Origin of the sequence: Agreia sp. Leaf283 (genome assembly GCF_001422485.1) — a bacterium.
Lineage (GTDB): Bacteria > Actinomycetota > Actinomycetes > Actinomycetales > Microbacteriaceae > Agreia.
The window spans coordinates 57,672-173,014 of record NZ_LMNF01000001.1 but is presented as its reverse complement, the minus strand read 5'-3'; the positions used below and the strand labels follow the sequence as shown (position 1 = coordinate 173,014).

The window sequence follows — 115,343 nt, the reverse complement described above, 5'->3', positions numbered from 1 at the left end:
GATCCCGTTGCGGGCACTGAGAAGTTCAGTGTCGCGTCGGTGACCGTGGTGAGCGTGCCCGGCTTGGTGCTGGCCGCAGCCTGGGCGAGGATGCTCGGCGTGCCGAGGCCGGCCGCACCGGGTGCGACGGTGGCACCGGCGACAGCAGCGCTGTCGCTGCTGACGACCGACGGCGCCCAGCCGAGGGCGCCTGCGGGGATCGTCTTGCTGGTGTCGGTCGTGTTGGTGAAGACCGTGACCTTGCCGTTGAGGTTCCAGGCGGACTTGGTCTGGCGCGCGTCGGCGACCGTGGCCTGGCCGAGTGCTCCGGTGGCCACGAAGTTGCCCGCGGTCTGCGTGGCGGTGAGGGCGACGGCCGCGTTGGCGACCGTGAGCTTCAGACCGTTGTTGCTGACCGAGGCGGGGATGGCGACCGTGATGTTGACGTCGCTCGGGGTTCCCTCGTAGACACCCGAGAAGGTGTGCACGACGTCCTGCGACGCCGTCATCTCGCTCGAGAGGTACTTCGACGGGTCGCTCGAGATGAAGCGCGCGGTGTAGGAGTACGTGCCCGAGGCGAGCTGGGCCGAGGTCCAGGTCGCGACGCCGGCGGTGACGTTGCCCTCGCCGACCTTCGCCCCACCCGTCGTGTTGTAGAACTCGACCTTGCCCGCGGCATCCGTGGCGACCGTGGTGTCGGTCGCCGACTTCTGCACCGTGGCGCTCAGCGTGATCTGGCCGGTCTCGGAGTTCGAGGTGGCCGAGAAGGGAACCGCGACGCCGGCGGCGCCGGCGGTCTTGACTGCCCAGTTTCCTGCCGCGTCGAGCGTCAGAACCGGCGAGACGAAGTACTTGTCGGTCGCGTAGGCCGAGTTGAACTCGTCGGACCAGCAGTAGCGGCGCATCTCGAAGTCACCGGGAACGAGCGTCGTCGTCACGTTGGGGATCGAGTTGATCGCGCGGTTGCTGTTGAGGCCGACGCTGTCGACCTGGTTGAGGTTCACCGGACCGGTGAGGCCTCCGTTGCCGAACGTGTTCGGGATCGAGGCGTCCCAGGTCTGGCTGAAGCCTCCGAGAACCACGTCGTTCTGCGCGATGACGGTGTTCGCCTTCATGCGGTAGCCGACGGGGCAGGACACGGTGGTGGTCTGCGAGTCGATGACGGGCTGCTTGGTGCGCGTGCCGTTCGGGCTCGCGCTTCCCGTCGTCGTGATGGTGAGGTCGCCGATGATCTGATCGGGCGTCGCCTGGGCCGCGGACGCGACCGAGACGAATCCACCGGTCAGCAGGGCGCCGGCCAGTGCGAGGGAGACGAGTCTCCGCTTGGTTGTGATCATTGTCTTGTGCTCTTTCTCTGGTCTGAAGTCGTGAAAGGAAACGGTGCGGGCGTGCCGGTTACTGGAATCCACCGGTGAGGGTGGTGGCGCCGCAGCCGGAGCTCAGAGGAGCGAAGCCGTAGGTGCGGATGATCGACGGGTTGGCGCAGAACGAGGAGGAGGTGCCGACGAACGCTGCGGCGATCGCGGGCTCGCCCAGGCGCGAGGTCTGAACGACGTTGTAGACGGTGCGGACCAGCGGGAAGGATCCGTTGAGGGCGACGCCGTCGGTCGAGAGCACGGTGGGCTTGACGTTGTCGATCTTGCCGAGCTCGGCGAATCCGCGACGATCCTGCGAACCCGTCAGGGGCGAGTTGGACTGCGCGATGAACTGGCCGATCGAGAAGGGCACGATGTCGCCGGGGCCGGTCAGCACCGTTCCGTCGTGCTCGATGATGGTGTTGCTGCGCGTGTTGCCGCAGGTCGTGGCATCCGTGAGGCCGAGCTTGCCGAGGAAGAAGCTGCGCGTTCCCGATCCGGTCTGCGGAAGCAGGGGCGTGATCGCAACGGCGTCGCCGTCGGCGTTGTTGTAGCTCGTCACGGTGCAGCGGTAGATGTTGCGCAGCGTGAACTTGGTGTCGGAGTCCGCGGCCGTTCCCAGCTTGATGTTGCGCGGGAAGTCGCTGGCCGAGTTGACCGCGTAGCTGACGGCATCCGTTGCGAAGGGCACGTACGTGAGAACGGAACCGGTGACGGGGCCGCTCGAGGAGCGGGCGAAGTCGACCTGGCCGGTGATGGGGGCGGCCGATCCGCCGTAGTTCAGGCCCTGGGCGGATGCCGACAGTGCCTTGACGCCTGCTCCGGAGCCGATGGGGCGGTTGAACGAGGGCCCGCTGGCGGTGGTCTTGATCGTGGCGGAGAGGTTCGCGCCGGCCGCGTCGTAGGAGCCGAGCGTCGTGGTGGTCGCGGCGATGGCGCGAACGACATCCTGCGTGGTGTCTGAGCCGACGCCGTTGAGCTGCTTGAAGCTCGTCGGGTCGGCGGCGTTGGCGACGGTGGCGCCGCTGACGACCGTCAGGCCGACGGCCAGGATCGCGCCGAGTGCGCTGAGGCGCAGCTTGGTCTTCGTGTTCATGGAATCCCCTTCTAGGATTGCAGTGCTTGCTTTGGGTGCGTATCTGAGGTGGGCCCGCCCTGGGTCTCTTTGCGGTTTTCCAGGGCGGTTTTTTCGTCGGGGGCGTTAGCCGTTCTGCCTCCTTGGTCTCATGAGAACGGGGGCGAAGGCGGCGCCCGCCAGTCCGACGATGAGGGATACCCCGAGTGCGCCCTGGTAGGCCCACGGAGTATCGATCGAAGCGGTCGCCGTAGCGGTCGCGGTGGGAATGCTGGCAATCGAGGGTGTCGAAGCACCAGGAGCCGCCGCTGCTACCGCCGCGGCCTGCAACGGTGCCGAAGGTGCGACACCCGACGCGACAGGGGGCGGTACACCGATCGAAGGAGAGTCCGGGGTGCTCGTAGGGGCGACGTAACCGAGCATCGTCTGCACCGAGACCATCGATGCCTGAACCAGCTCCCTGGGAAGAGGAACATATCCGAGGGGAAGACTTCCGGGTTTCGTACCTGGGACCTGACCGTCGGTGATAGCGAAGGTGACGAGCGCGGCGTACGCCTTGCGGGCGATCTCGTCCGTCGCAGACAGGTTGACGGCCGCATACGTTGTCGTTGTCAGAGGGTAGGCTCCCGCGGGAACCGCAGACGGCTCCACCTGCAGGATCTGGGGGTTCTTCGTCGCCTGGAGACCGACCAACGCTCCCGACATCGTCTCCGTCGTCGGCGGCACGAAGACATCACTGTTTGGTGTGCTCAGAGATGCAGTACTCAGGCCGTACTTCTCGGCGGACGCGGTGTCTGTGATTGCAAGCGCGAACTTCTCGCCCGGGAGTTGAGGCCCAGCGCTCTTATAGACGCCCTTCTCGCCGGCGGCGTTGTACTCGTTCTCGTTCCAGATGATCTTCGCGTTCGCGTTCGTTCTGAATGCAGCTCGAGCGCTGCTGAGAAGGGTGTCGGCGTAGGGAGCCGAATCGAGCGAGGTGAAGCGGTACTTCTGACCGACGCCCAGGGCGGGAGGCGCCAGAGTCTGATCCGCTTTGGTGATGAAGTCTCGGACGTCTGTGCTCAGTCTGATGGGGCTGCCATCGCTGTTCGAGAGCCCGACGGGCCTGTAGGTCATATTGCCGTCGTCATCGAGAACGGGCGATCCGTCGACGTCGCTCACGACAGGCACGCGCGCCGCCGAGTCGCCGATCGGCAGATAGTAGGGGTTTATGCGCATTCCATACTCGTCGGGACTTCCGGACAACCATGCCCTCGCATCGTCATCGGCGACAATCCATTTCCAGAGCTGCTTGATCGCGTCGGCGCCTGCCGGGCCGGGGATGACGAACATCGGATTGGTCCCGGGGAGATCCTTGAAGTCGGGATTAAGTGCTTCGAAATCAGGGTCTCGGGTGAAGAACTGGTAAGGGGCCGACGACTTTCCGTCTGAGACCACGTCTGGCAGGTTGTAGATCTTGCTCCCGCCGACGAATGACAGCGGGTTCTGAAACCGGTAGGACTCGGTCAGTAGCTTTGCCAGAATTCGTGGGGACAGGTTGAGTTCGGTCCTGCGCCCATTGTTGTCCTCGATGAAGAACGCCACAGTGAGTCCGGACACGGCAACGGGAGCGTAGGTGATGTCCGACTTTGTGAGCTTCGTCGAGTCCAGGGCCGACAAGGTGTCGTCCTCCAGCGACAGGGAGGTGAATGCGAGGCCTGCGCGTCCGGTCAGCAGCTGAGCGCGGGCGACGCTGTCAGGATTGGTGCCGAAGTTGTAGACGTTGTTCGACACCTTGCACACCGCCGGCTGCCATGAACTCATCGCTCCGATCAGAAGCTGGGATCCGATCGTCAAGCGCTCAGCGGAACCAGCCGGGCAGTTGTTTCCCACCGGCTGGAAGGTGAGAGGAATGACGATTCTGTTGTCCCAGTAGTCGCACTTCGGATTGAGCGGCGAGCCCTCCTGAGCGGTGTCCGGTCGTCCATACGTCAGGGGCTCGGTCCCGGGAACCGTGTTCTGGGTGCACTGGCCGGTTCCGGATTCTCCACCGAAGTGAGATCCCCTGGGTACGGCCACGAGGTAGCAGGTCGCATTCGTGGCCCCGCAGCCCAGCTGGGGAGCACGGTTCGCGGACTGCGCCTCGAAGTTGGTCGTACCGGAGCCGGAGGTTCCCGTGCGAGAGACGATGACCTCATTGGTTGTGGATCCGTCGAACATCTCGCCCAGTGGCCACACGACCCGCTGATTCTCATCGAGTGAGGCCACGCCAGGAAAGCTGCGACCCTGAGCCGACGTGAAGGTGACGTCAGGAGCGCCACCGTCTGGAAATTCCGCACTGGGGGGTGCATCTGCGGTTCTGGCGCCGCGTATCTCGTTCTCCGCCGGAATGGACGATTCCAAGCCCGCAACCGGTGTGACTCCGAAGCCTCCCCATTCGCAGGTGTTGCGGAAGGTTGCCGATGTCGGATCACCCCAGCACTGCATGAACTGCATGAAGTTCATCGCGTTCGCAACGTCGATTCCTGAACTTGTGCCCGACCGAGTCGGCTTCATGCCTGTGAAGTCGACTTTGATGGCCTGATCCGTCAGCTCGGTGGTCTGGGAGACGGTGACAGACAGATTCTCGAAGTCCGCGAAGTGCGGACTGTCAGGGTTGCGTTCCGGCTGGCTCTTCTCGAGGTCGCTGGTGCCGCCCTGCCAGGCCACGGTGACCGCCGAGTCGCTCGCCACGATGTCGGCGCTCGCGGTCGACGCACCGAGCGGGGCGGCGATGAACAGCCCAGCGGTCGATGCCGCCGCGACGCCGAGTGAGAGCACTCGGAGCAGGGCGACGGATGAGACACGCGACATCGGGTGGAGCCTTTCGGAAGGTGATGCTTGAAATGTAGGAGCGGTGCGTGTTGAGTCGACCCGCTGTGGCTTCTGGCCCGGTTAACGGGAGGAGAATGTTGAGCTTTGCTTCAGCTCTCTGGCCCGTCGTCGTCTCTTCGAGATGACGGGAGGGAGCAGCAGGCCCAGGAGCGCCACGAGACCCGCGGCGAAAGCGATGGCATTGGCGGGAGTCCTCTTGACCAACGAGTCGATGCTCACCGGTGTCCCTGCCACGGTCACGGGCCCCGCCTTTCCGGCGATGGCGGAGGCTCCGGCGCCCGCCGTTCCCGCGGCGCCCGCCGCTGCGGATGCTGCTGCCGCGGCGGCCGCGGATGCGGCATCCGTACCCCCGGCGGCGCTACCGCCCGGCCCGCCCGTGCCACCCGTGCCACCCGGGCCGCCCGAGCCACCCGGGCCGCCGGCACCGCCCGTGCCGATGGCGCACTGCGCATCCGCCCCGCGCTTGTCGCACGCGGGTGGTTGCGGGGCCTCGTTGGCCAGCTTGTTGCTGCCGTCGGGCGAGAAGGTGGGGTTGTTGCAGGTCGAGATGTCCTTGCCGGCGGGGTCGGCGCCGGGGATGCGTTTGATCTGGTCGAGACCCGCCGTGGCGAGGTTGATGGGCAGCGGCGAGTACCCCAGCACCTCGGCCTGCTGCTGCCCCTCGCAGAGGAAGTAGTTCGCGAAGTCGCTGAGGGTGAGGCCCTTGTCCTCGCTGAACTGGTTCTCGATCCTCGTCGGCACGATCATGTACGAGTACGAGCTCAGCGGGTAGCTGCGCGCATCGGCATTGTTGTAGACGCCGGTCAGGTCCTGGGTGAGGTAGTCGGGCGACGACGTGTCCTGGTTGATCGTGGCGCCGAGCAGCGAGACGGCCACGTTCGACGCGGTCGGCTCGGTGTAGTAGTCGGCGTTGTTCAGCACCTTCGCCACCGGGAAGCCCGAGTTCAGGGCGTACGAGTACTCCACGTATCCGATCGCGCCGACGGCCTGGCCCTGGGCGATGTAGCCGGCCACGTTGTTCGAGCCGGACTGCGCCACGAACGACGAGCCGGCCACGAACGGGTAGTTCGACGTGATTCCGCAGGTCGCCCCGCGGCCGACCTTGGCGCAGAACGCGTTCCAGAGGTCGGGGTACTGCTGGCGCATCCAGGCCGTGAACTGGGCCGAGGTTCCGGAGCCGTCGGAGCGCACCACGGGAACGATCGGGGTGGCCGGCAGAGCGAGCGAGGGGTTGTCGGCGGCGACCTCGGGGTCGTTCCACACGGTGATCACGCCGGTGAAGATCTTGGTGAGAGTGGGGCCGCTGAGCCTCAGGTTCGTCACCTGGTTGCCGCCGATCACGAGGTTGTACATCAGCGCCGTTCCGCCGGCCACGATCGGCACGTAGGCGAAGCCTCGAGCCGGGCGGGGATCGACGCCGTCGCTGCCCTTCAGCTCGTAAGGGATCTCCGAGACGCCGAAGTCGACGGTGCCGGCCGCGAACAGCTGGCGCCCCGCAGAGGAGCCGCTGTCGTTGTAGGTGATCTGCCACTTGTAGTTGTCGTAGACGTTGCGGATCCACTGCTGCAGGGCGTTGGCCGACCAGGTCGAGCCGGCCCCCGAGATGGGCTGGTGGATGGCGCCGACCGCGACGGCCGAGGGCTGCGGCGCGAACGAGAACAGGCCCGTCACGATCATGAGCACGGCGAACGCGCCGACGGAGGTGCGAACGAGACGTGAGAGTCGGCGGGTCATTCGGAGTCGTCCTTGCGTCGGCGGCCGCGCCGCGAGCGCGCCACGAGTCTCTCTGCGGCGGCGACGGCCGCCGCCTGGGCGACCGCGTCGACGGATGCCTGTTCCACGGTCGGTCGGTCGGCCTCGGCCCGCTCGCCCCGGGTGATGCGCTCGAGGTCGTGCACGGACTCGAGTCGACGCTTGCGCAGCTGGCGGGGCGAGAGCACGCCCGCACCGCGGCCGCCGATCACGCGAGCCAGCGCGAAGAGCACGATGACCAGCAGCATGAGCACGACGGCCGTTCCGAACCCTCGGGCGATCATCGTGGGCTCGGGCGACTTCACGAAGTTGAAGGTGGCCAACGGCAGCGAGACCATCGGGCCGGAGAACGGATTGACATTGAAGAACGTGGTCGTTCCCGCGGTCAGCAGCACGGGACTCGTCTCGCCGATGCCGCGCGCGGTGCCGAGGATGACCGCCGTCGTGAGCCCGGATCGCGCCGTGGGCAGCGTCACGTTCCACACGGTGCGCCACTGGCTGGCGCCCAACGCGAGCGACGCCTCCTTGAGGTTTCCGGGCACGAGCCGCAGCACGACATCCGCCGACCGGATGATGATCGGCAGCATCATCACGGTCATGGCGAGCGATGCCGCGAAGCCCGAGCGCTCGAACCCGAGGATCAGCACGACGGACGCGTAGATGAACAGGCCGGCGACGATCGAGGGCAGGGCGGTCATGGCCTCGACGACGGTGCGCACGAACTTCGCGTAGCGGCCGGGAACCTCGCTGAGGAACACGGCGGTGAGGATTCCGAGGGGAACGCTGATCGCCAGCGCGATAGCGATCATGATCAGCGTGCCGATGATGGCATACAGGATGCCGCCGGAATCGAGGCCGTCGAGAGGCCCGGTCGCCGACATGTCCATGATCCAGAAATTGCCGTGGAAGAGGGAGTCCCAGCCGCGCACGATCGTGAACACGACGACCGACGACAGGGCCAGCAGCATGAGCACGCCGATGCCGTGGACGAACACGCTGATGACGCGGTCCTTCACCGTGGGGCCCGACTCGTCGAGGCTCACGAGCACGCCGAAGATGATCACGAAGAGGGCGAAGCAGGTCACGATGAAGCCGAGCACGCCCTGCAGTGGCAGCAGCTGGCTGAAGGCCCACCAGGTCAGGGCGAACGACGCGGCGGCTGCGCCGACCAGGCGCATGAGGTCCGAGAATCGCACGCCGGTGAGCGCGCGCCGCGTCTCGGGCGCATCGGATGCGGGGGCCCGCGCAGGCAGTTCGGTGCGTCGGCCGGCCTGCGTGGCCGGAGCGATGACCTCGGTGGGAGCGTCGGGGAGCACGGTGGTCATGGCGGTCTATCCCTCGCTCGATGCGCCGGAGCGGCTGCGGGCGATGATCGTGGAGGCGCCGAAGTTCACGGCGAGCGTCACCAGGAAGAGGGCGAGACCGGCGGCCATCAGGGCCGAGATCTCGAGGGCCGACGCCTCGTTGTAGCGCAGCGCGATGAGGGCCGAGATGGAGTTGGCGCCCTTCTCGAGGATGTGCGGCTGGATGATGAACACGGGCGAGATGATCAGGTAGACGGCGATGGTCTCGCCGAGAGCCCGACCGAGGCCGAGCATCGTGCCGCCGATGATGCCGCCCTGCGAGAACGGCAGAACGACGCTGCGGATCACGCCCCAGCGGGTCGCGCCGAGGGCGAGAGCCCCCTCCCGCTCGCCCAGCGGCGTCTGGCTGAACACCTCGCGCATGATCGAACTCGCGATCGGCGCCACCATCAGGGCCACCACGATCCCCGCGATGAACGTCGACGAGGTGAACAGCGTGGGGCTCGCGAGCGGGTCGGACGGATCGAAGTTGGGCGCCGACAGGATCGGAATCCAGCCGAGATAGGTGGCGAGCCATTGCGAGAACGGGAGGATGAGCGGCTGCAAAAAGAACAGCCCCCACAGCCCGTAGACGACGCTCGGGATGGCGGCCATCAGGTCGACCACGCTGATGAGAGCGCGCTTGATTCCGCGCGGCGCGTACTCGTTAATGTAGAGCGCGGTGCCGAGCGCGAGCGGAACGGCGATGGCGATCGCGGTGAGGGCGATGAAGAACGTTCCCGAGAGCACGGCGGCGATGCCGAAGTCGCCGTTGTTGGGCTCCCACGCCTGCGTGGTGAGAAAGCCGAATCCGGCGACGCTGATGGCCTTGTAGCCGTTGTAGAGCAGGAAGACGCCGACGAGCAGCATGACGAGCAGCACGATCGTGCCGCCGGTGCGTGCGACGCCGCGGAAGATCCTGTCGGAGAGGCCGGTGTTGGCGGCCAGGACGCGGGGAACGTCGGGCGTCTGCATCTCTGGCTGCGGCTCGGTCTGCGTATCCGGCTCTGGCTGCGGCTCGGCCTGCACCGGGTCGATCATCACCATGGCGCCACCGCGGTTCGGTCGATCCGGCGTCCTGCGCTGCGTCGCATCGGGTCGAGCAGCGCGCGCGGAGCCTCCATGACCATGGCGATCCTCAGCGCGGCGACCGTCGAGATCACCGTCTCGCGGCTCGACGACGCCGCATACCAGCGTCCGCATGTGACCACGGGAGTCCCCTCGTGTTCCAGGAGCCATCCGTAGAGGCCGGGCTGGGGACCGACGACGGGGGTCACCACGAGCTCGTCGACGCTCGCCTGCAGCGTCGCGACGTGGGCCCGGGCGACATCGAACGATGCGTAGGTGCGCGCGCTGCGGCCGAGTTCGCGGTTGTTCGAGGCGAGCACACGCCAGACTCCCGTGCTGTGCGGGGCCTTCGTGCTCGCGACCTCGGGCGTGCGGGCGGTTTCGCGGGGCACGGGTCGCCTCCGCGGACCGAGGGCATCGGCGGACTCCACGAGGTCGCGAAAACGGATCCACGAATGAAGCATCGGTTCGTCGTTCGAGCTGAATGCGGCGAAGACGACGCGCGGGCTCGGGGGCATGCTTCCTCATCGATCGGGTGGTGCGGGCGGGTGCCGACTCAATATCGAGGCGGTCGGTTGCGACGAGAGGTGTCGGGAATGAACGACGGGTGGCTCACGGATGAGCAACAGATCTGCACCTGCCCCCAGTTATGGGGGAATGTGAGGAAAAATCGGTTGGGCGATTCGCCGTTCGCGTTCCGCTCACAGGCTCCGGATGCGGCGGGCAGGGTGTCGGTGGCGACCGTTACGATTGCTGCATGGTCACCGCCCTCTATCGCCGCTATCGACCTGAGGCGTTCGCCGAGATGATCGGCCAGTCGCAGGTGACCGATCCGCTGATGACAGCGCTCCGCACGAACCGGGTCAACCACGCCTATCTCTTCTCCGGTCCCCGCGGCTGCGGCAAGACCACCTCGGCGCGCATCCTCGCCCGCTGCCTCAACTGCGCAGAGGGTCCCACCGACACCCCGTGCGGCGTGTGCCCCAGCTGCGTCGAGCTGGGTCGCGACGGCGGCGGCTCGCTCGACGTCGTCGAGATCGACGCCGCGAGCCACAACGGCGTCGACGACGCGCGCGACATCCGCGAACGAGCCGTCTTCGCCCCCGCGCGCGACCGCTTCAAGATCTTCATCCTCGACGAGGCGCACATGGTCACCCCGCAGGGCTTCAACGCGCTGCTCAAGATCGTCGAAGAACCACCAGAGCACGTGAAGTTCATCTTCGCCACGACCGAGCCCGACAAGGTCATCGGCACCATCCGCTCGCGAACGCATCACTATCCGTTCCGGCTCGTTCCGCCGGCGCAGCTGCTCGAATACGTTCAGCAGCTGTGCGACAGCGAGGGCATGAAGGTGGCCCCCGGCGTCCTGCCGCTCGTGGTGCGCGCCGGCGGGGGGTCTCCCCGCGACACCCTCTCGCTCCTCGACCAGCTCATGGCCGGTTCCGAGAGCAGCACGATCGAATACGAGCGAGCCGTCGCCCTGCTCGGCTACACCCACTCGGCTCTCCTGGGCGAGGTCATCGATGCCATCGGCGTGCGCGACGCGGCCGCCGCATTCGGCGCGGTAGACCGGGTCATCCAGACCGGCCAAGACCCGCGCCGATTCGTCGAAGACCTTCTCGAGCGCCTCCGCGACATCATCATCGTCAGCGCCACCACCAGCATCGAGGCGGCCGGCGCCGTTCTGCGCGGGGTGCCCACCGACGAGCTGCAGGCCATGCACCACCAGGCGCAGCAGTTCGGCCACGCCGAGCTCTCGCGCACGGCCGACATCGTCAACGCGGCGCTCACCGAGATGACGGGCGCCACGAGCCCCCGCCTGCACCTCGAGCTCATGGTCGCCCGGGTGCTCGTGCCCGCCAGCGACGACACCGAGCGCGGCTCGCTCGCCCGCATCGAACGCCTCGAGCGTCGTGTCGGAGTCGAGACGACAGACGCGCCACGGGCCGCGGCGCCGGTTCAGCGTGCCGTACCTGCCGCGGTCGCTGCCCCAGAACCTGCGCCTGCGCCTGCACCCGCAGTCGAGCCGGTGGCCGCGGCGCCATCCGTTCCCGAGTCGGCGCCCGCTCGCGCGGCTGAGGCCGCCGTCGCCACCCCGCAGCAGGCCGAACCGCAGAAGACAGAACCGCGGCAGCAGCAGCAGCAGGCCGAGCCCGCCGCCCCGGTGCAGCCCGCCGCCCCCGTGCAGGCCGCCCCCGTGCAGGCCGCCCCCGCGGGGCCGGTCACGCTGCAGCAGGTGCGAGACACGTGGCCCGAGATTCTCGAAGCCGTGCAGAAGGCCAAGCGCAGCGCCTGGCTCGTCGTCTACACGGCGACCGTTCGCTCCTTCGAGAACGACGTCCTCACGCTGGCGTTCCCCAGCGAGAACGACGTCAACCAGTTCAAGCAGCAGCAGGCACCAGGGCAGGGCGTCAGCGAGATCCTCCGACAGGCGATCCTCGACCTGCTCGGCGTGCGCGTCAAGTACATCGCCCGCGTCGAGCACCCGGGCTCTGCTGCGGCACCCGCGGCCGCCGCCGCCCGGGCGCCCGCGCCGACACCGGCGCCCGCGCCCGCATCCACGCCCTCGGCGGCAGCGCCGGCCCCCGGCCGGCCCGAAGCCGGCCGAGAGCAGAAGCCGGCGGCGGTCACCAGCTCCTGGGCCGTCGTCGCCATCCCGCAGTCCGATCCCACGCCCGACGCAACGGTCGAGCCGGTGCCCGAAGAAGATCGTGAGCCCGAGCCCGACTTCCGTGCGCCCGAGTCGGCATCCGCCCCCGTCTCGCCGTCTGCACCCGCTCAGGCCCCCATGCCCACATTCGCCAAGGCTCGCCCCGAGACCCCGGCCCCGCGAGCCACCCCTGTCGCCACCACCGATTCCGGCCGTCAGCGCTACGGCGAGGCCGTCGTCCGCGAGATCCTCGGCGCCAATTTCATCGAGGAGCAGCCCGTGGCTCCCCGCAACACGCAGAGAAGCGACGGCTAAGTGTACGAAGGCATCGTCCAGGAGCTCATCGACGAACTGGGACGACTCCCGGGCATCGGCCCGAAGTCGGCACAGCGCATCGCGTTCCACATCCTCCAGACAGAATCGTTCGACGTCACCCGGCTCGCCGAGGTGCTCATCGAGGTGCGCGACAAGGTGCACTTCTGCTCCATCTGCGGCAACGTGTCCGAACAGGAGACGTGTTCCATCTGCCGCGACCCGCGCCGGCAGCAGACGGTCATCTGCGTCGTCGAAGAGGCCAAAGACGTGGTCGCCATCGAACGTACTCGCGAGTTCCGCGGCCTGTACCACGTGCTCGGCGGTGCGATCAGTCCGATCGACGGCATCGGCCCCGACAACCTGCGCATCCGCGAACTCATGCAGAGACTGGCCGACGTGAACATCACCGAGGTGATCATCGCCACCGACCCCAACCTCGAGGGCGAGGCCACGGCCACCTACCTGTCCCGCCTGCTCAACACCCTGCAGATCCGGGTCACCCGCCTCGCCTCCGGTCTCCCTGTCGGAGGCGACCTCGAGTACGCCGACGAGGTCACCCTCGGTCGTGCCTTCGAGGGGCGTCGGCTCGTCGAGAGCTGATCGTGCACATCGCGGTCAGTGCTGGTTCAGTCGGTGCTGGTTCAGGTGCTGGCGACGGCGACGACGCCGTGACCCTGACCGAGCTCGACGACGCAGGCAGGCTGCTCGGCCAGCCCGAGACGGTAGCGCTCGATCGGTTCCCGAGCGAGGTCGCACGTCGGGAGCGGCTGTCACCGCGCTGGGTCTGGGACGACACCCGACGCTGGTACCCGGCACTGCTGGCGCACGACGTGGTGGTCGAACGCTGCGTCGACCTGCGTCTGTGCCACACGATTCTGCGCACCGCGTCGGCGACGGCCTCGTCGCAGCTGGCGCTCGCTCCCGCTTCCCCGTGGGACGCCCCCGCCATGTGGGCCGTGCAGGGCGAGTCCGAGTCCGACACGCTCTTCGAACTCGGGGTGCAGCGCGGTCGCGACGACGAGCAGGGCCTCGACCCGGTCGAGGAGTTCCGGCTGCAGCGGGCGGCCGTCGCCGGAGCCCCCGATCCGAACCGACTGGCTCTCCTCCTCGCGGCCGAGTCGGCCGGAAGCCTCATCGCGATCGAGATGCAGCACGCGGGTCTGCCCTGGAACGCGGCCCGTCACAATGAGCTCCTGGTCGACCTGCTCGGAGAACGGCCCCAGCCCGGCCAGCGGCCGGCGCGCATGCACGAATTATTGCTCCAGATCCGCGCCGCGATCGACGATCCGACGGCGAATCCCGACTCGCCCGTCGAGCTCGTCAAGTCGCTGCGCCGCGCCGGCATCGATGTCACGAGCACGAACCGCTGGGAGCTCGCGCGCCACGAGCATCCGGTCATCGAACCGCTGCTCGCCTACAAGAAGCTGTCGAGGTTGCTCACCGCCAACGGCTGGAACTGGATCGACAGCTGGGTCGAGGGCGGTCGGTTCCGCCCCGTCTACGTACCCGGGGGAGTCGTCACCGGCCGATGGGCCGCCGACGGCGGGGGAGCGCTGCAGCTGCCTCACCAGGTGCGCGGCGCCGTCATCGCCGATCCGGGCTGGATGTTCGTGGTCGCCGATGCGGCGCAGCTCGAGCCGCGTATCCTCACGGCCATGTCGGGCGACCGGGCGATGGCCGCGGCCGGGCGTGACCGCGATCTCTACGACGGCATCGTCGCATCCGGAACCGTCGAGAATCGTGCGGCCGCCAAGGTCGGCATGCTGGGCGCCATGTACGGCGCGACCACGGGTGAGAGCGGGCGCATGCTGCCCCGACTCGCGCGTTCGTACCCCGATGCCATCCGCTTCGTCGAGGAGGCGGCGCGGCTCGGCGAGAGCGGCGCCGTCGTGTCGACCCATCTGGGCCGCAGCTCGCCCCTTCCATCGGCGCAGTGGCGCGAGGCTCAAGACGACGCCCAGCAGGAGGGTGCCAGCGAGGCGGTGCAGACCCGGGCCAAGACGGCGCGCCGCAGCTGGGGGCGGTTCACGCGCAACTTCGTCGTGCAGGGAACGGCGGCCGAGTGGGCGCTGTCGTGGATGGCGGGGCTCCGTCGGCGGCTCGTTCTCCTCGGCCCCGGGCTCCCGCTGCGCGACAGGCCCCACCTCGTCTTCTTCCTGCACGACGAGATCGTGGTGCACACTCCCGCCGCACTCGCCGACACCGTCGCCGCAGAGGTGCGCGCGGCCGCCGAAGACGCGGGCAGGCTGCTGTTCGGCCCCGTGCCCGTGCAGTTCCCGGTGACGGTCGCCGTGGTCGACAGCTACGACAAGGCCAAGGGGTGACCACGCGCGCCCGCTAAGATTGCACGCTGGGCCCATCCTCGTCATATCAGGAGTGTTTACGTGAGCTTGATCGTGCAGAAGTACGGCGGATCATCGGTTTCCGACGCCGAGAGCATCAAGCGTGTCGCCAAGCGCATCGTCGAGACGCGCAAGGCGGGCAACGACGTCGTCGTCGCGGTCTCGGCCATGGGCGACACCACCGACGAGCTGCTCGACCTGGCCCACGCGGTCACGCCGATGCCGGCGCCGCGCGAGCTCGACATGCTGCTGAGCGCGGGCGAGCGCATCTCCATGGCGCTGCTGGCCATGGCCATCAAGAGCCTGGGCCACGAGGCACGCTCGTTCACCGGCAGCCAGGCCGGCATGATCACGGACGCCCGGCACGGCTCCGCCCGCATCGTCGACGTCACGCCGGTTCGGCTGCGCGAGGCGCTCGACGAGGGCGCGATCGCGATCGTCGCAGGCTTCCAGGGCTTCAACCGCGACACCAAAGACATCACGACCCTCGGCCGTGGCGGCTCCGACACGACGGCCGTGGCGCTCGCCGCGGCACTCAACGCCGACGTCTGCGAGATCTACACCGACGTCGACGGCATCTTCACCGCCGACCCCCGCGTGGTTCCCAAAGCGAAGAAGATCGACCGCATCACGAGTGAAGAGATGCTCGAGCTGGCGGCGAACGGCGCGAAGGTTCTCTACATCCGCGCCGTCGAGTACGCCCGTCGCCACGGAGTCACCCTGCACGTGCGCTCCTCGTTCAACAACAACGAGGGCACCATCGTCTACAACCCATCGGAGAACCCTGCGGAGGGTCTCCCCACAGAGAGCGAGAACGCCGTGGAAGAGCCACTCATCGCCGGAGTCGCGACAGACCTGGGCGAAGCGAAGATCACCGTCGTCGGAGTCCCCGACATCCCGGGCAAGGCGGCGCAGATCTTCAACCTGGTCGCCAAGACGGGCGCCAACATCGACATGATCGTGCAGAACGTGTCGGCGGCCTCCACGGGGCTCACCGACATCTCGTTCACACTGCCGAAGACAGAGGGGCAGACCGTGCTCACCGCCCTGCGCGCCGATCAGTCCGATGTGGGCTTCGTAGGCCTGCAGTACGACGACCAGATCGGCAAGCTCGCACTCGTCGGCGCCGGCATGCGCACCAACGCGGGCGTCTCGGCCCGACTCTTCACCGCCCTCTACGAGGCCGGCATCAACATCGAGATGATCTCCACGAGCGAGATCCGCATCTCGGTCGTGACCCGGGCCGACACCATCAACGACGCGCTGCGCGTTGTGCACACCGCCTTCGGCCTCGACGCCGACACAGAGGCAGTAGTCCACGGAGGAACGGGCCGCTAGCCGCCCCGCCCCTTCGCGAGTGTTGCCCGGGGCGACGGATGTTGCCGGTCGCCCGGCAACATCCGTCGCGTTCGGCAACACCCGCCTCCAGTCGGGCTGACGCATCGGGCACTCCTCACCCTGTCGGGACTGCTGCGAGTTGTGCACAGTCGGGTCTGATCTCAGGTCCGGCTGCCGCTGCTCCCACCACTCTGGAGCGCATGACAGCCCCGACTCTGCGACGGCCCCGATCGAGCGATCTCCTCCTCGCGCGCGATCTCGATCCCGACACTCTTCGGCAGCTTCAGCGCTCCTCGGGCACCGACACGCGCCGGCTCCGTCGAGGGGTCTACGTGACCTCGGAATCCTGGGCCGGCTTCGACACGTATGCCCGCCATCTCACGAACGTCCTGGCCGTCGAATCGACCCACCGGCATCCGGTGTTCGGTCATGCCTCGGCCGCAGCCATCTGGGGCCTCCCGCTGGCCGACCGTCCGTGGCCCGCAGAGGTGCACGTGGTCGCCGACGCGACCTCACATTCGCGCAGCAAGAACGGGGTGGTGGTTCATCGTCAGGCGATGCACGACGGTGATGTGGCCGAGCGCAACGGGCTCCTGGTCACGAGCCTCGAGCGCACGGCGATCGATCTGGCTCGAACCATGCCCTTTCCCATTGCCGTCGCGGCGATCGACTTCACGGTGCACGAGAAGCGCGCCGGCCGTCACGTTCTGACCCGAGAGAAGCTCGTCGAAGGCCTCCTTCGCTCCCCGCGCACGAACGGCCGTGCGCGCGCCCGTCGCGCCATCGATGCGGCGCGGGTCGGCGCCGATAACGCCGGAGAAACGCTGAGTCGTCTTGCGATCATCGAGCTCGGTTTTCCTGAGCCACTGCTTCAGGTGCAGCACGTCAATCCGAGGGGAGGCTTCTATTACACCGATCACGAGTGGCCGCAGCACAACGCCATCGCGGAGTTCGACGGATTCGGCAAGTACCTGAAGCAGGCCCTGAAGCTCGGCGAGAACGCCGGCAACGTCATCTACGAGGAGAAGATCCGGGAGGACCACCTTCGAGACGAGAACAACGGAGTGGCCCGCTGGGGTCCACCCGAGCTTCGCAACCCGCCAGAGATCGCCCGGCGCCTCCTGCGAATCGGGGTCCCCAGAATCGCAGGGCGGTGACTGTTGCCCGGGGCGACGGATGTTGCCGGTCGCCCGGCAACATCCGTCGCGTTCGGCAACACCCGCGGCGAGCGCAGGCGGCTTGGTAAAGTAGGAGTTTGCGGCAGATGGCCGCGCCCATCACCTGAGGAACATACCGTGGCTGCACAGGCATTGAACGTTGGCGTTGTCGGAGCGACCGGACAGGTCGGCACAGTCATGCGCCGCCTGCTCGAGGAACGCGACTTTCCGATTTCGAGCATCCGATTCTTCGCCACCGCCCGTTCCGCCGGAACGACTCTCGAGTTCCGGGGAGAGCAGGTCGTGGTCGAAGACATCGAGACCGCCGACCCGTCGGGCCTCGACATCGCACTCTTCTCGGCGGGGGCCACGGGCTCGCGCGCCCAGGCTCCGCGCTTCGCGGCCGCCGGAGTACTCGTCATCGACAACTCGAGCGCCTGGCGCATGGACCCCGACGTTCCCCTCGTGGTGAGCGAGGTGAACCCGCACGCGATCGCCGACGCGCGCAAGGGCATCATCGCCAACCCCAACTGCACCACGATGGCCGCCATGCCCGTGCTGAAGGTGCTGCACGAGGAGGCCGGGCTCACCAGGCTCATCGTCTCGACCTACCAGGCGGTGTCGGGCAGCGGCCTCAAGGGTGCCGAAGAGCTCGCCGGGCAGGCGCGCGCCGCCGTCGCCGACCCCGACCTTCTGCAGCTCGTGCACCGCGGAGACGCGGTCTCGATGCCCGAGCCCCAGACCTATGTGCGACCCATCGCCTTCGACGTGATCCCGCTCGCCGGTTCGATCGTCGACGACGGCTCTAACGAGACCGACGAAGAGAAGAAGCTGCGCAACGAGAGCCGCAAGATCCTCGAGCTGCCCGAGCTCCTCGTCAGCGGAACCTGCGTGCGGGTTCCGGTCTTCACGGGGCACTCCCTGTCGATCAACGCCGAATTCTCCGAGCCGTTGAGCCCCGAGCGCGCCACCGAGCTGCTGTCGAGCGCACCGGGCGTCGAGCTGTCGGAGGTGCCCACGCCCCTTCAGGCCGCGGGCAACGACCCGAGCTATGTCGGCCGCATCCGTGCAGACGAGGGAGCGCCTGCCGGCCGCGGCCTCGCACTGTTCATCAGCAACGACAACCTGCGCAAGGGTGCCGCTCTGAACGCCGTGCAGATCGCCGAGTACATCGCGGCCCAGCGCTCGGTCTCCGTCGCCGTCTAGGTCTCCGCCGTCGCCGTCTCGCGCGCATCCATCGTCTGGTGGATGCGCGCGGAGACAGGCCTTGACACAATGGCCTCATGAGCATTCCGGACTACTCGGGCAATCCCAGCTACCGCCTCAGCACCGCCGAGCGTGATCGCGCGGTCACCGAGCTCCGCCAGCACGTGGCGGAGGGTCGCCTCTCGGAGGCCGAGTTCGCCGAGCGCAGCAAGGCAGCGCGCAACGCGGTGACGAGAGGCGATCTCGCCCCCCTGTTCGACGACCTGCCGGCGACCACCTTTCCCGCGTCGGTGAGCGACGCCGTGCGGCCCGCGCCGACCACGTTCGCGGAGCCGAGCCCGACCGCGACCGACCCTGTGCCCAGCGATGCCATTCCCGCCTACGGGGCCCCGGACATCCAGAGCGTGGCCCGGCCAGCCGCCTCGCCCGTGGTTCAGCCCACGACCCCGAGCGCGACCGAAGGGTGGAAGGACCCGCAGCCGGCCGAGGTGAGCCGGGTCGGAGCGACCGTCATGGCCATCGTGCCGTTCGTGTCGCTCGCCCTGTTCTTCGTCACGGGCAGCGCCCTCAGCTGGAGCTACAGCTGGCTCTGGTTCGCTCTCATTCCGGTCGCCGGCATCATCATCTACGGGCCGAACGGCAAGCCCGACCGCAAGCGCAGGCGCTAGCCGACGTCTCCGGTGCCCACGGTGGGGATACCGAGGATCGTGCGCACCTCGTTGTCGGTGAGGGGTCGCCACGGCGACGCGTCCTGGTCGCTGCGGGATGCCTGCGGGCTGTCGCCCTGGGTCCACCACTTGGCCTCGTACGCCGCATCGTCGAACATGACGACGTCGCCCTTGGTGTAGATGCTCGTTCCCTGCCATTCCGGGTACGTTCCCGCGGGGAGAACGGGCACCGGCACCGGCGTCTCGCCCGGCAGCACCGGGCCCACGAGCTCCCACGGCGTCTCCGACGCCTGCAGCACGGGGTTGTCGGGAATGTCGCCCTGCGTCCAGTACTTGGCGACGTACACCTGGCGGTGCCAGACCACCTTCGTGTCCTTCTGGTACGCGGAGTCCGCATCCCAGATCCGGTACGGGCTCGTGGTGGGATCGTCGGTGAGGTCTTCTGTCGACGTGGGCACCGACGTGGTCACGGAGCCGGCCGCCGACTCGGGCGAGCCGGTCAGCGTGTCACCGAGGAGAGAGGCGAACGACGCATCGCCCTGGTCGACGCCACTGCACGAGTCGCTGACCCGCGTGACGTCCGGGTAGTTCGATCCGCAGGTCGTGTCGCGGTTGAGCGACCACATCGACATGCGGCCGACCCCGTTCTTCACGGCGAAGGCATTGAGCGCCTCGGCGTCGTCGAGGGTGAAGATCTCGCCGGCCACGTCGTTCTGGCCGATCATCGGCGTGAGGCCGACCTTGTTCCACAGCTCGACCGGGCCGAGCGAGATGTTCTGCCGGTCGTAAAGGGTGCGCAGCTGGCCGTGCACAGAGTTCGCGGCATCGATCGAGGCGTCGACCATCGACTGCCCCGCCTCGCGGCTGTCGCCGTAGTCCATGGTCATCACGTTGACGCCCGCGAGATCGACGCCGGCAGACAGCATCCGGGTGACCTCGTCGGTGCCTTCGCTGGTGAGTCCCGACGGAGCGACCGGGAGCGTGAGCCAGACCGCCAGGGGAGAGTCGGTACCCGCGCGCTCCTTCTGGATGCTCGCGATCGCCGCCGCGCGCCGGTCGCCCGAGGAGGTATCGGTGAGGTTCGCGCCCTCGATGTCGAGGTCGATGGTGCTGAGCGAGTAGCGGTCGATGACCGACTCGTAGGCCTTCTTGAGCTGATCCGGGTCGGTGCAGCCCGTCGACAGCTCGTCGTTGAGAAGCCCGCCGAACGACACGATGACGTCGCCGCCCTGCTGGTCGCGTCGGGCGATGCGCCGATCGAGGTCGAGGGTCTGGTCGGCCTCGTCCATCGAGTAGTACGTGCCCCACGAGGGGCTGCACGGGTCGGTCTTGGATGCGACGACGAACGACAGCACGACATTGTCGCCGGCCGAGTCGGTCGGGTTCTCGAAGGCGAAGCTCGGGGTGGCCGTGACGTCGACGTAACCGGCCATCCAGGCCTTGGCGGTCACCGAGTTCGCGTCCTGGAACCACTTCCACCCCTGGAAGCCGGAGAAGACGAGACCTGCGATGAGGATGAGGACACCGGACAGCCGCAGTATGGACAGGCGGCGGCCTGGAAAGCGTGTGGACAAGGGTTCCCCTAGGTTCGATCAGCACTCAGTGTATTGATCAACACTCACTTAAGCACAAATACGTGAGACACTGTCGACTTTGAAGGATGTTCAGAACTTCTCGGGGAGATGTGTCATGACGGACGGAACAAAGGGCCGGCGACGGCAGTGGGGGTCGGAGAGGCGCAGCGAGCCGCTGTCGATCGTCCATCCCAAGCCGAGCGGTCGCACGATCACCCTCGGGCGCCTCTCGATCGTCGCCACGATCGGGTTCTGGCTGATCTACGTGATCACCACGGTTCTTCGTGAGCTCGTCAACAACCCGGGTGCAGGTTTCCGTTTCACGGTCGAGGCGGTGAGCTACCTGATCGTGGTCACGATCCTCACGTTCTCCGCCCTGATGTACTTGCTCGCACGGCAGGGAGCCCTCTACCGGTTCCGCAGCCACGTGCGGGTTCCGCGCGGAGAGCTCGACCGTCACTTCGCCGACTACTCCGACGGCATCACGGTTCTGGTTCCGAGTTACGCGGAGGAGACGCTCGTGGTGCGGGCCACCCTGTGGTCGGCCGCGCTGCAGGAGTTCCCCGACCTGCGCGTCGTGCTCCTCCTCGACGACCCGCCCTTCCCGAGCGATCCTGAGAAGGCCGAGACGCTCGAGGCGACCCGCGCGCTCGCGGCCCAGATCGAGGGCGCTCTGAGAGTCCCGGGCGAGCGATTCCGCCGCTCGGTCGAGTCGATGACGGCGCGTTTCGCCACCGACGACACGGTGCTTCGAGACGACGTCGAGGCGCTGGTCGACGACTACACGGCGGCGGCGGAATGGCTCGAGGCCATGGCAGACACCGAACAGGTCGGCGATCACGTCGACGAGTTCTTCGTCGACCAGGTCGTCATGGGACTGGCTCGCGAGCTCCGGCTCACCATCGTGGCCCTGGGGGGCGCGCTCGACCAGCACTCGTACCCGGATGCGGACCGGCTCATCACGCTTGCCCTGCGGCTCTCCCGCATCTTCACCGCGAAGCTCGACTACTTCGAGCGCAAGAAGTTCGCGTCGCTCTCGCACGAGGCCAACAAGGCGATGAACCTCAACTCCTACATCGGCCTCATGGGCGGCGCGTGGGCGACGGAGGAGACCGCCGACGGCGTCGTCCTCCGGCCGGCCGGCGACGAGGCCTCGGCCGATCTGGTCATCCCCGAGACGACCTATCTGCTGACCCTCGACGCCGATTCGCTGCTGCTTCGCGACTATTGCGTTCGACTCGTCTATCTGCTCGAGCAGCCCGAGAACGCGCGCGTGGCCGTGACCCAGACGCCCTACTCCGCGTTCCGCGGCGCCCCGACGCGCATCGAGCGCGTCGCCGGCGCGACCACAGACCTGCAGCATGTCCTGCACCAGGGCATGACCTACTACAACGCCACGTTCTGGGTGGGCGCGAACGCGGTCATCCGCAAGCGCGCCCTCGAGGACATCGTCGAGGTCGAGGTCGTCGCCGGCTTCGAGGTCAAGACGTACATCCAGGACCGCACGGTCATCGAGGACACCGAGTCGAGCATCGACCTCGGCACGCACGGGTGGACCCTGGTGAACTACCCCGAGCGTCTCAGCTACAGCGCCACCCCGCCCGACTTCGGCTCGCTGATCGTGCAGCGACGTCGCTGGGCGAACGGCGGACTGCTCATCCTCCCGAAGTTCTGGGATCAGCTCCGGGAGCGTCGGTTCAACCGCGACCGGGTGCTGCTGAGCGAGATCCTGCTGAGAACCAACTACATGGCCTCGATCGCCTGGGCGAGCTTCGGACTGCTGTTCCTGCTGGCCTACCCCTACGACAGCCGGCTTCTCAGCCCCTTCGTCTTTCTCGCCGCCCTGCCGTACTTCATCGCCATGGGAAGCGACCTGCGCACCGCAGGGCACCGCTTCAGCGACATCTTCCGCATCTACGGGTTCAACCTCGTGCTGCTGCCGGTCAACCTCGCGGGCGTCTTCAAGTCGTTCCAGCAGATGATCACGGGTGAGAAGATCCCGTTCGTGCGCACGCCGAAGGTGAAGAACCGCACAGCCGCACCGGCGCTCTACGTGCTCACTCCCTACGTCATCGTGCTGTTCTCGCTTTTCACGCTGTACCGTGACATCGTTCTCCAGAACTGGGGCAACGCCCTGTTCGCCGCCTTCAACGCCGTGATGGCCGCCGGCGCGATCCGCGCCTACATCGGCATCCGCAACTCCATGGTCGATGTGTGGCTCGGTTTCCTGAACTTCCTCTACGTCGAGCGCCGAGTGAAGGAGCAGCCCGAGCGTTCGCCCGTCGACCCGGATGCTCCGGTCGACTGGCGCACGATCCTCTACCACGGTGACCGGCGGCTGGGCCGCGACCTGCGGCAGTCGAAGGACCGTCGTCGCCGCATCGGAATCCGCAGCACCTCGTCCCGTAGCCGGGTGAATGCCGGCGGGGCAATCTCCGGCGGCGACCGCTCCGAATAGACGCACATGACATCACGACGACCGGCGATCCTGCTCGGTGTACTCGCCGTGCTCGCGGTCGTGGTCGGAGGAGTAATCGTGTTCGCACCTCGTGGCTCGGATTCGCCGGCGGAACCCGGCACCGGCAATGTCGCGCCGGGCGGACCGGTGGTCGCCTTCTACGGCGACTCCTACACGCTGGGCACCGGTGCGAGCGATCCGAGCAAGCGGTGGTCGACGATCATCTCCGCGGACCGCGGCTGGAACGAGGTCAATCCCAGTGTCAACGGCCTGGGGTTCGTCAACAATCGTGACCTCCTGCCGCCGGACGGCGATCTCGTCGACCTCGTCATCGCATCCGACCCCGACATCGTCTTCGTGACCATGGGGCTCAACGACAATTTCTCGATGCCCGCCCGATCCGACGAGGTGCACGCGGCCATCGTCGCCGACCTCACCGCCCTGCGTGCGGCGCTGCCGGATGCGCGCATCATCGTAGTCGAGCCCTTCTGGTACACCGACGAACGCCCGCAGAGCCTCGAGACCATCAGCTCGTGGGTCGCAGACGAGGCGCGTGCCATCGGAGCCGATCGAATCGACGGGGCATCGCACTGGATCGAAGGACATCCCGAATGGATGGCCGCCGACGGGCTGCACCCGAATGACGAGGGATACGCCGAGATGGCGCGGCGGATGTCGGACGAGCTCGATCAGCTCGGACTGTAGTCGCCGGTTCGCTTCAGCGAATCCATTCCAGACCGAGTAGTGTGAAGGCATCGCGCGCCTCTGGGGGGAGTCGTCCCGCGCGAGTGCGTCAACTCAGGGGGAGAACGTGAAAACGCAATCGGCCGTGCGATCGTGTCGCGTCGGTATCGTCGACGACCACGAGCTCCTGCTCGACGGACTGACGATGTACATGCGCAGCAACGCCCCCGACCTCGACATCGTCATCAGCGCCACCGGGTGGTTCGAGCTCATCCGGCATCCGGCCTTCGCCCCCGACGTCGTCGTGATGGACCTGCAGCTGCAGGAGCCGATCCCGATCGAGACGCGCGTGAGAACGTGTCTGGCCGCCGGTGCGCTGGTGGTCGTCGTCAGCGCCCTCGAGACCGACGAGATCCGCGAGCGGTCCCTTGCCGCCGGGGCCTCCGCCTTCGTTCCCAAGTCCTCTCCCGCCGACGCCGTGCTCGATGCCGTTCGGTCGACCTGGGCCGACGCCCAAGAGCGGGGCGCGTTCGTCGATGCCGAACTCGAGACCCTGCGGTTGTACGCCGACGGGCTGAGCCCGGTCGACATCGGACTGCAGCTCGGCCTGTCGTTCGAGGTCGTCAAGGGCCATCTGTCGCGCATCCGCGACCACTACGCGGCTTCGGGCCGACCGACCCACTCGAAGCAGGACCTGATCCGCAGAGCAGCCGAAGACGGGTTCGTGTCCTGACCGGCCTCACGCTCGGCACCGACGCCGAAGGGGTCTTCACCTCTCGGGCCCTCGCGCGCTCGGCCGTGTGGCTGTCGTCGACCCTTCTCGCCGCCGTCGCGATCATCGTCGGCGTGCTCGCCACCTTCCATCCGCAGACGGGTGGCGAGGCCGACCTGTGGCGCGCGGCCGTTCCCATCGCCTCCCTCGCAGTGATGGGCGGCGGTGCCTACGCGCTCCAGCGCCTGCACGGGCCGGTCGACACGACCATCGGTCTTCTGGTCGTGTGCGCGTCGGCGTTCGCCTATGCGCTGAGCGTCGAGCCCCTGCTCACCCCGGGGCAGAAGTCCGACAGCATCGTGCTCAGCCTGCCCATCGTCGCGGCGACGGTCTCAGGGGTCGGGCGTCGCTCGCTGACCTCGTGCCTGGTCGTCTGCGGTCTCGCGTATGCAGCCGCCTCCAGCGCCGCGCTTCTCGGAGCCGACCTCGGGGGACGCGTGGTCGTGCTCGACTTCACGGCCCTCGGCTCGTTCGTCGCGGTCTCGCTGCTGCTCGTCGTGCTGTGGGTCGCACGCCGCGGAGCCGTGCAGCAGGCACCCGCCCTCGACCGGGCGGCGAAGATGCAGCAGAGCGTGGCCGAGGAGGCGCGCCTCCTCGGCCACGCCTCGAGCCTGCTGCACGACACGGTGCTCGGTGACCTGCACGCCCTCGCCATGCTGGCTCCGGGCACCATCCCCGACAGCCATCTCGCCGTGATCCGCCGCGACCTCGAACTGCTCGAACGCAGCGACGATCTCATGCGCACGACCGGCGCGGTCGCCATCCCCGGATTGATCGAATCGACAAGCGAGAGCAGGCTGGCGCACGCACTCGACCGCGTGGGCGCGCGGGGCCTCAGGGTGATCGTGTCCGGCGACGCCGCCGAGCTGACGAGGCTCGACCCGGTCGCGGAGGAGGCGCTCGTCGGGGCCGTCGAGCAGTGCCTCGTCAATGTGATCCTGCACGCGGGAGTGTCGATCGCCGAGCTCGCCATCGCGGTCTCGGGCGAGGAGGTCACCGCGATGGTCGTGGACGCGGGGAGCGGATTCGTCCCGTCGTCGGCGCCGGCCGACCGCCTCGGCCTGCGGATCTCGGTGCACGACCGGATGCTCGGGGTCGGGGGAACGGCGACGATCTGGTCGCGCCCCGGCGCGGGCACATCGGTGCTCCTCACCGTGCCGAAATCCAGAGCATGACAGGCGGGGCGCGGCCGACCGCGGCTGAACTCGATCCGGTCTCCAGAGTGACGGCGCGCATGTTCGTGATCGCCGTGGGCATCGTGAGCGTGGCCCTGTCGATCGCCCTCTCGCTCACGCAGTCCGGTCGCGACCAGATCTCTCTTCCCGTCGTGGCCGTCGCGGCCCAGCTCGTTCTCGCGGCGTCGTATGTGTACTTCATCCGTGCGGCCGACCCGTTCGGACCGCTCATCTCCCTCTCGCGTTTCCAGATCTTCCTGGGCGGGCTGATGCTCGCGAGCGTGCTCAACGCGCTGAGCCAGTTCGGCTCGAACGCCCTCATCAGAGACGACTGGGGTGGCGTGTGCCTCGGTCTCGCGTTGATCCTCGGAGCGCCGTATCGACGCTCCTCCGAGATCGTGTGGTTCACCGTCCAGGCCGTCGGGGTGACCTTCGTCCTTGCGGTCGTGCAGAACCTGAGCTCGACCACCACGGTCACCCTGGGCATCCTCGCTCTCACCGCCGCGACGCCCTCCATCGCCATCGGCCTCGGCTCGGCCGCCTACGCGCGCAGCATCATCGGCAGCCTCGAGCGGGCGAGGCGCGACGCGGAAGCCGAGCGAACCCGGCATGTCGGCGCCGTGCTCACGCGTCTCGCCGAAACGGATGCGATGGGCGAGCTCGGGTCGCTCAGGCGAGACGTGGTGCCGTTCCTCACGCGATTGGAGCAGACAGGCACGATGGGGCCGGACGACGCCGTGAGGGCGGCCGAACTGGCGTCGGTGCTTCGCAGGGCGATCGTCGAGCGCATCTCGCAGGGCTCTCTGGCCGACGCGGTCGACAGCTACAGCGACGACGACCGGGTGGCCGTGCACCTCGACGACCGCCAGACCGCCGCCCTGCGGGCGCTCATCCGGCAGATCGTCGAGCAGATCGGTGAATCGGCCAGGCCGTCGCTGGTGCTCGAGCGACGAGAGACGGATGCCCGGGGCTCGGTCGTGTTCGCGGCCCCGCCGGGTGCGGTGCCCCCGCCCTCCCTGACTCCGTTCGTACGCATGGTGCGTCTCGTCTTCGACCAGGTCGAGGTCGTCGCCGTCGACGGCGGCATCGCCGTGACGTTCACCTTCGACCCGTCGGGCGGTCGGGCGGCCGTATCATGGGAGATGTGAGCGCAGCAGGCAAACCCGTAGACGTCGTTCTGATCGGTGGCGGCATCATGAGCGCCACGCTCGGCACCTTCCTCTCGATCCTCCAGCCCGACTGGTCGATCAGGATCTTCGAACGGCTGGGCGATGTCGCGGGTGAGAGCTCCAACCCGTGGAACAACGCGGGAACGGGCCACGCGGCGCTCTGCGAACTCAACTACATGCCCGAACGCTCCGACGGCACCGTCGAGGCATCGAAGGCCGTGGCGATCAACGAGCAGTTCCAGGTGAGTCGGCAGTTCTGGTCGTTTCTGGTCGAGAACGGCGACATCCCCGACCCGTCGACCTTCATCAACTCGACGCCGCACATGACGTTCGTTCGAGGCGAGAAGAACGTCGAGTACCTGCGCAAGCGTTACGAGGTGCTTCGAGACGAGCCGCTCTTCGAGGGCATCGAGTACACGGAAGACCCGGCCGTCATCTACGAGTGGGCACCGGCCCTGATGCGTCGCCGCAAGAAAGACGAGCTCGTCGCGGCGACCCGCATCGCCGCGGGCACCGACGTCGACTTCGGCTCCCTGTCGAGGCATCTCTTCGACTTCCTCACCAGCCGGGGAGCGAGCCTCAAGACCGAGCATTCGGTGTCGAACCTGAAGCGCCAGAAAGACGGAACGTGGAACGTCTCCGTCAAGGAACTGGTCGGGTCGACCCCCACCACCGTCAACGCGCGATTCGTCTTCGTCGGGGCCGGCGGCGGCGCCCTGCATCTGCTCCAGAAGTCCGGCATTCCTGAGATCCGAGGCTTCGGCGGCTTCCCGATCAGCGGACAGTTCTACCGCACCGACAACCCGGCCGTCGTCGCCGAGCATCGGGCCAAGGTCTACGGAAAGGCGGCCGTCGGAGCGCCGCCGATGAGCGTTCCCCACCTCGACACCCGCGTGGTCGACGGAGAGCCGTCTCTGCTCTTCGGACCATACGCCGGATTCAGTCCCAAGTTCCTCAAGAAGGGGTCCTGGCTCGACCTGCCCGGGTCGATCCGGGCGCACAACCTCGGTCCGATGCTGGCCGTTGCGCGCGACAATTTCGATCTCATGAAGTATCTGGTCGGTGAGCTGCTGGCGGGCAAGAAGAAGAAGTTCGCCGCGCTGCAGGAATTCATGCCCACCGCCGACCCCAAGGACTGGTACCTCATCACCGCCGGGCAGCGCGTCCAGGTCATGAAGAAAGACGCCGACCGCGGGGGAGTGCTGCAGTTCGGCACCGAGGTCATCGCGTCGGCAGACGGTTCCATCGCCGGCCTTCTCGGCGCATCGCCCGGTGCCTCGACAGCCGTGCCGATCATGCTCGATGTCCTCGAACGGTGCTTCCCCGACGACTACCTCCGATGGGTTCCGCAGATCCGCACGATGATCCCCTCGTTCGGAACACGACTGACCGACTCGCCGGCGACGGCCCGAAAGGTGCTGACGAGCACCGCCAAGGCACTGCACCTCGCGTCCTGAGGGCAGGGCGCGGCGCCAAAGGGGACCCGGGCTCATGGTCGATCGCTTCAAACTGTCGTTGTTCGACCGCATGTTCGTGACCCCGTTCATCGTGCTCGCGATGGTCGTGCTGGTCTACGCCGTCGTCGGGGTCATCGTGACCCCGCCGGACTCCTGGACGGTCGAACTGGTCACGGTGCTCGGCTGCATCATGTGCGCGCACCTGCGCATGCCGATCGGGCGCATCAGCGGGCTCCCCATGCTGGGGGTCGCCGTGACGCTCCTCGCGATCTCGCGACCGGCATCCGAATACCTGCTGACCGTCGCACTCTGGTCGGTCGGGCTGATGATCTCGCAGACGATCGTGCTGCGGAGCGTCGCCATCGGCCTCTACGTGGTCGGCATCAGTTTCGTGGGCGGAGTGGTCTTCGTCGTGGTGCACAACGAGCTCACCCGGGCGGGCGTCTGGCAGTTCGTGAGCTACGCGGTTGCGAGTGCCTGCTACTTCGCTGTCGCGCTGCTGCTCGAGTTCATCCGCGCCCGGGGGCGGTGGGGGCTCGACCAGAAGTTCGGGTTGTCTGCGCTGAGCCCTATGCGGCTGGGCGCAGTGGTGCTTCTCGTGGCGCTCGTGTCGACCCTCATGAACGCCGTCGACAGCGCGGTCATCCCCTGGCTCGAACACGATCCGGATGTGCGGCTCACCCCCGCGGTCATCCTCCTCGTCGCGACCCTGTTCCTCGTGATCGCACAACGCCTTCGCTTCCGTGCCGTGCACCGGAGGCTCAGCGGGGTCGTCACAGCGGCGGTCGAGTTGCCCTGGGCCACGGAGACGGGCCTGCGCAAGGCGCTCGAGGTTCGCGCGCAGATGGTGCTGCAGGCGGGCGAGGCCGAGGTCAGGGACGAGCCGCCCGGTCCCGGCGAGATCGGTGCGCCGGTTCGACTCGAGCCCGGAGTCGACGAGTACATCGTCGCGTCGAGGCGACTCGGCGCCCTTCCCCTCGGGCGCGAGGAGGAGCAGGCCCTGACCGCCCTGGCGCACATGGCCAGCGAGACGGCGCGCATCCAGCACGATGTCGACAGTCTCGAGCGCCGGGCCAACAGCGATCCCCTCACCGGGCTGCCCAACTACGGCGCCTTCCAGGCCGCGCTGATCGACGCGAACGAGAATCGCTCGTACCACTCCGGCATCGCCGTGCTCTTCATCGACCTCGACAACTTCAAGAAGCTCAACGACTCGCGAGGCCACCACACGGGTGACGAGCTGCTGAAGGCCGTGGCCGATCGCCTCCGCGGCTCCGTGGGAGGCCGCGACTTCGTCTCCCGCATCGGCGGCGACGAGTTCGTCGCGATCCTCACCGAGCTGCAGACCGTGGCGCAGAGCAAGGAACTCGCCGACGGCATCATCCACGAGATCGGGCGCCCGCTGACTCTCGACGGCCAGGAGTTCCGACCCGTGGTCAGCGCCGGCCTCGCCTTCTCGGGGCACCGCGAGATCGATGCGCAGCTGCTGGTCGTCGACGCCGACCGCAGCATGCTGCAGGTCAAGCGCTCGAGGCGTCAGGGCGGGCCGGCCGAGGGCAGCAGCGTGAGCATCGCGTCGCATCGCTCGACCCGCACCAACGACATCGTCGCCCGCGCCATCACGGAGGACAGGCTCACGCTCGCCTTCCAGCCGATCGTGAGCATCGACCAGGGTCGCATCTGGGCGTTCGAGGCCCTCGTGCGGTACATCGATCCCGAGCTCGGGCCCATCTCTCCGTCGTCTCTCGTCGCCCGCGCGAAGAGCCTGGGCCTGATGGACGAGCTCACGAGGCAGATCATCGTCAAGGCCATGGATGCGGCGGAGAAGTTCCACGCCCTCGAGCCGAGCATCGCCTGCATGACGGTGAACCTCGAGCTGGGGCAGATCGGCGAGGAGCACCTCGGGCCGTTCATCCGCGATGTCGCGAAGTCGCATCCGAACGTGTCGCTCTGCATCGAGTTGAACGAGCGATCGCTGCGCTCGGTCACCGACGACCTGCGACGCGAGGCCGAGGTGATGCAGGATGCCGGCGTCATCATCGCCCTCGACGACTACGGATCCGACGATTCGTCGGTGGGGGCGCTCGTGCGATTCCCCATGGACATCCTGAAGATCGACAAGAGCCTGATCGACGATCTGGGCGATGTGCGCCAGCGCGAGGTCATTAAGGCGCTTCAGGGGTTCGGCGACAACCTCGACTACACGATGATCGTCGAGGGCATCGAGAGCCCCGACATGGTCGATGTGATGGTCGCGCTCGGGGTGCGGAGCGCCCAGGGCTACTACTTCGGCCGGCCGCAGTCGTTCAGGCAGACGATGGACCGCATCCGGTCGCACGGCACGACGGCGGTGATCTCGTGAACGATGCCGCTCGCATCAATACGATCGCCCTCCTCGACGACCATGTTCTGATCGTCGACGGACTCGCGCACTGGATCAGCGTCAATGCGCCCGACTTCCACGTGGTCGCCGCGCTCGGGAGCTGGGAGGAGCTGATCGCAGACGATTCCTTTCCCCCCGACGTGGTCGTGATGGCCCGCACGATCGACACGCCTGTGCAGCTCGAGGAGCGGATCCGGGTGTGTGCCGACGCCGGTGCCCGCGTCGTGGTTATGAGCACTGAGGCGGGTCTCGAAGCGGAGGGCGAGACCCTCGCAGCCGGCGCCGACGCGTTCGTGCCCAAGTCGCGTCCCGCCGAGGCCGTGCTCGTGGCCGCGCGGCGTGTGCTCGGTCGGGACCAGCCCGAGACCGACACGGTCGTCGAGGATGCCGCGGGGCAGCATCCACCGTTCGACGACTGGCACCTGCGCGTGCTGCGACTGTATTCGCGAGGCGAGAGCACCGTCGACATCGCCCTGATCGAAGGCGTGCGGTTCGAGCGGGTGCGCACGGCGCTCAAGGCGATCCGGGCGACCTACGAGTCCCAAGGCCGTCGGGTGGACACCCGTGACGAACTGCTGCGGCGGGCAGCGGAGGACGGCTACCTCTCCGAAGCGGACTGACGCGCCTAGTAGCCCTGAGGGTTCTCGGCGGGAGACGGCGTCACGTCGACGCCGCCGCTGAGGCGGGAGATCGCCTCTTCGGGCTCGTAATCGGGGTCGAACTCGACGAATGCCTCGATCACGCCGACGAAGGCGAGCGACACGAGCGACCAGGAGTTGCCCTCGCTCTCGCCCGCACGCGAGAAGTGCGAGTCCACGATCTCGGGCACGGTCGTGCGCGAGATGCCCAGACCCTCGACGACGGCCGCCGTGGCGACCACGAAGGGATGGTAGTCGTTATGGAACTCTTCTTTGAGCCGGTAGCCGACCGTGGCCATGATGTTGCGGTAGAACATCTCCATCGTGTCGATGAAGGCGAGCTCGCTGTTGCGCAGGGCCTCGAGCACGGCGGCTCGGCCGGGGCTCTCGGGGCGGGAGAGGATCGTGAGCGACAGGCTCGCATAGCTTCTCCAGGCAGCGGATGTCGCGACCTCCTCGAGATTCTGCTCCGCCGCGGTTCGCACGACGTCGAGCATGATGCTGCGACGGCCCTCGGGAGTGCGCAGATCGTTGAGGCGCGAACTCAGGAACCCCCAGGTCGCGACGAGGGTCTCCGTGTCGGTGAGGTCACGCCGGGTCTGCTGAGCGATCTCAGTGAACAGGTCGTAAACAAAGTCGTCGTGACTGGGCCATATGCGGGTGGCCACCCGTGACGAGACCTGTGCCTCGCGCACGATGTCGTCGAGCGTCGACTGCTCGAAGCCCACGTCGAGGCCGGATGCGCCCACGCGGCGGGTCGCGATGGACAGGATGCGCGTGCGCTCCTCGGAGTGCGGTCCGCTCGAGCGCGCGAGCGAGAAGGCCTGTGCATCTCCAGCTGGCATGGGGTCCCCTCGGTCACGATCGTATCGAAGCCCAGACTAGCAACTTTGGGGCCTCTGAAGCGGCTGGAGATGGCGTTCCGCGACCTGTCCGGCCGCAAACGACGTCGCGTCTGCCATATGATCGAACAAGAACGGGACAGGTGAGGGGGCGCAGTTGTCCGCAAGCTCCACATGTGCCATGGAACTTACGATGCAGGGACGGTATGTCACACGTTGATCAGACCGTCACGAACGATGCAGTCATCCCCATCGTCTCGTCGACCGTCTTCGACTCGTCGCCGAGTTCCCGACTCGCACTGGGAGTGCTGGCCGTCGATGGTGTCGCCGTTCCCGGGCTCGAGGCAGAGTACCTCGCCCACTTCCAACTGAGGCGCCGAGTCTACGTCGACCAGACCGGGCAGCTCTCCGAGAAGGACCTTCTGCCCGATGGCACGGATCGCGATGCCGACGACTCGCGTTCCGTGACCTTCTGCGTGCTCGAGAACCACCCGAGCGGCACACGGGTCGTCGGGGTCTCGAGACTGATCGTGCGAGGTCAGGAGAAGGCCGGCGACTCGCTGCACGGCGCCCCGCTCCCCGTCGAGGACTTCTGCCCCGACGCCTTCGTCGACGGGCCGCTGCCGTGGAACGCCGTTGAGGTCTCCCGCGTCATCGCGAGGCACGAGAAGGCCGTCGTGCAGGATTCGATACAGTGGCACCTCTTCGCCCTGATGCTGGCGTACGTCACGAACCACGGCCTCGGCCGAGCCTTCGCCATCATCGAGCCGTGGTTCGAGCGGCACCTGAAGAGCATCATCACGATTCACCGCGTCGGCGACGTGAGGTTCATCGAGCACTACCTCGACTACAACGTGCCCATCGAGATCGATGTCGAGGCCTCCACCGCCACGGTGACGGCTCGAACCAGCGATCTCGTCGAGCGGCTGCTGGCCGCGGAGCCCCGGCTCGTGTTCGTCGGACGGGTCTCCAGCGCCTCGACGAGCGCGGCGTAATGACCCGCTCGTTCCGATCTCCGGAATTCTCACGCAACTACGGATTCTGGAGCGAAGACGAGCAGAAGGCCCTGATCGCCTCGAGCGTGGCGATCGGCGGCGCGGGCGGCGGCGGGTTCCAGTTCGGGCTGAAACTCGCTCGAATGGGCGTCTCGGGCTTCACCGTCGCCGATCCGGAGGTGTTCGAGCCTCAGAACGCGAACAGGGTCGAGGGTGCCGGCTCGTCGACCTACGGCCGCAACAAGGCCGAGGTCTTCCGCGACCGCGTGCTCGACATCAATCCCGACGCGCGAGTCACCGTGCTCACCTCGGGCGTGACTCCCGACTCGATCGACGAATTCGTGGCCGGGGCGGATCTCGTCATCGACGAGTCCGAGTCCACCCAGCCCGAGATCGGCGTTCTGATCGCGCGGGCCGCCCGAAAGCGGGGGATACCGGATCTGATGGCCATGAACGTGGGCTTCGCCGCCCAGGTCACCTCGTTCGCGCCGACGGGTCCCTGGACCTTCGAGCGATTCATGGGTCTCGACGAGCGCATGCCGCTCGACGAGATCGCGGGCCGCAGCATGGATCTTGCTCGGAGTCTCCCGTACGTGCCGCCCTATTCCGACCTCCGGGCGCTCTCGTCCGTGCGGCAGATCGACGGCGCCGGCGCATCCGTCTCTCTGCCGTCGCTGGCCATCGGCATCGACCTGCTGTCGTCGATCGCGTCGGCGCAGGCGTTCCTGCACCTCACCCGGGGCGTGGCCGTGCGCCGCCCGTCGCCCGTGTGGGCGCCTCGTATGGCATACATGGATGCCTACAGCTTCCGCGCGCGTGTGCTGCGGGCGGGCAGGGGGAGCCATCTGCGCCACCTCGTCGTTGCGGCGGCGCGGCAGAAGCTCGGACGCAATCCGCTCGCCAGCTACACCGTCGCCGACATCGATCGCCGCAGAGACGAAACGGGTTCGGGTTCTTAGCCGCTTGACAGACATTCGAATACATGTTCGAATGGCTCGATGCGATGGAGTGGTCAGGCTATAGCGACGACCGAGCCCGCGGCGTTGCCCGGGCTCGCCCGGCTCAACAATCTCGTGCGCTCAGTGCAGACCCCCGAGTTCGCGGGCGTCACCTTCCACGAGATCCTCGCGAAGTCGGCCCTGAACAAGATCCCGGGGCAGACGGCAGCCGTGCCCTTCGGGTGGACCATCAATCCGTATCGGGGCTGCAGCCACGCCTGCGTGTACTGCTTCGCCCGTCCGACGCACACCTATCTCGACCTCGATGCGGGTGCGGACTTCGACGCCCAGCTCATCGTCAAGCTCAACGTCGCCGAGGTGCTCGAGAAAGAACTGCGACGCCCGTCGTGGCAGAGGCATCCGGTCGCGCTCGGCACGAACACAGACCCGTATCAGCGGGCCGAAGGGCGATACCGGTTGATGCCGGGAATCATCTCTGCCCTCGCCGACTCGGGCACGCCGTTCTCGATCCTCACGAAGGGCACGCTGCTGCGCCGAGATCTCGCACTGCTGGTCGAGGCGAACACCCGCGTTCCGGTCGACCTCGCCATGTCGATCGCCGTCTACGACGACGACCTGCAGCAGTCGATCGAACCGGGCACTCCCTCCACCAAGGCCCGACTCTCCACGGTCACGGCCGTGCGAGACGCAGGGCTCGACTGCAGCGTGTTTCTGATGCCGATCCTGCCCTACCTCACCGACACGAAGGCCCACCTCGATCACGCCCTCGGGCAGATCAAGGCTGCAGGGGCGACCACCGTGCTCTACACGGCCCTGCACCTGCGGCCGGGGGTCAAGCCCTGGTTCTTCCAGTGGCTTCAGAATGCCCACCCAGAGCTGGTCGAACAGTACGGGCGCATGTACTACGGCACGAACAGCTATGCGCCGAAGGAGTACAGAAAGTGGCTGGCCGCCCGCATCCAGCCGCTGATTCGGGCCCACGGCCTGCAGCGCGGCATCGAAGACCCGGCGTCGGGCGGCATCCGCAGCAAGGCCATCGGGCTCAGCGGGCCGCAGCTCGCACGCAGGCCGACCGTGTCCGCCGGGGCGATCATTCCCGAAGAGATAGATCAGGGCCAGCCGACCCTGTTCTGACGCGGCAGGTGGGCCGGGGTCGGCCCGGCGTGAGAGCAACTACCCTAGAGCGGTGGCGAAACTCTACTTCCGGTTCGGGGCGATGAACAGCGGCAAGAGCACGGCGATGCTCCAGGCCGCCTACAACTACGAGGAGCGCGACCAGAACGTGCTCATCGCGAAGCCGTCGGTCGACACCAAGGGCGACACCCGTATCGTGTCGAGACTCGGGGTCACGCGCGGCGTCGACTTTCTGGTGACGCCGGAGTCGAAGCTCAGGGTGGACTTCCTCGAGCGCCGCGACCGATCCATCGCCGACGGCGCCGGCCCCATCTCGTGCCTGCTCATCGACGAGGCGCAGTTCCTGACGCCGGAGCAGGTCGACGACGCGCTGCGCATCGCCATCCTCGACGACGTGCCCGTTCTCGCCTACGGAATCCGCACGGACTTCCAGACCTCGGCGTTCCCGGGCAGTGCGCGGCTCATGGAGATAGCCCACAGTCTCGAAGAGCTGAAGACCATCTGCCGCTGCGGGCGCAAGGCGATCTTCAACTCTCGCAAGATCGACGACGTGTTCGTGTTCGACGGAGCGCAGGTCGCGATCGACGGCGAGCATGTCACCTACGAATCGCTGTGCGGAGTCTGCTACCTCGAGGAGAGCGGCGGGGTGCTCGGCTCGAGCGCCTGACCCGATCGACGCGCTGCTGACCCGATCACTGCGCCGCTGACCCGATCGATGGGCTTAAACCAGACAGGCTCCCTCTCGAATGAGAGGGAGCCTGTTGTGGTCGGGGTAACAGGATTTGAACCTGCGACCTCGTCGTCCCGAACGACGCGCGCTACCAAGCTGCGCCATACCCCGATCAGCCCGAAGGCCTCAATCATCCTAGCCGATTTCGGCGGGGGCTGCGTGCACGGTCAGTGAGTGGAGGTGAGCGTCAGCAGCGTGGCCTCGGGCAGGCACGAGAAGCGGAAGGGCGCGTAGATCGATGTGCCGAGTCCGGCCGAGACGTTCAGATAGGCCGCTCGCAGACCGTGCCGCCACACGCTGAGACCCTTGACCTGGTCTCTCGGAATGTCGCAGTTCGTGATGAGCGCCCCGAAACCGGGAACGCAGACCTGGCCACCGTGGGTGTGCCCGGCGAAGATGACGTCGGCCCCGTGCGTCACGAAAGAGTTGAGCACGCGCTGGTATGGCGCGTGAGTGACACCGATCGTGAGGTCGGCCGTGTAGTCGTCGTCTTCGTCTTCGCGCAGCTCGTCGAGCGCTCCCGGAATGCGGTCGAGCCGATCGTAGTGACGGTGCGGGTCGTCGACACCGAAGAACTCGATACGGGTGCCGTTCACGACAAGATTCGTGGCCCGGTTGTTGAGGTTCTGCCAGCCCAGGTCGGCGAAGGTGCTCTCGAGCCGCTTCGTGTCGAGGCGGGTCGGATCGCGGTGCATCTTCGAGGGGCCCATGAAGTACCGCAGGGGGCTCTTGAACGTGGGGGCGAAGTAGTCGTTCGATCCGTTGACGAAGACCCCGGGTATTCCGCGCAGGGGTTCGAGGGCGTAGCTGATGGCGTCGTAGGAGTCGGTGTGACCCAGGTTGTCGCCTGTGTCGACGATGAGGTCGGGCTGAAGCAGGGCGAGTCGCCTCACCCATTCCTGCTTGTCGCGCTGCCAGGGGGCCATGTGCAGGTCTGAGATATGCAGAACCCGGATGTCCGCCGACCCGGCAGAAAGCACGGGGGCCGAGACGCGTCGAAGGGTGAAGAGCCGGCGTTCGACGAGCGAACCCCAGGCGAAGGCCGCGGCACCGGCCGCCGCGGTCAGCCCGAGGGCTGTCGCGGCGGCCGTGACGGTGCGGGACGAGGCCACCGGTGGCGCTATTTCTTCTTGCAACCGATGACGTATACGCCGGTGGTTGCGGGGTTCGCGTACGACCCGACGGCGGGTTCTGTGCCGATCGGCTTCTTCTCGTCGCAGCCGTCGCCGGTCACCTGATACTTGGTGCCCGCGAACTTCCAGCCGGCCGGACCCAGCTTGTTGGCCGCCTCGCCGAGGGTGTTCGAGCCGGAGACCACGTCGGGAACGCTCTTCAACGCCCCGTTGCTGGTGTAGACGGTGACCGTGGAGCCCTTGGTGGCTTCTGTTCCGCCGGCCGGAACCGAGCCCGCGGCGGTGCCGGCGGGAGCCTCGTTGTCGGTCGCGCCACCGTCTTGGAACGTGAAGCCCGCAGCCTCGACGAGCGACTGCGCCTCGGCGATGGTCTTGCCCTGCACGGCGGGCACCGCGATCTGCGGGGTGGCCGTCAGGCTGCTGTTCGGAGTCGGGAATGCGCCTCCGGGGAACTTGGCGTTGGCCTGGCCCATGTACTCGCGCCAGGTGCTGAAGCGCATGTCGGCCACGTTGCCGTAGTCCGGCACGCTCGTGTAGCGCACCGAGACGTCTCCGACGATGTTGCCGACCCAGATGGCGGTGGCGAGGGTGGTGGAGGCGCCGGCGAACCAGACGTGCTTCTCGCCGTCGGTGGTACCCGTCTTTCCGATGAGCGGGATGCCGTCACCCGGCCTGGCTGCTCCACCCGTGCCGCCGTTGACCACGGCGGCCATGGCCACGTCCATGGCTGCCGCCACGTTCGGATCCACTGCCTGGGTGCAGGTCGTCTCGGGGATCGGCACGTCGGCGCCGGTCGCGTCGAGAATGCGGTCGATCGCCTTCGGCTGGCAGTACAGGCCGTTGGCGGCGATGCCGGCGTAGGCGGCCGCGACGGTCAGCGGAGCCACCTCGTTGGTGCCGAGGACGCTCGAGACGTTCTGCTGCATCGGAGTGCCGTCGGCTCGGTGCATGCCGAACGACTCTGCGGTCTCGGTGATGTCGCACATGTCGAGCTTCTGCGCCATGCCGATGTAGGCGTTGTTGACCGACGCCGCGGTCGCCGCGGTCACACTCATCGAGCCCGGGTTCGCCGAGCCGTCGTTAGCCGACTTGTACGGGCCTCCGCCGGAACCCTCGCAACGGTTCTTGAAGGTCGCGAGGTTGAAGGTGCGCACGCTTCCGTTGACCTGCTCGTTGAGCGAGTGGCCCGTCTTCAGCCAGTCGGCCAGCGTGAAGACCTTGTACGTCGATCCGGAGGGGAAGCCTGTGGAGCCGCCGTAGGCGTAGTCGGTGCTGAGGTTGAGCGACGTCTCGTTCGGCTGGGTGGTCTCGGGATCGTCGTTGAACGTCTTGTTCTGCACCATCGCCAGCACCTTGCCGGTTCCCGGCTGCACCGTGACCATCGCGGAGCCCAGGTTCAGCTGGTCGGCGACCTGGGGAACGTTCGAGTTCATCGAGTTGATGGCGGCGGTCTGCAGGTCGAGGTCGAGGGTGGTGAAGATCTGGTAGCCGCCGGTGCGGAACTTCTGCCAGCGCGCCTCGGCGCTGTCGCCGAATGCAGGGTCGTTCTTCACGATGTACGAGACGTAGTCGCAGAAGTAGCCCGCGCCGTAGTTGGGGTTGGCCGTCTTGCAGCCGGTCGAGGGCTGCACGATGTTCGGCGTGACAGGCGTGGCGATGGCCTCGTCGAACTGCGCCTGCGTGATCTTGTGCTCCTTGAGCATGGCCGGCAGGATGTTGACGTCTCGGCGGGCCTGGTTCTCGGTGATCTTCTCCGGGGCGTCGGGCTGGTCGATGCGCAGTCCGTTGGGCTCGTTGACCATGGCCACGAGGCTGGCCGCCTGGGCCAGGGAGACATCCTTGGCGGAGACCCCGTAGTAGTACTGTGCGGCGGCCTCGATGCCGTACACCGTTCCGCCGAAGTTCGAGATGTTCAGGTACCCGAGAAGAATCTGGTCCTTCGTGAACTCCTTCTCGAGCCCGATGGCCAGCTTCATCTCTTTGAGCTTGCGGTCGACCGTGGTCTTCGTGGCGTCTTCGAACGCCTTGTCGCGCTCTGCCTCGTCCTGGATCTCCTCGGTCTTCTGAATGAGGATGTTGCGCACGTACTGCATCGAGATGGTGGATGCGCCAGGGCCGTCTCCGCCGGCCGCGCTTTGCGCGGCGGCGCGGGCCGCAGAGATGATGTCGACTCCACCGTGCGTGTAGAAGCGCGGGTCTTCGACCGAGACCACGGCGTCTTTCACGAAGGGGGAGATCTGATCCCAGGAGACCTCTTCGCGGTTCTGGTCGAAGACCGACGCGAGCAGAACGGGGGTGCCGTCACTGCCCGTTGCGTAGATCTCGGACTTCTGCGCGAGTACATCGGGGCGGATGTTCGAGGGGAGGTTCTCGAACATGCCGATGGAGTTGTTCGTGGCGATTCCTGTGACCGCGAGCGCGGGAGCAACCATGGCCGTGACGAGAATGCCTGCAATAGCACTCATGCCCACGATGCCGAGGATGGCTCCAACTACGCCGCTAGCCTTAGCTTTTGGGGCAGACATATGCTCGAGACTAATCGACAATGCTGGCAAACCGCCAGAAAGGAACGCGGATGCCCACCTGGGAGTACGTCACAACACCGCTCATGATCCACAACACCACCGGAATCCTCAACACCTGGGGATCCAAGGGCTGGGAGCTCGTGCAGATCGTCACCGGCCCGGAGGGCGGCCTCGTCGCCTACCTCAAGCGACCGGTCGCGACAGAAGGAGAGGCATCCTGATGAGTGTCATCGCCGCCCGCCTCGCCGAGCTCGGCATCACCATCCCTACGGTCGTTCCGCCGGTCGCCGCCTACATTCCCGCCGTGATCTCGGGCAATCTCGTCTTCACGGCAGGCCAGCTGCCCTTCGTCGACGGAAGCCTCGAGTACACGGGCAAGGTCGGAGACGGCCACGAGCTGGTCTCGCCCTCGATCGCCAAGTCGCTCGCGCAGACCTCCATTCTCAACGCGCTCGCCGCGGTCGAGAATGTGATCGGGTCGCTCGACCGCGTGACGCGGGTCGTCAAGGTGACCGGATTCGTCGCATCCGACCCGTCGTTCACGGGCCAGCCCGGCGTGATCAACGGAGCGTCGGAGTTTCTGGTCGACCTGTTCGGGGACCGGGGCATCCACGCTCGTTCGGCCGTGGGCGTAGCCGCCCTGCCGCTCGACGCTCCTGTCGAGATCGAGGTCATCGTCGAGTTCGCCTAGGGAGCGAGCCTGTCGGTGATGATCTGCATCACCTGCGTGTCTGCGAGGGTCGTGGTGTCTCCGACTTCACGGCCCTCGGCCACGTCTCTCAGCAGGCGTCGCATGATCTTGCCCGAGCGGGTCTTGGGAAGCTCGGCGACGAGAAAGACGGTGCGCGGTTTGGCGATCGCGCCGATCTGCTCGGCGACGTGGGCACGCAGCAGGGCTGAGGCCTCCTCCGCCGTGGCCACGTCGGCCTGGCTGGTGCGCACGATCACGAACGCCACGACCGCCTGGCCGGTGGCCTCGTCCTCGGCTCCGACGACGGCGGCTTCGGCGACCATCGGATGCGACACCAGCGCGGACTCGATCTCGGCGGTCGAGAGGCGATGGCCCGACACGTTCATCACGTCGTCGACCCGGCCGAGCAGCCAGAGGTCGCCGTCCCGATCGCGGCGAGCTCCATCGCCGGCGAAGTATTTGTCTCCGAACTTGTCCCAGTAGGTCTCCTTGTAGCGCTCCGGGTCTCCCCAGATTCCGCGCAGCATCGACGGCCAGGGCTCGCTCACCACGAGCAGGCCGCCGGAGTCGAGTCCGACATCGTGGCCGTCGTCGTCGAGAACCTCGATCCGGATGCCGGGGATCGCGACCTGCGCTGAGCCCGGTTTCAGGGTGGTCACCCCGGGCAGGGCGGAGACCATGATGGCGCCGGTCTCCGTCTGCCACCACGTGTCGACGATCGGGGTCTCGCCGCCGCCGATCACGTCGCGGTACCAGATCCATGCCTCGGGGTTGATGGGCTCGCCGACCGAGCCGAGAAGGCGCAGGCTCGTCAGATCGAACTGTTGAGGTATCTGCCGGCCCGCCTTCATGAACGACCGGATGGCCGTGGGCGCGGTGTAGAAGATCGACACGCCGTACTTCTGGATGATCTCCCACCAGCGGCCGGGGTGGGGCGAGTCGGGCGTTCCCTCGTAGAGCACCTGGGTGGCGCCGTTGGCGAGTGGGCCGTAGACGACATAGCTGTGGCCCGTGATCCAGCCCACGTCGGCGGTGCACCAGTAGACGTCGGACTCGGCGTGCAGGTCGAACACCGCCTTGTGCGTGAACGCCGCCTGGGTGAGGTAGCCGCCCGAGGTGTGCAGGATGCCCTTCGGCTTGCCCGTCGTTCCCGAGGTGTAGAGGATGAAGAGCGGGTTCTCGGCGGGGAAGGGCTTCGCCACGTGCTCGTCGTCGACGGCCACCATCTCGTCGTGCCACCAGAGGTCGCGTCCCTCTGTCCAGTCCACGTCGTTGCCGCCGCGTTTCACGACGAGTACGTGCGAGACGGTGCTCTCGCCGCCTGCCGCCAGTGCGGCATCCACCGCGTTCTTGAGGGGGAAAACCGAGCCCTTGCGGTAGCCGCCGTCGGCGGTGATGACGAGCTTGGCGCTCGCGTCGTCGATGCGGCTGCGCAGGCTCTCGGCGCTGAATCCGCCGAACACCACGGAGTGCACCGCTCCGATGCGCGCGACGGCGAGCATGGAGATGACGGCCTCGGGAATCATCGGCAGGTAGATGGCCACGCGATCGCCCTGGCGGATGCCGAGCGCGGTCAGCAGATTGGCGGCGCGCTTCACCTCGCTGGTGAGCTCGGCGTAGGTGTAGCTGCGCGCGTCGCCGGGCTCGCCCTCCCAGTGCAGCGCGACACGATCGCCGTTGCCGGCGAGCACATGGCGATCGAGGCAGTTGTACGCCACGTTGAGGGCGCCGTCGTCGAACCATTTCGCGAAGGGAGGGTTGCTCCAGTCGAGGGTGCGGGTGAACGGCGTGTGCCAGTGCAGAAGGTCTCGCGCACGGTCGGCCCAGAACTGCAGACGGTCGTTTTCGGCGGCCTCGTAGAGGTCGGCGCCGGCGACGGCGTTCGCGGCGAACTGCTCGGTGGGCGGAAAGCGGCGGGCCTCGTGGAGAAGGTTGTCGATGCGGTTGCTCATGGGGTTCGGTTCGCTCCTTTGCGACGGCTTCTGTCAGCTTAGTCAGCCCTGCACCCCGGGCGAGATGCTCCCGGGTTGCATCGTGTTGCCCGCGCCGCATGCCTGTGTTCTCGCGGTGCGCTGAGAAAAAGCTGAGGGAAGTTGCGGTTGTGTTTCGGGCGAGTAAACTCAATTCCACTGGAACTCGTTTTCAGATGCAACGCATATACGGATTCCCCCAATCCAGCGTTGCTACGGCGGCACCTTTTCCCCCCATTAGGTGCCGCCCCTTCTTTTTAACGGCCGTGCTTCGGGCCGTGCTTCTTCTCCTGCACAAGCGGGCGGCGCGTGATTCATCCACATCAGCGCGGCCGTCGGCGGAGCCTTCCTCCTGCCGCTCCTACGGTCGATTCCATGGCGCGCAGACAGACCACGGACATCGACCCAGACGAGGCAGCGCACGAGCGCGAACCCTTCGTCGCGGCACCCGTGCTGAGCGCGCCTCGACCCGTGCCCGCATCGCCTCCCCCCGGTGCGGGCACGGGCTTCGATCCCGGCCCGCCCGGCCGAGCCGGCGCATCCGACTTCGGGCCGCTCGCCCGTTACGTGCGCGATCCCGCGGTGACCGACGTGTTCGTCAACGGCCCCGACGACCTGTGGGTCGACAGGGGAGCCGGCCTCGTGCGGCAGGCCGACTGGTCGTGCCCCGACGAGGCCAGGCTGCGCGAGCTCGCGGTGGCCATCGTCGCCCGGGGCGGTCGCCACATCGACGAGGCCACCCCGTGCGCCGATGTCCGGCTGCATGACGGCATCCGGGTGCACGCGGCGCTTCCCCCGATCGCCCCGAGGGGAACGCTGCTGTCCATCCGCATTCCGCCGCTCGACAGGCCGCGGCTCGACTCGCTGACGGCATCCGGGCTCTTCGGCGAGGGCGCCGAGGCCGAGAGCGCCCGCTCCTTCATCGACGACGCGGTCGCACGCCGCGTCAACCTGCTGATCACAGGCGCGGGCGGCAGCGGAAAGACGACGTTCCTGTCGGCTCTCCTGGCCTCCGCAGACCCGGGCGACCGCATCATCGCGGTCGAAGACGTCGCCGAGCTCCGCGTCGAGCACCCCCATTTCATCGCCCTCGAGACGCGCCAGCCGAACCTCGAGGGTGCCGGCGGCGTCGGCCTTGATCGCCTGCTTCGCGAGGCGCTGCGCATGCGGCCCGACCGGCTCGTTCTGGGCGAGTGCCGCGGCGGCGAGATCCGCGAACTGCTGGCGGCGCTCAACACGGGCCACGACGGCGGAGCCGGAACGCTGCACGCGAACTCCCTCGACGATGTGCCGGCCAGGCTCGAGGCGCTCGGCTCCCTCGCGGCGATGACCCCTGAGACGGTGGCCAGGCAGGCCGTGAGCGCGATCGGTCTGGTGCTCCACCTCGAGCGCCGCGGTGCGATGCGGCGTCTGGATGCCGTGGGCCGCTTCGGTCTCGATCCCGCGGGTCGCCTCCGGGTCGAGTCGGTCGGCTGATGGCCGACGATGCGCGCGCGGTCGAGGCCGTCGCATCGGTCGTGCAGCGGCTGGCGGTCATGCTCGGGGCGGGCGTGGCGCCCGCGAACGCGTGGCGCTATCTGAGAGACGTCGACGGGTCGCCTGTCGTCGATGCCGTCACGGCGTCGATCGCGGCGGGCGCGTCGATCCCCGCGGCGATCGCGGCGGCGGCGACCGGTCCGAGCGCCGACAGAACGGGTTCCGCCTGGAGGGCCGTGGCGGCGGCCTGGTTCGTCGCGAGCGAGAGCGGGGCTCCGCTCGCGGCCACCCTCAGGCAGATCGCCGACTCCCTGCGCCAGCTCGGACGGCTGCACCGCGACGTCGACGCCGCCCTCGCGGGGCCCCGGTCGACGGCCCGCTTCGTCGGTGTGATGCCCCTGCTCGGGCTGGTGTTCGGAGCGCTCCTGGGCTTCGACACGATCGGCGTTCTGTTCGGCACGACGGCGGGGCTCGTCTGCCTCGTCGTCGGCGCAGTGCTCTCGGTCGCCGCCGCACGGTGGACTTCTCGCCTCGTCGCGCGGGCCCGGCCGCCTGAATCGTCGCCGGGCCTCACCGCCCAGCTGGTGGCCGTCGCGCTGGCCGGAGGCGGATCCCTCCTGCGTGCCCGCGAACTGGCGACCGAGGCGCATCGGGCGAACGCGCTCGGAGAACCCGACGATTCGGACCGCATAGATCGAGTGCTCGAGCTCTCACGGGTCGCCGGGGTCCCGGCGGCAGAACTCCTGCAGAGCGAGGCGCTGCAGATCAGACGCGAGGCGACGAGCCGGGCGCAGGCCAAGGCGGCGACCCTCTCGACCACCCTCATGATCCCGCTCGGGGTGTGCGTGCTGCCCGCGTTCATGCTTCTGGGCGTCGCCCCGCTCATGATCGCGGTCTTCTCCTCCACCATGGTCGAACTCTCGTGATCGGCCACAGATCCCGCTCGCCCATCGATGCGGCGTCCCCGCATCGGCGAGGCTGGGCGCATTCAGCAGCTCGTGCCGAGACCGAAAGAGAGAAAAGCGATGAGCATCACAACACAGATCTCCCCTCGAAGAACACGATCGGCCGTGCGGGTCGGGCGCACCGTTCACGCCGTGCGGCTGCTCGGCGACGACGAGGGGGCCGCGACGGCGGAATACGTCATCGCCACCATGGCGGCCGTCGGTCTGGCCGGCCTGCTCGTCACGATCCTTCGTGGCGATGCCGTGAAGCAGATCCTCATGGATCTCGTCAGCACGGCCTTGAGCGTCGCGGGCTGAGAGGGGAAGGCGCGATGCGGCAGAGTCTCCGTCACATGGTTCGCGGTTTTCGAGGCGACGACGGCAGCGTCACCCTGGAGTTCGTCACGGTGCTTCCGGCCGTGCTCGTCATCGTGGCCGCCCTGCTCGGGGGATTCCAGCTCATCGTGCAGCAGATGAGGGTCGCCGACGCCGCGTCGTCGGCGGCCCGGCTGCTCGGCAGGGGCGACGACGCCGGCGCTGCCGACACGGTCTCGAAACTCCTGGGAGGGCAGGCCGAGCTCTCGTCGCGCGTCGACGGGCGCTTCGTGTGTGCGACCGTCACGACGTCGGCGGGCTCCGGCCCATCGGTGATCGCCGCGATCCCGGTCGCGTCGACGACCTGCGCACTCGGAGGAGGCCAATGACTCGTCGCCTGGCTCTTCCTAAGGCGCATCTCCGTCGACGGCTCGCCGACGACGGGGGAGCGGGCGGAGTGCTCGCGCTCGCGATGGCCGCGGGTGTCCTGGCCTTCTCGGTTCTTGCGCTGACCCTCTTCTCGGTGCTGCCCGCCAAGGCCGCCGTCCACGCGGCCGCCGACTCGGCCGCCATCGCCGCGGCCGAGTCCGCCTCGCGTTCGACGGCGGAGCGGTCATGCTCGATCGCGGCGGAGGCGGCATCGCTCAATGGCACGACGCTGCTGCGGTGCGATGTGAGCGATTCCGAGGCGACGGTAGCGGTCGGTCGTTCGATCCTCGCGACGAGCTTCTCGGTCACAGCCCGCGCCGCCGTGCCCCGGGCGAAACCGACGGTGGCGAACGGCGCGATGCCAGACGACGAGCTCGTGCCGGTCGTCTACCCGGGCGTCCGCGAGAGTCCACCCGTGCGCCTGAGATCCGATGTCGCCGCCGCCCTGCTGCGTCTTCTCGAGGCCTACCACGCCGAGACAGGCGACTACCTGCCGGTCGACGAGGGGTACCGCGACCTCGCCGAGCAGCAGAGGGTCTTCGACCAGTACGGGTGGCCACGTGCCGCCATCCCCGGCACGTCGAACCATGGCGAGGGCACCGCCGTCGACTTCGTGAATCCGCCCGTCGTCCGCTGGGCGCACCCGCACACGTGGCTGGCGGCCAACGCATCGCAGTTCGGATTCGAGCCGCTCACCGACCCCGACGAGCCCTGGCACTGGAACTACACGGGGTGATGAGGCCCGCGTCAGCCCAGCCGGGCCTCGATGAACCGATAGTCCACCGCAGAGGGCAGGGCGGCGTTGTGACCCTCGCCGTTGTACTCCACGCCGCTGCCGCGCATATAGAGGTAGCGCTTGGCGCTGCCGGCCGGAATCTCGAGCCGGGCGAGCGGCTCGCCCGCGTCGGTGAACTCCGTGCGCACGGTGCGCCCCTCGAGGGGCCCGTCCGTGAGTTTCGCGGTATAGCTTCCGTATTCTGTCGATGCCATGGTGCATCCTCTCCTTTGAGGGTCGGCTTCCATCTTCCTCGCCGGAGCGACATCCGCAAGGGCTCCCCGCCGCTTCCCGAGCAACCGCACAATTAGGCAATCAGGGTAAAGAGGTGTGTATGGTGTGGCAGACGGGCCTGCAGTGCCCGACGAATCCCGCCGAAGACGCTTACCCGAGATTGTCGCGAGTGGTTCGAATCTCTATTTCCTGCTGAGGAGCACCGTGCCAGGCCCGAAAAAGCTCGTGATCGTCGAGTCCCCGACCAAGGTCAAGTCCATCGCCCAGTATCTCGGCGACGGCTTCGAGGTGCAGGCGTCCGTCGGTCACATCCGCGACCTCATCGAGCCCAAGAACCTGCCCGCCGAGCTGAAGACCGGCTCGCTCGGCAAGTTCTCCGTCGACGTCGAGAAGGGCTTCGCGCCCTACTACGTGGTCAGCGACGCCAAGAAGAAGACCGTCGCCGAGCTGAAGAAAGCCCTGGCCGGCGCCAGCGAGCTCTACCTCGCAACTGATGAAGACCGCGAGGGCGAGGCCATCGCGTGGCACCTCCTCGAGGTGCTGAAGCCCAAGGTTCCCGTGCACCGCATGGTGTTCCACGAGATCACCCGCGAGGCGATCGAGAAGGCGCGCGACAACACCCGCCAGATCGACGGCGCGCTCGTCGACGCGCAGGAGACCCGCCGCATCCTCGACCGTCTCTACGGCTACGAGGTCTCGCCGGTCCTCTGGCGCAAGATCGGTCCGGGCCTCTCCGCCGGCCGGGTGCAGTCGGCGGCGACACGGCTCGTCGTCGAGCGCGAGCGGGAGCGCCTGGCGTTCACGGCCGCCGGATACTGGGACCTCACCGCCCAGCTCTCGCCCGAACTCGAACAGCTGTCTACGTCGGAGGGCTTCGAGTCGCGGCTCGCCCGCGTCAACGGGGAACGCATCGCCTCCGGTCGAGACTTCGACGAGAACGGCAAGCTCAAGTCGAAGGCCGTCGCCCTCGATGAGGCCGGCGCCAAGGCGCTTGCGGCGGCCCTGGCCGCCCCCGGAGTGAACATCACCGTCGCGTCGGTCGATTCGAAGCCCTACACGCGTCGACCCGCCGCGCCCTTCACCACCTCCACGTTGCAGCAGGAGGCCTCGCGCAAGCTCCGCTTCTCGGCCCGGCAGACCATGAGCGTCGCCCAGTCGCTCTATGAGAACGGGTACATCACCTATATGCGAACCGACTCTCCGTCGTTGTCGCAGCAGGCGCTGAACGCCGCACGCTCGCAGGCCAAGTCGCTGTACGGCGCAGAGACCGTTCCCGACAAGCCGCGCCTCTACGCGGGCAAGGGCAAGAACGCGCAGGAAGCCCACGAGGCGATCCGGCCCGCCGGCGAGACGTTCCGCACGCCCACGCAGTTGTCGTCGACGCTGCGCGGCAACGACTTCAAGCTCTACGACCTCATCTGGAAGCGCACGGTCGCGTCGCAGATGGCCGATGCGAAAGGTGTGACGGCATCCGTCACCATCGCTGCGGGGCCGACCGCCGTCGAGGGCATGACCGAGCCCGCGCTCGCGGAGTTCACGGCCAGCGGAACGGTCATCACCTTCCGTGGCTTCCTGCACGCCTACGAAGAGGGCCAAGACGAAGACCGCAACGGTCCGGCCGAGCCCGCCGAGGCCAAGCTGCCGCCGCTCAAGGAGGGCCAGCTGCTGCGCGCCGTGTCGGTCGACGCCGCGGGCCACGAGACCTCGCCGCCCCCGCGCTACACCGAGGCGAGCCTGGTGAAGACGCTCGACGAGCTCGGCATCGGACGCCCCTCCACCTATGCGTCGATCATCTCGACCATCATCGACCGGGGCTACGTCACACCGCGAGGCCAGGCGCTCGTGCCGAGCTGGATCGCGTTCTCCGTCGTGCGCCTGCTCGAGGACTATTTCGGCGACCTCGTGAACTACGACTTCACGGCGACGCTCGAGAACGACCTCGACCGCATCGCCGGTGGAGAGGAAGACAGAGTCGACTGGCTCAACGGCTTCTACTTCGGCAACGAGGGCCACCGCGGCCTGCGCAACGTCATCGACAACCTCGGCGACATCGATGCGCGCACGGTCAACTCGGTCGTCATCGCGCCCGACATCACCCTCCGCATCGGCAAGTACGGCCCGTACCTCGAAGTGCGCGAAGAGGGCGCCGCAGAAGACGCGGTGCCCCGCCGCGTCAACATCCCCGCGGAGCTCGCCCCCGACGAGCTGACCGAGACCAAGGCCCGCGAACTCATCGACGCCCCCGTGGTCGTCGACCGTGTCATCGGCGTCAACCCCGAGACCGGCAAGAACGTCGTGGCGAAAGACGGGCGATTCGGTCCCTATGTGACCGAGGTCGACCCCGAGCCGGAGACACCCGTCGAGGTCGCCGCAGCCGCCGAGCCGGCTCCGGTGGCGCCCGCCGACGGAACGGCGAAGAAGGCCCCCGCCCGCAAGCCCGCGGCCAAGAAGAGCACAGCGCCCAAGCCGCGCACCGCCTCGCTGTTCAAGTCGATGGACCTGGCCACGATCGACATCGAGACGGCTCTGCGCCTGCTCGACCTGCCGCGCATCGTCGGCGACGACCCGGAGTCGGGCGAACCGATCACCGCCCAGAACGGCAAGTTCGGTCCCTACCTGAAGAAGGGTGCAGACACCCGCTCCATCACCAGCGAAGACATGATCTTCGAGATCGACCTGCCGGGTGCCCTCGAGCTGTTCGCCCAGCCGAAGTACGGGGCCCGCCGTGCCTCGTCGGCCCTCAAGGAGTTCGAGGCCGACCCCGAGAGCGGCAAGCCGATCCGAATCAAGGACGGCCGCTTCGGCGCCTACGTGACGGATGGCGTCACCAACGCGACCATCCCGAAGGGCGAGACCGTCGAAGAGGTCGACTTCGAGCGGGCGGTGCAGCTGCTGGCAGACAAGCGCGCCAAGGGGCCGGCAGCCCCGCGCAAGACGGCCGCGAAGAAGGCGCCCGCCAAGAAGGCTCCGGTGAAGAAGACCGTGGCCAAGAAGGCTCCGGTGAAGAAGGCCGCCGCGCCGAAGGTCGCCGGTCAGACCGCGGAATCGACGACGGCCGCCAAGCCGGCCGTGCGCAAGACCCCTGTGAAGAAGGCCCCCGTGAAGAAGGCCGCGCCGACGACGTGACCTCGCCCGGACTCTTCATCACTCTCGAGGGCGGCGACGGCTCGGGAAAATCGACTCAGGCGGCGCTTCTCGAGGCGTGGCTGGTGGGCGAGCACCGCACCGTGGTGCGAACCCGCGAACCGGGCGGCACCGATTTCGGCACCGAGGTGCGCGAGATCGTGCTGCACAGCCGCGGCGACATCAGTCCCCGGGCCGAGGCGCTCCTCTACGCGGCCGATCGTGCGCACCACATCAGCACCAAGGTGCGACCGGCGCTCGACCGCGGCGACGTCGTCATCCAGGACAGGTACCTCGACTCGTCTGTCGCCTACCAGGGCGCAGGGCGCGTGCTCGACTCAGCCGAGATCAGGCACCTGTCGCTCTGGGCGGCCGAGGGTCTGCTTCCCGACCTCACGATTCTGCTCGACCTCGACGAGACCGAGGCGCGCCGCCGACTCGACGGCGCACGCACCCGATTCGACAGACTCGAGAACGAGAAGAGCGAGTTCCACGCCAGGGTGCGGGCGGCGTTCCTCGATCTCGCGGCCAAGGAGCCCGATCGATTCCTCGTGCTCGACGCATCGCTGCCCGCCGAGACTCTCGCCGCCCGCATCCGCGGTGTCGTCGAGCCGCTGCTGTCCCGGCATCCTGCGGGAACGGACGCATCCTGAGGGCTGTGTCGCCGGCGGCGGGTAGGTTGTCGGTATGACCGTGTGGGACGACTTGACAGGCCAGGACGATGCGATCGCCATCTTCCGGGCCGCCGCAGATCCCGCGAACTCGGGTGACGCCATGACCCACTCCTGGCTCATCACCGGCCCTCCGGGGTCAGGTCGCTCGAACCTCGCCTACGCCTTCGCTGCCGCGCTGCTCAGCCGGCATGGCGCCGACGGAGACCCGGCCACCACCCGCCAGGTCGATGCGCGCACGCATCCCGACCTGGCCGTGCTCACGACCGAGCGCGTCATCATCTCGATCGACGAGGTGCGCAAGCTCGTCTCGAGCTCCCAGTTCTCTCCATCTGTCGGTCGCTACAGGGTCATGGTCATCGAAGACGCAGACCGCATGGTCGAACGCACGAGCAACGTGCTGCTGAAGGCTCTCGAGGAGCCACCCGAGCGAACCGTGTGGATCCTCTGCGCGCCCAGCGAGGCCGACCTCATCCCCACCATCCGGTCGCGGGTGCGCTCGGTGCGCCTTCGCGTGCCGCGGGTCGACGAGGTCGCCGCCCTCATCCAGAGGCGCGACGGGGTCGATGCGCACACCGCAGAGCGCGCCGCGCGCGAGGCGCAGAGCCACATCGGCATGGCACACCGGCTGGCCACGAACGACGAGGCGCGCGCCCGACGCGACGAGACCCTGAGTCTGGCGCTCGGCATCCAGAACGTGCCGCAGGCCGTGGTGGCCGCGGCCCGGCTCATGGAGATCGCCGGCGACGACGCCAAGGCGATCACGCTCGAGCGAGACGCCGAAGAACGCGAGAGCACCCTGAGGTCGATGGGGGTCGAGGCGGGCCAGGCCGTTCCGCCCGCCCTGCGCTCGCAGATCAAGACGCTCGAAGACGACCAGAAGCGGCGGGCGACTCGCAGCCTGCGCGACGGGCTCGACCGCATCCTCGTCGACCTGATGTCGCTCTACCGTGACATCCTGCTCGTTCAGCTGCAGTCCGAGCTTCCGACCATCAACTCCGCCATCCAGTCGCGTCTCGACGAGGTCGCGGCCGCCAGCGATCCCGCCGACACCCTCGCGGTGCTCGACGCGTTCGCCGTGGCGCGCCGGCGCATCTCCGCCAACGTCGCCCCCGCGCTCGCACTCGAGGCCGCCCTCATCACCACGACCCGCCAACGAAGGACAACCCCGTGACAGCCCACACTCCGCGCCGCAGGCGACGGTCCGTCTCTCTCGCCGTGGCCGCGCTCGCGGTGGCCGTTCTCGTCTCCGGGTGCTCGACGTGGTTCGTCGATCGCTCGTCGTCGGGTGGCAGCGACAGGCCGGTCGCCGAGTCGACTCCTGCCGCCGAAGACGTCGCCGCCGAGCTCCGGCCGTTCTACGACCAGGTGCTCAGCTGGACCGATTGCGGAGGCGGGTTCCAGTGCGCAGAGGCCACTGCCCCGCTCGACTGGCAGAGCCCGTCGACCTCCGAGATCAAACTGGCGCTCGTCAAGCATCCGGCCAGTGGTCCGGGGGAGCGACTCGGCTCCCTTCTCGTCAACCCCGGCGGCCCGGGCGGCTCCGGCTACGACTTCGTGAAAGACAGCCTCAGCTTCGCGGTGAGCGACACCCTGCAGGCGCAATACGACGTGGTCGGATTCGATCCTCGCGGCGTCGGGCGCTCCTCGGCCATCAGCTGCCTCACCGACTCCGAGATGGACTCCTATCTCTACGATGTGCTCCCCGGCGAGCGGGGCTCTCAGCAGTGGCTCGACGCCTACACCGCCTCGTCCACGCAGTTCGCCGCCTCGTGCGAGAAGAACAGCCCCGAGCTGCTCGGGCACGTCGACACCGTCAGTGCGGCCCGCGACCTCGACCTGCTCCGCGCCACCCTCGGCGACAGCAAACTCAACTACCTCGGCTACTCCTACGGAACGTTCCTCGGCTCGACCTACGCCGATCTCTACCCGCAGAAGGTCGGCAGGCTCGTGCTCGACGGAGCCCTCGACCCGACGTCGAGCAACTTCGATGTGAGCGTGGGGCAGGCCGTCGGTTTCGAGAACGCGATGAAGGCCTACATGGCCGATTGCCTCACGAAGTCCTCCTGCCCGTTCGACGGGTCCGTCGACGACGGTATGGCGAAGATCGGCGATCTCCTGGCGCAGGTCGACGCCAGCCCGATTCGTGCCGGCGACGGGCGGCAGCTCGGATCGTCGAGCCTGCTCACCGCCATCATCTACCCGCTCTACGACGCCACCGCATGGGACTTCCTGAGCGACATGTTCTCCGACGTCATGGCGGGCAACGCCGATTACGCCATGCAGTTCGCCGACGGCTACAACGGACGCAACCCCGACGGCACGTACTCCGACAACTCGACCGAGGCCTTCACGGCGATCAACTGCCTCGACTACCAGTACACGAACGACCCGGCCGTCGTGCAGAAGCAGAACGCCGACCTCGTCGCGGCCGCTCCCACCATCGGACCGTGGTGGAGCTACGGCGACATCTCGTGCGACGTCTGGCCCGACAAGTCCACCCGCACTCCTCACGCCGTGACGGCGCAGGGCGCGGCGCCGATCATCGTCGTGGGCACCACCGGCGACCCGGCCACACCCTATGCCTGGGCAGAGGGCCTCGCAGGTCAGCTGTCGAGCGGCCAGCTGGTCACGTTCGTCGGTGAGGGGCACACGGCCTACGGCTCGTCGAGCTGTGTGAAGGGGGTCGTCGACGCGTACTTCATCAGCGGCACCGTGCCGGCGTCCGATCCGCGGTGCACGAGCTGACGATGGCCGAGACAGCCCAGGCCGAGGGCGTGGGGCTTCGCGAACGCAAGAGGCGGGCCACGAGCCGCACGATCCAGTTCACCGTTCTCGAACTGGCGGTGGAGCGCGGCCTCGACCAGGTGACGGTCGAGGAGATCAGTCGCGTCGCGAACATCTCGCCTCGCACCTTCTTCAACTACTTCCCCTCGAAAGAGGCGGCGATGGTCGGAGACAACCCGCTCGAGCTGCCGTCGGGCCTGATCGATTCGTTCGTCGACGGCTCCGCCGGGGCAGACCTCGTCGACAGCCTGCTCGACCTCATGCAGCACATGGCGCTCATCGCAACGGGAGACCGCGAGCTGCACCAGCTGCGCCGTCAGGTTCTGCGCAGCTATCCCGAGCTGTTCATCATCAAGGTCGCCGGCATGCACAGCTTCGAGACCGTGCTGGCCGAGGCCGTCGAGCGACGACTCGATGCCGAAGGCGAGGGCCAGGATGCGATCGGCTCGCGCCTCGCGCAGGCCCGGCTCACGGCCCTGGTCGCCATCGCCGCCCTCCGACACGCTGTCACCTCGTGGGCAGAGGGGGCCGACGACGAGTCTCTCTCGGAGAAGCTCACCGAGTCGTTCTCCCTGCTGCGACGGGTGCTCTGAGCCGTGTCGGCAAACACCGCGAACATCGGCTAGGATTTGTTGCTGTGCCGTTCGCTGTGAAATGCGATGGCCAGGCCGCCTTAGCTCAGTCGGTAGAGCGATTCACTCGTAATGAATAGGTCATCAGTTCGATTCTGATAGGCGGCCCCATCCTGAGAAGGCCCGGAACCTCCGGGTCTTCTCGCGTTAAGTGCCCGACTTCGAAGGAGAATCGTGTCCACTCCATTCCGCTGGGGAATCCTCGGCACCGGCTGGATCGCCGAGATGTTCGTCACCGATCTGCGGGCCACGGGTATCGAGGTCACTGCCGTGGGGTCGCGCAGCCAGCAATCGGCGGATGCGTTCGGCTCGCGCTTCGACATCCCCTCGCGCCACGCGAGCTATGAGGCCCTGGTCGCGGATCCCGAGGTCGACGCCGTCTACGTCGCGACGCCGCATCCAATGCACGCGGCCAACGCGCTCCTCGCGATCGCGGCAGGCAAGCACGTGCTGGTCGAGAAGCCGTTCACCCTCAACGCGGCCGAAGCGGCCGAGGTCGCAGAGGCCGCGCGTCGCGCCGGAGTGGTCGTGATCGAGGCCATGTGGACCAGGTTCCTGCCGTCGATGGTGCGCATCCGCGACATCATCGCCGCCGGCACGCTGGGCGAGGTGCGAACGCTCATCGCCGACCACGACCAGTTGCTGCCGTCCGACCCGGAGCACCGCATCAACAACCCCGCCCTGGGCGGCGGCGCCCTGCTCGACCTGGGCGTCTACCCGGTCTCGTTCGCGGTCGACCTGTTCGGCGCTCCGGTCGCGGTCACCGCGAAGGGCGACAAGACGGCCACAGGAGTCGACCGACAGGTGGCGCTGATCCTCGAGCACGACGGCGGTGCGATCTCCGTGCTGCACACCGCGCTCGACACGCAGGGAGCCAACACGGCCACCGTCGTCGGAACCGAGGGACGGATCGAGATCGACTCGGTCTGGTACGAGCAGACGAGCTTCACCGTCTACGCGGGCAAGGGCAGCGAGGTCGTGGAGCGCTACGACGAGACCGTCGTCTCGCGCGGCATGCAGTTCCAGGCGTGGGAGCTCGAGCGCGTGGTCGCGGAGAGGCGCGGCGAGAGCGAGCTGCTTCCGCTCGACGAGAGCGTCGCGGTCATGGCCGTTCTCGACGAGGCGCGCCGCCAGGTAGGCGTCGTCTACCCGGGGGAGTAGCACCGCCCGACCAGCACCGCCCGACCAGCACCGCCCGACCAGCACCGCCCGACCAGCACCGCCCGACCAGCACCGCCCGACCGGGCTCCTCCGGCCCGGGTTAGCATGGAACGATGTCCGAGACTCCTGCAACGACGCCGCGCGTCACCCCGCTGAGCGGTCTCGTGGGTCGCGCCCGTCGGCATCCGAGGGTTTTCGCGATCACCGCCGCAGCAGCCGTACTGATCGTGCTCGGCGGCGGCGGGCTCCTGGCCGGGGCGGCCGTCGGCGCGCCCGAAGCCGATGTCGCGGCCCGCGTCGCGCCACTTCCCAGCGCCAGCACGTCCAGCTCCGCGACATCGACATCGACATCGACGCCCACCCCGACGCCGACGGCGCGCCCTGTGCCCGCCGCCGTGCCCGCCGCCCAACCGGTGCGCACCTGCTCGATCGCCGAGGCGGCATCCGATTCGCGTCTCGGCACGTTCTCCGGCAGCGTGCGCAACGCGACCACCGGTGAGATCCTCTACGACCACGCCGGAGGAACATACTCCCGCACGGCCAGCGTCATGAAGGTGCTCACCAGCGCGGCGGCCCTGGCCGTGCTCGGCCCCGACTATCGCGCGAGCACCTCCGTCGTCGCTGGAACAGAGCCCGGCCAGGTCGTGCTGGTCGGCGGCGGAGACATCACCCTCGCCAGCGGCTCGTCGAACATCTACCCCGGCTCGACCAGCATGCTCGACCTCGCGGCGCAGGTGAACGCCTCGCTGGGCGGTGCGCCGGTCACCTCGATCGTGCTCGATTCCTCTGCGTTCTCCGGCGACGCGTGGCAGCCCTCCTGGAACCGCAAGGAACTCTTCGACGGATGGTCGAGCGAGGTGACGGCGCTGCAGGTCGATGGCGATCGGGCTGACCCGTCGAGCAGCCAGTCGGCCCGCAGCGAAGACCCGATCGGGCGCGCGGGCGCGGCATTCGCGAGCGCCCTCGGCGCGACGGGCGCATCCATCAGCCAGGGCGTGGCGCCCGCGGGCACGGCGACGCTCGGCCAGGTGCAGTCGGCGCCGGTGTCGACGATGGTGCAGGACGCGCTCCTGCGATCCGACAACACCGAGGCCGAGATGCTGGCCCGCCTCACGGCGATCGCGCAGGGCTCGGGCAACTCCTTCTCGTCGCTGGCCACGTCCACGCCCGCGGCGCTCGCGAGCTACGGTCTCGACACCGCCGGGCTCGTCATCGTCGACGGCTCGGGCCTCTCCGACGACAACGGGGTATCGCCCAACTTCCTGACCGCGCTGTTCGCGAAGATCGCCGCCCGGGAGGGCAACCTCGGCATCATCGCCGATGGACTGCCCGTGGCGGGCGAGAGCGGCACCCTCGCCGGCCGCTTCACCGGGTCGAATTCGGATGCTGCGGGTCGCGTGATCGCGAAGACCGGGTGGATAGACACCGGCTACACCCTGTCGGGCATCATCACCGCGGCAGACGGATCGATCCTGACCTTCGCCTTCTTCGCGCTCGACAACGTGTCGGACAGCTCGAAGCAGGCTCTCGACACGGTGACGGCCGCGGCCTATCGTTGCGGGAACAACCTGTCGAATCAGTGACCCGCGTGTGCTCTAGACTCAATTGGTAAGCCGGCTGACTAATTCGACCGGCTGAGACCGGTAGCCAGTGAGAGAGAGTGAGACGGCATGGGCCGCGCGCTGTTCATCATCGACGTGCAGAACGACTTCACCGAGGGCGGCGCCCTGGGCGTCGAAGGCGGTGAGGCCGTGGCGGCCGGGGTCTCGGAGCTGCTTGCCGCGCATCGCGGCGCCTACGACATGGTCTTCGCCTCGCGCGACTGGCATGACGCAGACAACGACAACGGCGGCCATTTCGCCACGGCCGAGGCACCTGACTTCGTCGACAGCTGGCCCGTGCACTGCGTCGCCGGAACGTTCGGCGCCGAGTACCACGACGACCTCACGACCAAGTCGATCGACTTCCACATCCGCAAGGGCCAGGGCAAGCCGGCCTACTCGATCTTCGAGGGGACAGCGGAGGAGGGCGGATCGGTCGTCGAACTGCTCGACACCCACGGCATCACCCAGATCGACATCGCCGGTCTCGCGACGGACTACTGCGTGCGCGCCTCCGCGCTCGACGCGCTGGAGCATGGACGCGACGTGCGTATCATCACCGACCTGGTGGCCGGCGTCGCGCCCGAGTCGAGCCGCGAGGCTCTGGCGGAGATGGCCCGCGCCGGCGCCGACCTCGTGCTCGCCGCGCAAGTCGAAGGCTAGCCGTGCGCGTGCCCCGGTGGCTGAGGATCCTCCTCCCCGCCGTTCTGATTCTCGTGTGGCTGACCGCCGCGTCGATCGGTGGCCCGTACTTCGGCCGTATCGACGAGGTCTCGAGCAATGACCAGACCTCTTTCCTGCCCGCCAGCGCCGACGCGACCAAGGTGAGCGCGCTGCAGAAGCAGTTCACCGACTCCGACGCCATCCCCGCGATCATCGTGTTCCGCACCGACGACGGGGCCGAGCTCACCGACGAGCAGCGCACGGGCATCCAGAACCAGATCGACGGGATCGCGACCATGTCAGGGGTCGCCGACGACATCTCGCCGGCGATTCCGTCGGAAGACGGGCAGGCCGTCGAGGTCTTCGTGCCCATCGATGCCTCGGGCGAGGTGGGCGACACCGTCGACTCGATGCGCTCCTATCTGCTGCGCGAGGGCTCGATCGAGGGCGTGACCGCCTTCGTCACCGGGCCGGCGGGCTTCACCGCCGACATCGGCGACGCGTTCGCGGGGATCGACGGCATCCTGCTGCTGACCGCCCTCGGCGCCGTCTTCATCATCCTCTTCATCGTCTACAGGTCGCCTCTGCTGCCGTTCCTGGTGCTGGGCACCTCGCTCTTCGCGCTGACGACGAGCCTGCTCACGGTCTGGTGGCTCGCGAAAGCGGACATCTTCACGCTGAACGGCCAGGTGCAGGGCATCCTGTTCATCCTTGTGATCGGCGCCGCCACCGACTATTCGCTGCTCTACGTCTCGCGCTACAAGGAGGCGCTGCGCACCCACGAGAAGCGGTGGGATGCGACGTGGGCGGCCCTGCGCGTGTCGCTCGAGCCTATTCTCGCGTCGGGCGGAACGGTCATCGCGGGTCTCCTCTGCCTGCTCTTCTCCGACCTCAACTCGAACAAGGCGCTCGGCCCCGTCTCGGCCGTGGGTGTCGCCTTCAGCGTGCTCGCGTCGCTCACGCTGCTTCCGGCCCTGCTGCTGGCCTGCGGCCGTGCGTCGTTCTGGCCGCTGCGTCCGAAGTACACGGCACCGGATGGGGCGGCGCCGCGCGCAGGGGCAGAGCACACCCGCCACGGTTTCGGCCCGCACGAGGCCGCCCATGGCGCGCCCAAGGGCTTCTGGGCGAGGCTCGAGGCCTTCATTGCTTGGCGGCCCAGAACTATCTGGATCGTCACCACGGTCGTGCTGCTCGCGGCTGGAACTGGAGTGCTGCAGCTCCAGGCCAGCGGCGTTCCCCAGAGCGATCTCATCCTCGGCCAGTCCGAGGCGCGCGATGGTCAGGAGGCCCTCGGTGAGCACTTCCCTGGCGGTTCGGGAAGCCCGGCGCTGATCGTCGCGCCCGAGGCCGACCTGGCCGACGTCGCATCCACCGTTCTCTCGACCGACGGGGTGACCTCGCTCACGGTCACCAGTGCGAACTCGCCCTCGGGGTCTGCCGTCGTCGACGCCGAGGGGTCGCTGTCGGCCCCGGGTGGCGCGCAGACGCTCATCGCCGTGGCGCCGACGGTCGTCGACGGCGACGTGCTGCTGCAGGCGACTCTCTCCGACGCGGCCGATTCCGATGCCGCGAAGGACACGGTGCGCGAGCTGCGGTCGGCGCTGGCCGACACGACGTCCGGCGCACTCGTCGGAGGAGTCACGGCCACCGCCATCGACTCGGACACGGCCAGCGTGCACGACCGCAACACGATCATCCCCATCGTGCTCGTGGTCATCCTGCTCATCCTGATGCTGCTGCTGAGGTCGATCCTGGCTCCGGTGCTGCTGGTGCTCAGCGTGGTCGTCTCGTTCGCGGCTGCACTCGGTGTCTCCGCGCTCGTATTCAACCATCTCTTCCAGTTCCCCGGCGCCGACCCCTCGGTGCCCCTTTTCGGATTCGTCTTCCTCGTGGCGCTGGGCATCGACTACAACATCTTCTTGATGACCCGCGTGCGGGAGGAGTCGATCGCGCACGGAACACGGCCCGGCATCCTGCGCGGCCTCACGGTGACGGGCGGGGTCATCACCTCGGCGGGAATCGTGCTGGCCGCGACGTTCTCGGCACTCGGGGTCATTCCCGTGCTCTTCCTGGCCCAGATCGCCTTCATCGTGGCCTTCGGCGTGCTGCTCGACACACTGCTCGTGAGGTCGCTGCTGGTGCCCGCGCTGGCCTACGACCTGGGCCGGGTCATCTGGTGGCCGAGTAAGCTGGCGAAGGCGCCCCAGGGCGTCGACACACCATCTCGCTAGAGCTCAGCAGTACGGAGAATCATGACAACGACGTCCGAATCCTCGCTTCTCGCCTCGGTGCCGAACCAGCTCTACATCGGTGGGCGCTGGGTCGACGCCGAGGGCGGTCGCACCATCGACGTCGACGACCCGGCGACGGGCGAGACGATCCGCACGATCGCCGATGCCGGCCCGGCCGACGGCATCCGGGCCCTGGATGCAGCTGTCGCGGCCCAGGCCGAGTGGGCGGCCACGGCTCCGCGGGTGCGCGGTGAGATCCTGCGCCGGGCATTCGACATGCTGCAGGAGCGCAAGGCGGAGTTCGCCCTGCTGATGACCCTCGAGATGGGCAAGCCGCTGGCCGAGGCCGCCGGAGAGGTCGCCTACGGGGGAGAGTTCCTGCGCTGGTTCAGCGAAGAGGCGGTGCGCATCTCGGGTCGTTACGGGCAGAACCCCGAGGGCACGGGAACGATGGTCGTGTCGCAGCGACCCGTGGGCCCCTGCTTCCTGATCACCCCCTGGAACTTCCCGCTCGCCATGGCGACACGCAAGATCGCGCCGGCCCTCGCGGCAGGTTGCACGGTGGTGGTCAAGCCGGCCGAGCTCACGCCCCTCACGACGCTCTTCTTCGCGAAGCTGCTCGAAGACGCGGGCCTGCCCGCCGGCGTGCTCAACGTGATCACCACGTCGACGTCGGGCGAGGTCTCGGAACCGATCATCAGCGATCCTCGGCTGCGCAAGCTCAGCTTCACGGGGTCGACGGGCGTCGGTCAGAAGCTCATCGCCCAGTCGGCCGCCAACGTGCTGCGCACCTCGATGGAGCTCGGAGGCAACGCCCCGTTCGTCGTCTTCGACGACGCCGACCTCGACAAGGCCGTCGACGGGGCGATGCTCGCGAAGTTCCGCAACATCGGTCAGGCGTGCACTGCTGCCAACCGCTTCATCGTGCACTCCGCGGTCGCCGACGAGTTCGCCCGGCGCATCGCCGACCGCGTGAAGGCCCTCTCGATCGGGCGCGGCACCGAGCAGGGAGTCGACATCGGCCCGCTCATCAACGACAAGGCCGTCGACAAGGCCGACTCCCTGGTGCAGGACGCCGTCTCACGGGGCGCCGAGCTGGTCACCGGCGGCAAGCGCGTCGACGGCCCCGGCAGCTTCTACGAGCCCACCGTCGTCTCCGGGGTCGCCGCCGGCAGCGACATCCTGCGCGAGGAGATCTTCGGCCCCGTCGTGTCGATCGTGACCTTCGACGACGAGGACGAGGGCGTGCGGCTCGCCAACGACACCCAGTACGGCCTTGTGAGCTACGTCTTCACCTCCGACCTGGCCCGCGGCCAGCGCATGATCGAACGCCTCGAGACCGGCATGATGGGCCTCAATGTGGGCGTCGTGTCGAACGCGGCGGCGCCCTTCGGCGGCGTCAAGCAGTCGGGCCTCGGCCGCGAGGGCGGGCTCGAGGGAATCCACGAGTACCTGTCGACGAAGTACACGCTCATCCCGAACGCGTAGATCCCCGTTCCCTGAGCTTGTCGAAGGGCCATTCCCGCGTAGGAAACCGTTCCCTGAGCTTGTCGAAGGGCGATTCCCGCGGGCTGATTTCCCTTCGACAGGCTCAGGGAACGACAGGCTCAGAGAGAGGCCGCGTCACACCAGCAGCTGGTGCTTCGCCAGGTCCTTGTACAGCGGCGTCGACACGACGAGCTCGGAGTGCGTTCCCACTCCGACGACCCGACCGTGCTCGAGCACCACGATCTGATCGGAGTCGACGACCGTCGACAGCCGGTGCGCGATCACGATGAGCGTGCGGTTCTCCGCGACAGCGTCGATGGCCTCGCGCAGCATCTGCTCGTTGAGGCCGTCGAGGCTCGACGTCGATTCGTCGAGCAGCAGGATGGGCGGGGCCGCGAGAAGGGCCCGGGCGATGGCCAGCCGCTGGCGTTCGCCGCCCGAGAGCATCACGCCGTCCTCGCCGACGGCGGCGTCGAGCCCGTTGTCGTTGCGGTCGAGCACCTCGCCGAGGTTCACGGCGTGCAGCACCTCGATGCACTGCGCATCGGTGGCGTCGGGAGACGCGAGCAGCAGGTTCTGACGGATCGTGCCGGCGAGCACGGGCGCGTCCTGCTCGACGTATCCGATCTGCGACCGCAGCGTCTCGCGGTCGATCGCCTTGAGGTCGATTCCGCCGAGGCGCACGGTGCCCGAGGTCGGATCGTAGAAGCGCTCGATGAGCGCCAGCATGGTGCTCTTGCCGGCTCCAGACGGGCCGACGAGCGCCGTGCGCTGACCCTGGCGGGCCGCGAAGCTCACGCCGTGCAGAACACCGGATGCCATGGGCCCGCCCGCGGGCACGTCGGCATCGTCGACGGGCGCGCCGGCATACGCGAAGTGCACGTCGTCGAACTCGAGAGCGACTCCGTCGGATGCGATGGGCGGAGCCGAGGTGCGAGCGATGTCGGCGTCGAACTGCGTCTCCACCGGCAGATCGATGATCTCCTGGATGCGGCCGAGGGCGCCGAGCGCCTGGTTCACGGAGTTGAGCGCGCCGAACGCTTGGCCGAGCGGCATGATCATCATGAACAGGAAGAGGATGAACGAGATCAGGCTGGCGATGGTGATCGAGCCGTCCGCGACGCGGAAGCCGCCCACGCCGAGCACGACCAGCAGCGACACCTGCAGAGCAATACCGGCGATGGGCACGACGAGGGCCGAGATCTTCGCGACCCGCACTCCCATGTCGAACGCGCCCCGCGCATCCGTTTCGATGGCCGCGATCTCGCGGTCGGTGGCGTTCGACGCGCGCACCGTGCGGATGGCGCCGAGCGAGCGCTCGACCGATGCCGCGAGGTCGCCGACCTTCTCCTGCTGCTTGCGGCTGGCGGTGCGCACGCGGCCCGAGATGAGAACGACGGTGACAACGGAGACGGCGATGACCGCGACGGTGAGGCCGAGCAGCACGGGATCGATGATGAGCATGGCGATCAAAGCGCCGAAGAACACGAGCGAGCCGCCGATGGCATCGACGAGACCCTGGGTGATGACGGCGTAGAGCAGCGTGGTGTCGCTGCCGACGCGGCTCACGAGGTCGCCCGTCCTGCGCACGTCGAACTCGCGGATCGGCAGGCGCAGCATACGGCGCACCAGCTGGCGGCGGGCCGACAGCACGACTGCCGTACCCGTGCGCTGCAGCAGGTAGTGCTGGAACCCGCTGATGAGACCGGAGACGACCACGAGGACCACCAGCGCGGTGACGAGCGTTCCCAGTGGATCGCCGGCCTGAACCACGGTGATGACCTGGCTCACCAGCAGGGGCTGGGCCAGGCTGGCGGCCGCGCCCAGAATGCTGAGCACGATGACGACACCGAGGATCGGTCGGTGCTCGGAGAGATAGGGCAGCAGCTGGCTGAACTTCGCGCGGGGGCCGTCTTCGGGCTTCGGCGATCGGCCCAGTCGGCGTCGTGGCTGCGTGCTGGTGCTCATGCGGATCTTTCTACTGCGGGAAGAGGGGAGTGCGATGCGCCGCACGGTCGGTCGAGCCGAGTGCGCGTGCCTCTCACAATTGTGCACCGCGTGCGCGCGATGCGGGTCACCGCGTGGTGACGACGACCGCGGGGGTGTCGACCGCGGGGGTGTCGATCGACGACGCCGGGGGCGAGACCGGGGGAGCGAGCAGAAGGGCCGCGAGCATCAGGCCGCCGAGACCGGATGCGAGAAGCCAGGCGCGGATCGCCCGTCGGGGCTCGTCGCCTCGCCAGGAACCGGCGTTGCGCCACGGCGTGCCCGCGTGAATCGACATGTCCTCACCATATGCCTCGAGCCTGCGAACTGCCGCACAGTGCAGGGCACTGGCGGCGGTTCGCAGGCTCGTGGATGCGTGCGGTGACGCGGGTCAGGAGACGTTCGACTCGTAGTCGACGTCCTTCGTCTCCTTGCTCGCGATGAGGGCAACCAGCGTGATCACGGCCGCGGCGCTGAGGTACAGGCCGACCAGCCACGTGCTGCCGTCGGCGATGGTCCACAACCAGACGGCGATGAACGGGGCGACAGCCGCACCGAGGATGCTCGCGACGTTGTAGCTGATGGCCGAGCCGGTGTAGCGAACGTTGGTCGGGAACAGCTCCGGCAGGATCGATCCCATCGGGCCGAAGGTGAGCCCCATCAGCGTGAAGCCGATGATGAGCAGGGCCATGACACCCACGAAGCCGCCGCCGAAGAGCGGTACGAAGAGCAGGCCGAACACGATGATGCCCACCGTGACCCAGATGAGGGTCTTGCGGCGACCGAACTTCTCGGCGAGGGGACCGGCGACCAGCGTGAAGATTCCGAAGAACACGACGCCGATGATCAGCATCACGAGGAAGTCGTTACGGGGGTAGCCGAGGCCCGCGACGAACGTGTCGGCCGAGAACGGCTTGCCCGCCTTCTCGGCCGCGGCCTGGCCGGCTTCGACTGTCGCGGGGGTCGTACCGAAGGTGAGGGTGAAGGTGGTCATCAGGTAGAACAGCACGTAGGTGGCCAGCATGATGAACGTGCCGAGGATGAGCGGCCACCAGCTGGTCTTGAAGACGCGGGCGAGGGGGAGCTTGGCGACCTCGCCCTTCTCGACCACCTTCTGGAAGGCGGGGGTCTCGATGAGCTTGAAGCGCACGTAGAGGCCGACGGCGACGAGCAGGGCGCTGCCGAGGAACGGGATACGCCAGCCCCAGGCGGCGAAGTCCTCGGCGCTGAGTCCGAGTGACAGCCAGAGGAACACGCCGTTGGCGACGATGAAGCCGATGGGGGCGCCCAGCTGGGGGAACGTGCCGTAGATGGCGCGCTTGCCCTTCGGGGCGTTCTCGGTCGCGAGCAGCGCCGCGCCGCTCCACTCGCCGCCGAGGCCGAGGCCCTGGCAGAAGCGGAGGATGACGAGGAACGTCGGGGCGAGCACGATCCAGCCGTCCGCACTCGCGGTGGGCAGGCATCCGATCAGCACCGTCGCGATACCCATGGTGAGCAGCGAGGCCACGAGCGTGCCCTTGCGGCCGATCCTGTCGCCGAAGTGGCCGAAGATGATCGAGCCGATGGGTCGTGCCACGAACGCGGCGCCGAAGGCGGCGAACGAGCTCAGCAGCGCGGTGGTGTCGTCGGCGTTCGGAAAGAAGAGCTTCGGGAAGACGAGCACGGCCGCTGTGGCATAGACGTAGAAGTCGTAGAACTCGATCGACGTGCCGATGAGGCTGGCGAGGATGACGCGCGAGCGCGGATTGGTCTTGGGCGCGGGCGCTGTTGCGGCCGGGGCTGCGGATGACATGAGCGGGCTTTCGGTGAGTGCGTGGAGACGCGATGACGAGAGCGCATCGGCATGACGCCGGGAGTGGCAACGTTGTTCGTCGGTCCCCACGAGCGTCATCGATGCGAAAAGTGTCGGCGCCGGTTCTGCGCCCCGACAACCATACGCGCGAATCGGGCGCGGCACGCCCCCTGCGGGGGTCATTCCCGCAGCGGCATACGTAAGCGGTTCACCTACAATGGTGCCGAACGCGTCCGACGGTGGCCGTTCAGGATGGACAGCCATGCCCCGCGTCTTCGTCGTCGGTTCCCTCAACATCGACTCGGTCGTCGAGGTCGAGAGACACCCCCGACCTGGCGAAACGCTCATGGGCGGCGACGTGGCCACCTTCTTCGGAGGAAAGGGAGCGAACCAGGCCGTAGCAGCCGCGGCGGCGGGCGCACAGGTCCTCTTCATCGGTCGTGTCGGCGACGACGCGGGCGGGCACGACTACATCGCGCGGCTCCGCGCTCGCGGGATCGACGCGAGCGGGGTCGCGGTGACAGAGGGCTCGACCACCGGGCATGCGATGATCGCCCTCGACGCGCAGGCCGAGAACACCATCATCGTGTCGCCGGGCGCCAACGCCCGTCTCACCACCGATGACCTTCGTCCCCTCGAGTCCGTCGAACCGGGCGACGTGCTTCTCGCGCCCCTGGAGTCCGACCTCGAGGTGATCGCCGAGGCGGCGCGCATGGCGCACTCGCGTGGCGCCAGGGTGGTGCTCAATCTCGCTCCGTTCGCGGAGATCCCCGTCGAGATCCTCGCGCTCGCCGACCCGGTGGTCGTGAACGAGCACGAGGCGCAGCAGCTCGAGAGCTCCGGGGTGTCGCCCGAGTCGCTGCTGGTCACGCTCGGCTCGGCCGGCTCGCGCTGGGGCTCCATCGAGGTCGCCGCCGCCCGGGTCGATCGCGTGGTCGACACCACGGGCGCGGGCGACAGCTACTGCGGCACGCTGGCCGCGGGCCTCGCGGCCGGCCTGGATGCGCGCGCCGCCATGCAGGCCGCGAGTGACGCGGCGGGTCGCGCCGTCGAGTGGGTCGGCGCGCAGCCCGACTGACGGCTCAGCGGCGTTCCAGCATGATCTTGCGGATCGCCTGGGCGGTCGCGAGGGCGGCCTCGGCAGCCTCGGCCCCCTTGTCCTCCTTCGAGTCGGGCAGCCCTGCACGGTCGAGTCCCTGCTTCTCGTCGTCGAGCGTGAGAACGCCGAAGCCGATCGGCTTGCCCGTCTGGATGCTCACGTGGGTGAGGCCGGAGGTCGCGGCATCCGACACGTACTCGAAGTGCGGCGTGCCGCCGCGGATGATCACGCCGAGCGCCACGACGGCGTCTGCTCCTGCCTCGAGCGCGGCCTTCGCGACCACGGGCAGTTCGAAGCTGCCCGGAACCCGCACCTCGCTGACCTCGGCGCCTGACGCGTCGAGAACCCGGTGCGCGCCGGCGAGGAGGCCGTTCGTGATGGTCTCGTGCCAGAGGCCGGCGACGATCGTGATCTTCAGGCCGTCGCCGTCGGTGTTGAGAGTGGGGGATCCTGCACCGCTCATGATGTGGGCCTTTCGTCGGGGGTTGTGGGGGAGAGCTGGTCGCGAGTGACCCACTCGGGAATGACATGGCCCATGCGCGACGCCTTCGCGGTGAGGTACCCGGCGTTCGCCGCGTCAACGCCGACGATGAGGGGCACCCGTTCGGCGACGGTCACGCCGTGCTGCTCGAGCTGGCTCACCTTATCCGGGTTGTTCGTGAGCAGCCGAACCGATCGGATGCCGAGATCGGCCAGGATGGCGACCGCGGCCCCGTAGTCGCGGGCGTCGGCGGGAAGCCCGAGAGCGAGGTTGGCGTCGAGGGTGTCGAGGCCGTCCTCCTGCAGTCGATAGGCCCGGAGCTTGTTCAGCAGACCGATGCCCCGCCCCTCGTGGCCGCGGAGGTAGATGACCACGCCGCCCGTGGCGTGCACCTGGTCGAGGGCCTCCTGCAGCTGGGGGCCGCATTCGCACTTGAGCGACCCGAACGCCTCGCCGGTCAGGCACTCCGAGTGCACGCGCACGACGGCGGCGGCGGATGCGGGATCGCCCGAGACGAGGGCCAGGTGCTCGTAGCCGGTGACGGTGTCGTGGTAGGCCCTGATCCTGAAGTCTCCGTGCACGGTCGGAACCGTGGTCTCGACCTCGAAGGTCACGCGCAGCGGCTCGCTCGCGACCTCGGGAGCCGTGACGATGGCCTCGGGCGGTGTTCCGGCGAGCCGGGCCGCCGCATCCACGCCGTCGAGGTAGTCGATGAGAGCAGCGATCGTGGTGACGGGCAGCCCGGCTTCCGCCCCGAGCTCGAGCAGGCCGGGCAGGCGCATCATCTCGCCGTCGTCGGCGACGATCTCGCCGATCACGCCCACCGGCGTGAGGCCGGCCAGCGTCAGCAGGTCGACGGTCGCCTCGGTGTGGCCCGGTCGCACGCGCACTCCGCCAGAGACGGCACGCACCGGCAGCACGTGGCCTGGCCGGATGAAGCTCTGCGGGGTCGACGTCGGGTCGGCGAGGCGACGGAACGTCTCCGCCCTGTCGGTGGCGCTGATCCCCGTCGTGATGCCCGACGACGCGTCGACCGTGACCGTGTAGTCGGTGCGCAACGAATCCTCGTTGCGCTCGACCATGCGCGGAAGCCCCAGTCTGTCGCTCGTCTCCGCCGTCATCGGTGCGCACAGGAACCCGGAGGTGTGCCGCACCATCCAGGCGATCCACTCGGGAGACGCATGCTCGGCGGCCAGGATCGCGTCGCCCTCGTTCTCGCGGTTCTCCGCGTCGGCCACGATCACGGGTCGACCCTGGCGGAGGGCGTCGAGGACCTCGGTCATCGGCGAGAGAGAAGTCGGTGAAGACGGCGTGGCGGTCATGAGCGGGCTCCGAACGAGAGGAGGCGTTCCACGTGCCGGGCGAGGATGTCGGTCTCGATGTTGACCCGGTCGCCCGGCGAGAGCGTTCCCAGGGTCGTGGCCGACAGGGTCTCGGGAATGAGCGACACCTCGAACCAGTCGCCCTCGTCGTCGTGTCCGACGGCCGAGACGGTGAGCGAGACGCCGGAGACCGCGATCGATCCCTTGTCGACGACGAGACGGGCGTTCTCGCGCGAGAGGCGGAACCGGAGCACGCTCCATGCGTCGCCGGGGGAGACCGAGAGAACGGTCGCCGTGCCGTCGATGTGCCCCTGCACGATATGGCCGCCGAGCCTGTCTCCCACCAGTGCCGCGCGCTCGAGGTTCACCTCGGAACCCTCCACGAGCGAGCCGATGGTCGACATGGCCAACGTCTGCGCCATCACGTCGGCGGTGAAGGTGTCGTCGACGCGATCGACGACGGTCAGACAGACGCCGCTGACCGAGATGGAGTCCCCGTGGCGGGCGTCGGAGACGGACAGGGGGCCGCGGACGGTCAGGCGCAGTGCGTCGCTCGAGGCGACGACCGCCGTGATCGTTCCGCGTTCTTCGATGATTCCGGTGAACATGTCAGTCGTCTTCCTTCGGTGTGGCGGAGTCTGTGCGGGCGGAGTCCGCCTCGGGGGAGTTCTGGGGGCGGGCGACGAGCAGCACGTCGTCGCCGAGTCGCTCGACGTGGGTGAAACTCATGCGGCGCTGCTCGGAGATGGTGTGCACCCCGATGTCGGTCACCGCGGTCGCGGGTCCGCCCAGCAGCGCGGGCGCGACGTAGACGAGCACCTCGTCTGCGAGACCCGCGGCGAGAAAAGCGCTCGCGAGGGTCGGGCCGCCCTCGACGAACACATGGCGCACGTGGCGCTCGGCGAGCGAGGCGAGAAGCCCCGGCAGGTCGCGATGCGGGTACTCGATGACGCCGGCCGGATGCGCGAGGACGCGCGATTCGCGCGGCACCGCACGGCGTCCGACGATCACGGGGATCGGCTGCTCGGGCAGCTCACGGCCTTCGGCGTCACGCGCCGTCAGGCCGGGGTCGTCGGCAAGCACGGTGCCGGTGCCGACCGCGATGACGCCCGCCTCGGCGCGCCGCCGATGCACATCGGCTCGGGCGGCAGGTCCCGTGATCCACTGGCTGGTGCCGTCGGCCGCGGCCGCGCGGCCGTCGAGACTGGATGCCCATTTGACGGTCACGAAGGACGTGCCGCGTCGCATCGCGGTGAGCCAGGGCAGGATGTTCTCGGTGGCCTCGGCGCCGAGGAGTCCCTCGTCGACGTCGATGCCGGCGTCGCGGAGGCGCTGGCCGCCCCCGGCCGATGAGACGCCCGGATCTGCGACGGCGTAGACGACCCGGCCGATACCGGCCGCGATGAGCGCCTCGCTGCACGGGCCGGTGGTGCCGGTGTGGTTGCACGGCTCGAGCGTCACCACCGCTGTCGCGCCGTGGGCGAGCGAGCGGTCGGCCAGGGCGTCGAGCGCGGCGACCTCGGCGTGCGCCGTGCCCTGCCCGCGATGCCAGCCTTCGGCGATCACCAGGCCCGACGCATCCAGAATCACGCAGCCGACCCGGGGATTCGCACCGTTGGCCGGGCCGCGCCGCGACAGCTCGATCGCACGGCGCATCGCGTCGGCTTCGTGTCGCTGCCTGGTCATCCGGTCTCCGTCTGGTCGACGCATTCCGGGGCCCCGTCGCGTGATCGACGAGTTCGCCGCCCGACAAAGTCGCGCGTGCGCGATCGTTCGGGTGGCGCGTGCATCCTCTCATCCGGACTTTGGAGGCCACCAGCTCGCCTCGTTACCGTCGGTCCTGGAGTTCCACCAGGTCAACCGCAGAGTGTTCGCTCCCCCAGAGGAGAGCGCGTCGACTGCGGCTCGCGGACTATCACCGCCGGTTCGGAATTCCACCGACCCCGGAGCACGTAGTGCTTGTTACGCGACCTGCCTTCGCAGGAAGGTCACTTACTACTTATACCCCCAACGCCGGGGCGCCGCGAATATTCCATGTCGCCGCGTGACGAGCCGAAGCGATCGGTGAGTCCCCAGGTGGTGACCTTGAGCAGTGCCTCGACCACGATCGCCGAGCTCATCTTGGAGCTGCCCTCGACCCGTTCGACGAAGGTGATGGGGAACTCGCGCACGTCGCCCCCGGTCTTCTCGACGAGCCAGGCCATCTCGATCTGGAAGCAGTAGCCCTGGCTGGCGACGCTTCCGAGGTCGATCTGCCGGAGCGTGTCGATGCGGAAGCCGCGGAAGCCCGAGGTGATGTCGTGCAGTTTCGAGCGCAGCAGGATGCGCGCGTACGCCGTTCCTCCGCGGGAGATGAGGCGGCGGTACAGGGGCCAGTTGCGGGTCTTGCCTCCGGCGATCCACCGGGCGCCGATGGAGAGGTCGGCGCCGCCCTCGAGCTGCGCGATCATGAGCGGCAGCTCCTCGGGCTGGTGCGAGCCGTCGGCATCCATCTCGATGATGAAGTCGACATCGTGATCCTCTGCCCACCGGAATCCGGCGATGTACGCGGCTCCCAGCCCGTTCTTCTCCGTGCGATGCATCACGCTCACCCGGTCGTCGCGGGCGGCGATCTCATCGGCGAGACGACCGGTGCCGTCGGGGCTGTTGTCGTCGACGACGAGGATGCGTGTGGTCGGCACGGCGCGCAGGGTGCGCTCGACCGCGTCGGACAGTGCGTGCAACTCGTTGTACGTCGGAATGACGACGAGGGTGGATGACATGGGGTGCCTCTCTCACGAGAACGATACGGCAGCCGATCTCGACTGGAGCAGTCGTCACTCTAGATGGCGCCACCGCCCGGATCGCTGGGTGTTCGCTGGTGGTCTGTCGAGTGTTTCGGAGCGACGGGGAGATTAGATGGCTCGGAGGTTGATTCTGTGTGAACGTCAAGGCAAGCCTTAGCTCCCTCACAGTAACGCCGGCGGGGTAATTGCTAGCCTCGAAGAGTTCGACAGCGCCGTTGATCCGCCCCACCTTCACTTCGCGTTTGGAACATCCATGGCATCGATCGACCCGCTCGGCCTCGTGCCATCCCGCTATCGTCGAATCGTGCGCGAGCTCGTTCAGTTCGGCATGGTCGGCGGTGTCGGCTTCGTCGTTCAGGTCTCGGTATTCAACCTCCTCCGCTCCACCGTCTTCTCGCCTACAGAGGTGCACAGCGGTCCGATCCTCGCCATGCTCGTCTCGACGTTGCTCGCGATCGTCGTGAACTGGCTCGGCAACCGCTACTGGACCTTCCGGTCGAAGCGGCAGACACGCATCCTGCGCGAGAGCGTCGAGTTCTTCGCGGTCAGCGTCGTGGGCATGATGATCGGCCTGGGGTGCCTCTGGTTCTCGCACTACGTACTCGGGTTCCGCAGCGTGTTCGCCGACAACCTGTCGGGCAACATGATCGGTCTCGTGCTCGGCGCCGCCTTCCGCTTCGTGCTCTATCGCTTCTGGGTATTCAACGCCAACCGTTCGCTCGAGACGGTCACGGTCACGGCTCCCGTGACGGTCGCGGCCGACAGGGCCACCCCGACCTCCTGAGTCTGGTTCATCCGCACGGCCCGCGCGCGAGCGATCGCGTCCGCGCGCCATCGTTCGCGTCCGCACGCGAGCTTTCATACTCGCGCGAAAGATCACGCTTTGTAACGGTGGCACACCGGTTGACCAATTCCGTGTAGGGTGGGGCCGTTCGACCGCACATGCTTTCACAGGAGATGGCAACGATGACCGCACGGCTTGAGGAAAAGATCGCACTCGTCACGGGTGCCGGATCGGGGATCGGCCGGAGTGTGGCCGAGAGCTTCGCGCGCGAGGGCGCAAAGGTCGTTTTCTCCGACCGCGACCTCGCTGCGGCCCAGTCGGCCGCGTCGGCCTGGCCCACGGCCATTGCCGTCGAGCTCGACATCTCAGACGAGGCGAGCGTCGCCGCAGCGTTCGCCGATCTGGATGCCTCGGGTTCGGCACCCGACGTCGTCGTCGCGAACGCGGGCGTACAGCTCTTCGGTCACGACGCGAAGATCGCCGACCTCGACCTCGACGTGTGGAAGCGCACGATCGACATCAACCTCACGGGCACCTTCCTCACCGTCAAGCACGCGGTGCGATCGATGCTCGGCCGCGGTGGATCGATCATCCTCACCGGCAGTCCGACCGGACTCAACGGCGAGGGCCAGGACTTCACCGCCTACAGCTCGTCGAAGGCGGGTATCCACGGCCTCGGTCGTACCGTCGCGGCGGCCTACGCGGCCGACGGCATCCGGGTCAACACGGTCGTGCCGGGATATACCGAGACACCGCTCGTCACAGCCATCTCGGGCGATGAGGCGGCCAGGGCCGCGATCGTGTCCCGCATTCCTCTCGGTCGTGCCGGCACGGCATCCGACGTCGAGGGCATCATGATCTACCTCGCCAGCGACGAGTCCAGCTTCGCCACGGGCGCGCTCTTCCGCGTCGACGGCGGAATGACGACGCTCTAGCCGCTCAAGCTCCGCGGTCGACCATGCTCACCTCTCCTCCAGCCGATCTGCTCCGCGCCGACGAGCTGACGACGACTCGTATTCGGCGCGGTCCCTGGCAGGTCGAGCTCCGCGCTGGCGAGCTCGACGACATCCGACACGCGGGCAGGCCGGTGCTGCGCAGCGTGCGCGTCGTCGTGCGAGACCGCGACTGGAGAACCCTGCGCTCGAGCGTCGAACGTATCGAGGGCTCCGAAGGGGGCGGGCGGCTCCTACTCCACGGAAGCGCGGAGCAGGGCGACGCTCTCGTGCGCTGGCGCCTCACGGTGGAAACGAGCGACGAGACCCTCACCGTGGCCGTGCGTGCCGAGGCCGCGTCCGACTTGATGCGCAACAGGCTCGGCCTGATCGTTCTGCACTCGCCCGAGCTCGCCGGCCGGGAACTGACGGTGGAGCATCCCGACAGCGGGTCGACGAACACGGCATTTCCGATCGAGATCTCTCCCCACCAGCCGGCCCTCGACATCCGGGCCCTTTCGTGGACGGGAGGGGGCGCCGGCGACCCCGTGGGATGCCGCCTCGAGCTGAGCGGCGACGTGTTCGAGATGGAGGACCAGCGCAACTGGACCGACGCCTCGTACAAGACGTACTCCACCCCGCTGTCGATGCCCTTCCCGGTCGAAGTTCGTGCCGGCGACGTGATCGAGCAGTCGCTCACGCTCTCCTGCTCGCCTGCACCGGCAGGATGGAACGGTGCGGCTGACCACGAGATCGACGACATCGCCGACACCGTGCCGCTCACCCTGATCGCGCGCCTGCCGGGCACGACGATTCCCCGGCTCACGACCATGGCCTCGACGGCGCCCGGGGGGGACGAGAAAGGGCCGCAGGCCCCATGGGCGCGAGAGCTGCTGGTCGAGCTCGACCCGGCCACGCCGAACTGGGGAGCGGCCTTCGAACGGGCCATTCGCGACGCGGGCGATCGACAGCTCGATGTGAGGCTCATCGCCGCCGGTGTCGGCGCGGCCGAGCCCGTCCTCGACGCCCTCGCGGCGCATCCATCGGGCCGCTTCGCGCGCATAGGGCTGTTCGGGGGAGCGGGACACCTGGCCGACACCGACACGTCGCGTGCCCTCGTGGCGGCACTTGACGCCCGTGGTCTCGACGTCCAGGTCGTTGCGGGAACCCGCGCCCACTTCACCGAGCTGAACCGCGGCATCGATCGCCTCGATTCGTGGCGGGGACCGATCGCGTTCAGCATCACGCCGTTCATGCACGACACGTCCGGCCACCAGCTCGTCGAGTCGGTGGCCATGCAGCGGCAGGTGGTGGGGGCGGCTCGGCGGCTCGCTGACGGCCGACCCCTGCACATCGGACCGATCACCCTCGGGGCCCGCTTCAATGCGGTAGCGACCACGCCCGCGCCGCAGGCTCCCGGCTCCGACCTCGAGGCAGGCTACGGCGCTGCGCTGGTGGAGGGTGCGAGCGATCCACGGACGGGCTCGGCATCGCTTGCCGCGTGGCTCGTGGCGAGCGTTGCGGCCTTAGCGGCCCCCACGGTGCTAACCCTCTGCTTCGTCGAGGAGTGGGGCCGGCGTGCGGCGAGCCATCCGCAAGCTGTCCAGGCGCTCACCTGGCTGTCGCAGCTCGAGGGCGCGTCCCTGATCGAGGCGAGCGCGCCGGGGCTCGCCGTGATCGCTGCCGCGCCGAAGGCCGGAGGCCGAATGGTGCTGATCGTCGGCAACCTGAGCGCCGCGCGACGTGCGGTGAGCGTGCCGGGCGAGGCGATTCCCGTGCAGCTCGGTCCCGGCCAGGTCACGCGCATCGAGCTGCGCCCGGGAGCCGGTGCCGGAAACGACCGCCTGGCCGAGGAATAGGCTGGGGGCGTGACCCGTCCCCCTGCCGAGAGCCCCAGACGGGGCGCGTTCGCCAGGCGGATGGTCGAGGCGGGGCTGGCCCCTGCGCGCTACGCCCGAGTGCTGCAGTCCGACGACAGGGCGCCGCTGCTCCAGATCGTGAAGACGGGTGTCGCGGCATCCCTCGCGTGGATCGTGTGCCTCGCGATCCTGCCCGCTCAGCTGCCGGTCTTCGGGGCCATCGCCGCGATCATCGTGGTGCAGCCCAGTGTGAACCAGTCGTTCGCCAAGGCGTTGGAGCGCACCGTCGGCGTCATCGTCGGAGTCGTGATCGCCTACCTGGTCGGGCTGGTGTTCGGACAGTCGACCTGGATCGTGCTGCTCTCGATCGTGCTCGCGCTGCTCACGGGCTGGGCGCTGCGACTGAGTCAGTCGACCACCGTTCAGCTGCCCATCAGCGCCATGCTCGTGCTCACGATCGGAGCGCAGACCCCGGGCTACGCGGGCGGACGCATCATCGAGACGGCTCTGGGCGCGCTGGTCGCCGTGGCCGTGAACCTCGTCGTCGTGCCGCCCGTCAGACTCCAGCCCGCCCACGACGCGGTGGCCGCGCTCGGCAAGGAGACCGCCGCGTGCCTCGACGGCCTCGCACAGCTGCTCGTCGAGCCGTCGACCGCCGCGCAGCGCAATCAGGCCCTCGTCGAGGTGCGCCTGCTCGCGCCGATGCTCGCGAAGGCCCGCGCGGCGGTCACGAGTGCGGAGGAGAGCCTGCGTTTCAACCCGCGACGCCGCACGAACTCCGAGGCTCTCGAACTCGACGACGACCTGCTCGCCATGCTCGGGGTGATCGTCGGCCGGGTGCCCGGCATGGTCAGAGGTCTCGCCGACAACTACGACGAGTCACTGCACACCGAGAGCACCGTCACGGGGCTGGCCGACGAGATGACCCGGGCGGCCCACGACCTGCGCCTGGTGATGCAGGACTCGGACCTCGACGGCGACGAGCCCGAGCCGCTCACGAGCGAGGTGCCCGCCCTGACAGCGCCGCTCCGGGTAATCACTCCGAGCCCGACCCACTGGATTCTGATCGGCTCGCTCATCGAAGACCTGCGCCGCGTTCACGAGGTGATCGTGGAGGCGGGGCGGAGCGTCAGACCCTGACGCTCCGCCTCACGGTTCAACTGGAGCGCGGCAGGAAGCCGACCTTCTCGTAGACGTCGGCGAGGGTGGCCGCTGCCACCTCGTTCGCGCGGTCGGCATTCGCGGCAAGGATGCGGTCGAGCTCTGCCGGGTCTGCCAGCAGCTCGAGGGTGCGCTCGCGAACCGGACCGAGGGTCGATTCGACCACCTCGACCAGAGCCTTCTTCAGGTCTCCGTATCCGCGTCCCGCGAAGTCCTCCTCGAGCGACGAGATGGGCACGTCGCCGAGCACCGAGAAGATGGTGAGCAGGTTGGCGACCCCGGGCTTGGCCTCGCGGTCGTACACGACCCGGCCATCGGCATCCGTCACGGCCCGCATGATCTTCTTCGCCGTGGTCTTGGCGTCGTCGAGCAGCCACACGATGCCGGCCGGCGACTCCGAGGACTTCGACATCTTCGACTGCGGGTTCTGCAGGTCGAAGATCTTGGCCGTCTCCTTGAGGATGTAGGGCTCGGGGATGCGGAAGGTCTCGCCGAAGCGCGCGTTGAAGCGGGTCGCGAGGTCACGGGTCAGTTCGATGTGCTGTCGCTGGTCCTCTCCGACCGGAACCTCGGCGGCCTGGTACAGCAGGATGTCGCCGGCCTGCAGGATCGGATACGTGAACAGTCCGACCGACGCCGCATCGGAGCCCTGCTTGGCCGCCTTGTCCTTGAACTGGGTCATGCGGCTCGCCTCGCCGAAACCGGTGAGGGTGTTGAGCACCCACGCCAGCTGGGCGTGCGCCGGAACCTGCGACTGCACGAAGAGGGTCGACTTCGCCGGATCGATGCCGGCGGCGATGTATTGGGCGGCGGTGAGACGGGTGTTCTCGCGCAGAGTCGCCGGGTCTTGAGGAACCGTGATGGCGTGCAGGTCTGCGATGAAGAAGAACGCGTCGTGGGTCTCCTGCAGGGCTTTCCAGCTCATCAGCGCGCCGATGTAGTTGCCGAGGTGAAGCGATGCGGCCGAGGGCTGCATGCCGGAGAGAAGGCGTGGTTTGGCAGTCATGGGTATGTCGTTCCCTGAGTTGGTGTCGTTCCCTGAGCCTGTCGAAGGGAGGGGGAGTTAGAGTGCGTAGTCGACGACCACCGGAGCGTGATCGCTCCAGCGCTCGGCGTAGCTTGCGGCGCGGTCGACCGAATAGTTCGTGACCGTGGCCGCCAGGTCGGGCGTGGCGAGCTGGTAGTCGATGCGCCAACCCGTGTTGTTGTCGAACGCCTGGCCGCGGGCCGACCACCACGTGTAGGGACCCTCGACCTCTCCGGCGGCGCGCCGGCCGATGTCGACGAAGCCGAAGCCCGCGCCCGCGTTGTAGTCGGGGTCGCCCTCGGCGCCGAGGAAGCGATCGAAGTACGCGCGCTCCTCGGGCAGGAAGCCGGCGCGCTTCACATTGCCCTTCCAGTTCTTGATGTCGAGGGTGCGGTGGCCGACGTTCAGGTCGCCCACGACGACGGCGAGCGGGTTGTGCTCCTTCAGCAGAGGCAGCCTCTCGACCATCGCGTCGAGGAACTTGTACTTCTCGACCTGCTTCGGCGTTCCGGCCTCGCCGGAGTGCACGTAGGTCGACACGACGGTCACGACCTTGTCGCCCACCTCGTAGTCGGCCTCGAGCCAGCGTCCGGCGCTGTCGAAGTCATCGGCGCCGAGCGCAACACGGTGAATGGATGCCTTGTTGCGGCTCGCCAAAGCGACACCGGCCCGCCCCTTGGCCGTCGCGGCGTCGTGCAGGATGTCCCACTCGTCGCCGAGCAGGTTCTCGAGGTCGCTCGTGGCCGCCCGCACCTCTTGCAGGGCGAGGATGTCGACCTCCCGCTCGTCGAGCCACGCGCCCATGCCATTGCGGAATGCGGCGCGCACGCCATTGACGTTGACGGATGCGATGCGGAGAGGGGTGCCAGAGTTCGACGAGGACATCCGAATAGTTTAGCGAGGTGTCGGGGTCTCGTCCTTCAGTCTCGACTCCTCGCGCACCGCCGCCTTGAGCTTGCGCGAGAGGCCACGGCGTCGCAGTCCGCGGGCGTCGCGGAGCTCGTCCTCGAGGCGCTGCCGCTCGGCGGCGGCCACCACCACGCGGGCCTCGGCGTGCTTCAGCTCCGCCTCCGCCTCGAGCTGTTCGGGCGAGAGACCGCGAACGTCGAGGCCGACATCGTCGACCCCGACCGAGATCCAGGCGGCGGTGATCAGGATCACCTGGCAGATCAGGTTGAAGAAGATCAGCAGACCGGCGATCACGGCGAACGAGGCGATGAGCGGGTTGTTGCTCGCTCCTCCCAGCAGCAGACCTCCGAGCGCCTTCAGCACGCCCAGGGCCGCCGCCCCGATGAGTGCTCCGCTGATCACGCGGCGGAAGGGGATCCGGATGCCCGTCAGCACTCGATAGAAGACCAGCAGCACGAGCGCGTCCAGGGCGAACGCGATCAGCAGGCCCACGATGCGGGCCACGACTACGGCGAAGCCGGACGTGTTGTCGATGCCGAACAGATCGAACGCCAGACCGATGAGGGTCGTGCTGCCGATGCTGATGCCGGCCGACACCACCAGCACGATGCCGAAACCGAGCGCGAGCCCGGCATCCTTCAGCTTGAGCAGAAGGAAGAAGGTGGTGTCGGGGCCGACCGAGAAGATGCGCCGGATGGCGTCTCGCGCAGACGCGAGCCAGCCGAGGGCCGTGAAGACGAGTCCGACCAGGGCGATGGCACTCGACCAGCTGAGCGCGGGAGTGTTGAGCAGGGCGTCTGCGTCGACGGCGCCGCCGTCTCCGATGAGGCCGGGCACGGCGCTGCTGATCACCGAGATCAGCTCCTCGAGAAGGGGGCGGTTCGACGCCAGGACGAGTCCCGCGATCGAGAATCCCGCCCAGAGCGCGGCGAACACGGCGAAGAGGGCCTGATACGACATGCCCGCGGCCATCAGCGGCCCGCCGTTCGAGGCGTAGTGCTGGAACACCCGCACGGGCTTCAGCTTCATGACCTTCTGCACGAGTGCAGGGATGCCGGTGGCCGGTTTCTCGGTGGAGGTGCTGTTGTCGCTCACCTACCCACCCTATTCAGCCCGAGCACATCCGCGCTCCCACTTGACGCCGACCGCTCCGACATTGCGACGAGCGTGCGAAACGCTCAGTGCTTGAGGGGCAGGCGCTACGGCTTGCCTCGCATGATGGCCTGCTTGACCTCGGCGATGGCCTGGGTCACCTGGATGCCGCGGGGGCACGCCTCGGAGCAGTTGAAGGTGGTGCGGCAGCGCCACACGCCCTCTTTGTCGTTGAGGATGTCGAGGCGCACGTTGGCTCCCTCGTCGCGGCTGTCGAAGATGAAGCGGTGGGCGTTGACGATGGCCGCAGGGCCGAAGTACTGCCCGTCGGTCCAGAAGACCGGGCAGCTCGACGTGCACGCGGCGCAGAGGATGCACTTCGTCGTGTCGTCGAAGCGTGCGCGCTCGGTGGCCGACTGCAGGCGCTCCTTCTCGGGCTTCGACGACGAGATGAGGAACGGCTGCACCTCACGGAACGACGCGAAGAACGGCTCCATGTCGACGACGAGGTCCTTCTCGAGCGGCAGACCCTTGATGGCCTCCACGTAGATGGGCTTCGTGATGTCGAGGTCTTTGATGAGCGTCTTGCAGGCGAGGCGGTTGCGGCCGTTGATGCGCATTGCGTCCGACCCGCAGATGCCGTGGGCGCACGAGCGGCGGAAGGTCAGCGACCCGTCCTGCTCCCACTTGATCTTGTGCAGCGCGTCGAGCACGCGGTCGGTGGGGTACATCTCGACGTCGAAGTCCTGCCACGTGGGCTCTTCGTCGGTGTCGGGGTTGTACCGACGAACGATCAGCGTGACCGTGAAGGTGGGGATGACGTCGTCAGCGGGGGCCGGCGGAGAATCCAGGGTTGCTGTACTCATTTAGTACTTCCTCTCCATGGGCTGGTAGCGGGTCACGACGACCGGCTTCCAGTCGAGTCTGATGTGGTCGCCGGCGTCGGCCGACATGGGGTCGCCCGAGAGGTAGGCCATGGTGTGCTGCATGTGGTTCACGTCGTCGCGGGTCGGGTAGTCCTCGCGCATGTGCGCTCCGCGGCTCTCCTTGCGGTTGCGCGCCGAGTAGACCACGACCTCTGCGAGGTCGAGCAGGAAGCCGAGTTCGACGGCCTCGAGCAGGTCGGTGTTGAACCGCTTGCCCTTGTCTTGAACGAGGATGTTCTTGTAGCGCTCGCGCAGGTTGTGGATGACCTCGGTCACCTCGGTCAGGCTCTCTTCAGTTCTGAAGACCTGGGCGTTGCGGTCCATCGACTCCTGCAGCTCACGGCGGATGACCGCGATGCGCTCGGTGCCGTTGGAGTTGCGCGCGTTCTCGATGAGTTCGCGCACCCCGGCCGCGGGGTCGTCGGGCAGCTCGACCCAGGGCGCCGTCTGCACGTACTCGGCTGCGGCGTTTCCGGCGCGCTTGCCGAACACGTTGATGTCGAGCAGGGAGTTGGTTCCGAGGCGGTTGGAGCCGTGCACCGAGACGCACGCGCACTCGCCGGCGGCGTAGAGGCCGGGAACGACCGTGGTGTTGTCGGAGAGCACCTCGGCCTGGATGTTGGTGGGGATGCCGCCCATCGCGTAGTGCGCGGTGGGGAGCACGGGCACCGGCTCGGTGTAGGGCTCGACACCCAGGTAGGTGCGCGCGAACTCGGTGATGTCGGGCAGCTTGGCGTCGATGACCGCGGGGTCGAGGTGAGTGATGTCGAGGTAGACGTAGTCCTTGTGTGGACCGGCGCCGCGACCCTCGCGGATCTCGAGAGCCATGCAGCGGGCGACGATGTCACGGGGAGCAAGGTCTTTGATCGTGGGGGCGTAGCGCTCCATGAACCGCTCGCCTTCGCTGTTGCGCAGGATCGCGCCCTCGCCGCGGGCGGCCTCGGAGAGCAGGATGCCGAGCCCGGCCAGGCCGGTCGGATGGAACTGGAAGAATTCCATGTCCTCGAGCGGGAGGCCCTTGCGCCAGATGATCCCGACGCCGTCTCCCGTGAGTGTGTGGGCGTTCGAGGTCGTCTTGTAGATCTTGCCGAAACCGCCGGTCGCGAAGATCACGGCCTTCGACTGGAAGACGTGGATCTCGCCGGTGGCCAGCTCGAAGGCGACGACGCCGGCCGGCTTCTGCCCGCCGAAACCGTCGCTGACCATCACGAGGTCGAGCACGTAGTACTCGTTGAAGAAGTTGATGCCGAACTTGACGCAGTTCTGGTACAGCGTCTGCAGGATCATGTGGCCCGTGCGGTCGGCCGCGTAGCAGGCGCGACGAACGGGCGCCTTGCCGTGGTCGCGGGTGTGCCCGCCGAAACGACGCTGGTCGATCTTGCCCTCGGGCGTGCGGTTGAAGGGCAGACCCATGTTCTCGAGGTCGATGACCGCGTCGATGGCCTCCTTCGCGAGGATCTCCGCGGCATCCTGGTCGACCAGGTAGTCGCCGCCCTTGACGGTGTCGAAGGTGTGCCACTCCCAGCTGTCCTCCTCGACGTTCGCGAGGGCGGCGGCCATGCCGCCCTGCGCCGCGCCGGTGTGGCTGCGGGTCGGGTAGAGCTTGGAGATGACTGCCGTCTTCGCCTTGGGCCCGGCCTCGATGGCCGCCCGCATTCCGGCGCCGCCGGCGCCCACGATGACGATGTCGAACTGGTGGTAGTGAACTCCGTCGACGACGGATCCGTCTGCGTATTCGGTCATAGCGGTCGCCGTCAGCTCGCCGAGCAGAACGAGGCGAGGAGATCGGCGGGTGCGCCGGCGGGGCAGGGGTCGAACGTGAAGATCACAAGAGTTCCGAGCGTTATGAGGACGATGACAGAGAAGAGCAGGGCGCCCTTGAGGATGCCCCGGGTGGTGCGGTGCGATGCGTAGTCGTTGACGAGCGTGCGCATGCCGTTGGCGCCGTGGATCATGGCGAGCCAGAGCATGAGGCAGTCCCAGACCTGCCAGAACGGGTTCGACCACTTGCCGCCGACGAAGGCGAAGTCGATCGCCTTGATGCCGTCGCCGAGAACGAGGTTCACGATGAGGTGGCCGAAGATGAGCACGACGAGCACGAGGCCCGAGGCGCGCATGTACATCCAGCCCCACTTCTCCCAGTTGATGCCGCGCGATCGCGGGGCGCGGGAGTACGGGCTGCGGGGAGCGTCGATCGTGGTCGCCATGATCAACCCACCTCGCTGAAGACGTTGATCAGGTGGCGCGGAACGAATCCGGCCATCGTCACGACCCAGAGGCCGATGACGACGTAGAACATCACCTTCTGGTACTTCGGACCCTTGGTCCAGAAGTCGATGAGGATGATGCGGATTCCGTTGTAGGCGTGGAACGCGATGGCGCCGACGAGCGCCGTCTCGCCGAGGCCCATGATCGGGTTCTTGTACGTGCTCATCACGGCGTTGTACGCCTCGGGGGCGACGCGCACCAGCGCGGTGTCGAGAATGTGCACGAGGAGGAAGAAGAAGATGGCGATGCCCGTGATGCGGTGAAGCACCCATGACCACATTCCCTCTCGCCCGCGGTACAGAGTGCCCTGAGGCCTCTTGCCCGTGGGTGCCAGGGATCCTGGCGCATGGGTTCCTGTCTCGGTTCTGGACACGAACAACCCTCCTTGGTTGAGTAAGCCGTGCTGGAGATGGCTCGTCGCGGTCGTGCCGGTCTACTCGTGCAGGTGGTTCAGGATCGGGCGAAGGCGAAGATGGTCTCCAGTTTATAAGTTCTCACCGGTCGTGCTTGTTAGGTATCCCTAAGCCGCTTCGCCGCTTACACTGCCTCGCCGACCGGAACCGGCCGTCGTGCAGCGATAACCGCCGAGTAGTGGCCGAGAAGCTCGGTGCAGACGGAATTCCACGTCGTCGCCCGCACGGCGCGGCGTCCGGACTCTCCCATGCGCAGGCGCAGGTCGGTCGAGACGACGAGGTCCTCCACCAGGGTGCGCATGCTCGTGTCTCCCGACCGCGCGTCGGGATCGAAGAGGTACCCGTCGCTCCCGTCGTGCACCAGGTCGACGGGGCCGCCGGCGCGCGGGGCCACCACGGGCAGACCGGCGGCATGAGCCTCCTGGATGGTCTGCCCGAACGTCTCCTCGGTGCCGGTGTGCACGAAGACATCGAAGCTCGCGTAGGCGACCGCGAGGTCGTGTCCGCCCTTCCTGCCCAGCCAGGTCACGGGCATCCCGCGCAGCAGCCGCCCCACCGACGGCGTCGAGGGGCCGTCGCCGACGATGGCCAGCGAGATGCCGTCGATGCCGCGCAGCTGGTCGAAGCGCTCGAGCTGCTTCTCGGGAGCGACGCGGCCGACGTAGCCGAGAACGACCTCGCCGTTCGGCGACAGCCGGGTGTGCAGGTCGACGGCATCCGGATGCGTGCGCAACCGCGGGTGGTATCGCTCGGTATCGACGCCGCGGCCCCACCGGGCCAGTCGGGTGACGCCGGCGGCGACGAGGTCGTGCTCCGAGCTCGACGAGGGCACGAGCGTGAGATCGGCGGCCTCGTGGATCCACCGAACGAACCGCCAGGCCAGGGCGGCGGCCTTGCCGAGGTGGTTGCGCTTGGCGTAACCGGCGACGTCGGTCTGGAAGATGGCGACGCTCGGCACGCCTATGCGGTTCGCCGCGGCGATCGCCTGCGCGCCGAGGAGGAACGGCGACGCGGCGTGCAGCACGTCGGGGCCGAACGCGCTGAGCACCTTCTGCACCTGGGGATGGGGGAGTCCGACGGGGAACTGCCGGTAGGCCACCGCCGGCACCGCGTGGATCGTGAACCCCCGGTAGCTCGAGGGCGTGTTCCGGGCGGCCGGGGCGATGAGGATGGCCTCGTGCCCGGCGTCGGCGAGGAAGTCGAGCACCTTGCAGACGCTGTTGGTGACGCCGTTGACCGTGGGCAGAAAGCTCTCCGTGACGACGGCGACTCTCATGGACTGCTCCCGTCGGCCCGGGGATGCACCGGGCACGTTCTGAACGCTACGAGCGGAGTGTGGCGGACGGGTTAATGACGGGTGGCGGCCAGGTGAGCATTCGTTCAATCGCGAGCGACGCCGGATGGGTAGGGTGGGGCCATGGCTGAGAACTCTGCGATGGACCGTTTCTACAGCGTCATTCCGGCCGGAGGAATCGGCTCGAGACTCTGGCCGCTCTCGCGCGCCGACGCGCCCAAGTTCTTGCACGACCTCAGCGGCTCGGGTCGCAGCCTCCTGCGCGACACGTGGGAGCGGCTCGCTCCCATCTCGGGCGAGCAGCGGGTGATGGTGGTCACAGGCCGCGCCCACCGCGCCGCCGTCGAGAAGCAGATTCCCGAGCTCGCGGACATCAACGTGGTCCTCGAGAGCGAGCCGCGCGAGTCGTCCGCGGCCATCGGACTCGCCGCCGCCATCCTTCAGCAGCGCGAACCGGGGGTCATCATCGGCTCCTTCGCCGCCGACCACGTGATCACCCAGACCGAGGCGTTCCGCGACACGGTGGTGCAGGCGGTGAACGCGGCCGACGCCGGCTACATCGTGACCATCGGCATCACGCCGACAGAGCCCTCGGTGGGGTTCGGCTACATCCTCACCGGAGACGCCCTCGACCTGCCCGGGGCCCCGACCGCGATGGTCGCCCAGCGCTTCGTCGAGAAGCCCGACCTCGAGACGGCCAAGAAGTACCTGAAGAGCAAGAAGTACCTCTGGAACGGCGGCATGTTCATCGCCCGCGCTGACAAGCTGCTCGAACAGCTGGGCAAGGCCGAACCCGAGCTGCTCGCCGGTCTGCTCGAGCTGGCCGAGGCCTGGGACACTCCGCGTCGCGGGGCCGTCGTCGACCAGGTCTGGCCCAAGCTCAAGAAGATCGCCATCGACTACACCGTGGCCGAGCCGGCAGCACTCGACGGCACGCTCGCGGTCGTTCCGGGCGACTTCAGCTGGGACGACGTGGGCGACTTCGCCTCGATCGCCAAGCTGCACTCCACCGGTCGCGGCTCGGAGCTCGCGATCCTCGGCAAGAACGCCCGCGTGCTGTCCGATTCGTCGAGCGGCGTTGTGGTCTCGCAGAGCGGCCGCGTGATCAGCCTCATCGGCGTGAAGGACATCGTCGTCGTCGATACACCGGATGCGCTGCTCGTCACGACCAGCGAGCATGCCCAGCGGGTCAAGTCGGTCGTCGACGCCCTGCGCCTCGGCGGCTCGGGCGACGTCCTCTGACCCCACCGTTCCCTGAGCCCCGCTCCCGTTCCCTGAGCTTGTCGAAGGCAGCAGGTCGAAGGGCCCCTTCGACAAGCTCAGGGAACGCGCGTGCGACTAGTCTTTTGGCTATGTCGACCTCAACTGTCCTGCGCTCCGTCGTCGTTCTCGCCGCTTCGGCCCTGGTGCTGGCCGGATGCGCTCCGGCGCCCGAGACGACCGAGACGGCCAGCGACTACTGCGCGCGCATGGTCACCAACTCCGGCGGTCTCGAGGACCGCTCGTTCAACCAGTCGAGCTGGGAGGGCCTCGAGAAGGCCAAGACCGATCTCTCGATCGACGCCGAGGTCATCGTGTCGACGAACGAGACCGACCTGGCGCCGAACGTGACCCAGGCCGTCGACAGCGGATGCCAGTTCGTGCTCACGGTCGGTTACGAGCTCGCCGACGCGACCTCGGCCGAGGCGAAGGCCAACCCCGACGTGCACTTCGCCATCGTCGACGAGCAGGTCGACGGCGAGAACATCAAGCCGATCGTCTTCGACACGGCGCAGGCGGCCTTCCTCGCCGGCTACCTGGCCGCGGGAACGAGCGCGACGGGCAAGGTCGCCACGTTCGGCGGCGGAAACCAGCCTCCCGTGACCCTGTTCATGGACGGATTCGTCGACGGCGTCGCCCAGTACAACGCGGTGCACGGCACGGCGGTCCAGGCTCTCGGCTGGAACAAGGACGCCCAGGACGGCGTGTTCACGGGCGACTTCGAGGACATCAACAAGGGCAAGGTCACGACGCAGGCCTTCATCGACCAGGGCGCCGACGTCATCCTCCCGGTCGCGGGCCAGGTCGGAGAGGGCGCGGCGGCCGCCGCCCTCGAGAACCCGAACGTGTCGATCATCTGGGTCGACAACGACGGCTACGAGACCCTGCCCTCGTCGTACAAGCCCATCGTGCTGACCAGCGTGCTCAAGAACACCGGTGACGCCGTCGTGCAGATCGTGGGCGACGACCTCGACGGCACGTTCGACAACACGCCGTTCGTGGGAACGCTCGAGAACGGGGGAGTGGCTCTGGCTCCGTATCACGACAAGGCTGCGGCGGTCTCGGCCGATCTGCAGGCCGAGCTCGATGGGCTGAAGAACGACATCGTCTCGGGCGCGCTCGAGGTCACCAGCCCCAGCACGCCGTAGTCTTTCGGGGCTTTTCTCCGGTGAACATTTCGGGGTTGTTTCGGCGCGAACGCGTCTTTGTAACGACTGGGCCGCGATGCCGTCCGCGGGCCGCAAGCCGCGCGTCACATTAGGTAACGTGAGAGACCACACAGCCCTGCGCTCCGCATCTGAAGCGGGGCAATCCTTGGAGGACACCTTGAGCAAGACCATTCGCCGTGCCGCCATGGGTGGCATCGCCACCCTCGGCTTCGCCGCTCTCCTCGCCGGTTGCGCATCCGCGCCGGCAGAAACCGATTCGACCGACTCCGCCGACGCCAAGGCCCTGCCCTGCATGGTCTCCGACGCCGGTGGATTCGACGACAAGTCGTTCAACCAGGCGGGCTTCGAGGGCCTCAACGAGGCCGCCAAGTCGCTCGGCGTCGAGCCGGTGACCGTCGAGTCGAACTCCGAGACCGACTTCGCGCCCAACATCTCGAGCCTCGTCGACCAGGGCTGCTCGCTCATCGTGACCGTCGGCTTCGCGCTCGCCGATGCGACCTCCGCCGCGGCCGAGGCCAACAGCGACGTCGAGTTCGCGATCATCGACGACGCGAGCATCGATGCAGACAACGTCAAGCCGATCACGTTCGACACCGCCGGCGCCGCATTCCTCGCGGGCTACGCGGCCGCCGACTACTCCAAGTCGGGCATCGTCGCGACCTGGGGCGGCATGAACTTCCCCACCGTCACGATCTTCATGGACGGCTTCGCCCAGGGCGTCAAGTACTACAACGAGCAGAAGTCGAAGGACGTCAAGGTTCTGGGTTACGACCTCGCTAACCCCGACTCCGCGACCTTCACCGGTGGCTTCGAGGCCAACGACGTCGCGAAGACGACCGCTCAGAACTTCATCGACCAGGGCGCAGACATCCTGCTCCCCGTCGGCGGACCGATCTACCAGAGCGCCGGCGTCGCCATCCAGGAGTCCGGTAAGGACATCGCACTCGTCGGCGTCGACTCCGACCTCTACGAGAGCGACCCCACCTACAAGGACCTCTACCTGACGTCGATCCTCAAGGGCATCAAGACGGCCACCAACGCGGTCGTCACCGACGCCGCCGCCGGCAGCTTCAGCAACGAGCCCTACGTCGGAACGCTCGAGAACGACGGAGTCGGCATGGCGCCGTTCCACGACTTCGAGTCGAAGGTCAACTCCTCGCTCCAGGGCGAGATCGACGACATCAAGGCGAAGATCATCTCGGGCGACATCACCGTCACCTCGTACCTGAGCGAGTAGTCGCACCCAGTTCCACCCGCGTGAGATCGGGGGGCCAGCCACGGCTGGTCCCCCGACCACGTTAAGTCCCCTCTTCACGCATCGACCGGATGGGTAGATTGTCCCTATGAAGCTCGAACTCCGCGGCATCACGAAGCGCTTCGGCGCCCTCACGGCCAACGACCACATCGACCTCACGATCGAACCGGGGGAGATCCACTGTCTCCTCGGCGAGAACGGCGCGGGCAAGTCCACCCTGATGAACGTGCTCTACGGCCTCTACAAGGCAGAAGAGGGCGAGATCCTGCTCGACGACGTCGTGCAGCACTTCGCCGGTCCCGGAGATGCCATGGCCGCGGGCATCGGCATGGTGCACCAGCACTTCATGCTCATCCCCGTGTTCACCGTCGCAGAGAATGTGATGCTCGGCCACGAGAAGACGAATGCCGCCGGCGTGCTCGACCTCGGTGCCGCGCGCGAGAAGGTGCGCGAGATCAGCGAGAGGTTCGGCTTCCACGTCGATCCGGATGCGCTGGTCGACGATCTTCCGGTCGGTGTGCAGCAGCGGGTCGAGATCATCAAGGCCCTGTCGCGTGACGCGAAGGTGCTCGTGTTCGACGAGCCCACAGCCGTGCTCACCCCGCAGGAGACCGACGAGCTCATGACGATCATGAGACAGCTCAAGGCTGCCGGCACATCCATCGTCTTCATCACCCACAAACTGCGCGAGGTGCGCGAAGTCGCCGACCGCATCACGGTCATCCGGCTCGGCAAGGTCGTCGGCGAGGCGTCGCCCACGGCGACGAACGCCGAGCTGGCCTCACTCATGGTCGGCCGGGCCGTCGAGCTCACCGTGCACAAAGACCCCGCCCAGCCCGGCGCCGACGCGTTCGTCGTCTCCAACCTCTCGGTCATCGACCCCCACGGCCAGCTCGTCGTGAACAACGTCAGCTTCGACGTGCGGGCGGGCGAGATCCTCGCGATCGCCGGGGTGCAGGGCAATGGCCAGACCGAGCTCACCGAGGCGATCATGGGCCTCCAGTCACGCGTGCGCGGAGAGATCACCCTCGACGGCAAGTCGATCCGCGGGCTCTCGGTGAAGCAGGTGCTGGCATCCGGCATCGGCTTCGTACCCGAGGACCGCAAGGAGGACGGACTCGTCGGGGAGTTCACCATCGCCGAGAACCTCATGCTCGACCGCAGCGACGGACCGCCGTTCGTCAAGGCGGGCACCCTTCAGCTCAACTACCTCAACGAGTTCGCCGAGCAGAAGTCGAAGGAGTTCGACGTGCGCAGCCAGGGCATCACCACGCCCGTCGGCCGCCTCTCCGGCGGAAACCAGCAGAAGGTCGTGCTGGCCCGAGAGCTCAGCCGCGATCTGCGTCTCTTCATGGCCGCGCAGCCCACGCGAGGCATCGATGTCGGCTCGATCGAGTTCGTGCACAAGCGCATCGTCGCCACCCGCGACGCCGGCATTCCCGTGATCGTCGTGTCGACCGAGCTCGACGAGGTCGTCGCCCTCGCAGACCGGATCGCCGTGATGTACCGCGGCACCATCGTGGGCATCGTTCCGGGTGACACGCCCCGCGATGTGCTCGGCCTCATGATGGCCGGCGAAGTCCCCGATTCCGTCACCTCCCCACCCGAAGGAGCGGCAGCGTGAGCCAGCCCACAGTTCCACCCGTCGATTCCGGCCCACCCGTCGCCTCCCCGCCCGCCAAGCCCGACGCATCCACCCCGGAGCCGCGCTGGCACGGCGTGATGCGCGAGATCGTCGGCGGCAGCGCCATGATCTCCGTGCTGGCGGTCGTGCTGGCCATGCTGGCCGGTGGAATCCTGATCGCCCTCACCGACGACAAGGTGTCAGCCGCTGCAGGGTACTTCTTCGCCCGTCCCGGCGACCTGGTCAAGGCCGTCTGGGACTCGGTCTCCGGCGCCTACACGGCGTTGTTCCAGGGCGCCGTCTACAACTTCCGTCGCCCCGGCTTCATCGCCGGTATCAAGCCGTTGACCGAGACGCTCACCTTCGCCACACCGCTGATCGCGGCCGGTCTCGGTGTGGGCCTCGCCTTCCGTGTCGGTCTCTTCAACATCGGTGGCCGCGGCCAGATGCTCATCGCGGCCGCCTGCGCCGGATGGGTCAGCTGGTCGTTCGAGCTCCCCTACGGTCTGCACTTGATCCTGGCGGTCGCGGCCGGAATCATCGGCGGCGCCCTCTGGGGTGGAATCGTCGGTCTGCTGAAGGCCCGCACGGGTGCGCACGAGGTGATCGTCACGATCATGCTCAACTTCGTGGCCCTCTACCTCATCTCGTTCATGCTGAAGACGCCTGGACTCCTTCAGGCTCCCGGCTCGAACAACCCGAAGACGCCGGCGGCGCTGCCGACGGCGGTCTTCCCCGACCTGCTCGGCCCGCAGTTCAACCTGCACTGGGGCTTCATCTTCGTGATCGCGGCCACCGTCTACGTCTGGTACCTGCTCAACCGCTCGAACCTCGGATTCCAGTTCCGGGCGGTGGGCGAGAACCCGAACGCGGCCCGCGTCGCCGGCATCAGCGTGAACAAGATGTACATCTACGCGATGCTGTTCTCGGGTGGCCTCGTCGGTCTCGCCGGCGTCGCACAGGTGCTGGGAACGGTCACCACCGGATTCAGCTCGGGCATCGACGCGGGCATCGGATTCGACGCGATCACCGTGGCGCTGCTCGGCCGGTCGAAGCCCTGGGGCATCTTCTTCGCGGGCATCCTGTTCGGCGCGTTCAAGGCCGGTGGATTCGCGATGCAGGCGTCGGAGGGCATCCCCATCGACATCGTGGTCGTCATCCAGTCGCTCATCGTGCTGTTCATCGCCGCGCCGCCGCTCGTGCGCGCGGTGTTCCGACTTCCGAAGCCCAGCGGCATCAGCCTCAGACGCCCGCGCACCTCCACCGCGGCGGTGACCAAGTGAGCATCGACGACCCCCGCGAAGGACGAGACGCCGTGAACGCAGAACGCCCCATCGTCGACGAGAACGTCAGCCGCACCGAGCTGAAGACGGCCGTCGCGGACGCGCCCCTGCAGCACAACCACCCGGATTCGCTGCCGCCGGCTCTCGAGACCACCGTCGTGAAGAGCTGGAAGGCGCCGATCGCCTTCGGCATCTTCTCGATCATCGCCATCCTGCTCTTCGTGGTCTTCGGCCGCGAGGGCACGAGCGGTTTCCGGCTCTCGACCGACTCCGACTTCTTCCAGATCCCCACGATCCAGGCGCCGACCCGCGCCACGGGCATCGTGCTGACAGTGCTGCTCGTGGCCCTCGCCGCGTACAGCGCGTTTCTCGTCTCGCGCAGCCGACCGGTGCGCCTCTGGGTCACCGTCGTCTTCGCCGTGCTGTTCCTCGTGGGCTTCCTCACCTGGGCATCGGCGGGTGCCACGATCCCGGTTCCCGGCCTGCTGGTCGGTGCGGTCGGCCTGAGCGTGCCGCTCGTGTTCGGTGCCCTCGGAGGAGTCATCTCCGAACGCGTCGGAGTGGTGAACGTGGCGATCGAGGGTCAGCTGCTCGCGGGCGCGTTCGTCTCGGCCATCGTGGCCTCGGTCACGGGCCAGCCCGTTCTCGGCCTCCTCTCCGCGATGGCGGCCGGAGTGCTCGTCTCGTTCGTGCTCGCCGCCTTCTCGATCAAGTACTTCGTCGACCAGGTCATCGTGGGCGTCGTGCTCAACGTGCTCGTCACCGGCCTCACGAGCTTCCTCTACTCGCAGGTTCTGTCGAAGAACACCGAGCTGCTCAACAACAGCGGCACCATCCGCCTGCCGAGGCTTCCCATCCCCGGTCTCAGCGAGATCCCGATTCTCGGGCCGGTGCTGTTCCGGCAGACCATCATCGTCTACATCCTCTACATCGCCGTCGCCGTGGTGTTCTTCGCCCTGTTCAAGACGCGCTGGGGCCTCCGCCTCCGCGCCGTGGGCGAGCACCCGCAGGCGGCCGACACCGTGGGCATCAACGTGGCCCGCACGCGCTTCTGGAACGTCTCGCTCGCCGGGGCGATCGCGGGCCTGGGCGGTGCGTACTTCACCATGGGCTCGGTCGGCTCGTTCAACAAGGAGATGACGGCCGGTGCGGGATTCATCGCCCTGGCCGCGGTGATCTTTGGCCGCTGGGATCCGATCCGCGCGACGCTCGCCGCCCTGCTGTTCGGCTTCGCCTCGAACCTGCAGAGCGTGCTCTCGATCATCGGATCGCCCGTTCCCAGCGAGTTCATGCTGATGCTGCCCTACCTGGTCACCATCTTCGCGGTGGCGGGGGTGGTCGGCCGTGTCCGAGGGCCTGCCGCATCCGGTAAACCGTACATAAAGTCTTAGGAGGGCCGACATGACCGACACCGAACAGGCATCCGGCACCGAGCAGGCATCCGCAATCGACTGGGGCGTGCTGCGGGCAGAGGCGCTCGTGGCGATGGCCAAGGCCTACGTGCCCTACTCGAAGTTCCCCGTCGGGGTGGCCGCACTCGTCGACGACGGCCGTGTCATCTCGGGGTGCAACGTCGAGAACGCCAGCTACGGCCTCACGCTCTGCGCCGAGTGCGCCCTCGTGTCGTCGCTGCATATGACGGGTGGCGGGCACCTGGTGGCCTTTACCTGTGTCGACGGCGACGGCAACGCCCTGATGCCCTGCGGCCGCTGCCGCCAGCTGCTCTACGAGCACTCGGCTCCCGGCATGCTCCTGCAGACCGTCTCGGGCATCCGCACGATCGACGAGGTGCTTCCGGATGCCTTCGGCCCGCGAACACTGCAGGCCTACGTCGAGACGCACTAACACCCCCTCCGTTCCCTGAGCGTGTCGAAGGGAACAACCAGAAAGGCTCCACCCCGTGTCTGAATCCTTCGACGCCGTCGACCTCATCCGCACCAAGCGCGATCACAAGACTCTGAGCACCGCCGAGATCGATTGGCTGGTCGACGCCTACACCCGTGGGTTCGTGGGCAATGAGCAGATGGCCGCCCTGGCCATGGCCATCGTGCTCAACGGCATGGAGCGTCGGGAGATCCGCGACCTCACCCTCGCCATGATCGCCTCGGGCGAGCGCATGAGCTTCGAAGGCCTCGGCAAGGTCACGGTCGACAAGCACTCCACGGGCGGGGTGGGCGACAAGATCACCCTGCCGCTCATGCCGCTGGTCGCCTCGTTCGGCGTCGCCGTTCCCCAGCTCTCGGGCCGCGGCCTCGGCCACACCGGTGGAACCCTCGACAAGCTCGAGAGCATCCCGGGCTGGCGCGCCGACCTCACGAACGACGAGATGTTCGCGCAGCTGCGCGACGTCGGCGGGGTCATCTGCGCCGCGGGCTCCGGCCTGGCTCCGGCCGACAAGAAACTCTACGCCCTGCGCGACATCACGGGCACGGTCGAGGCCATCCCGCTGATCGCCTCGAGCATCATGTCGAAGAAGATCGCCGAGGGCACCGATTCGCTCGTGCTCGACGTGAAGTTCGGGTCGGGCGCGTTCATGGTCGACATCGACAAGTCGCGCGAACTCGCCCGCACCATGGTCGACCTCGGCAACGACGCCGGCGTGGCGACCACAGCGCTGCTCACCGACATGAACGTTCCCCTCGGGTTCGCCATCGGCAACGCCAACGAGGTGCGCGAGTCGGTCGAGGTGCTCGCCGGTGGCGGCCCCGCCGACGTGGTCGAGCTCACCATCGCGCTCGCCCGCGAGATGCTGCGTCTCGCCGGCCAGCCCGATGCCGACGTCGAGAAGGCGCTGGCCGACGGCCGTGCCATGGACACCTGGCGTCGAGTAATCGAGGTCCAGGGCGGCGACCCGGATGCGGCCCTGCCGGTCGCGCGGGAGACCCACGTCGTGACCGCCGACCGCGACGGCGTGCTCCTCGCGCAGGAGGCGCTTCCCTTCGGCATCGCCGCGTGGAGGCTCGGAGCCGGTCGGGCCCGCGCCCAGGACCCGGTGCAGCACGCCGCGGGAATCGACCTGCACGCCAAGCCGGGCGACACGGTGACGGCGGGCCAGCCGCTCTTCACACTCTCGGCCGACGAGCCGGAGCGCTTCGAGCGCGCTCTCGAGGCCGTCGAGGGGGCTTGGAGCATCGGCGAGGCCGCCGAGTGGACCCCTCGTGGCCCGCTGGTCGCGGAGCGCATCGAGTAATCGCGCTGATCGAGTACCTGCGAGGCAACGCACTTGTTGCCTCGGCGAAACGTCGCTGTTACACGGGCGGGCTACTCTCGAGAACATGACCGAGATCGCCGCGAGCCGCAGCTTCATGCCGTGGTTCTGCCTGCGTCGCCGAAGCGGCGCGCACAACGTCTCCGTCTACTGCCTGGGCTCATAGCCGCCTCCGTCTCGAGGGAGAGCTCCGTCTCGCATCGGCCGTCTGCCGCCGGGTGAGGCCTGCGCCGCCGCACCCCTCGCATCCGGTCGCCCGCGCGACAACCGCACCGGCGACACCATCGACCCGATCGCTCCGGTCCGTCTGACAGAACCTCCGTCGTGGAGGTCTTCGGCGTGCCCGGAATCACTGGAGACCCATGAAACTCCCGGCCACGAAGACCCTCTGGCGCAATGCGACGCTCATCGCGATGGACGACGCGAACCGCTCCCGACCGTTCCGCGGAGACCTGCTGATCGACGGCGCCCTCATCGCTGCCGTCGGCCCCGATCTCGAGGTGCCGCCGGATGCCCGGGTCATCGACGCGCAGACCCTTCTCATCACGCCCGGATTTGTGAACGCCCACATGCACTCGTGGGAGTCGCTCTTCAGGGGAACGAGCGAGCGCCTGCCGCTCGAGCTGTGGAGCCTCGAGACCTATCCGGTCATCGACGCGGTGCCGGTTCCCGACAGGCTCGTCTACCTGCGCACGCTGGTGGCGGGCATGGATGCGCTGCGCGGCGGCACCACGAGCCTGCTCGACGACGTCGGCGAACTGCCCGTGCAGTCGGCGGAGTCGCTGGCCGCCGTCTTCGACGCGTACGCCGAGCTCGGGATCAGGGCGACCTGCACGGGCGGCATCGCCGACGTCGCGCCGGTCGACCGGCTTCCCTTCGTGGATCGGCTGCTCACGCCCGAGCAGCTGACCGAGGCCCGCGAGGCCGCATCGACCGGGCCGTACGTGGTGGAGAGGTTTTTGCGCTTCTGCCGCGCCGCCTTCGACCGGCACCACGGGCGGGAGTACGGACGCCTGCGCTTCGCGGTCGCCCCCAGCGCGCCGCAGCGCTCCTCCGACGAACTCATGACCGGGTCCGCGGAGCTCGCACAGGAGTACGGGGCCGTTCTGCACATGCACCTGCTCGAGACGAAGCTGCAGGCGATCGTGGGGCAGGAGCGCTACGACGCCACCATCGTCGAGCACCTGGCCGCGCTGGGAATCCTCGACACCCCGAATCTCACGCTCGCGCACGGCATCTGGCTCACCGATAACGACATCGAGCTGCTCGGATCGTCGTCGGCGTCGATCGTGCACAATCCCCTCTCGAACCTCAAACTCGGTTCGGGGGTGCTGCCCTGGCGTCGCCTGCACTCGGAGGACGCGACCGTCGCCCTCGGCACGGACGGCACCGCGAGCAACGATTCGCTTCGCATGCTCGAGGTCGTGAAGCAGGCGGCGCTGCTGCACACCCTCACGGATCCCGACCCCGCCACATGGCCGTCGAGCGACGAGGTCCTGTGGGCTGCGACGCGCGGCGGCGCCCGGGCCACGGGGCTTCCCGACACGGTCGGCGCGCTCGAGCCCGGTCGCGTCGCCGACTTCGTGGTGTTCGACCTCGAGGCGACCACGAGTTTCACCCCCGCGGGCGACACCGCGCGGCAGCTCGTCTTCTCGGAGAACGGATCGTCGATCGCCGAGGTCTGGGTCGACGGTGAGCTGGTGGTGCAGGGCGGCCGGATGACGCGGGTCGACGAGGCGGCGATCCTCGCAGAGTTCCGCGCGTTGGCCGCGGACTACCGCAGAGAGGGCGAGCGGATGCGTGAGGCGAACGCCCGGCTGGTTCCGCTCGTCTCCGAGGTGCATCGGCGGGCATCCCAGACCCCGTGGCCGTTGGAGCAGTCCGACGTCTCCGCTCCAGGCCCCGCTGCCTCAACTCCCACTCCTACTCCCACTCAGCACACCGACTGGAGCACGCCGTGAGAATCGACGATGCCTGCCTCGTGATCAGCGATGTCGACGCGAGCGACGCCTACTACTCTGCGCTGGGCCTCGAGCGGCGCATGCGCAACGTGCGCTTCGCCGACTTCGTGCTCGGTACCGGCCCGCGCCTCGCCATGTGGACGAGGCCGAGCATCGCCGAGACGGTCGGCCCGAGCTATCCGGCGGGAGCCGGTCAGCCCTTCTCGCTCACCCTCGACCTCGAGTCCGAGGCGCTGGAGCGCGCCGGCGAGCGACGCCTGCTCGTCGACCCCGACGGCTTCGTTCTGCGCCTGCGCGACTCGGCCGACGGCATCCGGCGCCTGAGCGAGATCGACCTCACCGTGACAGACCTCGACGCGACCACGGATTTCCTGCTGCTGCTCGGCTTCGAGGTGACCGACCGGGTCGAGGGCGCCCGCGTCTTCTCCGCAGGGGAGGTCACCCTCACGCTCTACGAGGGCGCGACGCACCTGCAGTCGCCGCTCGCCCAGGCGTCGGAGCTCGACCTCGCGCCGTCGACCGGGCACCTGATGCTCGCGATCGAACTCTCCACGGGTGAGCAGGTCGACGAGCTGTACCGCGCGCTGCTCGACCGCGGCCTCGAGGCGAGCGGCCCGCCGGCGGTGTTCGAGTGGGGCGCGCGATCGACGTACTTCCTCGATGCCGACGGCTACATCTGGGAGATCTACGCCTGGGTGGAGACTCCGCGATGACCGGGCAGTCCGACGGCGACCGCGGTCGGGGGCCGCCGCCGCCCAACTGACCTCAGCGACGTGACCCGTCGCATCCACGAACCCCACCCGCCGCATCCGGCTCCCGTTTCGCACCACCCGACACACCGCATTCCTGGAGGATCACCCATGGCTTCATTCACCACCCGTCGCAGCCGCGCCGCCGCCGGCGCAGCCGCCCTTGCGCTCGGCTCGCTGCTTCTCGTCAGCTGCTCGTCGGCCCCCGCCGAATCCGGTTCGACGGATGCGGCGGCAAGCGACTTCCTGCCCTGCATCGTCTCCGACGAGGGCGGTTTCGACGACAAGTCGTTCAACGCGCTCGGCCTGCAGGGCGTGACCGACGCCGCCGACGCGCTCGGCACCGACCACATCAAGGTCGAGTCCGCATCCGAGGGCGACTACGCGCCGAACATCCAGAACCTGGTCGACCAGGGCTGCACCGTGGTCGTCGCGGCAGGCTACCTGCTGGCCGCGGCCACCGAGGAGTCGGCGAAGGCCAACCCCGACGTCGACTTCATCATCATCGACGACAACTCGATCGACCTGCCGAACGTGAAGGGGATCCTCTTCGACACCTCGCAGTCGGGCTACCTCGTGGGCTACGCGGCCGCGAGCTACTCGAAGTCGGGCATGGTCGGCACCTTCGGTGGGGCCCAGATCCCGCCCGTGACGCTGTACATGGACGGCTTCGCGCTGGGCGTGGCCCGGTACAACGAGGACAAGGGCACCGACGTGAAGGTGCTCGGTTGGGACTTCGACACGCAGGAGGGCTCGTTCACGGGCAACTTCACCGACATCAACGCCGCCAAGGTCCTCTCGGAGGGCCTTATCCAGCAGGGCGCCGATGTGATCCTGCCCGTGGGCGGACCGATCTACCAGGGAACGGCCGAGGCCATCCGCGACTCCTCGGCGCCGGTCGCCCTGCTGGGCGTCGACACCGACATGTACACCAGCGCGCCGGAGTACGCCGACCTGTTCCTCACCTCGATCGCCCGCGACATGCCGCTGTCGATCGCGACCGTGATCGAGGACACCGAGGCCGGCGACTTCTCGAAGGAGACGTACATCGGAACCCTCGCCAACGGGGGAGTGGCGATCTCGCCGTTCCACGACTACGAGTCGAAGGTCGACCCGGCGCTCGCCGACGAGATCGAGGCCCTGCGGGTGCAGATCGTCGACGGCGGCATCACCGTCGACAGCCCGTCGGTTCCGTAGCGCGCCGTTCCCTCGTTCCCTGAGCCTGTCGAAGGGCAGTCCTGTCCACCGTTCCCTGAGCCTGTCGAAGGGCAGTCCTGCCCGCCGTTCCCTGAGCCTGTCGAAGGGGGCAGGCTCAGGGAACCCCACCCATCCCCACCTCTCCCACCGAAAGGACCCACCCCATGAGGCCGACCATCATCATCACCGATCCCGGCCAGGAGCAGGCCGCGGCCCTCATGGCGATCCTCGCGGCACCCGAGGAGTTCGACGTGCTCGGCATCGTCGCGGGGGCGGGCAACACGACGCTCGACCACACGGTGCGCAACATCCTGCAGGTGGTCGAGCTCACCGGGCGCACGGGCATCCGGGTCTACCGCGGGGCGCCACGCCCCCTCGTGCGCGAGCTCGTCACGGCGGCGCACGTGCACGGGGCCACGGGCATGGACGGTTACGACCTGCCCCGGCCACGTCTCGAGGCCGAAGATGAAGCGGGTGTCGCGGCGATCATCCGGATGCTGCGGGCCGCGCCGCCCGAATCGGTGACGGTCCTGCAGATGTGCAACATGACGACGCTCGCGGTGGCCCTGATCGAGGCGCCCGACATCGCCGCGGCGATCAAGCAGATCGTCATGATGGCGGGCGCCTACTTCGAGGTCGGCAACATCACGCCCACGGCGGAGTTCAACATCTACGTCGACCCGCACGCGGCCGATGTCGTGCTCTCGTCGGGCATCCCCATCGCCATGCTTCCGCTCGACGTGACGCATCAGCTGCGCAACACCCGCGAGAGGCTCGACCGCTTCGCGGCCCTCGGAAACCGCTGCGGCCAGGTCATCGAGCGCCTGCTCACGTTCTCGGAGACGTTCGATCTCGAGAAGTACGGCTGGGAGGGGGCGCCCCTGCACGGGCCTGTCGTTCCGGTGTACTGCCTGTATCCGGAGCTCTTCTCGGGTCGCCTCATCAACGCCCGGGTGGAGATCTCGAGCGAGCTCACCATGGGCATGCTCGCGGCCGACTGGTGGCAGATCACGGAGCTGCCGCGCAACATCACCTATCTGCGCGACGTCGACGCCGACGCGTTCTACGACCGCCTGCTGGCTCTCATCGCGCGCCTGCCGTGAGCTCAGCGCGTGGGCTCTCCGATGCGGCGCAGGGCGTCTTCGATCAGGGCCCAGAACTTCTCGGTGTCGAGGTCGACCGCCACCTGGGTGGTGCAGTCGTCGGGTGCGGGGGAGCGGAAGTCGGCCACGGTCATGCCGAGCGTCAGCGTGCCCGTGAGCTCCACGTCGAGCGGCGTCTTGCGCACGGTCATGACGCTCGGGTCGATCACGTACGCCACCGCGCACGGGTCGTGCACCGGCGGATGGACGAAGCCCTGCGCCTCGAGGTACGTGGTCGCGAAGAAGTCGAGCAGCTCGCCCACGAAGCGAGAGGGAGTCGTGTCGATGGCCTCGATGCGCGCCCGGACCTCGGGAGTGGCCAGTGCCTGGTGCGTGAGGTCGAGGCCGACCATGGTCAGCGGCCATGACTCGTTGAACACGATGTGCGCCGCCTCGGGGTCGATGATGATGTTGAACTCCGCCGTCGCCGACCAGTTTCCGACGTGGAAGCCGCCGCCCATAAGAACGACCTCGCGAACGCGAGGCACGATGCGCGGCTCCTTGCGCGCGGCGAGGGCGATGTTGGTGAGGCCGCCGGTCGGCACCAGCGTGACCTCGCCGGGCTCGCTCGCCATGATCGTGTCGATGATCAGGTCGACCGCGTGGCGGCCGTCGAGTTCACGGCTCGAGGTGGGCAGCACGGGCCCGTCCATGCCGGATTCGCCGTGGATGTCGGCGGCCACCTCGATGGTGCGCACGAGCGGTCGCGGGCATCCGGCCGCGAAGGGCACACCGACGATGCCGGCGATCTCTGCGACGGCAAGAGCGTTGCGGGTGACCTTCTCGAGGGTCTGGTTGCCGACGACCGTCGTCACCGCGAGAAGGTCGATCTCGGGGTTGCCGTGCGCGAGCAGAATGGCGATCGCGTCGTCGTGACCGGGGTCGCAGTCGAGAATGATCTTGCGCGGCATGCACAACTCCTTCGGGTCAATATCTGAATCATATATGAAAGTCACATTCATATATGCAACACTGGCTGCTATGACAGACCTCATCGAATCCGCGGCCTCCCGAGTCGAGTGGATCAGCTCGCGCATGCGCCTGCTCGCGGCGGTGCGCCGCCAGTTCGCCGAGACGAGGCCCTTCGAGGGGCACCGCATCGGCATGTCTCTGCACATCGAGCCGAAGACGGCCGTTCTTCTCGAGACCCTCGCGGCCGGCGGCGCCGAGATCGTCGGCACCGGAAACCACGGATCCACGCAGGACGACGTGGTTGTCTACCTGCGCAACCAGGGCATGACCCTCTTCGGTCGCCGCGACGACACGCTCGAGCAGCACCACGCGAACGTGGCCGCCGTGCTCGACGCGAGCCCCGACATCCTGCTCGACAACGGCGCCGACCTGGCGGCGGGAATCGTGGCCCGCGGCGCGGGAGCCTCGCTTATCGGCGGCACGGAGGAGACGACATCCGGCGGCGACAGGTTGCGCGATGAGCTTCTCGGGCGGGTTCCGTTCCCGGTCATCGTGATCAATGACAGCCTGCTGAAGCAGCTGGGCGAGAACAAGCACGCGGTCGGCCAGTCCGTCGTCGAGAGCTTCATGCGCATCACGAACCTCATGATTCCCGGCCGCCGCTTCGTGGTCGTCGGCTACGGCTGGTGCGGCCGCGGAGTCGCCCAGTACCTGCGCGCGCTCGGCGGCAAGGTGGCCGTTGCCGAGGTCGACGAGCTGAAGGCGTTCGAGGCGGCCCTCGACGGGTTCCGGGTCGACACGGCAGACGGCCTGGCCGAGTGGGGAGAGGTGTTCATCACGGCGACCGGCCGCGCGAACGTGCTCACGATGTCGGCGATCGAGCGCATGTCAGACGGCGCGATCCTCGCGAACTGCGGTCACTTTCCATGGGAGATCGACACGGCGTCGCTGCGCACCGCGGCCACCACGACCCGGGCGATCGACGACACGATCGAGCGCATCGACCTGCCGAACGGCCGGCACGTGATTCTGATCGCCGGCGGGCGCATGTTCAACCTCGCGGGCACCGCTCCGAAGGGCAACTCCCTCGACTCGATGGATCTCGGCTTCCTGCTGCAGGTGCTGTCGCTCGAGCGGGTCGCGACCGGCGCGAGCACCCTGGTCACGGGCGCCCAGCCCGTGCCCGACGACCTCGAGCGCGAGATCGCGCGTCGGATGGTCGCCGCCATGGGCGCGAGCCTGTAGCCGTGCCCGCCGAGGCTGCTGTGCCTGCCGTGCCTGCGCCTGCGCCTGCGCCCGTCGAACCGCACTATGCGGCGCCCGCGCTCGACAAAGGACTCGACATCCTCGAACTCCTCGCCTCCACGAGCGGAGGCCTCAGCCAGGCCCAGGTCGCCGCAGGCGTCGGGCGCAGCGTCAGCCAGATCTTCCGGGTGCTCAGCACCCTCGAGCGCCGCGGCTACGTGCACCGGGACCCGCAGTCGGGGCTCTACGTGCTGTCGTTGCGGCTGTTCGATCTCGCCCACCGTCACGATCCCCTGCGCGGCCTGCTGCAGGCATCCGCCGGCCCGATGCGGGCGCTCGCCGACGCGACCGAGCAGTCGTGCAGCCTCAGCGTCGAAGACGCGGGTCTCTCCCGGGTCGTGGCCCAGGTCGAGAGTCCCGGCGACTTCGGATTCCGCGTGCGGGTGGGTGCGCTGTTCCCGCTGGTCGAGTCCGCGACCGGCGAGGTGCTCAGGGCTTTTCGAGACTCGGTTCCGGATGCGCGAGACGCCGATCTCGGTGCCGTTCGCGCGGCGGGTCACGTCGAGCGCGGTGACGAGCTGCATGCCGGCGTGATCGACGTCGTCTTCCCCGTGCTGAGGCCCGATGGCAGTGCCGTCGCTGCGCTGACGGTTCCCTACGTCGCGACGAGGGTGAGCGTGAGCAGCGTCGACGAGGTGGTGCGACTCGCCCGCGACACCGCTTCGCAGATCGCCGCCAGCCTGTTCCCGGCATCGACGCCCTAGGCTGATCCTCATGAACGATTCACGAGAGCAGTACACGCTCGCCAACGGCCGAACGAGCATCAATGCTCTCCCCAAGGTGTCCCTCCACGACCACCTCGACGGCGGCCTCCGCCCCTCCACGATCATCGAGCTCGCCGACTCGATCGGCTTCGAGGTGCCGGCCTCCGACGCCGCTGCTCTCGGCGAATGGTTCGAGGATTCGGCCGACTCGGGATCGCTCGTCGACTACCTCGCGACGTTCGACGTGACGGTCGGGGTCATGCAGACAGAAGAGGGCCTCAGCCGCGTCGCCCGCGAGTTCGTCCAGGACCTGGCTGCCGACGGTGTCGTCTACGGCGAGGTGCGCTGGGCTCCCGAGCAGCACGTGTCGAAGGGCCTCACCCTCGACCAGACCGTCGAGGCCGTGCAGCGGGGAATCGAGCAGGGCATCGACGACGCGCGCAACGACGGCAAGTCGGTTCGAGTTGGCCAGCTGGTCACTGCGATGCGTCACGCCGACCGGGGTCTCGAGATCGCCGAGCTCGCCGTTCGTCACCGCGACCGTGGCGTCGTCGGATTCGACATCGCCGGAGCCGAGCTCGGGTTCCCCGCAGGCAACCACCGCGCGGCGTTCGACTACCTCGCGCAGAACTACTTCCCCGTCACCGTGCACGCGGGCGAGGCCGACGGCCTCGACAGCATCCGAGGCGCCCTCTTCGATGGCCGCGCACTCCGGCTCGGCCACGGCGTGCGCCTGGCCGAAGACATCCGCATCGAGTCGAGCGACGACGAGAACACCTTCGTCACCATAGGCAGCCTCGCGCAGTGGGTCAAAGACAGGGAGATCGCCCTCGAGCTCTCGCCATCGTCGAACCTGCAGACCGGCGCCATCACCGCGTGGGGCGACGAGCTGGAGGACCACCCGTTCGACCTGCTCTACCAGCTGGGCTTCACCGTGACCGTCAACACCGACAACCGCCTGATGAGCAACACCTCGCTCAGCCGGGAGCTCTCGCTGCTGTCCGACGCCTTCGGTTACGACCTCGAAGACTTCGAGGTGTTCCAGCTCAACGCTGCGAACGCCTCGTTCCTGCCGCTCGACGAGCGTCAAGACCTCGCCGACACGATCATCGCGGGCTTCCAGAACGCCTAGCCATGCGCCTCGATGAACTGCCCGATGACGTCATCGAGCTGCGGGCGCGTGCGGGGGATTGGCGGCAGGCTGTACGCCTCGCCGGCGATGCCCTCGTTGCCGGCGGCGTGGTGACGGATGCCTACACCGAGCGCATGGTGCAGGTCGTCGAGGAGTTCGGCGCGTACATCGTGATCGCGCCCGGTCTGGCGCTCGCGCACGCGCGGCCCGGGCCCGACGTTCTGCACGACGGGCTCGCGGTCGTGACGCTCGACGAGCCCGTCGCGTTCGGGCATCCGCACAACGACCCCGTCGAGGTCGTGCTGGCGCTCGCGGTCACGAGCACCGAGGGCCACGTCACCGTTCTGGCGGAGCTCGCCAACGCGTTCAACGATCCCACCGCGACTCGGGCCGTCGCGCGGGCGACGACTCCCGATGCGGTGCGCGCGGTGCTGACTCGAACTCAATCCGAGTCCTAGTGGCCACGCTAAGATTGATCCCATGAAGATCATCGCCTTCTGCGGCGCAGGCATCGGCACTTCGGCCATTCTGAAGGTGAACGCCGAACGGGCCCTCGCCCGACTCGGGATCGACGCTCAGATCGAGGCCACAGACATCGCCGGGCTCGCCGTGGCCGCCGAAGACGCGCAGGTCATCCTGGCTTCTCCCGAGCTCGTCAAATTCATCGGCAAGACGTATGCCGACGTGGTCGTCATCGAGAACTACTTCGACCTCGACGAGCTCACCCGCAAGCTGGAGATCGCGCTCGGCTGATCGCGTGGGCGCCTGGGGGCGCTGTGCCCTGCGCGCCGGTCGAGTAGCGCTCGCGAGGAACGAGCAGCGCGTATCGAGACCACCCGCGCTTAGAGCCACCCGTTCCCTGAGCCTGTCGTTCCCTGAGCTTGTCGAAGGGCCGCCCGTTCCCTGAGCCTGTCGAAGGGCCACTCAAGGCGCCCTCATCCTCTCCTCCACAGCCCCCGTTCTGGCCAAGTTATCCACACCCATATCCCCTGATCAAGCATCGAATGCCTCTGCCGACCCAATGTCGGTGGCTACTGTTTGACTTCTCGTATGGACCTCCTCGACGCATCCCTCGGCGATATCGCCATGCGTCTTCGTGAGCTCCTCGACGAGAACCGCGCAGCCGTGAACACCGGTGCCGGGTCGGGCGCCGATCCCGGTGANACGACGCATCCCTCGGCGATATCGCCATGCGTCTTCGTGAGCTCCTCGACGAGAACCGCGCAGCCGTGAACACCGGTGCCGGGTCGGGCGCCGATCCCGGTGAGGCCCTACTCGAGGCGGCCCACGCCTGGGAGGCCATCGGTCGAGCCGGCGATGCGGCCCGCACCTGGGTCGCTGCCGAGATAGCGAACGAGTCCCGCCGCGAACTCGACACCGCAGGGCTCGCCTACCGTCACGGGTTCCCGTCAGCGCGAAAGCTCCTCGCCGCGACCACGAACATCTCGGAGCGCACCGCGTCGACCCGCATCAGTCTGGGCCAGCGGCTGCGGTCGTCGGTGTCGTTGTCGGGAACCCCGAACCCGAGTTTCTTCCCGGTCGTGGAGGATGCGTTCTTCGCCGGCCGTGTCGGTGTCGATACGGCCGCGGTGATCTGTCGCACCTTGTCCGAGGTGGTGAACCGCACCGGCTGGTCGGATGCCACCGACCAGGCCGAACGACACCTGATCGCCGCCGCGATCGCCACCGTCGCCGACCCCGCCGCCGCATCCGACCCCGATACCGACGCAGCATCCGACCTCGATACCGACGCCGATGCGGGCGTCGATGAGGGCGGCGGCGCAGGCGATGGGGACGCGTTCTTGCGGGCGCCGAGGCGGTACACCGTCGAGGAGATCGGCCGGCTCGCGATCCGGATCCGGGAACACCTCGACCCCGACGGTGCCGAACCCCGAGATGCCGTGAAGCAGTCTTTGCGGGGGTTCAGCTACCCCAAAATTGGAGCAGACGGCATGGCCCGCGGCAGGTACGCGCTCCCACCGCTGCAACTGGGTGTGTTCCTCGCAGCGGTCGACTCGATCCTCAGCCCGCGCGCGTCCGACGCACCGAACACGGCAGACCCAGGCGCGACCGGTCCCGACCCTGCCGSTCCCGACCCTGCCGGTCCCGACCCTGCCGGTCCCGACCCTGCCGGTCCCGACCMTGCCGCTCCCCGCCTCGCCGGGGATAAGGTCGGCGGTCCGCGGGCGATCAACGACGCTTCGCTGCACGAAACCGCGCGACGAGGTGACACCACAGACGAGCACGCCATCGTCGACGCTCGCACGGCCGAGCAGAAGCTCCTCGACGCGGTCATGACCCTCCTCGAGCTGGCCGCCACATCGCCGACCGTGTCGCTGCTGAACGGTGCGGCGCCGACCGTGAACGTTCACGTCACCCTCGACGACCTCGAATCCGGGCGCGGGGCCGCGTGGATCGACGGCAGCACCGAGCCCATCCCCATCAGCACCGTCGACCAGCTTCGCTGCCATGGCGACACGATCACCACCGTCTTCGGTGACCATGGCGAGGTTCTTCATCACGGCAAGACGAAACGTCTGGCCACCCGAACGCAACGGCGAGCACTCGCCGCCCGCGACGGCGGGTGCGTCATTCCCGGCTGCACCGCGCCACCCTCACGATGCCAGGCCCACCATGTGACCCCGTGGGTCAGTGAGGACTATCCGCCCGGAAGGACCGACATCGACAACCTGGCTTTGTTGTGTCCGTTCCACCACTCGACTATCCACACCTCGGCGTGGCAATTGGTGATGGTCCACGGCAAGCCGCATGTCAGACCACCGAGCCGGCAAGACCCGAATCGAACACCCCGGCCCGCCGGACACCAACGAACAGGCAGGCCATGGTGATATCCCGATCGTGCACCTTCGTCGCACAGGACACACGCGAGGCAGAACTCGTGCGGCGGGCGATGTCGCGAGAACTCACGCCCTGCCGCGTGAAGCGTACTCCTCGACCACGACACCCGACTCGAATGAGCGGGTTCTGGCCAAGGCGTACGAGCGGGGCTCGGTGGTGGCATCGCCGAACAAGGGGATGCCGGAGCCGAAGACGATGGGATTGCGTTTCAGGACGATGTGGTCGATCTCCGGCATAAGGGCGCCTGCGAGCTGGCCGCCACCGCACAGCCAGATATCCAGGCCCTCTTCCCGTTTCAGCTCGCGCACAGTGCCGAGGGGATCGTCGGTCAGGACGATCGCCGGATCGACGTCGCGTGGGTGACGGCTTGCGACGACCTGACGCAGATGAGGGTAGGGGCTGGTGATTCCAGCATCGAGCGCCGGTATCAGGGTGTTCCACCCCATGATGACCGTGTCGAATCGAGTCTTCGGCGGCACGATTGTCAGAGCAGCGTGCACGTGCGCGGGCAGCGCATCCGCATACTCGCCGAACACGACTGACGCGTGATCGCCTTCGACGAGGAATGCATCGAACCCGCCGGCCCGGTCGGCAATGTATCCGTCGATGCTGACGGCCACGTAGTAGATGAGTTTTCGCACGGGGTCTCCAATCACGACAACTGTCGTGGTTAAAGTACTACGGGAGTCGTGGTTTGGCTAGCATCATCGATATGGCTCGCAATACAGAACGACGCTCCGCTCTCGCCGACGCCGGAATTCGCGTGCTGGCCGAGCAGGGGGCTCGCGGTCTCACGCACCGTGCCGTCGACGCTGTAGCCGGCACTCCGCGTGGCACCGCATCGAACTACTTCCCGTCCCGCGACGATCTCATCTCCGCATTGGTCGACCGCATAGGAGAGCGACTCATGCCTGATCCGACGCGCATCTCGTCACGTGCCGCTCGGACTCCGGATCGTGACCTCTTCGCCGACTATCTGCGCGATGTCGTGCGGCGACTCAGTACTGACCCGCACGTGCCGCTCGCTCTCTTCGAACTGCGGCTGGAAGCCGCCCGGCGTCCGGCCGTCGCCAAGGCTCTCGGGGCGTGGAGGCAGCGAGCATTCGAGGACGATGTCGTCTTCAACAATGAGTCCGGCCTGCCCGGGGGACGAACCGAGATCGCGCTGTTCCACTACGCCATCGACGGACTGATGCTCGACAATCTCACGGCACCTATCGACAGCGGACTATCTGTCGACGCCACCATAGACGAGTTGGTCGACCGCATTCTTCGGTGATCCCACTGTGCCCCGCGCGTCACAAGTGCGTGCCCTCACAATCTGCTGGGCACAACGATCAGTCCGCGATCAGCCCCCGCACGCCCTCCTCCAGTCGGGAGAGGGCCGCAGTTGCAGCGGCCCGGCGCTCCTCGAGGGACCCGTCGCTCGACTGCGTGTCGAGGTAGACCTTCAGCTTGGGCTCCGTGCCGCTGGGGCGAACCATCACCCGCGATCCGTCGTCGAGGTGGATACGCAGCACATCCGACGACGGAAGTGCGCCGCCGTCGCCCAGAAGGTCGTCGATCGATGACACCCGGATGCCGCCGATCTCGGCGGGCGGCTCGGCCCGCAGCCTCGCCATGACCCGGGTGATCTGCGACAGGTCCGTGACGCGCACCGACACCTGCCCCGAAGCGAACTGACCGAAGCGCATGCTGAACGCGTCGAGCTGGTCGTCGAGCGTCAAGCCTCGCGCAGCGAGCCCGCTGGCCAGATCGAGCAGGGCCACGGCTGCGGAGATGCCGTCCTTATCGCGAACGGTCGAGGGATTCACCAGATATCCGAGCGCCTCCTCGAACCCGAAGACGAGTCCGGGCGCCCGCGACACCCACTTGAAACCGGTGAGGGTCTCGGTGAACTCCAGGCCGTAGTCGGCGGCGACAGCGCGCAAGGCCGGAGACGACACGATCGAGCAGGCGAGTGTGCCCGAGGCAGACTGTTCGTCGTGCGCCGAGGCATCCAGAAGCTCTGCGGCGCGCCAACCGAGGAGCGCGCCGACCTCGTTGCCGGTGAGGGCGCGGAACTCGGCCGGCTGCGACGAATCGCGGATGGCGATGGCGAGACGATCGGCATCGGGGTCGTTCGCGATCACGAGATCTGCATCGACCTCGCGCGCCGTCTGGAACGCCAGGTCGAGCGCGCCCGGTTCCTCGGGATTGGGGAAGGAGACCGTGGGAAATGCGGAATCGGGCTCTATCTGCTGGCGTACCACCGTGGGCTCGTCGAAGCCCGCGGCCCGCAGCACAGACCGGAACGTCTGCCATCCCACGCCGTGCATCGCCGTGTAGACGACCTTCGGTTGCGCGGTCGGGCGGGACGCCAGAGACGCGGTCTGAGCGACGTAGGCCTCGACGACGGACTCGGGGGCGATCTCGTAGCGATCGGAGCGAGGCAACTCGAGCACATGCGCCTCGGAGGCTACGCGCAGGATCTGCGCCGCGATCTCCGCATCCACCGGAGCGACGATCTGTGATCCCTCGTCTGCGCCACCCAGGTAGACCTTGTAGCCGTTGTCGTTCGGCGGATTGTGCGACGCGGTCACCATGACCCCTGCGCTCGCATCGAGGTGCCGCACGGCGAACGCCACGAGAGGTGTCGGCAGCAGGCGGGGCAGCAGGATGGCCCGGATGCCCGCGCCCGCCATGATCTCGGCCGTGTCGGTTGCGAAGACGGCGGAGTTCTTGCGCCCGTCGTATCCGATCACGATGCTGGGCTGCTCGCCATCGGCTGCCCGCACGATCAAGAACGCGGCCAAGCCGGCTGCGGCCTGCGACACCAGCACCCGGTTCATGCGATTCGGCCCGGCGGCGATCTCGCCACGAAGCCCGGCCGTGCCGAACGCGAGACGCGCATCGAAACGATCGTGAAGCTCGGCGAGGGCCCCTGTATCCTGCGACTCGGCGGAGTCGATCAGCGCTGACAGCTCGGCACGCGTCTCGTCATCGGGATCCTGGGCGAGCCACTCGCGAGCCGCATCGAGCAGCTCGACCTCGGTCACAGCTCGCCCACGATGCGGGCGAGGAGCGAGCCGATCCTGCCTTCGGCGTTCTTTCCGGCCTCGATGACCTCTTCGTGGCTCAGCGGCGTCTTCTGGATGCCGGCGGCGAGGTTGGTGATCAACGACATGCCGAGGATCTCCATGCCGGCCTGCCGGGCGGCGATGGCCTCGAGTGCCGTCGACATGCCCACGATGTGGCCGCCGATCGCCTTCGCCATCTGAACCTCGGCCGGGGTCTCGTAGTGCGGCCCGCGGAACTGCACGTAGACACCCTCGTCGAGGTCGGCGTCGACCGTGCGGGCGATGTCGCGCAGCCGAGAGGAGTACAGATCGGTGAGGTCGATGAATGTGGCGCCTTCGAGGGGCGAGTCGGCCGTGAGGTTGATGTGGTCGCTGATGAGGACGGGGGTTCCCGGCGTCCAGGTCTCGCGGATGCCCCCGGCCCCGTTCGTGAGGATCATGGTCGCAGCGCCCGTGGCGGCGGCGGTGCGCACACTGTGCACGACCCTGCGCACGCCGTGGTTCTCGTAGTAGTGGGTACGCGCACCGATGACCAGCGCATGCTTTCCGTTGGGCAGCCGGATCGAGCGGAGTGTGCCGCCGTGCCCGGGAACGGCCGAGGCCGAGAACCCGACGATCTCCGTCGCATCCACCGTGGCGACCGTCTCGCCGAGCAGGTCTGCGGCCCTGCCCCATCCGCTGCCCAGCGTGAGGGCGATGTCATGGCCGGCGACGCCCGTCTTCTCGGCGATCTGGGCGGCCGCCTCGCGGGCGATCTCGAACGGATCGGCGTCGGCGGAATCGAGGGGATTGGGTGTGGTGGTGAGCATTGAACCACCTTAGATTAACGCGGTGTTCACCGGCAGGCGGCGGATGCGCGGGGCGCGGGTTTGGCGGTCACGTGCGCGACACGGGAGAATGGCCGTCATGGTCTATGAGTTCGAGCGCAAGCAGAGAATCGCCGTCCTCGGCGGCGGACCGGGCGGGTACGACGCCGCCATCGCGGGGGCCCAGCTGGGTGCCGATGTCACCCTCATCGAGCGTGTCGGAGTGGGCGGCTCGGCCGTGCTCACCGATGTCGTTCCGTCGAAGACCCTCATCGCCACGGCCGAGGCCACCAATGCCATCGGCGAAGCGGCTGACCTCGGCGTGCAGTTCTTCACCCGCGGCGGCACCGGCAAGCCGGTCCGCCCCGAGATCGCGGTCAACCTGGCCGCCGTGAACAAGCGTCTGCTCGGCCTCGCCCGCCAGCAGTCCGAAGACATGAAGTCCAGCCTCATCCGCTCGGGCGTGCGCATCGTCACCGGCGAGGGACGCCTCGAGGGCGCCAACTCGGTGATCGTGTCGACCTCGAAGGGCGAGGAGGGCACCGACTTCGACGAGATCGAGGCCGACACCATCGTCGTCTCGGTCGGAGCGAGCCCCCGCATCCTCGCATCCGCCGTGCCCGACGGCGAGCGCATCTTCACCTGGACCCAGCTCTACACCCTCAAGACCGTCCCCGAACATCTCATCGTCGTCGGATCGGGCGTCACCGGCGCGGAGTTCGCCTCCGCCTACACGGCGCTCGGCTCCAAGGTCACGCTCATCTCGAGTCGCGACCAGGTTCTGCCGGGTGAAGACGCCGACGCCGCGGCCGTCATCGAGAACGTCTTCAAGCGCAACGGCATGACGGTTCTCTCGAAGTCGCGCGCCGACTCGGTCGTGCGCACCGACAAAGGCGTCGTCGCCACCCTCGCAGACGGCCGAACGGTCGAGGGCAGCCACTGCCTCATGGCCGTCGGATCCATTCCCAACACCGAGGGCATCGGGCTGGCCGAGGCCGGAGTGCAGCTCACCGAGTCCGGGCACATCCGTGTCAACAGGGTCGCCCGCACGTCGATGCCGTCGATCTACGCGGCCGGCGACTGCACGACCTTCCTGCCCCTCGCATCCGTCGCCTCGATGCAGGGCCGCACGGCCGTGTTCCACGCCATGGGCGATGCGGTCAACCCGACCGAGCTGCGCAACGTGTCGTCGAACATCTTCACTCAGCCGCAGATCGCCACGGTCGGCTGGACCCAGCGCCAGATCGAAGAGGGCATCGCCCAGGGCGACATCTACAAGCTGCCCCTGTCGGAGAATCCTCGCGCCAAGATGATGGGCATCAAGGAGGGCTTCGTGAAGCTCTTCGCCCGCACGGGTTCGGGAACCGTCATCGGCGGAGTCGTCGTGGCCCCCAACGCTTCGGAGCTCATCTTTCCGATCGCCCTGGCCGTGGAGCACCGGCTCACGGTCGACGCGGTCTCCCGCGCGTTCAGCGTGTACCCGTCGCTGTCGGGCAGCATCTCGGATGCGGCCCGCGCGATGCACATCGTTCTCTAGCGGGGGTTCCGTTCCCTGAGCCTGTCGAAGGGCCCCGATAGCGGCGGCCCTTCGACAAGCTCAGGGAACGACAAGCTTAGGGAACGGGAGCGCCTAGTCGGTGATCGCGAGCAGAACCGTGCCCGACGACACGGTGGCGCCGACGGCCGCGGAGATCGCGCCGATGGTTCCGTCTTTGTGGGCGGTGATGGGCTGCTCCATCTTCATGGCCTCGAGCACCAGCACGAGGTCGCCCTTGACGACGGTGTCGCCCTCGGCGACGGCGATCTTCACGATGGTGGCCTGCATGGGTGCCTTGACCGAGTCGCCCGTGGCCGTCGAGAAACCGGATGCGGCGCCGCGGCGTTTCGGAGCGGAGCCGGAGGTCGCGGAACGGCCGGGCGACGAGCCGCCGCCGAAGTGCGCGGGCAGGGCGACGGAGACGCGCTTGCCGTCGACCTCGAGCACCACTGTGGTGCGCTCGGCGGCGGGGGCGGTCTCTTCGATCTCGCCCGACCAGGGCTCGATGTCGTTGACGTACTCGGTCTCGATCCAGCGCGTGAAGATGCTGAAGGGCTGGCCGTCGGCCGGAGCGAATGCGGGGTCGCGCACGATGGACCGATGGAACGGCAGGACCGTGGGCAGTCCGAGCACCTCGAACTCGTCGAGGGCGCGGCGCGAGCGCTCGAGCGCGTCTTCGCGTGAGCTGCCGGTGACGATGAGCTTCGCGAGCAGAGAGTCGAACGAGCCCGAGATCACGTCGCCCGCCCGGATTCCCGTGTCGATGCGCACGCCCGGTCCGCCCGGGGCGTTGAACGTGTGGATCGGGCCGGGGCTTGGAAGGAATCCCCGCCCGGCGTCTTCGCCGTTGATGCGGAACTCGAAGGAGTGACCGTGGGGAATCGGGTCGTCGTAGTCGAGCACGCCGCCCTCGGCCAGGCGGAACTGCTCCCGCACCAAGTCGATGCCGGTGACCTCTTCAGACACGGGGTGCTCGACCTGCAGGCGGGTGTTGACCTCGAGGAACGACACCGTTCCGTCGGCCGCGACGAGGAACTCGCAGGTGCCGGCGCCGACGTAGCCGACCTCCTTGAGAATGGCTTTGGATGCGCGATACAGCTCGGCGTTCTGGGCGTCGGTCAGGAACGGGGCCGGGGCCTCCTCGACGAGCTTCTGGTGGCGGCGCTGCAGCGAGCAGTCGCGGGTGGAGACCACGACGACGTTGCCGTGCGCGTCTGCGAGGCACTGGGTCTCGACGTGGCGCGGCTTGTCGAGGTACTTCTCGACGAAGCACTCGCCCCGGCCGAAAGCGGTGATCGCCTCTCGGGTGGCCGACTCGAACTGTTCGACGATCTCATCTTCCGTGTACGCGATCTTGAGTCCGCGTCCGCCGCCGCCGAAGGCCGCCTTGATGGCCACGGGGAGGCCGTGCTCGGCGACAAAGGCGAGAACCTCGTCGGCCCCGTTCACCGGGTCGATGGTGCCGGGGGCGAGCGGGGCGCCGACCTTCTCCGCCACGTGGCGGGCGGAGACCTTGTCTCCGAGCTTCTCGATGGCGGCCGGTGACGGGCCGATCCAGGTGAGCCCGGCATCGATGACGGCCTGCGCGAACTCGGCGTTCTCGGCGAGGAATCCGTACCCCGGGTGAACGGCGTCGGCGCCGCTCCTGCGAGCGATCGAGAGGATCTTGGGAATGACGAGGTAGGTCTCGGCACTGGTCGTGCCCTCGAGCGCATACGCCTCGTCGGCGAGCTGCGCGTGAAGGGCGTCTCGGTCTTGATCTGCGTAGATGGCGACCGACCCGATTCCGGAGTCCTTAGCGGCCCGGATGACCCGGACTGCGATCTCGCCTCTGTTGGCTATGAGTACCTTGGTGATGCGCGGCATAATCCACCCAGCCTATTGGGCCGAGGGCGTGCTCCTTTGGCAGGCGCGAACAAAAAAGCGGCCGAGTCCCTGTGGGAACCTCCATTCCCGTTCCCTGAGCCTGTCGAAGGGAACCGTGCCGAGCGTGCCCTTCGACAAGCTCAGGGAACGGATCGCCTACGCCCGCAGCGACATCCAGTCGATGTCGAGCTCGGCGAGCATGGTGCGCAGCGTCGGCAACGACATGCCGATCACGGTCGAGGGCGCGCCGGTGACCGAGCGGATGAACGGCGCGGCGAGTCCGTCGACCGTGAACGCGCCCGCGACCTGGAGAGGCTCTCCGCTGGCGACGTAGGCGTCGATCTCGGATTCGCTGATGTCCGAGGCGAACTCCACGGAGGCGTGCGCCGTCGCCCCGAGGGCCCGGGCGGCCTCGCCGTTCTTCACCTCGATGATCCAGTGCCCCGAGTGCAGGGTTCCCGTCTTGCCGCGCTGCTCGAGCCACCGCTCGCGCGCGATCTGCGGCTCGTGCGGCTTGCCGTAGATGACGCCGCCGAGTTCGAAGGCCGAATCGCCCCCGAGAATCACACCGTCGATCTCCTCGCCATCCGGCCGCTGCCCGAGAATCGCCTCGGCCTTCAGCCGGGCCAGCAGTGTGACCATCGCCGAGGCATCCAATTCGCCGTTGGAGTCGGTCGCGAGGCGCACGGCGGCCTCCTCGTCGACGTTCGACGGCACGACGACCGGCTCGATTCCGACCTGCCTGAGAAGAGCGAGGCGTGCCGGTGACGTGGATGCGAGGTAGAGGCGCACGAGGAGCACCGCCCTTTCGTGTGGGATGCTCGAAGCATGGCTGACGCGCAGGGAACACAGGTCGAGCTGGAGATTACCAACGTAGCCCACGGAGGAATCTCGGTCGCACGACTCGACGGCCGCGTGGTGTTCGTCACGGACTCTCTTCCCGGCGAGCGCGTGCGGGCCCGCATCACCGACGACGAGCACGCCTCGTTCTGGCGCGCGGAGACGGTGCGCGTGCTCGAGGCGTCGCCGCACCGGGTGCCGCACGTCTGGCAGGCCGCGTCGATCGACCGCGATCCCGACGACAGGGCCGGCGGTGCCGAATTCGGGCACATCGACCTCGCCTGGCAGCGCGAGCTGAAGCGCCAGGTCATCGTCGACTCGCTCAAGCGCTTCGCGGGTCTCGAGCGCGACGTCGAGGTCGAGGCGGTCGACGGCGACGAGGAGCGGGGCGGGCTCGGCTGGCGAACGCGCGTGCGACTGCACGTGGATGCCGATGGTCGCGTCGGACCCTTCGCCGCGCGCTCGCATCGGGTCATCTCCGTCGACGACCTGCCGCTGGCGACGCCCGCCCTCGAGAGCGAGGCCCCGCTCGGCGATCGAATCGACGGGTCGGACTTTCCCGCCGACGGCTGGATCGACCTCGTTGCGCCCTCGCAGGGCACGCCCCGCTTCGTCACCTCGAGCGAGACGCCCGAGAAGTCTCGCGGTTCTCGCACGGCCGCACGACGCGGCCGCAGCATCACCGAGATCGTCGACGGTCGCGAGTTCCGCCTCGACGAGCAGGGGTTCTGGCAGGTGCACCGCGGTGCCGCCTCGACGCTGTCGCGCGCGATCCGCAGCGAGGTGCTCGACGAGCGTCTCGACGCGAGCGCGTTCAACCTCGACCTCTACGGCGGCGTCGGGCTTCTCGCGGCGGCGCTGGGGGAGAAGGTCGGCGCGGGCCTGCGCATCACGAGCGTCGAGGGCAACGAGTTGGCCACCGACTACGCCTCCGAGAACCTCAGCGAGTGGATCGGCGCCAACGCCGAGACGAACCGGGTCGACAGGTACCTGCGCCAGCTCGAGAAGACAGCGCAGGCGGCCGAGCGGGAGCGACTGTCGCGGGCCACGGTCATTCTCGATCCGCCCCGCGCCGGGGCCGGCAAGCAGGTCGTCAACTCCCTGATGGCCCTCGACGTCGCCCAGGTCGTCTATGTGGCGTGCGACCCCGTCGCTTTCGCCCGCGACGCCGGCCAGTTCGAGCGCGGCGGCTACCACCTGCGCTCGCTGCGCGCCTTCGATCTTTTCCCCCACACCCACCACGTCGAGTCGGTGGCGGTGCTCACGAAGGACTGACGCTCCGAGGCCGTCAGGCCCCTTTCCGTTACGATCAGAACCACCCGCAGGGAAGGTCGCCATGTTTCCCCCAGATCCCGCAGCTCCGGCAGATCGATCCGCCGCCGCGCCCGTGCGCGTCGCGATCGTCGACGACCATGAGTCGGTGCTTCTGGGTCTGAAGGCGGCGTGCCTCGAGGCCGGATACGAGGTCGTCGCGGTCGGGCTCACCGTTCCGGACCTCATTCGAGCGTTGGGCAGCAGGCCGTCCGATGTCGTGGTTCTCGACCTCAGTATCGGCGACGGGCTGAGCATCACCCACAACGTCGAGGCCGCGCTCAAGACTGGAGCGTCGGTGCTGGTGCACAGCATCGCCGACCGCACAGCGAGTGTGCGCGAGGCTCTGGCGGCGGGCGCGGCAGGGGTCATCCCGAAGTCCGCGGCGACGAGCACCGTGATAGCCGCGATCGCCACGGTCGCCGGCGGCGGTGTGCTGAACAACCTCGAATGGGCGAGTGCGATCGATGCAGACGCCGAGTTCTCGCGGGCACGGCTCACCGCGAGGGAGCGCGACGTTCTCCACCTCTATGCCGCAGGACTGCCGCTCAAGCTCGTCGCCGTGCAGCTGGGCATCGCGACCCCGACGGCCCGCGAGTATCTCGACCGGGTGCGTGCGAAGTACGTTCAGGTCGGCCGTCCGGCGCCGACGAAGGTCGACCTTCTGAAGCGAGCCGTCGAAGACGGCATCCTGGCTCTCGGCGAGACCCCCGACGGCAGGTGACGACGTGTCCGCATCGGTAGGGCCGGGTCAGACCCGCCCCAGAACATCATTCGGACCGCCGGGCGTTCTGAACCGCATGCGCGGCTCCATCTCGAGATCGCGCATCGAGACGGTGGCGAGCCGGGTCACGGGCATCTTCGGGTTCGTGTTCGCGCTGCAATCCCTGCCCGCGGTCATCGCCGCGCAGAGCTACGTCGGGCCCGCCTGGGCCGTGGCTCTTCCCGTCGTCGTCTTCGCCGGCATCCTCGGGGTGGTCGTGACCAGCATCATCGGTCGGGGAGTGGCCGTCGCCGGCGGAGTGGCGGCCGGCGTGTTCGTGCTGTCTCTCGTACTCTGGCCGGCGGCGGTGCTTCAGCCGAACGAGGTGGCTCCTTCAGAGCCCTGGCTCT

The 115,343-nt window shown here is 67.9% G+C and carries 99 protein-coding genes, 2 tRNA genes and 1 riboswitch (2 of these 102 cut by a window edge); of the genes, 65 read left to right on the top strand and 36 right to left on the bottom strand.

The annotated features are described in order from the left end of the window. From ASF51_RS00755 to ASF51_RS00725, 7 genes are all read right to left on the bottom strand, one after another. Positions 1 to 1,316, bottom strand: partial view of a hypothetical protein gene (locus ASF51_RS00755; RefSeq protein WP_055923838.1) — the 5' portion only. It extends 49 nt beyond the left edge of the window; only the first 1,316 of its 1,365 coding nucleotides appear in the window; it begins with the start codon at positions 1,314 to 1,316; its stop codon lies off the left edge, out of view. A gap of 58 nt (positions 1,317 to 1,374) precedes the next feature. Beyond that, complete coding sequence (locus ASF51_RS00750) at positions 1,375 to 2,430, bottom strand: substrate-binding domain-containing protein (RefSeq protein ID WP_055923836.1); 1,056 nt, start codon at positions 2,428 to 2,430, stop codon at positions 1,375 to 1,377. 105 nt (positions 2,431 to 2,535) lie between these two features. Next, positions 2,536 to 5,241, bottom strand: coding sequence for a hypothetical protein (locus tag ASF51_RS00745; RefSeq protein WP_055923833.1), 2,706 nt, complete (start codon positions 5,239 to 5,241; stop codon positions 2,536 to 2,538). 81 nt (positions 5,242 to 5,322) lie between these two features. Continuing rightward, entirely contained in the window at positions 5,323 to 6,996 is a 1,674-nt protein-coding gene (pstS, locus tag ASF51_RS00740; protein ID WP_055923830.1) for a phosphate ABC transporter substrate-binding protein PstS, read from the bottom strand. After that, positions 6,993 to 8,339, bottom strand: coding sequence for a phosphate ABC transporter permease PstA (pstA, locus tag ASF51_RS00735; protein ID WP_082479431.1), 1,347 nt, complete (start codon positions 8,337 to 8,339; stop codon positions 6,993 to 6,995). The genes pstS and pstA overlap by 4 nt, the downstream gene beginning before the upstream one ends. A gap of 6 nt (positions 8,340 to 8,345) precedes the next feature. Then, complete coding sequence (gene pstC, locus ASF51_RS00730) at positions 8,346 to 9,404, bottom strand: phosphate ABC transporter permease subunit PstC (RefSeq protein ID WP_235497094.1); 1,059 nt, start codon at positions 9,402 to 9,404, stop codon at positions 8,346 to 8,348. After that, positions 9,398 to 9,943 (bottom strand): hypothetical protein, encoded by a 546-nt coding sequence (locus tag ASF51_RS00725; protein WP_055923827.1) that lies wholly within the window; start codon positions 9,941 to 9,943, stop codon positions 9,398 to 9,400. The genes pstC and ASF51_RS00725 overlap by 7 nt, the downstream gene beginning before the upstream one ends. A gap of 239 nt (positions 9,944 to 10,182) precedes the next feature. Here ASF51_RS00725 and ASF51_RS00720 point away from each other — a divergent pair, with 239 nt between their 5' ends. The 7 genes from ASF51_RS00720 to ASF51_RS00690 all read left to right on the top strand — a co-directional run bounded on the left by ASF51_RS00720 (position 10,183) and on the right by ASF51_RS00690 (position 19,101). Beyond that, on the top strand, positions 10,183 to 12,390 hold the full coding sequence (locus tag ASF51_RS00720) for a DNA polymerase III subunit gamma and tau (RefSeq protein ID WP_055923824.1): 2,208 nt from the start codon (positions 10,183 to 10,185) through the stop codon (positions 12,388 to 12,390). Further along, positions 12,391 to 12,990, top strand: coding sequence for a recombination mediator RecR (gene recR, locus ASF51_RS00715; RefSeq protein ID WP_044441714.1), 600 nt, complete (start codon positions 12,391 to 12,393; stop codon positions 12,988 to 12,990). It begins immediately after the preceding gene. 68 nt (positions 12,991 to 13,058) lie between these two features. Continuing rightward, the gene (locus tag ASF51_RS00710; protein WP_157411947.1) at positions 13,059 to 14,714 is read left to right on the top strand and encodes a bifunctional 3'-5' exonuclease/DNA polymerase; all 1,656 of its coding nucleotides are present in this window, start codon (positions 13,059 to 13,061) and stop codon (positions 14,712 to 14,714) included. A gap of 60 nt (positions 14,715 to 14,774) precedes the next feature. After that, positions 14,775 to 16,070 (top strand): aspartate kinase, encoded by a 1,296-nt coding sequence (locus tag ASF51_RS00705; protein WP_055923821.1) that lies wholly within the window; start codon positions 14,775 to 14,777, stop codon positions 16,068 to 16,070. Between the two features lie 200 nt (positions 16,071 to 16,270). After that, a complete protein-coding gene (locus tag ASF51_RS00700) occupies positions 16,271 to 17,227 on the top strand; it encodes a hypothetical protein (protein WP_055923819.1) in 957 nt (318 codons plus the stop codon). A 138-nt stretch (positions 17,228 to 17,365) separates the two neighbouring features. Further along, positions 17,366 to 18,433 (top strand): aspartate-semialdehyde dehydrogenase, encoded by a 1,068-nt coding sequence (locus tag ASF51_RS00695; protein ID WP_055923816.1) that lies wholly within the window; start codon positions 17,366 to 17,368, stop codon positions 18,431 to 18,433. A 77-nt stretch (positions 18,434 to 18,510) separates the two neighbouring features. Further along, positions 18,511 to 19,101 (top strand): DUF1707 domain-containing protein, encoded by a 591-nt coding sequence (locus ASF51_RS00690; protein WP_055923813.1) that lies wholly within the window; start codon positions 18,511 to 18,513, stop codon positions 19,099 to 19,101. Here the strand turns inward: ASF51_RS00690 and ASF51_RS00685 are convergent. Next, a complete protein-coding gene (locus ASF51_RS00685) occupies positions 19,098 to 20,675 on the bottom strand; it encodes a chitinase (protein WP_055923810.1) in 1,578 nt (525 codons plus the stop codon). The genes ASF51_RS00690 and ASF51_RS00685 overlap by 4 nt on opposite strands. A gap of 115 nt (positions 20,676 to 20,790) precedes the next feature. Between ASF51_RS00685 and ASF51_RS00680 the strand changes: the two genes are divergently transcribed. The 8 genes from ASF51_RS00680 (at position 20,791) to ASF51_RS00645 (ending at position 31,393) form a co-directional block, all read left to right on the top strand. Further along, a complete protein-coding gene (locus ASF51_RS00680) occupies positions 20,791 to 23,133 on the top strand; it encodes a glycosyltransferase family 2 protein (RefSeq protein WP_082479430.1) in 2,343 nt (780 codons plus the stop codon). Between the two features lie 6 nt (positions 23,134 to 23,139). Continuing rightward, positions 23,140 to 23,838, top strand: coding sequence for an SGNH/GDSL hydrolase family protein (locus ASF51_RS00675; RefSeq protein WP_055923807.1), 699 nt, complete (start codon positions 23,140 to 23,142; stop codon positions 23,836 to 23,838). A 106-nt stretch (positions 23,839 to 23,944) separates the two neighbouring features. Further along, positions 23,945 to 24,550 (top strand): response regulator transcription factor, encoded by a 606-nt coding sequence (locus ASF51_RS00670; protein WP_157411946.1) that lies wholly within the window; start codon positions 23,945 to 23,947, stop codon positions 24,548 to 24,550. A 65-nt stretch (positions 24,551 to 24,615) separates the two neighbouring features. Beyond that, positions 24,616 to 25,764: a sensor histidine kinase gene (locus ASF51_RS00665; RefSeq protein ID WP_055923801.1), complete on the top strand. Its 1,149-nt coding sequence runs from the start codon at positions 24,616 to 24,618 to the stop codon at positions 25,762 to 25,764. After that, on the top strand, positions 25,761 to 26,912 hold the full coding sequence (locus tag ASF51_RS00660; protein WP_235497093.1) for a hypothetical protein: 1,152 nt from the start codon (positions 25,761 to 25,763) through the stop codon (positions 26,910 to 26,912). Before ASF51_RS00665 ends, ASF51_RS00660 begins: the two co-directional genes overlap by 4 nt. Further along, the gene (locus tag ASF51_RS00655; protein WP_055923795.1) at positions 26,900 to 28,390 is read left to right on the top strand and encodes a malate:quinone oxidoreductase; all 1,491 of its coding nucleotides are present in this window, start codon (positions 26,900 to 26,902) and stop codon (positions 28,388 to 28,390) included. Before ASF51_RS00660 ends, ASF51_RS00655 begins: the two co-directional genes overlap by 13 nt. 34 nt (positions 28,391 to 28,424) lie before the next feature. After that, positions 28,425 to 30,752 carry a bifunctional diguanylate cyclase/phosphodiesterase gene (locus tag ASF51_RS00650; protein ID WP_055923792.1) on the top strand — a complete coding sequence of 776 codons (2,328 nt, stop codon included), beginning with the start codon at positions 28,425 to 28,427 and terminating at the stop codon, positions 30,750 to 30,752. After that, positions 30,749 to 31,393, top strand: a complete 645-nt coding sequence (locus ASF51_RS00645) for a response regulator transcription factor (RefSeq protein ID WP_055923789.1) — start codon at positions 30,749 to 30,751, stop codon at positions 31,391 to 31,393. Before ASF51_RS00650 ends, ASF51_RS00645 begins: the two co-directional genes overlap by 4 nt. A 5-nt stretch (positions 31,394 to 31,398) precedes the next feature. On the opposite strand, the gene ASF51_RS00640 is transcribed toward ASF51_RS00645, so the two are convergent. Beyond that, positions 31,399 to 32,256 (bottom strand): hypothetical protein, encoded by an 858-nt coding sequence (locus ASF51_RS00640; protein WP_082479429.1) that lies wholly within the window; start codon positions 32,254 to 32,256, stop codon positions 31,399 to 31,401. 203 nt (positions 32,257 to 32,459) lie between these two features. Between ASF51_RS00640 and ASF51_RS00635 the strand changes: the two genes are divergently transcribed. The 4 genes from ASF51_RS00635 to ASF51_RS00620 are packed head-to-tail and all read left to right on the top strand — an operon-like array spanning position 32,460 to position 36,008. Then, positions 32,460 to 33,248, top strand: a complete 789-nt coding sequence (locus ASF51_RS00635; protein ID WP_055923786.1) for a GNAT family N-acyltransferase — start codon at positions 32,460 to 32,462, stop codon at positions 33,246 to 33,248. Continuing rightward, positions 33,248 to 34,207, top strand: a complete 960-nt coding sequence (locus ASF51_RS00630; protein WP_055923783.1) for a ThiF family adenylyltransferase — start codon at positions 33,248 to 33,250, stop codon at positions 34,205 to 34,207. Before ASF51_RS00635 ends, ASF51_RS00630 begins: the two co-directional genes overlap by 1 nt. 39 nt (positions 34,208 to 34,246) lie before the next feature. Next, complete coding sequence (locus tag ASF51_RS00625) at positions 34,247 to 35,341, top strand: Rv2578c family radical SAM protein (RefSeq protein ID WP_082479428.1); 1,095 nt, start codon at positions 34,247 to 34,249, stop codon at positions 35,339 to 35,341. A gap of 52 nt (positions 35,342 to 35,393) precedes the next feature. After that, positions 35,394 to 36,008, top strand: coding sequence for a thymidine kinase (locus tag ASF51_RS00620; RefSeq protein ID WP_055923780.1), 615 nt, complete (start codon positions 35,394 to 35,396; stop codon positions 36,006 to 36,008). Between the two features lie 97 nt (positions 36,009 to 36,105). On the opposite strand, the gene ASF51_RS00615 is transcribed toward ASF51_RS00620, so the two are convergent. The 3 genes from ASF51_RS00615 to ASF51_RS00605 form a co-directional block, all read right to left on the bottom strand. Beyond that, positions 36,106 to 36,182, bottom strand: a tRNA-Pro gene (locus ASF51_RS00615). 56 nt (positions 36,183 to 36,238) lie between these two features. Beyond that, positions 36,239 to 37,183, bottom strand: a complete 945-nt coding sequence (locus tag ASF51_RS00610) for a metallophosphoesterase (protein ID WP_055923777.1) — start codon at positions 37,181 to 37,183, stop codon at positions 36,239 to 36,241. An 8-nt stretch (positions 37,184 to 37,191) separates the two neighbouring features. Then, entirely contained in the window at positions 37,192 to 39,669 is a 2,478-nt protein-coding gene (locus ASF51_RS00605; protein ID WP_162236909.1) for a transglycosylase domain-containing protein, read from the bottom strand. A 110-nt stretch (positions 39,670 to 39,779) separates the two neighbouring features. Between ASF51_RS00605 and ASF51_RS19375 the strand changes: the two genes are divergently transcribed. After that, the gene (locus ASF51_RS19375; RefSeq protein WP_200920280.1) at positions 39,780 to 39,950 is read left to right on the top strand and encodes a hypothetical protein; all 171 of its coding nucleotides are present in this window, start codon (positions 39,780 to 39,782) and stop codon (positions 39,948 to 39,950) included. Continuing rightward, positions 39,950 to 40,420, top strand: a complete 471-nt coding sequence (locus tag ASF51_RS00600; protein ID WP_055923769.1) for a RidA family protein — start codon at positions 39,950 to 39,952, stop codon at positions 40,418 to 40,420. The genes ASF51_RS19375 and ASF51_RS00600 overlap by 1 nt, the downstream gene beginning before the upstream one ends. Here ASF51_RS00600 and acs read toward each other — a convergent pair. Further along, on the bottom strand, positions 40,417 to 42,372 hold the full coding sequence (gene acs / locus ASF51_RS00595) for an acetate--CoA ligase (protein ID WP_055923766.1): 1,956 nt from the start codon (positions 42,370 to 42,372) through the stop codon (positions 40,417 to 40,419). The genes ASF51_RS00600 and acs overlap by 4 nt on opposite strands. Positions 42,373 to 42,765: 393 nt before the next feature. Here acs and ASF51_RS00590 point away from each other — a divergent pair, with 393 nt between their 5' ends. The 5 genes from ASF51_RS00590 (at position 42,766) to ASF51_RS00570 (ending at position 46,290) form a co-directional block, all read left to right on the top strand. Continuing rightward, positions 42,766 to 43,866: a TadA family conjugal transfer-associated ATPase gene (locus ASF51_RS00590; RefSeq protein ID WP_082479426.1), complete on the top strand. Its 1,101-nt coding sequence runs from the start codon at positions 42,766 to 42,768 to the stop codon at positions 43,864 to 43,866. After that, complete coding sequence (locus ASF51_RS00585) at positions 43,866 to 44,792, top strand: type II secretion system F family protein (protein ID WP_055923763.1); 927 nt, start codon at positions 43,866 to 43,868, stop codon at positions 44,790 to 44,792. The genes ASF51_RS00590 and ASF51_RS00585 overlap by 1 nt, the downstream gene beginning before the upstream one ends. 99 nt (positions 44,793 to 44,891) lie before the next feature. Next, positions 44,892 to 45,128, top strand: a complete 237-nt coding sequence (locus tag ASF51_RS00580; protein WP_082479425.1) for a DUF4244 domain-containing protein — start codon at positions 44,892 to 44,894, stop codon at positions 45,126 to 45,128. A 35-nt stretch (positions 45,129 to 45,163) separates the two neighbouring features. Continuing rightward, a complete protein-coding gene (locus tag ASF51_RS00575) occupies positions 45,164 to 45,514 on the top strand; it encodes a TadE family type IV pilus minor pilin (protein ID WP_055923756.1) in 351 nt (116 codons plus the stop codon). Next, the gene (locus tag ASF51_RS00570; RefSeq protein WP_082479424.1) at positions 45,511 to 46,290 is read left to right on the top strand and encodes an Rv3654c family TadE-like protein; all 780 of its coding nucleotides are present in this window, start codon (positions 45,511 to 45,513) and stop codon (positions 46,288 to 46,290) included. The genes ASF51_RS00575 and ASF51_RS00570 overlap by 4 nt, the downstream gene beginning before the upstream one ends. Before the next feature lie 11 nt (positions 46,291 to 46,301). Here the strand turns inward: ASF51_RS00570 and ASF51_RS00565 are convergent, their stop codons facing one another. After that, positions 46,302 to 46,544: a hypothetical protein gene (locus tag ASF51_RS00565; protein ID WP_055923751.1), complete on the bottom strand. Its 243-nt coding sequence runs from the start codon at positions 46,542 to 46,544 to the stop codon at positions 46,302 to 46,304. Positions 46,545 to 46,767: 223 nt separating this feature from the next. On the opposite strand from ASF51_RS00565, the gene topA reads away from it, so the two are divergent. The 11 genes from topA (at position 46,768) to ASF51_RS00510 (ending at position 60,920) form a co-directional block, all read left to right on the top strand. Continuing rightward, positions 46,768 to 49,689, top strand: a complete 2,922-nt coding sequence (topA, locus tag ASF51_RS00560) for a type I DNA topoisomerase (protein WP_055923748.1) — start codon at positions 46,768 to 46,770, stop codon at positions 49,687 to 49,689. Continuing rightward, positions 49,686 to 50,339, top strand: a complete 654-nt coding sequence (gene tmk, locus ASF51_RS00555) for a dTMP kinase (RefSeq protein WP_055923745.1) — start codon at positions 49,686 to 49,688, stop codon at positions 50,337 to 50,339. Before topA ends, tmk begins: the two co-directional genes overlap by 4 nt. Before the next feature lie 34 nt (positions 50,340 to 50,373). Then, positions 50,374 to 51,531, top strand: coding sequence for a DNA polymerase III subunit delta' (locus tag ASF51_RS00550; protein ID WP_055923742.1), 1,158 nt, complete (start codon positions 50,374 to 50,376; stop codon positions 51,529 to 51,531). Then, positions 51,528 to 53,105, top strand: coding sequence for an alpha/beta hydrolase (locus ASF51_RS00545; RefSeq protein WP_055923739.1), 1,578 nt, complete (start codon positions 51,528 to 51,530; stop codon positions 53,103 to 53,105). Before ASF51_RS00550 ends, ASF51_RS00545 begins: the two co-directional genes overlap by 4 nt. Positions 53,106 to 53,107: 2 nt before the next feature. Next, complete coding sequence (locus tag ASF51_RS00540; protein WP_055923736.1) at positions 53,108 to 53,737, top strand: TetR family transcriptional regulator; 630 nt, start codon at positions 53,108 to 53,110, stop codon at positions 53,735 to 53,737. Between the two features lie 74 nt (positions 53,738 to 53,811). Beyond that, positions 53,812 to 53,887: transfer RNA gene (locus tag ASF51_RS00535), tRNA-Thr, on the top strand. A 114-nt stretch (positions 53,888 to 54,001) separates the two neighbouring features. Continuing rightward, positions 54,002 to 54,937 carry a Gfo/Idh/MocA family protein gene (locus ASF51_RS00530; RefSeq protein WP_200926102.1) on the top strand — a complete coding sequence of 312 codons (936 nt, stop codon included), beginning with the start codon at positions 54,002 to 54,004 and terminating at the stop codon, positions 54,935 to 54,937. Positions 54,938 to 55,050: 113 nt separating this feature from the next. Continuing rightward, the gene (dacB, locus tag ASF51_RS00525; RefSeq protein WP_055923729.1) at positions 55,051 to 56,520 is read left to right on the top strand and encodes a D-alanyl-D-alanine carboxypeptidase/D-alanyl-D-alanine-endopeptidase; all 1,470 of its coding nucleotides are present in this window, start codon (positions 55,051 to 55,053) and stop codon (positions 56,518 to 56,520) included. An 87-nt stretch (positions 56,521 to 56,607) separates the two neighbouring features. After that, on the top strand, positions 56,608 to 57,201 hold the full coding sequence (locus ASF51_RS00520; RefSeq protein ID WP_055923725.1) for an isochorismatase family protein: 594 nt from the start codon (positions 56,608 to 56,610) through the stop codon (positions 57,199 to 57,201). Between the two features lie 8 nt (positions 57,202 to 57,209). After that, complete coding sequence (locus ASF51_RS00515) at positions 57,210 to 59,432, top strand: efflux RND transporter permease subunit (RefSeq protein WP_200926069.1); 2,223 nt, start codon at positions 57,210 to 57,212, stop codon at positions 59,430 to 59,432. 21 nt (positions 59,433 to 59,453) lie between these two features. Further along, positions 59,454 to 60,920: an NAD-dependent succinate-semialdehyde dehydrogenase gene (locus ASF51_RS00510; RefSeq protein WP_055923719.1), complete on the top strand. Its 1,467-nt coding sequence runs from the start codon at positions 59,454 to 59,456 to the stop codon at positions 60,918 to 60,920. Positions 60,921 to 61,055: 135 nt separating this feature from the next. Here the strand turns inward: ASF51_RS00510 and ASF51_RS00505 are convergent, their stop codons facing one another. The 3 genes from ASF51_RS00505 to ASF51_RS00495 all read right to left on the bottom strand — a co-directional run bounded on the left by ASF51_RS00505 (position 61,056) and on the right by ASF51_RS00495 (position 64,698). Continuing rightward, on the bottom strand, positions 61,056 to 62,888 hold the full coding sequence (locus ASF51_RS00505) for an ABC transporter ATP-binding protein (protein ID WP_055923715.1): 1,833 nt from the start codon (positions 62,886 to 62,888) through the stop codon (positions 61,056 to 61,058). Between the two features lie 106 nt (positions 62,889 to 62,994). Beyond that, on the bottom strand, positions 62,995 to 63,204 hold the full coding sequence (locus tag ASF51_RS00500) for a hypothetical protein (protein ID WP_055923712.1): 210 nt from the start codon (positions 63,202 to 63,204) through the stop codon (positions 62,995 to 62,997). A gap of 93 nt (positions 63,205 to 63,297) precedes the next feature. Next, positions 63,298 to 64,698 carry an MFS transporter gene (locus ASF51_RS00495; RefSeq protein ID WP_055923709.1) on the bottom strand — a complete coding sequence of 467 codons (1,401 nt, stop codon included), beginning with the start codon at positions 64,696 to 64,698 and terminating at the stop codon, positions 63,298 to 63,300. 262 nt (positions 64,699 to 64,960) lie between these two features. On the opposite strand from ASF51_RS00495, the gene ASF51_RS00490 reads away from it, so the two are divergent. After that, positions 64,961 to 65,776, top strand: coding sequence for a ribokinase (locus ASF51_RS00490; protein WP_055923706.1), 816 nt, complete (start codon positions 64,961 to 64,963; stop codon positions 65,774 to 65,776). A 4-nt stretch (positions 65,777 to 65,780) separates the two neighbouring features. Here the strand turns inward: ASF51_RS00490 and ribH are convergent, their stop codons facing one another. From ribH to ASF51_RS00465, 5 genes are all read right to left on the bottom strand, one after another. Further along, entirely contained in the window at positions 65,781 to 66,260 is a 480-nt protein-coding gene (gene ribH / locus ASF51_RS00485; RefSeq protein WP_055923703.1) for a 6,7-dimethyl-8-ribityllumazine synthase, read from the bottom strand. Beyond that, positions 66,257 to 67,561, bottom strand: a complete 1,305-nt coding sequence (gene ribA / locus ASF51_RS00480; protein WP_200926068.1) for a GTP cyclohydrolase II — start codon at positions 67,559 to 67,561, stop codon at positions 66,257 to 66,259. Before ribA ends, ribH begins: the two co-directional genes overlap by 4 nt. 35 nt (positions 67,562 to 67,596) lie before the next feature. Beyond that, positions 67,597 to 68,208: a riboflavin synthase gene (locus ASF51_RS00475; RefSeq protein WP_055923697.1), complete on the bottom strand. Its 612-nt coding sequence runs from the start codon at positions 68,206 to 68,208 to the stop codon at positions 67,597 to 67,599. Position 68,209: 1 nt separating this feature from the next. Continuing rightward, positions 68,210 to 69,286, bottom strand: a complete 1,077-nt coding sequence (gene ribD / locus ASF51_RS00470; RefSeq protein WP_055923694.1) for a bifunctional diaminohydroxyphosphoribosylaminopyrimidine deaminase/5-amino-6-(5-phosphoribosylamino)uracil reductase RibD — start codon at positions 69,284 to 69,286, stop codon at positions 68,210 to 68,212. A gap of 95 nt (positions 69,287 to 69,381) precedes the next feature. Continuing rightward, positions 69,382 to 69,555, bottom strand: a riboswitch (FMN riboswitch). 33 nt (positions 69,556 to 69,588) lie between these two features. Next, positions 69,589 to 70,362, bottom strand: coding sequence for a polyprenol monophosphomannose synthase (locus tag ASF51_RS00465; RefSeq protein ID WP_055923691.1), 774 nt, complete (start codon positions 70,360 to 70,362; stop codon positions 69,589 to 69,591). Positions 70,363 to 70,639: 277 nt separating this feature from the next. On the opposite strand from ASF51_RS00465, the gene ASF51_RS00460 reads away from it, so the two are divergent. From ASF51_RS00460 to ASF51_RS00445, 4 genes are all read left to right on the top strand, one after another. Then, complete coding sequence (locus tag ASF51_RS00460) at positions 70,640 to 71,170, top strand: GtrA family protein (protein ID WP_055923689.1); 531 nt, start codon at positions 70,640 to 70,642, stop codon at positions 71,168 to 71,170. A gap of 182 nt (positions 71,171 to 71,352) precedes the next feature. Continuing rightward, positions 71,353 to 72,105 carry an SDR family NAD(P)-dependent oxidoreductase gene (locus ASF51_RS00455; protein ID WP_235497092.1) on the top strand — a complete coding sequence of 251 codons (753 nt, stop codon included), beginning with the start codon at positions 71,353 to 71,355 and terminating at the stop codon, positions 72,103 to 72,105. 23 nt (positions 72,106 to 72,128) lie between these two features. Next, complete coding sequence (locus ASF51_RS00450; protein WP_055923683.1) at positions 72,129 to 73,961, top strand: hypothetical protein; 1,833 nt, start codon at positions 72,129 to 72,131, stop codon at positions 73,959 to 73,961. A 9-nt stretch (positions 73,962 to 73,970) separates the two neighbouring features. Then, positions 73,971 to 75,101 (top strand): aromatic acid exporter family protein, encoded by a 1,131-nt coding sequence (locus ASF51_RS00445; RefSeq protein ID WP_235497091.1) that lies wholly within the window; start codon positions 73,971 to 73,973, stop codon positions 75,099 to 75,101. A 16-nt stretch (positions 75,102 to 75,117) separates the two neighbouring features. On the opposite strand, the gene trpS is transcribed toward ASF51_RS00445, so the two are convergent. The 8 genes from trpS to ASF51_RS00405 all read right to left on the bottom strand — a co-directional run bounded on the left by trpS (position 75,118) and on the right by ASF51_RS00405 (position 83,033). Then, entirely contained in the window at positions 75,118 to 76,128 is a 1,011-nt protein-coding gene (trpS, locus tag ASF51_RS00440; protein WP_055923678.1) for a tryptophan--tRNA ligase, read from the bottom strand. Between the two features lie 57 nt (positions 76,129 to 76,185). Beyond that, a complete protein-coding gene (locus ASF51_RS00435) occupies positions 76,186 to 77,034 on the bottom strand; it encodes an exodeoxyribonuclease III (protein WP_055923675.1) in 849 nt (282 codons plus the stop codon). A gap of 9 nt (positions 77,035 to 77,043) precedes the next feature. After that, entirely contained in the window at positions 77,044 to 78,153 is a 1,110-nt protein-coding gene (locus ASF51_RS00430; protein WP_055923672.1) for a YihY/virulence factor BrkB family protein, read from the bottom strand. 104 nt (positions 78,154 to 78,257) lie between these two features. Beyond that, positions 78,258 to 79,016 carry a succinate dehydrogenase iron-sulfur subunit gene (locus ASF51_RS00425; protein ID WP_055923669.1) on the bottom strand — a complete coding sequence of 253 codons (759 nt, stop codon included), beginning with the start codon at positions 79,014 to 79,016 and terminating at the stop codon, positions 78,258 to 78,260. Next, a complete protein-coding gene (gene sdhA / locus ASF51_RS00420; protein ID WP_055923666.1) occupies positions 79,017 to 80,819 on the bottom strand; it encodes a succinate dehydrogenase flavoprotein subunit in 1,803 nt (600 codons plus the stop codon). An 11-nt stretch (positions 80,820 to 80,830) separates the two neighbouring features. Further along, on the bottom strand, positions 80,831 to 81,283 hold the full coding sequence (locus ASF51_RS00415; protein WP_055923663.1) for a succinate dehydrogenase hydrophobic membrane anchor subunit: 453 nt from the start codon (positions 81,281 to 81,283) through the stop codon (positions 80,831 to 80,833). 2 nt (positions 81,284 to 81,285) lie between these two features. After that, complete coding sequence (gene sdhC, locus ASF51_RS00410; RefSeq protein WP_082479639.1) at positions 81,286 to 81,717, bottom strand: succinate dehydrogenase, cytochrome b556 subunit; 432 nt, start codon at positions 81,715 to 81,717, stop codon at positions 81,286 to 81,288. 164 nt (positions 81,718 to 81,881) lie between these two features. Beyond that, positions 81,882 to 83,033: a glycosyltransferase family 1 protein gene (locus ASF51_RS00405; protein WP_055923657.1), complete on the bottom strand. Its 1,152-nt coding sequence runs from the start codon at positions 83,031 to 83,033 to the stop codon at positions 81,882 to 81,884. Positions 83,034 to 83,174: 141 nt separating this feature from the next. Between ASF51_RS00405 and ASF51_RS00400 the strand changes: the two genes are divergently transcribed. From ASF51_RS00400 to ASF51_RS00345, 12 genes are all read left to right on the top strand, one after another. Then, on the top strand, positions 83,175 to 84,293 hold the full coding sequence (locus ASF51_RS00400) for a mannose-1-phosphate guanylyltransferase (RefSeq protein WP_055923654.1): 1,119 nt from the start codon (positions 83,175 to 83,177) through the stop codon (positions 84,291 to 84,293). 110 nt (positions 84,294 to 84,403) lie between these two features. Then, entirely contained in the window at positions 84,404 to 85,459 is a 1,056-nt protein-coding gene (locus tag ASF51_RS00395) for a BMP family protein (protein ID WP_055923651.1), read from the top strand. 178 nt (positions 85,460 to 85,637) lie between these two features. Then, positions 85,638 to 86,717 (top strand): BMP family protein, encoded by a 1,080-nt coding sequence (locus ASF51_RS00390; RefSeq protein ID WP_055923648.1) that lies wholly within the window; start codon positions 85,638 to 85,640, stop codon positions 86,715 to 86,717. A 106-nt stretch (positions 86,718 to 86,823) separates the two neighbouring features. Then, positions 86,824 to 88,359: an ABC transporter ATP-binding protein gene (locus ASF51_RS00385; RefSeq protein WP_055923645.1), complete on the top strand. Its 1,536-nt coding sequence runs from the start codon at positions 86,824 to 86,826 to the stop codon at positions 88,357 to 88,359. Then, positions 88,356 to 89,642 carry an ABC transporter permease gene (locus ASF51_RS00380; RefSeq protein ID WP_235497090.1) on the top strand — a complete coding sequence of 429 codons (1,287 nt, stop codon included), beginning with the start codon at positions 88,356 to 88,358 and terminating at the stop codon, positions 89,640 to 89,642. The genes ASF51_RS00385 and ASF51_RS00380 overlap by 4 nt, the downstream gene beginning before the upstream one ends. A 107-nt stretch (positions 89,643 to 89,749) precedes the next feature. Next, positions 89,750 to 91,033: an ABC transporter permease gene (locus tag ASF51_RS00375; RefSeq protein WP_055927629.1), complete on the top strand. Its 1,284-nt coding sequence runs from the start codon at positions 89,750 to 89,752 to the stop codon at positions 91,031 to 91,033. Between the two features lie 10 nt (positions 91,034 to 91,043). Further along, entirely contained in the window at positions 91,044 to 91,487 is a 444-nt protein-coding gene (locus ASF51_RS00370) for a cytidine deaminase (protein WP_055923643.1), read from the top strand. Positions 91,488 to 91,542: 55 nt separating this feature from the next. After that, entirely contained in the window at positions 91,543 to 92,832 is a 1,290-nt protein-coding gene (locus ASF51_RS00365; RefSeq protein WP_055923641.1) for a thymidine phosphorylase, read from the top strand. A gap of 380 nt (positions 92,833 to 93,212) precedes the next feature. Continuing rightward, entirely contained in the window at positions 93,213 to 94,811 is a 1,599-nt protein-coding gene (locus tag ASF51_RS00360) for an amidohydrolase family protein (protein WP_082479423.1), read from the top strand. Beyond that, positions 94,808 to 95,524, top strand: a complete 717-nt coding sequence (locus ASF51_RS00355; protein WP_055923638.1) for a VOC family protein — start codon at positions 94,808 to 94,810, stop codon at positions 95,522 to 95,524. The genes ASF51_RS00360 and ASF51_RS00355 overlap by 4 nt, the downstream gene beginning before the upstream one ends. Positions 95,525 to 95,671: 147 nt before the next feature. Next, the gene (locus ASF51_RS00350; RefSeq protein WP_055923634.1) at positions 95,672 to 96,757 is read left to right on the top strand and encodes a BMP family protein; all 1,086 of its coding nucleotides are present in this window, start codon (positions 95,672 to 95,674) and stop codon (positions 96,755 to 96,757) included. Positions 96,758 to 96,921: 164 nt separating this feature from the next. Continuing rightward, the gene (locus ASF51_RS00345) at positions 96,922 to 97,860 is read left to right on the top strand and encodes a nucleoside hydrolase (protein ID WP_055923631.1); all 939 of its coding nucleotides are present in this window, start codon (positions 96,922 to 96,924) and stop codon (positions 97,858 to 97,860) included. A gap of 2 nt (positions 97,861 to 97,862) precedes the next feature. Here the strand turns inward: ASF51_RS00345 and ASF51_RS00340 are convergent, their stop codons facing one another. Beyond that, positions 97,863 to 98,810: a nucleoside hydrolase gene (locus ASF51_RS00340; RefSeq protein ID WP_055923629.1), complete on the bottom strand. Its 948-nt coding sequence runs from the start codon at positions 98,808 to 98,810 to the stop codon at positions 97,863 to 97,865. A gap of 70 nt (positions 98,811 to 98,880) precedes the next feature. On the opposite strand from ASF51_RS00340, the gene ASF51_RS00335 reads away from it, so the two are divergent. From ASF51_RS00335 to ASF51_RS19680, 6 genes are all read left to right on the top strand, one after another. Continuing rightward, the gene (locus ASF51_RS00335) at positions 98,881 to 100,056 is read left to right on the top strand and encodes an adenosylhomocysteinase (RefSeq protein WP_200926067.1); all 1,176 of its coding nucleotides are present in this window, start codon (positions 98,881 to 98,883) and stop codon (positions 100,054 to 100,056) included. Positions 100,057 to 100,058: 2 nt separating this feature from the next. Beyond that, entirely contained in the window at positions 100,059 to 100,820 is a 762-nt protein-coding gene (locus ASF51_RS00330) for an IclR family transcriptional regulator (protein ID WP_157411944.1), read from the top strand. Between the two features lie 10 nt (positions 100,821 to 100,830). Next, entirely contained in the window at positions 100,831 to 101,952 is a 1,122-nt protein-coding gene (locus ASF51_RS00325; RefSeq protein WP_055923626.1) for an adenosine deaminase, read from the top strand. Positions 101,953 to 101,954: 2 nt separating this feature from the next. Then, complete coding sequence (locus tag ASF51_RS00320; RefSeq protein WP_055923624.1) at positions 101,955 to 102,410, top strand: PTS sugar transporter subunit IIA; 456 nt, start codon at positions 101,955 to 101,957, stop codon at positions 102,408 to 102,410. A gap of 22 nt (positions 102,411 to 102,432) precedes the next feature. Further along, positions 102,433 to 102,705: a PTS sugar transporter subunit IIB gene (locus ASF51_RS00315; RefSeq protein WP_055923621.1), complete on the top strand. Its 273-nt coding sequence runs from the start codon at positions 102,433 to 102,435 to the stop codon at positions 102,703 to 102,705. A 437-nt stretch (positions 102,706 to 103,142) separates the two neighbouring features. Further along, on the top strand, positions 103,143 to 104,801 hold the full coding sequence (locus ASF51_RS19680; RefSeq protein ID WP_082479421.1) for an HNH endonuclease signature motif containing protein: 1,659 nt from the start codon (positions 103,143 to 103,145) through the stop codon (positions 104,799 to 104,801). Between the two features lie 75 nt (positions 104,802 to 104,876). On the opposite strand, the gene ASF51_RS00300 is transcribed toward ASF51_RS19680, so the two are convergent. Then, the gene (locus ASF51_RS00300) at positions 104,877 to 105,452 is read right to left on the bottom strand and encodes a dihydrofolate reductase family protein (protein WP_055923612.1); all 576 of its coding nucleotides are present in this window, start codon (positions 105,450 to 105,452) and stop codon (positions 104,877 to 104,879) included. A 71-nt stretch (positions 105,453 to 105,523) separates the two neighbouring features. On the opposite strand from ASF51_RS00300, the gene ASF51_RS00295 reads away from it, so the two are divergent. Beyond that, positions 105,524 to 106,090 carry a TetR/AcrR family transcriptional regulator gene (locus ASF51_RS00295; protein ID WP_055923609.1) on the top strand — a complete coding sequence of 189 codons (567 nt, stop codon included), beginning with the start codon at positions 105,524 to 105,526 and terminating at the stop codon, positions 106,088 to 106,090. A gap of 58 nt (positions 106,091 to 106,148) precedes the next feature. Here the strand turns inward: ASF51_RS00295 and ASF51_RS00290 are convergent, their stop codons facing one another. After that, positions 106,149 to 107,849: a phospho-sugar mutase gene (locus ASF51_RS00290; protein WP_055923607.1), complete on the bottom strand. Its 1,701-nt coding sequence runs from the start codon at positions 107,847 to 107,849 to the stop codon at positions 106,149 to 106,151. Then, positions 107,846 to 108,679 (bottom strand): purine-nucleoside phosphorylase, encoded by an 834-nt coding sequence (locus tag ASF51_RS00285; RefSeq protein WP_055923604.1) that lies wholly within the window; start codon positions 108,677 to 108,679, stop codon positions 107,846 to 107,848. Before ASF51_RS00285 ends, ASF51_RS00290 begins: the two co-directional genes overlap by 4 nt. Before the next feature lie 97 nt (positions 108,680 to 108,776). Here ASF51_RS00285 and ASF51_RS00280 point away from each other — a divergent pair, with 97 nt between their 5' ends. Beyond that, positions 108,777 to 110,213 carry an NAD(P)H-quinone dehydrogenase gene (locus ASF51_RS00280; protein WP_055927621.1) on the top strand — a complete coding sequence of 479 codons (1,437 nt, stop codon included), beginning with the start codon at positions 108,777 to 108,779 and terminating at the stop codon, positions 110,211 to 110,213. A gap of 93 nt (positions 110,214 to 110,306) precedes the next feature. Here the strand turns inward: ASF51_RS00280 and ASF51_RS00275 are convergent, their stop codons facing one another. Both ASF51_RS00275 and ASF51_RS00270 read right to left on the bottom strand, forming a co-directional pair. Beyond that, complete coding sequence (locus tag ASF51_RS00275) at positions 110,307 to 112,079, bottom strand: biotin carboxylase N-terminal domain-containing protein (RefSeq protein ID WP_055923601.1); 1,773 nt, start codon at positions 112,077 to 112,079, stop codon at positions 110,307 to 110,309. 156 nt (positions 112,080 to 112,235) lie between these two features. Continuing rightward, the gene (locus tag ASF51_RS00270) at positions 112,236 to 112,871 is read right to left on the bottom strand and encodes a nucleoside triphosphate pyrophosphatase (protein WP_082479638.1); all 636 of its coding nucleotides are present in this window, start codon (positions 112,869 to 112,871) and stop codon (positions 112,236 to 112,238) included. 36 nt (positions 112,872 to 112,907) lie between these two features. On the opposite strand from ASF51_RS00270, the gene ASF51_RS00265 reads away from it, so the two are divergent. The 3 genes from ASF51_RS00265 to ASF51_RS00255 form a co-directional block, all read left to right on the top strand. After that, positions 112,908 to 114,194 carry a class I SAM-dependent RNA methyltransferase gene (locus ASF51_RS00265; RefSeq protein ID WP_055923595.1) on the top strand — a complete coding sequence of 429 codons (1,287 nt, stop codon included), beginning with the start codon at positions 112,908 to 112,910 and terminating at the stop codon, positions 114,192 to 114,194. A gap of 61 nt (positions 114,195 to 114,255) precedes the next feature. Beyond that, a complete protein-coding gene (locus ASF51_RS00260) occupies positions 114,256 to 114,954 on the top strand; it encodes a response regulator transcription factor (protein ID WP_055923592.1) in 699 nt (232 codons plus the stop codon). Positions 114,955 to 114,958: 4 nt separating this feature from the next. Beyond that, a protein-coding gene (locus ASF51_RS00255) for a sensor histidine kinase (RefSeq protein ID WP_157411943.1) crosses the window boundary here: on the top strand, positions 114,959 to 115,343 show its start. Its footprint extends 938 nt past the window's final position; only the first 385 of its 1,323 coding nucleotides appear in the window; it begins with the start codon at positions 114,959 to 114,961; its stop codon lies beyond the right edge, outside the window.

Coding starts and splice junctions, on each gene's coding strand:
- ASF51_RS00750 (WP_055923836.1), bottom strand. CDS start 2,430: ATGAACACGAAGACCAAGCTGCGCCTCAGCGCACTCGGCGCGATCCTG.
- ASF51_RS00745 (WP_055923833.1), bottom strand. CDS start 5,241: ATGTCGCGTGTCTCATCCGTCGCCCTGCTCCGAGTGCTCTCACTCGGC.
- pstS (WP_055923830.1), bottom strand. CDS start 6,996: ATGACCCGCCGACTCTCACGTCTCGTTCGCACCTCCGTCGGCGCGTTC.
- pstA (WP_082479431.1), bottom strand. CDS start 8,339: ATGACCACCGTGCTCCCCGACGCTCCCACCGAGGTCATCGCTCCGGCC.
- pstC (WP_235497094.1), bottom strand. CDS start 9,404: ATGGTGATGATCGACCCGGTGCAGGCCGAGCCGCAGCCAGAGCCGGAT.
- ASF51_RS00725 (WP_055923827.1), bottom strand. CDS start 9,943: ATGCCCCCGAGCCCGCGCGTCGTCTTCGCCGCATTCAGCTCGAACGAC.
- ASF51_RS00720 (WP_055923824.1), top strand. CDS start 10,183: ATGGTCACCGCCCTCTATCGCCGCTATCGACCTGAGGCGTTCGCCGAG.
- ASF51_RS00700 (WP_055923819.1), top strand. CDS start 16,271: ATGACAGCCCCGACTCTGCGACGGCCCCGATCGAGCGATCTCCTCCTC.
- ASF51_RS00690 (WP_055923813.1), top strand. CDS start 18,511: ATGAGCATTCCGGACTACTCGGGCAATCCCAGCTACCGCCTCAGCACC.
- ASF51_RS00680 (WP_082479430.1), top strand. CDS start 20,791: ATGACGGACGGAACAAAGGGCCGGCGACGGCAGTGGGGGTCGGAGAGG.
- ASF51_RS00675 (WP_055923807.1), top strand. CDS start 23,140: ATGACATCACGACGACCGGCGATCCTGCTCGGTGTACTCGCCGTGCTC.
- ASF51_RS00660 (WP_235497093.1), top strand. CDS start 25,761: ATGACAGGCGGGGCGCGGCCGACCGCGGCTGAACTCGATCCGGTCTCC.
- ASF51_RS00655 (WP_055923795.1), top strand. CDS start 26,900: ATGGGAGATGTGAGCGCAGCAGGCAAACCCGTAGACGTCGTTCTGATC.
- ASF51_RS00650 (WP_055923792.1), top strand. CDS start 28,425: ATGGTCGATCGCTTCAAACTGTCGTTGTTCGACCGCATGTTCGTGACC.
- ASF51_RS00640 (WP_082479429.1), bottom strand. CDS start 32,256: ATGCCAGCTGGAGATGCACAGGCCTTCTCGCTCGCGCGCTCGAGCGGA.
- ASF51_RS00635 (WP_055923786.1), top strand. CDS start 32,460: ATGTCACACGTTGATCAGACCGTCACGAACGATGCAGTCATCCCCATC.
- ASF51_RS00630 (WP_055923783.1), top strand. CDS start 33,248: ATGACCCGCTCGTTCCGATCTCCGGAATTCTCACGCAACTACGGATTC.
- ASF51_RS00625 (WP_082479428.1), top strand. CDS start 34,247: ATGCGATGGAGTGGTCAGGCTATAGCGACGACCGAGCCCGCGGCGTTG.
- ASF51_RS00605 (WP_162236909.1), bottom strand. CDS start 39,669: ATGAGTGCTATTGCAGGCATTCTCGTCACGGCCATGGTTGCTCCCGCG.
- ASF51_RS19375 (WP_200920280.1), top strand. CDS start 39,780: ATGCCCACCTGGGAGTACGTCACAACACCGCTCATGATCCACAACACC.
- ASF51_RS00600 (WP_055923769.1), top strand. CDS start 39,950: ATGAGTGTCATCGCCGCCCGCCTCGCCGAGCTCGGCATCACCATCCCT.
- acs (WP_055923766.1), bottom strand. CDS start 42,372: ATGAGCAACCGCATCGACAACCTTCTCCACGAGGCCCGCCGCTTTCCG.
- ASF51_RS00590 (WP_082479426.1), top strand. CDS start 42,766: ATGGCGCGCAGACAGACCACGGACATCGACCCAGACGAGGCAGCGCAC.
- ASF51_RS00585 (WP_055923763.1), top strand. CDS start 43,866: ATGGCCGACGATGCGCGCGCGGTCGAGGCCGTCGCATCGGTCGTGCAG.
- ASF51_RS00580 (WP_082479425.1), top strand. CDS start 44,892: ATGAGCATCACAACACAGATCTCCCCTCGAAGAACACGATCGGCCGTG.
- ASF51_RS00575 (WP_055923756.1), top strand. CDS start 45,164: ATGGTTCGCGGTTTTCGAGGCGACGACGGCAGCGTCACCCTGGAGTTC.
- ASF51_RS00570 (WP_082479424.1), top strand. CDS start 45,511: ATGACTCGTCGCCTGGCTCTTCCTAAGGCGCATCTCCGTCGACGGCTC.
- ASF51_RS00565 (WP_055923751.1), bottom strand. CDS start 46,544: ATGGCATCGACAGAATACGGAAGCTATACCGCGAAACTCACGGACGGG.
- ASF51_RS00550 (WP_055923742.1), top strand. CDS start 50,374: ATGACCGTGTGGGACGACTTGACAGGCCAGGACGATGCGATCGCCATC.
- ASF51_RS00540 (WP_055923736.1), top strand. CDS start 53,108: ATGGCCGAGACAGCCCAGGCCGAGGGCGTGGGGCTTCGCGAACGCAAG.
- ASF51_RS00530 (WP_200926102.1), top strand. CDS start 54,002: ATGTTCGTCACCGATCTGCGGGCCACGGGTATCGAGGTCACTGCCGTG.
- dacB (WP_055923729.1), top strand. CDS start 55,051: ATGTCCGAGACTCCTGCAACGACGCCGCGCGTCACCCCGCTGAGCGGT.
- ASF51_RS00520 (WP_055923725.1), top strand. CDS start 56,608: ATGGGCCGCGCGCTGTTCATCATCGACGTGCAGAACGACTTCACCGAG.
- ASF51_RS00510 (WP_055923719.1), top strand. CDS start 59,454: ATGACAACGACGTCCGAATCCTCGCTTCTCGCCTCGGTGCCGAACCAG.
- ASF51_RS00505 (WP_055923715.1), bottom strand. CDS start 62,888: ATGAGCACCAGCACGCAGCCACGACGCCGACTGGGCCGATCGCCGAAG.
- ASF51_RS00500 (WP_055923712.1), bottom strand. CDS start 63,204: ATGTCGATTCACGCGGGCACGCCGTGGCGCAACGCCGGTTCCTGGCGA.
- ASF51_RS00495 (WP_055923709.1), bottom strand. CDS start 64,698: ATGTCATCCGCAGCCCCGGCCGCAACAGCGCCCGCGCCCAAGACCAAT.
- ASF51_RS00490 (WP_055923706.1), top strand. CDS start 64,961: ATGCCCCGCGTCTTCGTCGTCGGTTCCCTCAACATCGACTCGGTCGTC.
- ribH (WP_055923703.1), bottom strand. CDS start 66,260: ATGAGCGGTGCAGGATCCCCCACTCTCAACACCGACGGCGACGGCCTG.
- ribA (WP_200926068.1), bottom strand. CDS start 67,561: ATGACCGAGGTCCTCGACGCCCTCCGCCAGGGTCGACCCGTGATCGTG.
- ASF51_RS00475 (WP_055923697.1), bottom strand. CDS start 68,208: ATGTTCACCGGAATCATCGAAGAACGCGGAACGATCACGGCGGTCGTC.
- ribD (WP_055923694.1), bottom strand. CDS start 69,286: ATGACCAGGCAGCGACACGAAGCCGACGCGATGCGCCGTGCGATCGAG.
- ASF51_RS00465 (WP_055923691.1), bottom strand. CDS start 70,362: ATGTCATCCACCCTCGTCGTCATTCCGACGTACAACGAGTTGCACGCA.
- ASF51_RS00460 (WP_055923689.1), top strand. CDS start 70,640: ATGGCATCGATCGACCCGCTCGGCCTCGTGCCATCCCGCTATCGTCGA.
- ASF51_RS00455 (WP_235497092.1), top strand. CDS start 71,353: ATGACCGCACGGCTTGAGGAAAAGATCGCACTCGTCACGGGTGCCGGA.
- ASF51_RS00450 (WP_055923683.1), top strand. CDS start 72,129: ATGCTCACCTCTCCTCCAGCCGATCTGCTCCGCGCCGACGAGCTGACG.
- trpS (WP_055923678.1), bottom strand. CDS start 76,128: ATGACTGCCAAACCACGCCTTCTCTCCGGCATGCAGCCCTCGGCCGCA.
- ASF51_RS00435 (WP_055923675.1), bottom strand. CDS start 77,034: ATGTCCTCGTCGAACTCTGGCACCCCTCTCCGCATCGCATCCGTCAAC.
- ASF51_RS00425 (WP_055923669.1), bottom strand. CDS start 79,016: ATGAGTACAGCAACCCTGGATTCTCCGCCGGCCCCCGCTGACGACGTC.
- sdhA (WP_055923666.1), bottom strand. CDS start 80,819: ATGACCGAATACGCAGACGGATCCGTCGTCGACGGAGTTCACTACCAC.
- ASF51_RS00415 (WP_055923663.1), bottom strand. CDS start 81,283: ATGGCGACCACGATCGACGCTCCCCGCAGCCCGTACTCCCGCGCCCCG.
- ASF51_RS00405 (WP_055923657.1), bottom strand. CDS start 83,033: ATGAGAGTCGCCGTCGTCACGGAGAGCTTTCTGCCCACGGTCAACGGC.
- ASF51_RS00400 (WP_055923654.1), top strand. CDS start 83,175: ATGGCTGAGAACTCTGCGATGGACCGTTTCTACAGCGTCATTCCGGCC.
- ASF51_RS00395 (WP_055923651.1), top strand. CDS start 84,404: ATGTCGACCTCAACTGTCCTGCGCTCCGTCGTCGTTCTCGCCGCTTCG.
- ASF51_RS00385 (WP_055923645.1), top strand. CDS start 86,824: ATGAAGCTCGAACTCCGCGGCATCACGAAGCGCTTCGGCGCCCTCACG.
- ASF51_RS00370 (WP_055923643.1), top strand. CDS start 91,044: ATGACCGACACCGAACAGGCATCCGGCACCGAGCAGGCATCCGCAATC.
- ASF51_RS00360 (WP_082479423.1), top strand. CDS start 93,213: ATGAAACTCCCGGCCACGAAGACCCTCTGGCGCAATGCGACGCTCATC.
- ASF51_RS00350 (WP_055923634.1), top strand. CDS start 95,672: ATGGCTTCATTCACCACCCGTCGCAGCCGCGCCGCCGCCGGCGCAGCC.
- ASF51_RS00345 (WP_055923631.1), top strand. CDS start 96,922: ATGAGGCCGACCATCATCATCACCGATCCCGGCCAGGAGCAGGCCGCG.
- ASF51_RS00340 (WP_055923629.1), bottom strand. CDS start 98,810: ATGCCGCGCAAGATCATTCTCGACTGCGACCCCGGTCACGACGACGCG.
- ASF51_RS00335 (WP_200926067.1), top strand. CDS start 98,881: ATGACAGACCTCATCGAATCCGCGGCCTCCCGAGTCGAGTGGATCAGC.
- ASF51_RS00325 (WP_055923626.1), top strand. CDS start 100,831: ATGAACGATTCACGAGAGCAGTACACGCTCGCCAACGGCCGAACGAGC.
- ASF51_RS00320 (WP_055923624.1), top strand. CDS start 101,955: ATGCGCCTCGATGAACTGCCCGATGACGTCATCGAGCTGCGGGCGCGT.
- ASF51_RS00315 (WP_055923621.1), top strand. CDS start 102,433: ATGAAGATCATCGCCTTCTGCGGCGCAGGCATCGGCACTTCGGCCATT.
- ASF51_RS00295 (WP_055923609.1), top strand. CDS start 105,524: ATGGCTCGCAATACAGAACGACGCTCCGCTCTCGCCGACGCCGGAATT.
- ASF51_RS00285 (WP_055923604.1), bottom strand. CDS start 108,679: ATGCTCACCACCACACCCAATCCCCTCGATTCCGCCGACGCCGATCCG.
- ASF51_RS00280 (WP_055927621.1), top strand. CDS start 108,777: ATGGTCTATGAGTTCGAGCGCAAGCAGAGAATCGCCGTCCTCGGCGGC.
- ASF51_RS00275 (WP_055923601.1), bottom strand. CDS start 112,079: ATGCCGCGCATCACCAAGGTACTCATAGCCAACAGAGGCGAGATCGCA.
- ASF51_RS00265 (WP_055923595.1), top strand. CDS start 112,908: ATGGCTGACGCGCAGGGAACACAGGTCGAGCTGGAGATTACCAACGTA.
- ASF51_RS00260 (WP_055923592.1), top strand. CDS start 114,256: ATGTTTCCCCCAGATCCCGCAGCTCCGGCAGATCGATCCGCCGCCGCG.